At 67.3% G+C, this 97,857-nt stretch carries 75 protein-coding genes and 2 riboswitches (1 of these 77 cut by a window edge); of the genes, 27 read left to right on the top strand and 48 right to left on the bottom strand.

Annotated elements, in window-relative coordinates; genetic code table 11:
• Positions 1-159: 159 nt before the first annotated feature.
• Both guaA and guaB read right to left on the bottom strand, forming a co-directional pair.
• Positions 160-1,770 carry a glutamine-hydrolyzing GMP synthase gene (gene guaA, locus AC3A6M_RS05585; RefSeq protein WP_487851729.1) on the bottom strand — a complete coding sequence of 537 codons (1,611 nt, stop codon included), beginning with the start codon at positions 1,768-1,770 and terminating at the stop codon, positions 160-162.
• 57 nt (positions 1,771-1,827) lie between these two features.
• Positions 1,828-3,288: an IMP dehydrogenase gene (gene guaB / locus AC3A6M_RS05580; protein WP_487851728.1), complete on the bottom strand. Its 1,461-nt coding sequence runs from the start codon at positions 3,286-3,288 to the stop codon at positions 1,828-1,830.
• 182 nt (positions 3,289-3,470) lie between these two features.
• Here guaB and AC3A6M_RS05575 point away from each other — a divergent pair, with 182 nt between their 5' ends.
• Positions 3,471-3,968 carry a DUF4124 domain-containing protein gene (locus tag AC3A6M_RS05575; RefSeq protein WP_487851727.1) on the top strand — a complete coding sequence of 166 codons (498 nt, stop codon included), beginning with the start codon at positions 3,471-3,473 and terminating at the stop codon, positions 3,966-3,968.
• 54 nt (positions 3,969-4,022) lie between these two features.
• On the opposite strand, the gene AC3A6M_RS05570 is transcribed toward AC3A6M_RS05575, so the two are convergent.
• The gene (locus tag AC3A6M_RS05570; RefSeq protein WP_487851726.1) at positions 4,023-4,325 is read right to left on the bottom strand and encodes an RnfH family protein; all 303 of its coding nucleotides are present in this window, start codon (positions 4,323-4,325) and stop codon (positions 4,023-4,025) included.
• Positions 4,315-4,749 (bottom strand): type II toxin-antitoxin system RatA family toxin, encoded by a 435-nt coding sequence (locus AC3A6M_RS05565; RefSeq protein ID WP_487851725.1) that lies wholly within the window; start codon positions 4,747-4,749, stop codon positions 4,315-4,317. Before AC3A6M_RS05565 ends, AC3A6M_RS05570 begins: the two co-directional genes overlap by 11 nt.
• A gap of 83 nt (positions 4,750-4,832) precedes the next feature.
• Between AC3A6M_RS05565 and smpB the strand changes: the two genes are divergently transcribed.
• A complete protein-coding gene (smpB, locus tag AC3A6M_RS05560; protein WP_487851724.1) occupies positions 4,833-5,282 on the top strand; it encodes an SsrA-binding protein SmpB in 450 nt (149 codons plus the stop codon).
• Positions 5,283-5,426: 144 nt separating this feature from the next.
• Positions 5,427-9,566: a CheR family methyltransferase gene (locus tag AC3A6M_RS05555; RefSeq protein ID WP_487851723.1), complete on the top strand. Its 4,140-nt coding sequence runs from the start codon at positions 5,427-5,429 to the stop codon at positions 9,564-9,566.
• Here the strand turns inward: AC3A6M_RS05555 and AC3A6M_RS05550 are convergent, their stop codons facing one another.
• The 5 genes from AC3A6M_RS05550 to AC3A6M_RS05530 all read right to left on the bottom strand — a co-directional run bounded on the left by AC3A6M_RS05550 (position 9,567) and on the right by AC3A6M_RS05530 (position 14,029).
• Entirely contained in the window at positions 9,567-10,559 is a 993-nt protein-coding gene (locus AC3A6M_RS05550; RefSeq protein WP_487851722.1) for an amidohydrolase family protein, read from the bottom strand.
• Between the two features lie 92 nt (positions 10,560-10,651).
• Positions 10,652-11,848 (bottom strand): multidrug effflux MFS transporter, encoded by a 1,197-nt coding sequence (locus tag AC3A6M_RS05545; protein ID WP_487851721.1) that lies wholly within the window; start codon positions 11,846-11,848, stop codon positions 10,652-10,654.
• Positions 11,849-11,892: 44 nt separating this feature from the next.
• Positions 11,893-12,564, bottom strand: coding sequence for a signal peptidase I (gene lepB, locus AC3A6M_RS05540; protein ID WP_487851720.1), 672 nt, complete (start codon positions 12,562-12,564; stop codon positions 11,893-11,895).
• Positions 12,565-12,680: 116 nt separating this feature from the next.
• Positions 12,681-12,860 (bottom strand): hypothetical protein, encoded by a 180-nt coding sequence (locus AC3A6M_RS05535; RefSeq protein WP_487851719.1) that lies wholly within the window; start codon positions 12,858-12,860, stop codon positions 12,681-12,683.
• On the bottom strand, positions 12,857-14,029 hold the full coding sequence (locus AC3A6M_RS05530) for a PepSY-associated TM helix domain-containing protein (protein WP_487851718.1): 1,173 nt from the start codon (positions 14,027-14,029) through the stop codon (positions 12,857-12,859). The genes AC3A6M_RS05535 and AC3A6M_RS05530 overlap by 4 nt, the downstream gene beginning before the upstream one ends.
• A gap of 84 nt (positions 14,030-14,113) precedes the next feature.
• Here AC3A6M_RS05530 and AC3A6M_RS05525 point away from each other — a divergent pair, with 84 nt between their 5' ends.
• Entirely contained in the window at positions 14,114-16,288 is a 2,175-nt protein-coding gene (locus tag AC3A6M_RS05525; protein WP_487851717.1) for a TonB-dependent receptor, read from the top strand.
• Between the two features lie 36 nt (positions 16,289-16,324).
• Here AC3A6M_RS05525 and AC3A6M_RS05520 read toward each other — a convergent pair whose 3' ends face one another.
• Positions 16,325-17,245, bottom strand: coding sequence for an SPFH domain-containing protein (locus tag AC3A6M_RS05520; protein WP_487851716.1), 921 nt, complete (start codon positions 17,243-17,245; stop codon positions 16,325-16,327).
• A 55-nt stretch (positions 17,246-17,300) separates the two neighbouring features.
• Positions 17,301-17,723, bottom strand: coding sequence for an NfeD family protein (locus AC3A6M_RS05515; protein ID WP_487851715.1), 423 nt, complete (start codon positions 17,721-17,723; stop codon positions 17,301-17,303).
• 293 nt (positions 17,724-18,016) lie between these two features.
• Between AC3A6M_RS05515 and AC3A6M_RS05510 the strand changes: the two genes are divergently transcribed.
• Positions 18,017-19,189, top strand: a complete 1,173-nt coding sequence (locus AC3A6M_RS05510) for a GGDEF domain-containing protein (protein WP_487851714.1) — start codon at positions 18,017-18,019, stop codon at positions 19,187-19,189.
• Between the two features lie 157 nt (positions 19,190-19,346).
• Here AC3A6M_RS05510 and ppsA read toward each other — a convergent pair whose 3' ends face one another.
• Positions 19,347-21,713, bottom strand: a complete 2,367-nt coding sequence (gene ppsA / locus AC3A6M_RS05505; RefSeq protein WP_487851741.1) for a phosphoenolpyruvate synthase — start codon at positions 21,711-21,713, stop codon at positions 19,347-19,349.
• A gap of 274 nt (positions 21,714-21,987) precedes the next feature.
• On the opposite strand from ppsA, the gene ppsR reads away from it, so the two are divergent.
• Entirely contained in the window at positions 21,988-22,836 is an 849-nt protein-coding gene (gene ppsR, locus AC3A6M_RS05500; protein WP_487851713.1) for a posphoenolpyruvate synthetase regulatory kinase/phosphorylase PpsR, read from the top strand.
• 213 nt (positions 22,837-23,049) lie between these two features.
• On the opposite strand, the gene AC3A6M_RS05495 is transcribed toward ppsR, so the two are convergent.
• From AC3A6M_RS05495 to rpsB, 17 genes are all read right to left on the bottom strand, one after another.
• The gene (locus tag AC3A6M_RS05495; RefSeq protein ID WP_487851712.1) at positions 23,050-24,261 is read right to left on the bottom strand and encodes an EAL domain-containing response regulator; all 1,212 of its coding nucleotides are present in this window, start codon (positions 24,259-24,261) and stop codon (positions 23,050-23,052) included.
• A 49-nt stretch (positions 24,262-24,310) separates the two neighbouring features.
• Positions 24,311-25,114 (bottom strand): TrmH family RNA methyltransferase, encoded by an 804-nt coding sequence (locus AC3A6M_RS05490; RefSeq protein WP_487851711.1) that lies wholly within the window; start codon positions 25,112-25,114, stop codon positions 24,311-24,313.
• A complete protein-coding gene (rnhB, locus tag AC3A6M_RS05485; RefSeq protein ID WP_487851710.1) occupies positions 25,111-25,764 on the bottom strand; it encodes a ribonuclease HII in 654 nt (217 codons plus the stop codon). The genes AC3A6M_RS05490 and rnhB overlap by 4 nt, the downstream gene beginning before the upstream one ends.
• Positions 25,761-26,945, bottom strand: coding sequence for a lipid-A-disaccharide synthase (gene lpxB, locus AC3A6M_RS05480; protein ID WP_487851709.1), 1,185 nt, complete (start codon positions 26,943-26,945; stop codon positions 25,761-25,763). The genes rnhB and lpxB overlap by 4 nt, the downstream gene beginning before the upstream one ends.
• The gene (gene lpxA / locus AC3A6M_RS05475) at positions 26,929-27,717 is read right to left on the bottom strand and encodes an acyl-ACP--UDP-N-acetylglucosamine O-acyltransferase (protein ID WP_487851708.1); all 789 of its coding nucleotides are present in this window, start codon (positions 27,715-27,717) and stop codon (positions 26,929-26,931) included. The genes lpxB and lpxA overlap by 17 nt, the downstream gene beginning before the upstream one ends.
• Positions 27,717-28,199 (bottom strand): 3-hydroxyacyl-ACP dehydratase FabZ, encoded by a 483-nt coding sequence (gene fabZ, locus AC3A6M_RS05470; protein WP_487851707.1) that lies wholly within the window; start codon positions 28,197-28,199, stop codon positions 27,717-27,719. Before fabZ ends, lpxA begins: the two co-directional genes overlap by 1 nt.
• Positions 28,196-29,254 (bottom strand): UDP-3-O-(3-hydroxymyristoyl)glucosamine N-acyltransferase, encoded by a 1,059-nt coding sequence (gene lpxD / locus AC3A6M_RS05465; RefSeq protein WP_487851706.1) that lies wholly within the window; start codon positions 29,252-29,254, stop codon positions 28,196-28,198. Before lpxD ends, fabZ begins: the two co-directional genes overlap by 4 nt.
• An 86-nt stretch (positions 29,255-29,340) precedes the next feature.
• Positions 29,341-29,874, bottom strand: coding sequence for an OmpH/Skp family outer membrane protein (locus AC3A6M_RS05460; RefSeq protein WP_487851705.1), 534 nt, complete (start codon positions 29,872-29,874; stop codon positions 29,341-29,343).
• An 18-nt stretch (positions 29,875-29,892) separates the two neighbouring features.
• On the bottom strand, positions 29,893-32,253 hold the full coding sequence (bamA, locus tag AC3A6M_RS05455; protein WP_487851704.1) for an outer membrane protein assembly factor BamA: 2,361 nt from the start codon (positions 32,251-32,253) through the stop codon (positions 29,893-29,895).
• A gap of 53 nt (positions 32,254-32,306) precedes the next feature.
• A complete protein-coding gene (rseP, locus tag AC3A6M_RS05450) occupies positions 32,307-33,653 on the bottom strand; it encodes an RIP metalloprotease RseP (protein WP_487851703.1) in 1,347 nt (448 codons plus the stop codon).
• 4 nt (positions 33,654-33,657) lie between these two features.
• On the bottom strand, positions 33,658-34,836 hold the full coding sequence (gene ispC, locus AC3A6M_RS05445) for a 1-deoxy-D-xylulose-5-phosphate reductoisomerase (RefSeq protein WP_487851702.1): 1,179 nt from the start codon (positions 34,834-34,836) through the stop codon (positions 33,658-33,660).
• Positions 34,837-34,857: 21 nt separating this feature from the next.
• Entirely contained in the window at positions 34,858-35,685 is an 828-nt protein-coding gene (locus AC3A6M_RS05440) for a phosphatidate cytidylyltransferase (RefSeq protein ID WP_487851701.1), read from the bottom strand.
• Positions 35,685-36,443 (bottom strand): polyprenyl diphosphate synthase, encoded by a 759-nt coding sequence (uppS, locus tag AC3A6M_RS05435; protein WP_487851700.1) that lies wholly within the window; start codon positions 36,441-36,443, stop codon positions 35,685-35,687. The genes AC3A6M_RS05440 and uppS overlap by 1 nt, the downstream gene beginning before the upstream one ends.
• A 104-nt stretch (positions 36,444-36,547) precedes the next feature.
• Positions 36,548-37,108 carry a ribosome recycling factor gene (frr, locus tag AC3A6M_RS05430; protein ID WP_487851699.1) on the bottom strand — a complete coding sequence of 187 codons (561 nt, stop codon included), beginning with the start codon at positions 37,106-37,108 and terminating at the stop codon, positions 36,548-36,550.
• Between the two features lie 33 nt (positions 37,109-37,141).
• A complete protein-coding gene (gene pyrH / locus AC3A6M_RS05425; RefSeq protein ID WP_487851698.1) occupies positions 37,142-37,858 on the bottom strand; it encodes a UMP kinase in 717 nt (238 codons plus the stop codon).
• Positions 37,859-37,942: 84 nt separating this feature from the next.
• Positions 37,943-38,851, bottom strand: a complete 909-nt coding sequence (gene tsf, locus AC3A6M_RS05420) for a translation elongation factor Ts (RefSeq protein ID WP_487851697.1) — start codon at positions 38,849-38,851, stop codon at positions 37,943-37,945.
• A 112-nt stretch (positions 38,852-38,963) separates the two neighbouring features.
• Positions 38,964-39,710: a 30S ribosomal protein S2 gene (gene rpsB / locus AC3A6M_RS05415; protein WP_487851696.1), complete on the bottom strand. Its 747-nt coding sequence runs from the start codon at positions 39,708-39,710 to the stop codon at positions 38,964-38,966.
• Between the two features lie 224 nt (positions 39,711-39,934).
• On the opposite strand from rpsB, the gene map reads away from it, so the two are divergent.
• From map to AC3A6M_RS05400, 3 genes are all read left to right on the top strand, one after another.
• Complete coding sequence (map, locus tag AC3A6M_RS05410) at positions 39,935-40,759, top strand: type I methionyl aminopeptidase (protein ID WP_487851695.1); 825 nt, start codon at positions 39,935-39,937, stop codon at positions 40,757-40,759.
• A 13-nt stretch (positions 40,760-40,772) separates the two neighbouring features.
• Positions 40,773-43,376 (top strand): [protein-PII] uridylyltransferase, encoded by a 2,604-nt coding sequence (locus AC3A6M_RS05405; protein WP_487851694.1) that lies wholly within the window; start codon positions 40,773-40,775, stop codon positions 43,374-43,376.
• Between the two features lie 112 nt (positions 43,377-43,488).
• Positions 43,489-44,235, top strand: a complete 747-nt coding sequence (locus tag AC3A6M_RS05400) for a pseudouridine synthase (RefSeq protein WP_487851693.1) — start codon at positions 43,489-43,491, stop codon at positions 44,233-44,235.
• Here AC3A6M_RS05400 and AC3A6M_RS05395 read toward each other — a convergent pair.
• The 3 genes from AC3A6M_RS05395 to AC3A6M_RS05385 all read right to left on the bottom strand — a co-directional run bounded on the left by AC3A6M_RS05395 (position 44,208) and on the right by AC3A6M_RS05385 (position 50,460).
• The gene (locus AC3A6M_RS05395; RefSeq protein WP_487851692.1) at positions 44,208-44,561 is read right to left on the bottom strand and encodes a hypothetical protein; all 354 of its coding nucleotides are present in this window, start codon (positions 44,559-44,561) and stop codon (positions 44,208-44,210) included. The two genes, AC3A6M_RS05400 and AC3A6M_RS05395, sit on opposite strands and share 28 nt — an antisense overlap.
• A gap of 141 nt (positions 44,562-44,702) precedes the next feature.
• Complete coding sequence (locus AC3A6M_RS05390) at positions 44,703-48,011, bottom strand: PAS domain S-box protein (protein WP_487851691.1); 3,309 nt, start codon at positions 48,009-48,011, stop codon at positions 44,703-44,705.
• Positions 48,012-48,285: 274 nt separating this feature from the next.
• Positions 48,286-50,460: a hybrid sensor histidine kinase/response regulator gene (locus AC3A6M_RS05385; RefSeq protein WP_487851690.1), complete on the bottom strand. Its 2,175-nt coding sequence runs from the start codon at positions 50,458-50,460 to the stop codon at positions 48,286-48,288.
• 220 nt (positions 50,461-50,680) lie between these two features.
• Here AC3A6M_RS05385 and AC3A6M_RS05380 point away from each other — a divergent pair, with 220 nt between their 5' ends.
• From AC3A6M_RS05380 to AC3A6M_RS05365, 4 genes are all read left to right on the top strand, one after another.
• Positions 50,681-52,186 carry a peptide MFS transporter gene (locus tag AC3A6M_RS05380; protein ID WP_487851689.1) on the top strand — a complete coding sequence of 502 codons (1,506 nt, stop codon included), beginning with the start codon at positions 50,681-50,683 and terminating at the stop codon, positions 52,184-52,186.
• A 377-nt stretch (positions 52,187-52,563) separates the two neighbouring features.
• Positions 52,564-53,406 (top strand): phosphate/phosphite/phosphonate ABC transporter substrate-binding protein, encoded by an 843-nt coding sequence (locus AC3A6M_RS05375; protein ID WP_487851688.1) that lies wholly within the window; start codon positions 52,564-52,566, stop codon positions 53,404-53,406.
• A 17-nt stretch (positions 53,407-53,423) separates the two neighbouring features.
• Positions 53,424-56,285, top strand: coding sequence for a putative bifunctional diguanylate cyclase/phosphodiesterase (locus tag AC3A6M_RS05370; protein ID WP_487851687.1), 2,862 nt, complete (start codon positions 53,424-53,426; stop codon positions 56,283-56,285).
• Positions 56,286-56,299: 14 nt separating this feature from the next.
• Positions 56,300-57,505 (top strand): pyridoxal phosphate-dependent aminotransferase, encoded by a 1,206-nt coding sequence (locus AC3A6M_RS05365; RefSeq protein WP_487851686.1) that lies wholly within the window; start codon positions 56,300-56,302, stop codon positions 57,503-57,505.
• Between the two features lie 6 nt (positions 57,506-57,511).
• Here the strand turns inward: AC3A6M_RS05365 and AC3A6M_RS05360 are convergent, their stop codons facing one another.
• The 3 genes from AC3A6M_RS05360 to AC3A6M_RS05350 are packed head-to-tail and all read right to left on the bottom strand — an operon-like array spanning position 57,512 to position 60,802.
• Positions 57,512-58,894 (bottom strand): hybrid sensor histidine kinase/response regulator, encoded by a 1,383-nt coding sequence (locus tag AC3A6M_RS05360; RefSeq protein ID WP_487851685.1) that lies wholly within the window; start codon positions 58,892-58,894, stop codon positions 57,512-57,514.
• A gap of 27 nt (positions 58,895-58,921) precedes the next feature.
• Positions 58,922-60,382, bottom strand: a complete 1,461-nt coding sequence (locus AC3A6M_RS05355; RefSeq protein WP_487851684.1) for an ATPase domain-containing protein — start codon at positions 60,380-60,382, stop codon at positions 58,922-58,924.
• Positions 60,383-60,802, bottom strand: coding sequence for a hypothetical protein (locus AC3A6M_RS05350; RefSeq protein ID WP_487851683.1), 420 nt, complete (start codon positions 60,800-60,802; stop codon positions 60,383-60,385).
• Positions 60,803-60,975: 173 nt separating this feature from the next.
• On the opposite strand from AC3A6M_RS05350, the gene AC3A6M_RS05345 reads away from it, so the two are divergent.
• Both AC3A6M_RS05345 and AC3A6M_RS05340 read left to right on the top strand, forming a co-directional pair.
• Complete coding sequence (locus AC3A6M_RS05345; protein WP_487851682.1) at positions 60,976-62,643, top strand: M28 family peptidase; 1,668 nt, start codon at positions 60,976-60,978, stop codon at positions 62,641-62,643.
• Between the two features lie 22 nt (positions 62,644-62,665).
• Positions 62,666-64,435 carry a DUF885 domain-containing protein gene (locus AC3A6M_RS05340; protein ID WP_487851681.1) on the top strand — a complete coding sequence of 590 codons (1,770 nt, stop codon included), beginning with the start codon at positions 62,666-62,668 and terminating at the stop codon, positions 64,433-64,435.
• A 29-nt stretch (positions 64,436-64,464) separates the two neighbouring features.
• On the opposite strand, the gene AC3A6M_RS05335 is transcribed toward AC3A6M_RS05340, so the two are convergent.
• The 8 genes from AC3A6M_RS05335 to AC3A6M_RS05300 form a co-directional block, all read right to left on the bottom strand.
• Entirely contained in the window at positions 64,465-64,917 is a 453-nt protein-coding gene (locus AC3A6M_RS05335; RefSeq protein ID WP_487851740.1) for a hypothetical protein, read from the bottom strand.
• 32 nt (positions 64,918-64,949) lie between these two features.
• Positions 64,950-65,486, bottom strand: a complete 537-nt coding sequence (gene def / locus AC3A6M_RS05330; protein ID WP_487851680.1) for a peptide deformylase — start codon at positions 65,484-65,486, stop codon at positions 64,950-64,952.
• Complete coding sequence (gene galU / locus AC3A6M_RS05325; RefSeq protein WP_487851679.1) at positions 65,483-66,379, bottom strand: UTP--glucose-1-phosphate uridylyltransferase GalU; 897 nt, start codon at positions 66,377-66,379, stop codon at positions 65,483-65,485. Before galU ends, def begins: the two co-directional genes overlap by 4 nt.
• Positions 66,380-66,397: 18 nt before the next feature.
• On the bottom strand, positions 66,398-68,749 hold the full coding sequence (gene ligA / locus AC3A6M_RS05320; protein WP_487851678.1) for an NAD-dependent DNA ligase LigA: 2,352 nt from the start codon (positions 68,747-68,749) through the stop codon (positions 66,398-66,400).
• A 9-nt stretch (positions 68,750-68,758) separates the two neighbouring features.
• On the bottom strand, positions 68,759-69,988 hold the full coding sequence (locus tag AC3A6M_RS05315; RefSeq protein WP_487851677.1) for a cell division protein ZipA C-terminal FtsZ-binding domain-containing protein: 1,230 nt from the start codon (positions 69,986-69,988) through the stop codon (positions 68,759-68,761).
• On the bottom strand, positions 69,985-73,509 hold the full coding sequence (gene smc, locus AC3A6M_RS05310) for a chromosome segregation protein SMC (RefSeq protein WP_487851676.1): 3,525 nt from the start codon (positions 73,507-73,509) through the stop codon (positions 69,985-69,987). Before smc ends, AC3A6M_RS05315 begins: the two co-directional genes overlap by 4 nt.
• Positions 73,510-73,679: 170 nt before the next feature.
• Positions 73,680-74,408, bottom strand: coding sequence for a phosphatase PAP2 family protein (locus AC3A6M_RS05305; RefSeq protein WP_487851675.1), 729 nt, complete (start codon positions 74,406-74,408; stop codon positions 73,680-73,682).
• Positions 74,409-74,477: 69 nt separating this feature from the next.
• On the bottom strand, positions 74,478-76,874 hold the full coding sequence (locus tag AC3A6M_RS05300; RefSeq protein ID WP_487851674.1) for a DUF1631 family protein: 2,397 nt from the start codon (positions 76,872-76,874) through the stop codon (positions 74,478-74,480).
• A 386-nt stretch (positions 76,875-77,260) separates the two neighbouring features.
• On the opposite strand from AC3A6M_RS05300, the gene AC3A6M_RS05295 reads away from it, so the two are divergent.
• The gene (locus AC3A6M_RS05295; RefSeq protein ID WP_487851673.1) at positions 77,261-77,524 is read left to right on the top strand and encodes a hypothetical protein; all 264 of its coding nucleotides are present in this window, start codon (positions 77,261-77,263) and stop codon (positions 77,522-77,524) included.
• A gap of 171 nt (positions 77,525-77,695) precedes the next feature.
• On the opposite strand, the gene AC3A6M_RS05290 is transcribed toward AC3A6M_RS05295, so the two are convergent.
• Entirely contained in the window at positions 77,696-78,256 is a 561-nt protein-coding gene (locus AC3A6M_RS05290; RefSeq protein ID WP_487851672.1) for an ATP-dependent Clp protease proteolytic subunit, read from the bottom strand.
• A gap of 132 nt (positions 78,257-78,388) precedes the next feature.
• Positions 78,389-78,474: riboswitch (glycine riboswitch) on the top strand.
• Between the two features lie 20 nt (positions 78,475-78,494).
• Positions 78,495-78,589, top strand: a riboswitch (glycine riboswitch).
• 73 nt (positions 78,590-78,662) lie between these two features.
• On the opposite strand from AC3A6M_RS05290, the gene gcvT reads away from it, so the two are divergent.
• The 3 genes from gcvT to gcvP all read left to right on the top strand — a co-directional run bounded on the left by gcvT (position 78,663) and on the right by gcvP (position 83,260).
• Positions 78,663-79,787, top strand: coding sequence for a glycine cleavage system aminomethyltransferase GcvT (gene gcvT, locus AC3A6M_RS05285; RefSeq protein WP_487851671.1), 1,125 nt, complete (start codon positions 78,663-78,665; stop codon positions 79,785-79,787).
• Positions 79,788-79,849: 62 nt separating this feature from the next.
• Positions 79,850-80,230 carry a glycine cleavage system protein GcvH gene (gene gcvH, locus AC3A6M_RS05280; protein WP_487851670.1) on the top strand — a complete coding sequence of 127 codons (381 nt, stop codon included), beginning with the start codon at positions 79,850-79,852 and terminating at the stop codon, positions 80,228-80,230.
• A gap of 135 nt (positions 80,231-80,365) precedes the next feature.
• Positions 80,366-83,260, top strand: a complete 2,895-nt coding sequence (gene gcvP, locus AC3A6M_RS05275) for an aminomethyl-transferring glycine dehydrogenase (protein ID WP_487851669.1) — start codon at positions 80,366-80,368, stop codon at positions 83,258-83,260.
• Positions 83,261-83,389: 129 nt separating this feature from the next.
• Here the strand turns inward: gcvP and AC3A6M_RS05270 are convergent, their stop codons facing one another.
• Positions 83,390-85,072, bottom strand: coding sequence for a methyl-accepting chemotaxis protein (locus AC3A6M_RS05270; RefSeq protein ID WP_487851668.1), 1,683 nt, complete (start codon positions 85,070-85,072; stop codon positions 83,390-83,392).
• A 153-nt stretch (positions 85,073-85,225) separates the two neighbouring features.
• On the opposite strand from AC3A6M_RS05270, the gene AC3A6M_RS05265 reads away from it, so the two are divergent.
• Positions 85,226-85,555, top strand: coding sequence for a hypothetical protein (locus AC3A6M_RS05265; protein WP_487851667.1), 330 nt, complete (start codon positions 85,226-85,228; stop codon positions 85,553-85,555).
• A gap of 81 nt (positions 85,556-85,636) precedes the next feature.
• Here AC3A6M_RS05265 and AC3A6M_RS05260 read toward each other — a convergent pair whose 3' ends face one another.
• Positions 85,637-87,319 carry a peptide chain release factor 3 gene (locus AC3A6M_RS05260; RefSeq protein WP_487851666.1) on the bottom strand — a complete coding sequence of 561 codons (1,683 nt, stop codon included), beginning with the start codon at positions 87,317-87,319 and terminating at the stop codon, positions 85,637-85,639.
• 194 nt (positions 87,320-87,513) lie between these two features.
• On the opposite strand from AC3A6M_RS05260, the gene AC3A6M_RS05255 reads away from it, so the two are divergent.
• From AC3A6M_RS05255 to AC3A6M_RS05225, 7 genes are all read left to right on the top strand, one after another.
• Complete coding sequence (locus AC3A6M_RS05255) at positions 87,514-87,921, top strand: type IV pilin protein (protein ID WP_487851665.1); 408 nt, start codon at positions 87,514-87,516, stop codon at positions 87,919-87,921.
• Positions 87,915-88,385 carry a GspH/FimT family pseudopilin gene (locus tag AC3A6M_RS05250; RefSeq protein WP_487851664.1) on the top strand — a complete coding sequence of 157 codons (471 nt, stop codon included), beginning with the start codon at positions 87,915-87,917 and terminating at the stop codon, positions 88,383-88,385. Before AC3A6M_RS05255 ends, AC3A6M_RS05250 begins: the two co-directional genes overlap by 7 nt.
• Positions 88,382-88,960 carry a type IV pilus modification protein PilV gene (gene pilV / locus AC3A6M_RS05245; RefSeq protein WP_487851663.1) on the top strand — a complete coding sequence of 193 codons (579 nt, stop codon included), beginning with the start codon at positions 88,382-88,384 and terminating at the stop codon, positions 88,958-88,960. Before AC3A6M_RS05250 ends, pilV begins: the two co-directional genes overlap by 4 nt.
• An 8-nt stretch (positions 88,961-88,968) precedes the next feature.
• Positions 88,969-89,964, top strand: a complete 996-nt coding sequence (locus AC3A6M_RS05240) for a PilW family protein (protein ID WP_487851662.1) — start codon at positions 88,969-88,971, stop codon at positions 89,962-89,964.
• Complete coding sequence (locus AC3A6M_RS05235) at positions 89,961-90,542, top strand: hypothetical protein (RefSeq protein WP_487851661.1); 582 nt, start codon at positions 89,961-89,963, stop codon at positions 90,540-90,542. The genes AC3A6M_RS05240 and AC3A6M_RS05235 overlap by 4 nt, the downstream gene beginning before the upstream one ends.
• Positions 90,539-94,582, top strand: a complete 4,044-nt coding sequence (locus tag AC3A6M_RS05230) for a pilus assembly protein (RefSeq protein WP_487851660.1) — start codon at positions 90,539-90,541, stop codon at positions 94,580-94,582. The genes AC3A6M_RS05235 and AC3A6M_RS05230 overlap by 4 nt, the downstream gene beginning before the upstream one ends.
• A 468-nt stretch (positions 94,583-95,050) precedes the next feature.
• The gene (locus tag AC3A6M_RS05225) at positions 95,051-95,863 is read left to right on the top strand and encodes a Crp/Fnr family transcriptional regulator (protein WP_487851659.1); all 813 of its coding nucleotides are present in this window, start codon (positions 95,051-95,053) and stop codon (positions 95,861-95,863) included.
• Positions 95,864-95,909: 46 nt separating this feature from the next.
• Here the strand turns inward: AC3A6M_RS05225 and AC3A6M_RS05220 are convergent, their stop codons facing one another.
• Together AC3A6M_RS05220 and AC3A6M_RS05215 are read right to left on the bottom strand one after the other, a co-directional pair.
• On the bottom strand, positions 95,910-97,376 hold the full coding sequence (locus AC3A6M_RS05220; RefSeq protein ID WP_487851658.1) for a CHASE3 domain-containing protein: 1,467 nt from the start codon (positions 97,374-97,376) through the stop codon (positions 95,910-95,912).
• A 144-nt stretch (positions 97,377-97,520) separates the two neighbouring features.
• Positions 97,521-97,857 carry the 3' portion of a response regulator gene (locus AC3A6M_RS05215; protein ID WP_141837548.1) on the bottom strand. Its footprint extends 296 nt past the window's final position, so only the last 337 of its 633 coding nucleotides appear in the window; its start codon lies off the right edge, out of view — the gene reads right to left on this strand; it ends in the stop codon at positions 97,521-97,523.

Below are 97,857 nucleotides of genomic sequence, written 5' to 3'. Positions count from 1 at the left end.
AAGCCAGCGTGTAGTCACGCTGGGTTCGTTTTTCCCTGGTATCCATTGAACACTCCTCAGAAGTGTCAACTTATTCCGGGACGGGTCAGCTGCATAAAAAAAGCTCGCCGAAGCGAGCCTTTTCAAACTACGAGAGAAAGAGCTTCTCTCCAGAAAACTTCATTCCCACTCGATGGTCGCCGGCGGCTTCCCCGAAATATCATAAACAACGCGGTTGATCCCGCGCACTTCATTGATGATCCGGTTCGACACACGCCCCAGCAGGTCGTGCGGCAGGTGCGCCCACTGCGCCGTCATGAAGTCCAGGGTCTGCACCGCGCGCAGCGCCACCACGTACTCGTAGGTGCGGCCGTCGCCCATCACGCCCACCGACTTCACCGGCAGGAACACGGCGAATGCCTGCGACGTCGCCTCGTACCAGTTCACCGGCGCCTTGCCGGCATCGATGCCCGGCACCATCGGGGCCACGAACGGCGTCTTGCGCAGCTCTTCGATGAAGATCGCGTCCGCCTCGCGCAGCAGGTCGGCGAACTCGCGCTTCACTTCGCCGAGGATGCGCACGCCCAGGCCCGGGCCCGGGAACGGGTGGCGGTAGACCATGTCGTGCGGCAGGCCCAGGGCCACGCCGAGCTTCCGCACCTCATCCTTGAACAGCTCACGGAGCGGTTCCAGCAAACGAAGGTTGAGCGTCTCCGGCAGGCCGCCCACGTTGTGGTGGCTCTTGATGGTCTGGCCCTTCTTGCCCTTGCCGGCCGATTCGATCACGTCCGGGTAGATCGTGCCCTGCGCCAGCCAGCGCGCGCTGGTCAGCTGTTTGGCCTGTTCCTGGAACACTTCGACGAATTCGCGGCCGATGATCTTGCGCTTCTGCTCCGGGTCGTTCACGCCGGCCAGGTGGCCCATGAACTGGTCGGAGGCGTCGATGCGCAGCACCTTCACGCCGAGGTTTTTGGCGAACATGTCCATCACCATCTTGCCCTCGTCCTTGCGCAGCAGGCCGTGGTCGACGAACACGCAGGTCAGCTGGTCGCCGATGGCGCGGTGGATCAGGGCCGCGGCCACGCTCGAGTCGACACCGCCGGACAGGCCGAGGATGACCTCGTCGGTGCCGACCTGGGCGCGGATCTTCTCGACCGCCTCGCCGATATAGTCCGGCATGTTCCAGTCGCTCTTGCAGCCGCAGATCTCGTGCACGAAACGGCCGATGATGGCTTCGCCCTGGGTGGTGTGGGTGACTTCGGGGTGGAACTGCAGCGCGTAGAAGCGGCGCTCCTCGTCGGCCATCGCGGCGATCGGGCAGCTGTCCGTCGAGCCCATCAGCTTGAAGCCTTCCGGCATGTCCAGGACCTTGTCGCCGTGGCTCATCCAGACCTTCAGCATGCCGTGGCCTTCGTCGGTGACGAAGTCGTTGATGCCGTTCAGGAGCCTGGTATGGCCGCGGGCGCGCACCTCGGCGTAGCCGAATTCGCGGACCTTGCCGTTTTCGACCTTGCCGCCCAGCTGGGCCGCCATGGTCTGCATGCCGTAGCAGATGCCGAGCACCGGCACGCCGAGTTCGAACACGGCCTGCGGCGCGCGCGGCGAGTCGCCTTCCAGGGTCGAGTTGTGGCTGCCGGACAGGATCACGCCGGACGCGCCGTAGTTGCGGACGAATTCGTCGCCGATGTCGTAAGGGTAGACTTCGGAGAACACGCCGGCATCGCGCACGCGGCGGGCGATCAGCTGGGTAACCTGGGAACCGAAGTCGAGGATGAGGATTTTGGAATGCATAGGGTCTTCTAATGGCGAATACAAGAACGCGGCCGTCGGGCCGCGTCTGGGGGTTCTTTATTCGGTGCGGTAGTTCGGCGCTTCTTTCGTGATCTGCACGTCGTGCACGTGCGATTCGCGCATGCCGGCCGAGGTGATCTCGACGAATTCGGCTTTCGAGCGCAGTTCCTCGATGGTCGCGCAGCCGCAGTAGCCCATCGACTGGCGCACGCCGCCGACCAGCTGGTAGATGATGGCCAGCACGCTGCCCTTGTAGGCGACGCGGCCTTCGATGCCTTCCGGGACGAACTTCTCGGCCTTGCTCGAGGCTTCCTGGAAGTAGCGGTCGGCCGAGCCTTCGGCCATCGCGCCCAGCGAACCCATGCCGCGGTAGCCCTTGTAGCTGCGGCCCTGGTACAGGATCACTTCGCCCGGCGCTTCTTCGGTACCGGCGAACATCGAGCCCATCATGACGGTGTGGGCGCCGGCGGCCAGCGCCTTCGAGATGTCGCCCGAGTAGCGGATGCCGCCATCGGCGATGCAGGGAACGCCCGTGCCTTCCAGCGCTTCCGAGACGTTCGAGATCGCGGTAATCTGCGGCACGCCGACGCCGGCGACGATACGGGTGGTGCAGATCGAGCCCGGGCCGATGCCGACTTTCACGGCATCCGCGCCGGCTTCGACCAGCGCACGCGCGGCGGCCGCCGTCGCGATGTTGCCGCCGATGACGTCGACGTGCGGATAGGTGTCCTTGATCCACTTCACGCGGTCGAGGATGCCCTGCGAATGGCCGTGGGCGGTGTCGACCACCAGCACGTCCACGCCGGCCTTCACCAGCAGTTCCACGCGTTCCTTGTCCTTGTCGCCCACGCCCACTGCCGCGCCCACCAGCAGCTTGCCCTGCGCATCCTTCGATGCGTTCGGGTGCTCGTGCGACTTCAGGATGTCCTTCACGGTAATGAGGCCGCGCAGTTCGAAATCGTCGTTGACGACCAGCACGCGCTCCAGGCGGTGCTTGTTCATCAGGCGCTTCGCTTCCTCGGTGCCTGCGTCTTCCTTCACATAGACGAGCTTTTCGCGCGGGGTCATCTTGCTGCGCACTTCCGCTTCCAGGTCTTCCTCGAAGCGCAGGTCGCGGTTGGTGATGATGCCGACCACCTGCTTGCCTTCCACCACCGGGAAGCCGCTGAAGCCATGCTGGTGCTGCAGGGCGATCACGTCGCGGATCTTCATCGTCGGCGGGACCGTGATCGGGTCGCGCAGCACGCCGGCCTCGAAGCGCTTGACGCGCGCCACTTCGCGAGCCTGGTCGGCGGGACGCAGGTTCTTGTGGATGATGCCGATACCGCCTTCCTGCGCCATCGCGATCGCGAGGCGGGCTTCGGTCACGGTGTCCATCGCGGCCGACAGCAGCGGAATGTTCAGCGAGATATTCCGGGTCAGTTTGGTACGCAGGGACGTGTTGGCCGGGAGGATGTTGGAGTAGGCCGGGACGAGCAGCACATCATCGAACGTGAGTGCTTTCTGAAGAAGACGCATAGTTTTATTTCCTATAGGCGCAAAAGCGAATTATACAGAAACTCCCGTAAAACTTCTTCAGGTGGCCAAAAAAAGGCCGAAATGGCCTCGAAACCCATCCGTTCGGAGAAAAACGACGGCGATTGACAGCGCCGCGGAATCATGGCGAAATCCCTCAGGTGATAACGCAAGGAAACTTTCAGATGACGACCCCGATCCGACGATGGCTGCGCCCGCTGTGCGCCTGCGCCCTGGCCCTGACCTCCCTGCTGGCGCACGCCCAGTACAGCTGGATCGACGATCATGGCGTGCGGGTCTTTTCCGACCGCCCGCCTCCGCCGGGCACGCCGCCGGGCCGGATCCTGAAGACGCCGCGTGGACTGGCGCCTGCGGCGGAACCGGCAAGCGCCGCCGCACCCGCCGCGTCGGCCACGCCTGCGCCGGCGCCGGACTGGAAAGTGCGCGAAGCCGAGTTCCGCGAGCGCAGCGCCAGGCGCGACAAGGAAGAGCGCGAGCTGGAGGCGCAGCGCAGGAAGGACCGCGATGCCGAATGCAGCTGGGCGCGCGGCGCGCAGAGGGAATTGACGATTGCGCGCCGGCTCGAGTGGAAGAACAGCAAGGGCGAGCCGGAGCTGATGTCGGATGCGGACCGGGCGCGCGAGCTGGAAAAGGTGCAGCGGATTTTGCCGGGTTGCAGCTGACGTCCGGCGTGGGCACGTGGTGCCCACCCTACCTTCAGGCGCCGCAACCGGTGCTCATTGTGCCGATTGCTTCCTGGCCGCGCGCTTGCGCCGCGAATCCTTCGGATCGGCCACCAGCGGTCGGTAGAGTTCGATACGGTCGCGCTCGCGCAGCACCGTGTCCAGCGTCTTCTTCTTGCCGTAGATGCCCACCGGCTGGGTCACCAGGTTGATCTCCGGGAAGCGCGCCAGCACGCCGCTGCCTTCGATCGCCTGGCCGATGGTGGTGCCCGGCGCGACGCGCATCGGATGGATGAATTCATCCTTCGGCGTGGCGTACACCACGTAGACCTGCAGCGCTTCAGCCTCAGACGCCATACACCTGCTCGGCACGTTTGCAGAAGGAATCCACCATGGTGTTGGCGATCATGCCGAACACCGGCCCGACGATCTGCTCCAGGATCACGCTGGAGAACTCGTACTGCATGTCGAAGTCGATCTTGCAGGCGTCGGCACGCAGCGACTTGAACGACCAGGTGGCTTCCAGCATCTTGAAGGGGCCGTCGACCAGGTGCATCTTCATCTGGGTCGGGCGCTGGTTGTGGTTGGCGGTGGTAAAGCTCTGCTTCACGCCATGGAAATTAATCTGCAGCGAGGCGGTCAGATTGTCATCCGTCCGCTCGAGCACCTTGACCCCACTGCACCAGGGGAGGAATTTTGGATAATCTTCGACTTTCGCCACCAGGTCGAACATTTGCTCAGAGCTATAGCCCAAGAAAACTGATTTGTGCACTACTGCCATTTGTCAGCCGTTTGTTATGATGTTGGTCTTGTGTCACTTTGCGACAACCGTAGTTTAACCGACGCGCGCATTTTAGCTATTTCATGAGTATTATTGATAATAAGAAAGCCTTTTTCGATTACTTCATCGAGGACCGCTACGAGGCCGGCCTGGTACTGCAAGGCTGGGAGATCAAGGCGATCCGCGAGGGCCGCGTCCAGATCAAGGAAGCCTACGTTGTCGTGCGCAATGGCGAACTGTTCCTGTTCGGCGCCCATATCAGCGCCCTGACCGCCACTTCGGCCTGGAGCCACCCCGAAGCCCTGCGCACCCGCAAGCTGCTGCTGCACAAGGCTGAGATCGACAAGCTGATCGGCAAGGTCGAGCGTTCCGGCTACACGCTGGTGCCGCTCAACCTTCACTTCAAGGGCGGCCGCGTGAAATGCGAAGTCGGCCTGGCGAAGGGCAAGAAGCAGCACGACAAGCGCGACACCGAGAAAGACCGCGACGCCAAGCGCGAGGTCGACAAGGCGATGAAGCAGCACCGCCGCTGAGTCCGCTCCCTCGTTTCCATCCACGACGCCTGCCCCTGCCAGGGGCCAGGCGGCGAACGCGGCCGTGCCAAGGTTCCAACTTTTTGTAGCCATGGGCCGCGTGAATACACTACACTGACCATTCACCGTTCGACGCCGCCGCGCATGCAAGACTCCGCCAACGCCCCCAGCACGCCTCCCACCGAACCCGGCATCGTGCCGAGCACGATCCTGTTCCCGGTAGTCGGGATCGGCGCGTCAGCCGGAGGATTGCCGGCCCTGCTGCGGTTTTTCGAGAACATGCCGCGGCACACCGGCATGGCCTTCGTGGTCATCCTGCACCTGTCGCCCAAGCACAAGAGCTCGGCGGACCACGTCCTGCAGCGCGCCACGCGCATGCCCGTGATCCAGGTCGTCGAACCGGTCGAGATCCGTCCCGACCACGTGTACGTGATCCCGCCCAACCGCCACCTGACGATGGCCGACAGCGTTCTCGGCCTGACCGAACTGGAACGTCCGCGCGGCAGGCACGTCGCGATCGACATCTTCTTCCGCACCCTGGCCGAGGTCCACCGCGAGCGCGCGGTGGCGGTCGTAATGTCGGGCACCGGCGCCGATGGCGCGGTCGGCGTCACGCGGATCAAGGAACAGGGCGGCGTCACCCTGGTGCAGTCGCCGGCCGACGCCGAGCACGAGGGCATGCCGGAGGCGGCCATCCGCACCGGCGCCGTCGACTTCGTGCTGCCCGTGGTCGACATGCCGCAGAAGCTGATCGAACTGTGGGAGAACGCCCGCACGATCGAGATGCCGGCGGTCGGCGATGGCGAGGACCAGATCGCACATACGGTGCGCGCGGAAGCGGCGGAACAGGCCGAGGAAGCGCTGCAGCGCGTGATCTCGCTGCTGTTCAACCGCACCGGCCACGACTTCAAGCAGTACAAGCGCGCCACCGTGCTGCGCCGCATCGAGCGGCGCATGCAGGTGCGCAGCGTGCACACGCTGCCCGAATACCGCGCCCTGCTCGAGGGCGACGCGCGCGAGTGCAATGCGCTGCTGGACGACATGCTGATCGGCGTCACCAACTTCTTCCGCGACCGCGAAGCCTTCGAAGCCCTCGAGCGCGATATCGTTCCCGAGCTGTTCAGGGACAAGGGACCGGGCGACGAGGTGCGGGTCTGGGTCGCCGCCTGCTCCACCGGCGAGGAAGCGTACTCGCTGGCGATCCTGCTGGCCGACCACGCCGCCGACATGGCCCAGCCGCCGCCGTTCCAGGTGTTCGCCTCCGACATCGACAACGGCGCCATCGCGCAGGCCAGGGCCGGCAACTACCCGGCCTCGATCATCACCGACGTCGCCCCGGTGCGCCTGCGCCGCCACTTCACCAAGGACGACGACCGCTACCACATCCGCAAGGGCATCCGCGACCGCATCCTGTTCGCCGCCCACAACGTGCTGCGCGACCCGCCGTTCTCGCGGCTCGACCTGGTGTCCTGCCGCAACCTGCTGATCTACCTGAACCGCGAGGTCCAGGCCCGCGTGCTCGAGATGTTCCACTTCGCGCTCAAGCCGGGCGGCTTCCTGTTCCTGGGCAGCTCCGAATCGGCCGAGTCGGTGGCGGATTACTTCATCCCGGTCGACAAGAAGAACCGCATCTACCGCGCGCGCCAGACCTCGCGCTCCGCCAGCTCCAGCGCCCAGCTGCAGGGCCACGTCAGCCGGATCCCGGAATCGATCCAGCGTCCGCCGGCGCGGCGCCAGTTCTCGTACGCCGAGGTGCACCAGCGCGCGCTGGCGCAGCTGGCGCCGCCCTCGCTGGTGCTGGACCGCGATGCCAACATCGTCCACATGTCGCAGCAGGCCGGGCAGTTCCTGCGGATGGGCGGCGGCGAGCCTTCGCGCAACGTGCTGGCGCTGGTGCTGCCGGAACTGCGCCTGGAGCTGCGCAGCGCCCTGTACCAGGTCCAGCATGGCCACCCCGGCGTCGAATGCCGCCATATCCCGGTGCAGCTGCACGAGCGCGCCACGATGATCGGCATGAAGGTGGGCGCTTTCCACGACGACGACAGTGCCGAAGACTTCGTCCTGGTGGTGTTCGACGAAGTGCCGCCCCACGTCGAGCCGGCGCCGCTGGGCGCGGCGCGCGACGACATGGTGCTGAACCAGCTCGAGGCCGAGCTGCAGCGCACCAAGGAGCAGCTGCAGGAGACCATCGAGCATTCCGAAATCTCGACCGAAGAGCTGCGCGCCTCGAACGAGGAGCTGCAGGCGATCAACGAAGAGCTGCGCTCGGCCACCGAGGAGCTCGAGACCAGCAAGGAAGAGCTGCAGTCGGTGAACGAGGAACTCATCACCGTCAACTACGAGCTCAAGGTGAAGGTCGAGGAGACCGGCAAGGCCAACGACGACCTGAACAACCTGATCGCCTCGACCGACATCGCCACGATCTTCGTCGACAGCATGCTGCGCATCAAGCGCTTCACGCCGCGCGCGACCGACATCTTCAGCATCATCGCGTCCGACCTCGGGCGTTCGCTGCTGGACCTGACCCACCGCCTCGACTACGACGAGCTGGCCGACGACGTCAACTCCACCTTCGACACCCTGCGTCCGGTCGAGCGCGAAGTGCGCAGCGACGACGGCCGCTGGTACATCGTGCGCCTGCTCCCCTACCGCACCACCCAGGACCGGATCGAGGGCGCGGTGATGACCTTCTTCGACATCACGGAACGGCGCCAGGCCGAGGAGCTGGCGAGCGCCAGCGAAGCGCGCATGCGGATGGTGGCGGAAAGCGCCAACGACTACGCCATCATCACCATGGACGCCGAGGGCCGCGCCACCAGCTGGAACAAGGGCGCCGAGCAGATGTTCGGCTATGCCGAGAGCGAGATGCTGGGCCGCACGCTGGAACGCCTGTTTACGCTGGAGGACCTGGACGCCGGTGCGCCCGAGCAGGAGATGCGCCGCGCGCGCGAGGACGGCCGTTCCGAGGACGAGCGCTGGCACCTGCGCAAGGACGGCAGCCGGTTCTACGCCAGCGGCGTCACCAGCCCGCTGGGCCCGCAGGCGGAATACGGCTACGCCAAGATCGCGCGCGACGAGACCGAACGCATGCGCCAGGCCACCGAACGCGACGAAGCCTTCAACATCGAGCACCAGGAACGCGCCGGCGCCGAACATGCCGCCGCGATGAAGGACCAGTTCCTGGCCATCATGTCGCACGAGCTGCGCCAGCCGCTCAACATGATCAGCATTAACGCCGAGCTGCTGTCGCACATGGGCGAGGTGCGCGGCTCCTCGACCGCGCTGCGCTGCACGGAAGCGATCCGCACCTCGGTGCTCAGCCAGGCCAAGATCATCGAAGACCTGCTCGACATGTCGCGCGTGCGCACCGGGAAGCTGGCGCTGTCGGTGGCGCCGCTCGACGCCGGCAAGCTGGTCGGCGCGATCGTCGACGTCGCCCGCGCCGACCCGTCCGCGCGCGGGCTCGAGATCACGGCCAGCGGCCTCGATGCCGGCCTGGCGGTGATGGCGGACGCGGTGCGCTTCGAGCAGATCGTCATGAACCTGCTCAGCAACGCGGTCAAGTTCACGCCCGAGGGCGGCCGCATCGACGTCAGGCTCGGCGCCGAACATGGCGCCATGCGGCTCGACGTGCTGGACACCGGCCAGGGCATCGCGCAAGCCAGCCTGTCGAAGGTGTTCGAGATGTTCGGCCAGCCGAATTCCGTCACCACCCGCGCCAAGGGCGGCCTCGGCATCGGCCTGGCGCTGGTGCGCGAACTGGTGCACCTGCACGGCGGCCGTATCGAGGTGCGCTCGGACGGCATCGGCAAGGGCGCCTGCTTCTCGGTCTGGCTGCCGCTGCTGGAACGGGAGCGCGGCGAAGCCGGCGGCGTGCCGGGCGACGTTCGGCGCGACATCGGCGGCCTGCGCATCCTGCTGGTCGACGACGTCGAGGACGCGGTGCTGGTCATGAAATCGCTGCTCGACATGCACGGCGCGCGGGTACTGGTCGCGACCGGCGCCCGGCAGGCGCTGGAGATCCTGGCCCGCGAAGAAGTCGACCTGCTGGTGTCGGACATCTCGATGCCCGAGATGGACGGCTATGCGCTGCTGCGCGAAGTGCGCCGCCTGCCGCGCCACGCCGACCTGCCGGCGGTGGCCGTCACCGGATTGGCGCGCGAGCAGGACATCGCGATGGCGCGCGAGGCCGGGTTCGCGGCCCACCTCGGCAAGCCGCTGTCGGTCGACCGGCTGCTGGCCATCATTCCCGGCCTGCTGCGCCGGCGCCAGGCGGCCGGGTAGTCAGGGACGCGCCGGGGCGCGCAGTTCCTCGGCATACGGCGGCACGTTGCCGGCGATCCGCGCGAACTCCTCGTCGCTCAGCGGCAGCTTGCGGAACGCTTCCCAGGACGCGCGCGGGCGCAGGTTGCCGCCCTGGGCCGAGTCGGTCCCGTACAGCACCCTGTCTACCCCGACCTGGCGGATGGTGTCCGCCACCAGCTTCGCCAGCTCCGGCCTGATGTCGCGGTCGACGATCGATGCGACGTCGAACCAGAGTTGACGGGTACGCGGATCGCGCCGCGCCACGCTGCGCGCCAGCTCGGCCATCGCCTCGCGCGCCGGCGGATCTTCGTAGCCCGGACCGGTGCCGGCGAAGTGCGCCACCTGCACCGTCACGTCGGGCGCGGCCGGCAATACCTGTTCCACGAAGATCCTGGCCTGGCGCGCGCCGTACGGCCGGCCCTTGCTGATGCTGGCGCGCATGTGCACGACGATCGCCATCTTCGCCGCGTTGGCAGCGGCGAACACCTCGCGCAGGCGCGCCACGTGGGCAGGATCGTCGAGCTGCACGTCCGAATTCCCGAAATGGAGCTTGATCCCGCGTGCCATGCCCGGTTTTGCGGCGCAGCGCGCGAGCTCCTCGAGCGCGTAATCCTTCAGCGGATTGAAGCTGCAGAAGGCCACCAGCCGGTCCGGGTAGCGCGCGGCCTGGGCCGCGGTCCAGTCGTTCTCGGCGCGCACCTTGCCGGGTTCGTCCTCGATGTGGCGCCCCGGCTTCCCATACATATACGCGAGCGACAGCAGGGTCGCCTTGCGGATGCCGGCGGCGTCGAGCAGCGCGATCACGTCTTTCGCGTCGAGCGGCTGCAGGCCGGACTGCGGGCCGGCGAGCGCGATGTCCTGGGCGCTGAACACGTGCTGGTGCCAGTCGCCGATGGGCGCCGGCACCTCGGCCCGGACAGCGCCAGCCAGCATGAAGGCGGTGAGGACGAGGCTGCGGGCAAGCGTGCGCATGGCGGTCTCCGGGAAGAAAATCCCAGTCTACCGGCAGCGCCGGCGCCCGCAAACCATTTTTGGATATGCATGCGGCCGCGCGCCGCGGTGGATCAGGCGGCCGCCGCCCTGCCCCGCGCCGCCACGCCCGCCAGGCGCACCGCCGCATAGCTGCCGGCCAGGCCGACCGTGACGCCGCAGGCCAGCTTGAAGGCACTGCCGAACAGCAGCGGTGCTGCCAGGCCCGAGACCAGGGCGAAGGCCATCATCTGGATGAAGGCCAGCATCGAGGACGCCAGCCCGCGGTTGTCGGGGAACAGGCCGAGGGCGCCGACCTGGATCGCCGGCATCGCCACCGCCAGGCCGAAGGTGTAGACCATCAGCGGCAGCACGGCCCAGGGCACGGCGACGGCATCCCCGGCCCAGGCGGTGTAGCCGACGTTCAGCACGCAGGCCAGCAGCATCAGGCCGAAGCCGATCGCGCGCATCGTGGGAGGCAGCAGGCTGCCGGCGCGCTTGCCGCCCCAGGCCGAGCCGATCACCATGCCGCTGATCAGCGGGATGAACATCCAAGCGAAGGCGGTCTCCGGCAGGTGCAGGATCTCCATCACGAAATTGGCCGCCGAACCGATGTACAGCGACAGCCCGCCGAAGGCCAGGCCGACCGACAGCGACAGCAGCAGGAACTGGGGATGGCCCAGCACCTTCAGGTAGTTGCGCGCGATGGCGACACCGTGGAAGGCGTGGCGCTTCCCGGGCGGCAGGCTCTCCGGCAGCAGGCGCCAGCACAGCAGCAGCATCAGCGCGCCGAACAGGGCCAGGAACACGAAGGTGGCGCGCCAGCCGAAGGTCACGTGCAGCCAGCCTCCCAGCACGGGCGCGATGGCCGGGGCCAGGCCGAACACCATCATGATATGGGACATCATCTTCTGCGCCTGCGCACCGCTGAAGCGGTCCTGCACGATGGCCTGGCCGATCACGGAGCCGGCGCCGGCCGACAGGCCCTGCATCGCGCGGAAGGCCAGCAGCCAGCCGAAGCTGGGCGCGAGCGCGGCGCCGATCGAGCCAAGGGTGTAGAGGACCAGCGCCACCATGATCACCGGCCGGCGGCCGAAGGAATCCGACAGGGTCCCGTAGAACAGCATCATGAAGGCGAACGTGAACAGGAACACGCTCAGGGTCTGCTGCACCGCGACCGGGCCGACCTCGAAGGCGCGGCCGATCGCGGGAATGGAGGGAAGATAGGTATCGATCGCCAGCGCGCCCACCATACCCAGGCAAGCCAGGATCACCGTCAACATTCTTTGCATCTGCATCGCCTTCCGTGAATCGAAAGGCGAGATTGTACGGCCTTTCAGTTCGGCCTATACAGGGACATCCCGAAACGCTCGGTGCGCGGCATCCAGTTGCCCTGGTAGTCGGCCGACACCAGCACCCGTTCGGCGCGGCCGATCAGGAGCTTGCGCGGCACCAGGCCGATCATGCGCGAGTCGGCGCTGTTGTCGCGGTTATCGCCCAGCATCAGGTATTCGCCCTGCGGGATCCGCAGCGGACCGAAGGTGCGCGGCGCGGCCACGTCCGGCAGCACCTGGATGTGGCGGCGCCCGCCCTTGCCGCCTTCGATCGATTCGGACAGCTGCAGCGCGCGCAGGGTCGCGCCCTGGATCGAGTCCAGCGATTCCGCCACCATGTCGTAGTCCGCGCCCTTGCCGTTGATGTAGAGGCGCTCGTTGCGCATCTCGACGGTGTCGCCGGGCAGCGCCACCAGGCGCTTGATGAGCAGCGTGCCGTCCTTCGGCGAGCGGAAGGTGACGATGTCGCCGCGCGCCGGCTCGCCCATGCGCGCCAGCACCACGTCGGTGAGCGGCACCTTCAGGTCGAAGGCCATGCGGTTGACCAGCACCACGTCGCCTTCCAGCAGGTTCGGGTGCATCGAGGCCGACGGGATCGGGTTCCAGTCCGCCACCGCCGTGCGGAACACGCCGAACAGGAGCAGGAAGGCCAGGAAGCCTTTGTTGTTGCGCATGAAGTTCTTCACGGGGGACTCCTCGGGTTGTCGTCACCCTGAGTTATACGTCGTATTGCTGGGTGAATGCTTAATAGAAAATTAAAGCGGGTGTATGTATGCGACGATGCCCGCGTTTAGCGTCGGCGAGCCGCCGGCTTGAACATGTGCCAGAGCCCGACCGCGACCGGAATCCCCAGCCCGGCCACCGCCACCGCGTCCCACCAGCCGTCGCCCAGCAGCCCGGCCACCAGGCCGGCCGCGGTCAGCACGCCGAGCAGGACCGGCATGCCCCACAGGCTGCGGAAGGCGCTCAACGCGCCTCCCCTTCCCCTGCCAGCGCCGGCTGCGCTTTCGCCGTCGCGGCCGGCGCGCCAGCCCTGGCCCCGGCGGCGCGACCGCGCTTCAGCCACAGATACAGGCCGCTGCCCAGCACCACGATGGTCGCCAGGTCGAGCAGCGCCCACAGGAACTGCATGCCGGCCCCGCCGTAGTCGCCGAAATGCAGGGGCTGCGACAACAGCAGGGTCGTCAGGTACCAGGGCAGCGTGCGCTGGTCGGTCACCTGCCCGGTAGACGCGTCGACCAACACGGGCTTGTACAGGCGCGCGGTCAGCGCCTGGTCGCCGCGCATGTAGACGCCGTAATGGTGCGGGCTCGCGAACGGCGTGCCCGGGAAGGCGATGAAAGCGACCTGCATGCCCGGCTGCAGCGCCTGCGCGCGCGCCACCGACTGCGCCATCGACGCCAGCGTGCGTGGCGGCGGCTGGCCCGCGTAGGGCCTGACCATGGCCGCGATCTCGGTCGCCTGCCAGTACTGCAGCAGCACGTCGGCCAGTGTGTTGACGACCCCGGTCGCGCCCACCACCAGCGCCCAGACCAGGGTGACGATGCCGAGCAGGTTGTGCAGGTCCAGCCATTTCAGGCGCGCCGTGCGGCCATGGCGGACGGCGCCGAATTCGAGCTTGCGCATGAACGGCGCGTACAGCACCACGCCGGAGACGAGCGCCACCAGCAGCAGCAGGCCCATGCAGCCGAGGAAGAGCTTGCCCGCCACGCCGGCAAACAGGTCGACGTGCAGGTGGAACAGGAAGGCCATCACGGCGCCGCCCTCGATCGGCGGCTCGGCGACGTAGCGCGCGGTGCGCGCATCGACCGCGATCGAGACGAACTTCGGGTCGTTCGGATGCGCCCCCATGGTCAGGAACCACAACGCCGGCTCGTCCGCCTCCTGCGACATGTACATCATCACCTTGTCCGGATAGCGCGCCTTGCCGGCGGCGATGACGCTGTCCAGGTCGGCGCGCAGCGGCGCCGATCCGGCCGGCATGGCCGGCGCTTCCACTTCGTTGCCCAGCAGCTGGCCGATCTCATGGTGGTAAATCAGCGGCAGGCCGGTCAGGCACAGCAGGAGCATGAAGACGGTGCAGACCAGGCTGCTCCATTTGTGGATCCAGGACCAGCGGCGAAGAGAAACGGGAGACATGGGCCAGATAGTAATAGTTCTCATTTACGAACGCAAGCACGCTGGGTATAATGAGAATTATTCTCATCAATAAGAACACGCACCATGATCATGCAATTGACTCCGCTCGCCGCCGGCGCCCTGCTGTTGGCCGCTTCCTGCGCACAGGCGCAAACCAGCACCGACAGCCAGCCCGGCATCGCCACCGTCGTCGTGAGCGCCTCGGCCGACGCCTCGGCCCAGGGCCTGCCCGCCGCCTACGCCGGCGGCCAGGTCGCGCGCGGCGGCCGCCTCGGCCTGCTGGGCAATGTCGACATCATGGACACCCCGTTCAACGCCACCAACTATACCCAGGCCCTGATCCAGGACCAGCAGGCGCGCAGCGTGGGCGACGTGGTGCAGAACGACCCGTCGGTGCGGGTGGCGCGCGGCTTCGGCAACTTCCAGGAGCTGTACGTGATCCGCGGCTTCGCCGTGAATTCCGACGACATGGCGTACAACGGCCTGTACGGCCTGCTGCCGCGCCAGTTCGTGGCTTCCGAACTGCTCGAGCGCGTGGAGATCTTCCGCGGCGCGAACAGCTTCATCAACGGCGCGGCGCCGGGCGGCGGCGGGATCGGCGGCTCGGTCAACCTGGTGCCCAAGCGCGCCCCGAATCGTCCGCTGAACCAGGTCACGCTGGGCGTCGAATCGGGCGGCCAGGCCTACGGCGCCTTCGACGTCGCGCGCCGCTTCGGCGAGGGCGACCGCGCCGGCATCCGCGTGAATGCCGTGCGCCGCGATGGCGACACCGCCGTCGACCGCGAATCGCGCGAGCTGAACGTGCTGTCGATCGGCATGGACTACCGCGGCAAGGGCTATCGCCTGTCGGCCGACGTCGGCTTCCAGGAGCACGAGCTGGACGATGCCCGGCCCAGCGTGACGGTCGGCGCCGGCCTGGCCGTGCCCCGTGCGCCGGATGCGCGCCACAACTTCGCCCAGCCCTGGACCCATTCGCTCGAGCGCGACACCTTCGGCACCCTGCGCGGCGAAGTCGACCTGGCGCCGAACGTGGTCGCGTGGGCCGCCTTCGGTGCCCGCAACGGCAGCGAATTCAACGCGCTGACCACGACCACCACCACCGACAACGCCGGTGGCCTGAACATGGGCCGCTTCGACAACCAGCGCAACGACCGCACCCGCACCGGCGAAATCGGCGTGCGCGGCGAGCTGGCCACGGGCCCGGTCCGGCATACCCTCAGCGCCAGCGCCTCGGCCTTCGGGATGAAGTCCTTCAATGCCTACGGCCTGAGCGACTTCGCCGGCTGGTCCACCAACCTGTACCGCCCGGTCGACGTGGCCGCGCCCTCGCCCACTTTCTTCACCGGCGGCTCGATGGCGCACCCGCTGCTGACCCACAAGGCGATCCTCGGCAGCTACGCCATCGCCGACACGATGGCGCTGCTGGACGACGCCCTGCGCGTGACGGTCGGCGTGCGTCGCCAGCGCATCAAGGACACCAGCTACGACTACAACAGCGGTGCGCAGAACGCCGGTTACGACGAGAGCGCGAACACCCCGGTGGCCGGCGTCGTCTACAAGCCGATGAAGAACCTGTCGCTGTATGCGAACTATGCGGAAGCCCTGCAGCAGGGGCCGACCGCTTCCGGCTTCCCCGTGGTCCCGCTCAACCAGGGACAGGTGTTCGCGCCCTTCACCTCGCGCCAGAAGGAAGTCGGCGTCAAGTACGACAGCGGCCGGCTGGGCATGAGCGCCGCGCTGTTCACGACCTCGCAGCCGCTGGCCGGCATCGAGAACCAGGTGTTCGGCATCTTCGGCGAACAGCGCAATCGCGGCCTCGAGCTGTCGGTGTTCGGCATGCCGATGCATGGCCTGCGCGTGCTGGGCGGCCTGACCCTGCTGGACGCCGAGCAGCGCCGCACGGCCGGCGGCGTCAACCAGGGCAAGGATGCGATCGGGGTGCCGCGCACCCAGCTGAACCTGGGCACGGAGTGGGATGTTCCCGGGGTGCCGGGCCTGTCGCTGAACGCGCGCGCCCTGACCACCTCGAAGCAGTACGCGGACGGCGCCAACACCCAGCGCCTGCCGTCCTGGACCCGCCTCGACCTGGGCGCGAACTACCTGGCCCGCATCATGGACCGCGACGTCACCTTCCGCGCCCGCGTCGACAACGCCTTCGACCGCAACTACTGGGCCTCGGCCGGCGGCTACCCGGGCGCCGGCTACCTGGTGCTGGGCGCGCCGCGCACGCTGACGGTGTCGGCGAGCGTCGACTTCTGATGCCGTCCGGGCCGCCGCTGACGGCGGCGGCGCGCATCACTTCTGGGTCTTGACGATCTGCAGGGCGCTGGCGATCAGGCCGCTCATCTCGCCCAGGTTGGCCGGCACGATGATCGAGTTGTTGGTCTTGGCCAGGTTGCCGAAGGCGTGGACATATTCTTCGGCCACGCGCAGGTTGACGGCGTCGATGCCGCCCGGGCTGCGGATCGCGTCGCCGACCTGGCGCAGCGCGGTCGCGCTGGCGTCGGCCAGGGCCACGATGGCGGTCGCCTCGCCCTGGGCGCGGTTGATCGCGGCCTGCTTTTCGCCTTCCGAGCGGGCGATGTTCGCTTCGCGTTCGCCGCTGGCGATGTTGATCGCTTCCTGGCGCCGGCCCTCGGAGGCGGCGATCAGTGCGCGCTTCTCGCGTTCGGCGGTGATCTGGCGCTGCATGGAGTGCAGGATCTCGGCCGGCGGGGTCAGGTCCTTGATCTCGTAGCGCAGCACCTTCACGCCCCAGTTGGCGGCCGATTCGTCGATCGCGTTCACCACCGTGGTGTTGATGTGGTCGCGCTCCTCGAAGGTCTTATCCAGCTCCATCCGGCCGATCACGGAACGCAGCGTGGTCTGGGCCAGCTGGGTGATCGCCTGGATGTAGTTGGACGCGCCGTAGGAAGCGCGCATCGCGTCGGTCACCTGGAAGTACAGGATGCCGTCCACCTGCAGCTGGGTGTTGTCCTTGGTGATGCAGACCTGGGGCGGCACGTCGAGCGGGATCTCCTTCAGGCTGTGCTTGTAGGCGACGCGGTCGATGAAGGGCACGACGATGTTCAGGCCCGGCGCCAGGGTCGCATGGTACTTGCCGAGGCGCTCGACCACCCAGGCGTGCTGCTGGGGCACCACGTTGATGGTCTTGAACACGAACACCAGCGCGATGATGAAGATGACCAGCGCCACGGTACCGAAAGAAAATTCCATGAGCATCCCTTATAGATGAGTTGTTATTTACGGCAAATCTTATGAATGCCGCCAATCATGAGTTCGACACCACCAGCCGGCTGCCCTGCACCTCGACGATGCGGAAGTCTCCGGCCTGCGGCGTGGCGCCCTGGCCCAGCTCGACGTCCCACAGCGCGCCGCGGTACATCACCCGTGCGCGGCCGTTGTCCCAGCCGGGCACGGTGACGCGCTGGCCGATGTCGAGGTTGACGTTGCGGTCGCGCGCCGGATCGTGGCGGGCCGGGCGGCCGAAGCGCGAACGGTGCAGCAGCGCGGTCGCCAGCACGCCCACCGCGGCCGCCGCGATGGTCTGCACGGGTCCGGCGGCGCCAAGCAGGGCCATGCCGCCGCCGACCGCCAGTCCGATGGCGATCATCAGCAAATAGAACGTCCCGGTGAACAGCTCCAGGATCACGAGCACGCCGGCCGCTACGAGCCAGCCCATCCATTCAGCCATGGCTTCCTCCCCCTCTCTCCACGTTTGCCCCGAAAAAAGTCAAAAGCCCCCGTCTCCCGGCATGGGAACGAGGGCCCGCATTGTCTTTGGTCGCTTGTTTTGATGATGACTTGCATAGACATTTCGTTACTCCTAGTCTACCGCGTCTGCAGGGGGAGTCAACGAAGGAGTTGCGGTTTTGGCATTCCTTGGCGCAATATTATTGCTTACTGGCCCAGCCGGACCAGATAGGGTTCACGGTATTCTTTGATACCATACGGAAATTCACCTCTCCCGTTTCCCGGTTCCGCCCCATGTTGATCATCGTAAGCCTGCTGCTGGTGACGATGGCCCTGTCCGCCGTCATGCTGCTCGTGCTGTCCTCGCTGCGCCATAGCGGCGCCCAGGGCATCCGCGAGTGGTTCGCGGCGAACGCCATGGCGGTCGTGTCGCTGCCGCTGTTCGCGGCGCGCGGGGCGGTGCCGGACATCCTGTCGGTCGAGTTCGCGAACACCCTGCTGCTCGGCACCACGGTCACGATGCTGGCCGGCTTCCGGCGCCAGCTCCTGCTGCCCGTGCCCTGGCGCCGCCTGGGCGCCTGCGTCGCGCTCGGCCTGCTCGCGATCGTCGTACTGCACCATGGCGTCGACTCGGTGGGCGGGCGCATCGTCGCGATGTCGGTCCTGCACGCCGCCCTGTGCTTGGAGATGGGCTGGCTGCTGTCGTCGCACCTTCGGCGCGCCAGGCGCCGCTACCCGGTCCTGTTCACCGTCTGCGCGGCCTACGCCAACGCCGCCGTGCAGCTGGTGCGCGCGCTGGTGTACGGCGCCCGGCTGGGCGGCGCTTCGATGCCCTGGGACGACGCGGCCCTCAGCATGGTCTTCTTTTCGGCCGGCGCGCTGGCGCTGCCGGCCCTGACCCTGGGCGCGGTGATGATGGCGAACGCGGACCTCGTCGACCGCGCCCGCCATGCGGCCGACCACGACCACCTGACCGGGGCACGCTCGCGCCGCGCCTTCTTCGACCTGGCCGCGCGCGAACAGGCGCGCACGCAGCGCCGGGGCAGCCCGCTGTCGCTGCTGCTGTTCGACGTCGACCACTTCAAGCGCATCAACGATACCTGGGGCCACGCCACCGGCGACCGGGTCCTGGTCGACATCGTCCAGCGCACAGGCGCGGTGGTGCGCAGCATCGACACCGTGGCCCGCCTGGGCGGCGAAGAATTCGCGGTGCTGTTGCCGGACACCGGTCCCGACACCGCGCTGCTGGTGGCCGAGCGCCTGCGCGGCGCGCTGGCGCGGACGCCGGAAGCCGCCGCCGGCCGCATCGAGGCCGGCTACACGGTCAGCATCGGCGTCGCCACGCTGGACGCGGGCGAGAGCATCGAGGCCCTGCTGTCGCGCGCCGATGCCGCCCTGTACGCGGCCAAGGCCGGCGGGCGCAATATGGTGGCCGATGCGCGGGTGCTGCCCGCCAAATCGGCATAGATCGTCTTCCCGGAAAGGACAGCATGCACACGCTCGCCAGGTACGTTCTTCTGTTCGCGCTCACTGCGCTGGCCGGGATCGTCGGCTGTTAGAGTGAAAAGAAAAACCCCCGCGGGCTTGGCGGCCGGCGGGGGTTCGATCGCGGCAGCGCGACGGCTTACATCGCCGCCAGCTTCTGCCAGGTATCGATGACCGAGTCAGGATTCAGCGACATCGACTCGATGCCCTGCTCCACCAGCCACTGCGCGAAGTCCGGGTTGTCCGAAGGACCCTGGCCGCAGATGCCGATGTACTTGCCCTGCGCGCGGCAGGCCTTGATCGCCAGCGAGAGCATGGCTTTCACGGCCGGGTCGCGCTCGTCGAAGTCCTTGGCCAGCAGCTCCATGCCGGAGTCGCGGTCCAGGCCCAGGGTCAGCTGGGTCAGGTCGTTCGAACCGATCGAGAAGCCGTCGAAGTACTGCAGGAACTGCTCGGCCAGGATCGCGTTCGACGGCACTTCGCACATCATGATGACGCGCAGGCCGCCTTCGCCTCCACCTTCGCCGCGTTTCAGTCCGTACTTCGCCAGCAAAGCGATGACCTTCTCGGCCTGGCCCAGGGTGCGCACGAACGGGATCATGATCTCGACGTTGGTCAGGCCCATCTCTTCGCGCACGCGCTTCATGGCCATGCATTCCATCTCGAAGGATTCGGCAAAGTCCTCGGCCAGGTAGCGCGCGGCGCCGCGGAAGCCCAGCATCGGGTTTTCCTCGTCCGGCTCGTAGCGCGAACCGCCGATCAGCTTCTTGTACTCGTTCGACTTGAAGTCGGACAGGCGCACGATCACCGGCTTCGGCCAGAACGCGGCGGCGATGGTCGCCACGCCTTCGGCCAGCTTGTCGACGTAGAAGGCGCGCGGGGAGGCGTGGCCGCGGGCGACCGACTCCACCGCCTTCTTCAGGTCGTTGTCGATGTTCGGGTACTCGAGGATGGCCTTCGGGTGCACGCCGATGTTGTTGTTGATGATGAACTCGAGACGCGCCAGGCCGACGCCGCCGTTCGGCACCGACTGGAAGTCGAAGGCCAGCTGCGGGTTGCCGACGTTGAGCATGATCTTGGTCTTCAGCGGCGGCAGTTCGCCGCGCGATTCTTCCGACACCTCGGTTTCCAGCAGGCCGTCGTAGATCCTGCCCTCGTCGCCTTCGGCGCAGGACACGGTGACGAAGGTGCCATCTTTCAGCACGTCGGTGGCGTCGCCGCAGCCGACCACCGCCGGCACGCCCAGCTCACGGGCGATGATCGCCGCATGGCAGGTACGGCCGCCGCGGTTGGTGACGATCGCCGAAGCGCGTTTCATGACCGGCTCCCAGTTCGGGTCGGTCATGTCGGCCACCAGCACGTCGCCCGGCTGCACGCGTTCCATCTCGGACGGGTCGGTGATGACGCGCACCGGGCCGGCGCCGATCTTCTGGCCGATCGCGCGGCCGCTGGTGAGCACCGTGCCGGTGCCCTTCAGCTTGAAGCGCTGCTGGGCGTCGCCGGCCTTCTGCTGCGACTTCACGGTTTCAGGACGCGCCTGCAGGATGTACAGCTTGCCGTCGCGGCCGTCCTTGCCCCACTCGATGTCCATCGGGCGGCCGTAGTGCTTCTCGATGATCACGGCGTACTTGGCCAGTTCGACCACTTCCTCGTCGTTCAGCGAGTAGCGGTTGCGCAGCTCGACCGGCACGTCGACGGTCTGCACCGAGCGCCCGGCCTTGGCTTCCTTCGTGAATTCCATCTTGATCAGCTTGGAGCCGATGTTGCGGCGGATGACAGGCTTCTTGCCCAGCTCCAGCATCGGCTTGTGCACGTAGAACTCGTCCGGATTCACGGCGCCCTGCACCACGGTCTCGCCCAGGCCATAGCTGGAGGTGATGAAGACCACGTCCTTGAAGCCCGATTCGGTGTCGATGGTGAACATCACGCCGGCCGCGCCGGTGTCCGAACGCACCATGCGCTGCACGCCGGCCGACAGCGCCACCTCGGCGTGCGTGAAGCCCTTGTGCACGCGGTACGAGATCGCGCGGTCGTTGTACAGCGATGCGAAGACGTGCTTCATGGCTTCCAGCACGTTGTCGATGCCGACCACGTTCAGGAAGGTCTCCTGCTGGCCGGCGAAGGAAGCGTCCGGCAGGTCTTCGGCGGTGGCCGAGGAGCGCACGGCGAACGACATCTCGCTCTCCGAATCGGCCACCAGGCGCTCGTAGTAGGCGCGGATTTCCTGCTCCAGGCGCGGCTGGAACGGGGTCTCGACGATCCATTGGCGGATTTCGGCGCCGGCGGCGGCGAGCGCGCGGGTGTCGTCGATGTTCAGGTTCTCCAGGCGCAGGGCGATGCGGTCGCCCAGCGAAGGGCCGCCGTCGGCGCTGTGGCGCAGGAAGTCGCGGAAGGCATCGGCCGTGGTGGCGAAGCCGCCCGGCACGCGCACGCCGGCTTCCGCCAGCTGGCTGATCATCTCGCCGAGCGAGGCGTTCTTGCCGCCGACCGACTCGACGTCGGTCATGCGCAGTTGCTCGAACGGCGCGACGTAGACGGTATCGCCGGCCGCCGCGGGATCGGGCACCTTCAATGCTGCAGTAGACAGGTTAGTCATGATGAAACACCTTTTTTGATGATAGGGAACCTTTCGCGGATCGGGCGGGATAGCCGTGTTTTCTTGTTATTCTTCGGGCCGTGCAGCACAATCCTTACAACCGTTGCCGAGCATTTTAACCCGCGTTTGTGCGATGCACCGTGCGTCGGCTGCAACTTTGTCATTATCTTAGCAAAAAGGCACCATGACTTCCCCGGACTCCCCTGTCAATCCGAATGCCGCGCGCACCGTCTTCTTCGTTTCCGACGGCACCGGCATCACCGCCGAAACCTTCGGCCATGCGGTGCTGAGCCAGTTCGAAATGCGCTTCCGGCAGATCCGCCTGCCCTTCATCGATACCATCGAGAAAGCCTACGATGCGGCGCGCCGCATCAACGACGTCGCGCTGTCCGACAACCAGCGTCCGATCGTGTTCTCGACCCTGGTCAAGCACGACCTGTCGGCCGTGATCCGCGCCGCCCAGGGCATGCACATGGACCTGTTCCAGACCTTCGTCGCCCCGCTCGAGCAGGAACTGGGGGTCAAGTCGACGCACACCATCGGCCGCATCCACAACGTGGTCGACAGCGAGGAATACAAGAACCGCATCGAGGCGATCAACTTCTCGCTGGCCCACGACGACGGCCAGTCGCACAAGAACCTGGCCGAGGCGGACGTGATCCTGGTGGGCGTCTCGCGTTCCGGCAAGACCCCGACCAGCCTGTATCTTGCAATGCAGTACGGGATCAAGGCCGCCAACTATCCGCTGATCCCGGACGACTTCGAACGCGGCCGCCTGCCCTCGGCCCTGCCGCCGTTCAAGCACAAGCTGTTCGGATTGACGATCACGCCCGAACGCCTGGCCGAGATCCGCAACGAGCGGCGCGCGGGCAGCAAGTATGCGTCGCTGGAGAATTGCCGCTATGAGGTGAACGAGGCCGAGACGCTGATGCGGCGGGAGGGGATCCGGTGGCTGTCGTCGACGACCAAGTCGATCGAGGAGATTTCGACGACCATTCTCCAGGAGATCAAGCCGGATCGCAGGGAGTATTAAGTTTTCCCGTCGTCCCCGCGCAGGCGGGGACCCAAGTTTAGCCGGCTTAATAAGGGAGGGGTCAGAGTCCGGTGTTGGTTTTCAAGGGACTCTGACCCCGGTGGTCAGTGTCGGCCTGCTTTCGACACGCAACCGCCGCGGACTACCGGGGTCAGAGTCCCAACTGAAAAACCGGACTCTGACCCCTGGCGCACTGACCCCTAGGAGCCGCCGCTAGAAGAAATGCCGCCAATCCTCGAGCCACCCCGGGAAAGCCCCTGCCTCCATCGGATTGGCGATATGGTAGCCCTGCGCATAGGTACAGCCCAGCCCCTGCAGGAAATCCCAGTCCTGGCGCGTCTCCACCCCCACCGCCACCGACATGCGGTCCAGGCTGTGCGCCAGGCCGAGGCATGACTTCAGCACCGTGCCGAGCGGGCGCTTCTTCGAGGCGCCGTCGACGAAGGAGCGGTCGATCTTCAGTTCCGAGAAGGGAATCCGCGCCAGCAGCTGGAGGTTGGAGCGCCCGGTGCCGTAATCGTCGATCGCCAGGCCGAACCCCAGCATGCGCAGGCGCACCAGGCGTTCGATGAAGTCGACGTCGAAGTCCAGCATCGACGACTCGGTCATCTCGAAGGTCAGGTAGTCAGGCAGCACGCCGTGGCGCTTCATGCAGGACGACACCTGGCGGATGAAGTTCGGATTCCCCAGCGTCTCGGGCGCCAGATTCAGCGAGATCGAGATCGGGATGCCCTGGTCGTGGTACTGGCGGCAGCGCTCGACCGACAGCTCGAGCATGGTCCAGTCGAGGAAGTCGACCCGGTTGTTCTGCACCAGCGCGTCGATGAAGGCGCCCGGCCCCAGCACGCCGTGCTCGGGATGGCGCCAGCGCGCGAAGGTCTCCAGGCCCTTGACCTGGCCGGTGGCCAGTTCGATCTTGGGCTGGAAGAAGGGTTCGAACTGGCGCTGCTGCAGGCCGACGCCGACTTCGGCGAAGCTGAAGCTCGGCGATGCCGTCACCGGGCGCGGACGCGCCGGCGGCTGGAAGTTGTCCAGCACCGTCCTCAGCTTGGCGCTGGTGACGGGCTTGGCGACGGTGCCCAGCAGGTCGACGCCGTAGGCCTGGGCCAGGGTCTCGACCGAGAACAGCACGCTGGCCGGCTGGGCGCCGATCACGATCAGGCGCACGGCCGACTTGAGCGCGGCGATCGCGCGCAGCAGTTCGAGGCCGTCCATGCCGCCCAGGGCCAGGTCGATGATGGCGACGTCGACTTTCGGCGTGAAGCCGGCCTGCAGGGTGCGCAGCGCGGTCGGGCCGTCGGGCACGTCGGTGACGCGGCTCGCGCCGAGCTGGCCGAGGGCCTCAATCAGCGCGCGGCGCTGCACCGGCTCGGCTTCCGCCACCAGAAAATGTAGGTTCTGCAATTGCAACTGCATCGTGTCCATCGTGACTCCCTTGCCCAAACGCAAGAGTAACCTGAGCGGGCGCCGCCGTCTATGCCTGGCGCTGGCGCTGTTGCCTGGATTGTCGTAATTGCTCGAAAAAGCACACCGCGGCGCAGGCGGCCACGTTCAGCGATTCGACCTGCCCCGCATGCGGCACGGCGACGCGGCGGCTGGCGAGGTTCAGCAGGGTGTCCGAGACGCCCTGCCCTTCGTGGCCCAGCACCCAGGCCACCGGGCCGGACAGCTCGACGTCGTACAGGCATTCGGCCGCGTAGCCGCTGGTCGCCAGCACCGGGACCCTGGCCTCGCGCACCAGTGCGGCCAGGTCGGCGTTCTCGTGGATCTCCAGCACGAAGTGGGCGCCCATTGCGGCGCGCAGCACCTTGGGCGACCAGCAGAAGGCGGTGCCGGAACTGCACCAGACCTGTTTGATGCCGGCCGCGCCGGCGCTGCGCAGGATCGAGCCGACGTTGCCCGGGTCCTGGACGCCGTCCAGCAGCACCGCCGATTCCGTCAACACGGCCGGCGCCTGCGGCATCGGCGTGTCGATCACGAACACGATGTTGACGCCATGCTCGACCTGGCTGATGGCGCCGAACAGCGCTTCCGGCAGCGCCGTCACCAGGCCGCGGCCCGCTTCGACGCGATCGACGATGCCCGCCACTTCCGGATTCGACAAGGCCTCTTCCGACACCACGCAGTGCGCCGGCAAGCCTTTCAGGTCGAGCCAGGACTGGCACAGGTGGACGCCGTCCAGCAGCGAGCGCCCGGCCTTGCGGCGCGCCTGCGAGCTGGTGGCGAGCTGTTTCAGGTCCTTGTAGAACGCGTTATCGCGCGAGCTGACGGTCTTCATGCAAAGTCCAGCAAGTCAGCCTGCAGCAGCGCCCGCACCGGCGCGAACGAACGGCGGTGCACCGGGCACGGGCCGTGCAGGCGCAGGCGCTCCAGGTGCAGCGCCGTCGAGTAGCCCTTGTGCTGGTCGAAGGCGTACTGCGGATAGGCTTCGTGCAGGGCCACCAGGGCGGCGTCGCGCGCGGTCTTGGCCAGGATCGAGGCGGCCGAGATGGCGTGCACCTTGTCGTCGCCTTCGACCACGGCATGGGCGCGGATCGCCTCGGGCAGCTGCGGGCAGCGGTTGCCGTCGATCAGGGCGATGGTCGGCATGGTGGCCAGCTGCTCGACCGCGCGGCGCATCGCCAGCATGGTCGCCTGCAGGATGTTCAGGGTGTCGATTTCCATGTGCGAGCACTCGGCCACGGCCCAGGCCAGGGCCTGCTCCTTGATGATCGGCGCCAGCTCGTCGCGCCGCGCTTCGGTCAGCTTCTTGGAGTCGCGCAGGCCTTCGATCGGGCGCTTCGGATCGAGGATCACGGCGGCGGCATACACCGGCCCGGCCAGCGGACCGCGCCCGGCCTCGTCCACGCCGCAGACGACGTCGGCGAGCGTGAACGGACGGTTGCGCGTGGGCAGACCGGGATAAAAATCGAACTTCTTCTTGCTCATCTCTTCAACCCAATGACATCGAGGACCGCCTGGCTGCTGATCTCGGCGCTGTTGCGCAGCAGGCTGTGGTGCATGTCCAGGAAGCGCTGCTGCAGCCTGGACCGGTTCGCCTCGTCGGTCAGCTGGAACCAGACCGCGTCCGCCAGCGCCTCCGGCGTGGCCGCGTGCTGCAGGAATTCCGGCACCACGAACTCGCGCGCCAGGATGTTCGGCAGCCCGATCCACGGCAGGTAGCCCATGTGGCGCATGAGTTCCCACGACGCCCGCATGACCTTGTAGGCAATCACCATCGGCTTCTTGAACAGCGCCACTTCCAGGGTCGCCGTGCCGGACGCCGCCAGCACCGCGTCCGCCGCCGCGATGGCCGCGTGCGACTGGCCGTCGACCAGCTGCAGCACGCCATCGCCAACGAGCCCGGACAATCCGGCCTTCGCCATCAGGTCCATAAAATACGCCTTCTGGCGCTCGCCCGCCATCGGCGCGATGAATCGCACCGACGGATCCCGTTTGGCCAGCAGCTTCACCGCGCCGGCGAAGGGCTGGGCGAGGTACTTGATCTCGGCCATGCGGCTGCCGGGCATGACGGTCACGACCTTCGCGTCCTGGGGAATGCCGAGCTGGCGGCGCGCGCCCGCCACGTCCGGCTGCAGGGGGATCTGCTCGGCCAGCGGATGGCCGATGTAGGTCGCCGGCACGCCGGCCTTGCGATAGATTTCTTCTTCGAACGGGAAGATCAGCAGCATGTGCGAGACCGCACGCTGGATCTTCCTGATGCGCCCGCCGCGCCAGGCCCAGATCTGCGGGCCGACGAAATGCAGGGTCGGGATGCCGGCCGCTTTCAGCTGCTCTTCCAGGCCCAGGTTGAAGCCGGGATAGTCGGCGCCGATGAAGGCCGCGGGCCGCTCTTCAATCAAGCGATCCCGCAGGCGGTTCTGGATGCCCTTCAGTTCGCGGTAGCGCGGGATGACTTCGAACAGGCCGCGCACGGTGAGCGTGTCCATCGGGACGTCGGACACCAGGCCCTGCTCGAGCATGCGCGGGCCGCCGATGCCGGAGAAGCGGACACCGGGCAGGTGCGGCTTCAGGCCGGCCATCAGCCGGGCCGCCAGCATGTCGCCGGAGACTTCACCCGCCACCAGCGCCAGGTGCACGCCGGAAGCGAGATCAGCGGACGATGCCACGGGTCGTGGTGCCGAGGAAGTCGAGCATGGCCTGGACCTGCGCGGCGCCTTCGCCGCCCTCGGCCGCCTCTTCCGTCATCTGCGCCTTGGCCTCTTCCAGCGTCTTGCCGGAGCGGTAGATGGTCTTGTAGGCGGAACGGATCGCGTTGATCTGCTCGCGCGTGAAACCGCGGCGCTTCAGGCCTTCGATGTTCACGCCGTGCGCCTCGGCCGGATTGCCGGACACCAGCACGAACGGCGGCACGTCCTGCGTCAGGCTGGTGTACATGCCGATGAAGGCATGCGCGCCGATCTTGCAGAACTGGTGCACGCCGCAGTAGCCGGACAGGATCGCCCAGTCGCCCACGTGGACGTGGCCGGCCAGCTGCGCGTTGTTCGAGAAGATCGTGTTGCTGCCGACCTGGCAGTCGTGCGCCAGGTGGACGTAGGCCGAGATCCAGTTGTCGTCGCCCAGGCGGGTCACGCCGGCGTCCTGGGCGGTGCCCAGGTTGAAGGTGACGAACTCGCGGATCGTGTTGCGGTCGCCGACTTCGAGGCGGGTCGGCTCGCCGGCCCACTTCTTGTCCTGCGGCGCCGCGCCGAGCGACGCGAACTGGAAGATTTTGTTGTCCTTGCCGATCGTGGTGTGGCCTTCGATGACCACGTGCGGGCCGACCACCGTGCCGGCGCCGATCCGCACGTGCGGACCGATGATCGAGTACGGGCCGACCTCGACCGAGCTGTCCAGCTCGGCCCGCGGATCGACGATCGCGGTCGGGTGAATCCTGCTCATCACTGCCCCGCGGTCTCGTTGGCGCGGATGGTGCACATCAGTTCCGCTTCCACCGCCACCTTGCCGTCGACGCTGGCGGTGGCCTTGTACTTCCAGATGCCGCGCGAGGTGCGCAGGATCTCGACGTCCATCTTCAGCTGGTCGCCGGGGCCGACCGGGCGCTTGAAGCGCGCGTTGTCGATGCCGACGAAGTACACCACCGAGTTCTCGTCCGGCTTGACGTTCATGGTCATGAAGGACAGGATCGCGGCGGTCTGGGCCAGCGCTTCGATCATCAGCACGCCCGGCATCACCGGCTGGTGCGGGAAGTGGCCGTTGAAGAATTCCTCGTTCACCGTGACGTTCTTGATCGCGGTGATGGTCTTGCCCAGTTCATAGTCGACCACGCGGTCGACCAGCAGCAACGGATAGCGGTGCGGCAGGTATTCCTTGATCTGGGTGATGTTGAGGGTCTTGGCGCCGTTGTTCTGTTCAGTCGTCATTTTTCTTCTGCTTTATCGGTCAAAGTTTTGATTTGCTTTTCCAGCGTGCGGATCTTTTCGCGCATCGAGGACAAGTTACGCACGATGGCGGCACTGCGCTCCCATTCCGAATTCTTGGCCAGCGGGTAGAAGCCGGTGTACTGGCCCGGTTCGAGCACCGAGCGCGAGACCATGCTGCCCGAGGAGATATGGACATTGTCCACGATTTCCAGGTGGCCGAGCACCATGGCTGCGCCGCCGAAGGTGCAATTCTTGCCGATCTTCGCGCTGCCCGCCACCCCCACGCAGCCGGCCATCGCCGTGTTGGCGCCGATATGGCAGTTGTGGCCGATCTGGATCTGGTTGTCGAGCTTGACCCCGTCCTCGATGATGGTGTCGGCCAGCGCGCCGCGGTCGATCGTGGTGTTGGCGCCGACGTCGACGTCGTCGCCCAGGATCACGCGGCCGGTCTGCGGAATCTTGATGTACACGCCGTTTTCGCGCGCGAAGCCGAAACCGTCTGTGCCGATCACGGCGCCCGAATGCAGGATGCCGCGCTTGCCGATGCTGCAGCGCGCATGGAAAGTCACGTTGGCAAACAGGTGCGTGCCTTCGCCGATCTCGGCGTCGCGGCCGACGAAGCAGCCGGCGTCGATCACGGCGTCCGCGCCGATCGTGGCGCCCGCCTCCACCGTCACATGCGGCCCGATGTGGGCGCTGGGATCGATGCGCGCGCTCTCGTGCACGCTCGCGGTCGGGTGCACGCCGGCTTCCTTCGGCGTCTCTTCGAGCGCGGCGAAGTACTGCGCGGCGCGGGCGAAGTAGGCGTAGGGATTGGTGGTGACGATGCGCGCGCCTTCGTAGGTGGCGGCGACGGTGGCGTCGTCCAGCGGCGCCACGATCAGCGCCGCGGCCCGGCTTTGCGCCGCCAGTGCGCGCAGTTTGCTATTGCTGAGAAAGCTGATGTGCGAAGCGTCGGCGCTGTCGAGCGGTGCGATGCCCTGAACCTCGAGGTTCGGGTCCCCCACCAGCTGTCCGCCGAAGCGTTCGACCAATTCACCCAGTCGAGTGCCCATCTGGTCGTTCCGTGAAAAAGGTAAAAATAGAATGATACGCCGGCCGGGCGCATCCGTCCGGCCGGCGTTCGTTTCGTTCCTGCAGCTTATTTGTCGAGGAGCTTGAGGATCTTGTCCGTGATGTCGATGCGCGGGCTTGCCCAGATGGCTTCCTGCAGCACGACGTCGAGGTGTTCCTGCTCGGCCACCTGCTCGATCAGCTTGAAGGCGCGCTGGGCGATCGCGGCGCGCTCCTCGTTCTTCCGCTGCAGCAGGTCCTCGTTGAACTCGCGCTGCATGCGCTGCACGTCCTTCTCCATGTCGAGCAGCTCGCGCGTGCGGCGGGTACGGTCGATGTCGTTGAGCTTCGGTGCGTCGTCGTCGAACTTCTCGCGCGCGGTCTTGAAGCGCTTGACCATGTCGTCGACCTGCTTCTGGCGCTTCGAGAACTCGGCCTGGATCTTTTCGTCCGCGGTGCGCGCCAGCTTCGATTCCGTCATCAGCCTTTCGGTGTAGATGAAGCCGATCCGGCCAGTCGGCGCCTGCGCCTGGGCCTGGGCACTCGCATGCAGCAGCGCGCCCGCGCACACGGCGGCCAGCGCCAGGGTCCTGGGCAACGAGGCTATCGATTTATTCAACATGATTCTCCGCATTCCTTGTCAGAAGCCGGTACCCATCTGGAACTGGAAGCGTTCCAGGCGGTCGCCCGGCTTGGCGTTCAAGGGCTTAGCATAACTCAACTTGAGCGGACCCACCGGGGAAATCCAGGACAGGCCGATACCCGCCGAGTAGCGCAGCTGGTCGAGACGGATGCGCTGGCCTTCCTGGTAGACCTGGCCGCCGTCGGCGAAGGTGAACCAGCGCAGCGAACGGTCGGTGCCGCTGCCCGGGAACGGGAACTGCAGTTCGGCGTTGCCGATCACGCGGCGCGCGCCGCCCAGGGCGTCCAGGGTGTACGGGTCGACCAGGCCCAGCGACGAGCTTTCGTAGCCGCGCACCGAACCGATGCCGCCGCCGTAGAAGTTCTTGAAGACCGGGTAGGCGTGTCCGCTCAGGCCGCCGCCGACATCCAGCTCGCCCTTCAGCGCCAGGGTCATCCAGCGCGTGAGCGGACGATACCACTGGTGTTCGTAGATCGCGCGGTAGTACTTGGCGTCGCCCATCAGGTCGATTTCCAGGTTGGCGCGCTGGTAGCGGCCGCGGGTCGGCGTGACCGCGCTGTCGCGCGAGTCGCGGCCCCAGGCCACGGTCAGCGGAATCGCGTTCGTGGTCGCGCTGCCGACGCCGGAGATCTTGGTCGCCTTGTCTTTCGAGTTCTGCTTGACGAATTCCTTGTACAGCGTCGGCGAGCTGTCGTCGGTTTCCAGCTTGGTGCGTTCCAGGCCGGCGCCGAAGTAGACGGTGTCGGTCTCGGAGAACGGCACGCCGAAGGTCAGGTTGCCGCCCATCTGGCGCACGGTGTACGAACCGATGTTCAGCGCCGGCGGACGGGAGGTGCGCAGGTAGAGCTGGAAGGCGCGCGACACGCCTTCGTCGGTGAAGTACGGGTTGGTCTGGGCGAACGAGATCGTGCGGTTGTACTTGCTGGTATTCAGCTCGACGCCGACCGTGTTGCCGCTGCCGGCGAAGTTGGCCTGGGTGACCGAGGCCGTGAAGGTGAACTTCTCGGCCTGCGAGAACGCGCCGCCGATCATGAAGTTACCGGTCGGCTTTTCGGTGACCGCGATGTTGACGTCGACCTGGTCGGTGGTGCCCTGGGACTCCGGGGTCTCCACGGTCACGTCCTTGAAGTAGCCGAGGCGGTCGACGCGGTCGCGCGACATCTTCACGCGGTTCGGGTCGTACCACGAGCTTTCGAACTGGCGGAATTCGCGGCGGATCACTTCGTCGCGGGTGATCGTGTTGCCCGAGATCGTCATGTGGCGCACGTAGGCGCGCTTGCCCGGGTCGACCAGGAAGGTGAACTTCACTTCGTGCCTGGCCTGGTCGATTTCCGGATTGGCGTTGACGTTGGCGAAGGCATAGCCGAAGCTCGCCAGGCGGTCGGAGATGCGCTTGTTCGAGGCTTCCAGCAGCTCGCCCGAATAGGTCTGGCCCGGACGCAGCAGGATCAGCCGCTGCAGTTCCTCGGTGCGGCCGAAGGTCTCGCCTTCCACCTTGATGCCGGTGACGGTGTACTTCTCGCCCTCGTGGATGTTGATGGTGAGGTAGATGTCCTTCTTGTCCGGCGTGATCGCGACCTGGGTCGATTCGACCGTCGCTTCGAGGTAGCCGTGGTTGGCGTACCAGGACTTGATGGCTTCCAGGTCGCCGGTCAGCTTCTGCTTGGAGTACTGGTCGGCCTTCGAGTACCAGGTGAACCAGCCCGAGGTGTTCAGCTGCAGCAGTTCGCGCAGCTGCTTGTCGGAGAAGGCCTTGTTGCCGACGATGTTGATGCCCTTGATCTTGGCGGCGTCGCCTTCGTCGACGTTGAACATGATCGTCACGCGGTTACGCTCGATCGGGGTCACGGTGGTGGTGATCTTCACGCCGTACAGGCCGTGCGACAGGTACTGGCGCTTGAGCTCCTGCTCGGCGCGGTCGACCGATGCCTTGTCGAAGATCTTGGTTTCGCCGACGCCGATTTCCTTCAGCGCCTTGACCAGCATGTCCTTTTCGAATTCCTTGGTGCCGGTGAAGTCGACGCTCGAAATGGCAGGACGCTCCTCGACCAGCACGACCAGCACGCCGTTCTCTTCTTCCAGGCGCACGTCCTTAAAGAACCCGGTCGCATACAGCGCCTTGATCGCGGCGGTGCCCTTGTCGTCGTCGAAGGTCTCGCCGACGCGTACCGGCAGGTAGCTGAACACCGTGCCTGCCTCGGTCCGCTGGATGCCTTCGACCCGGATGTCCTTCACGACGAAGGGCGCGACGGCGGAAGCGTGGCCGGCGCACAGGGCCAGCACGGCGGCGCCGATCAGACTGCGACGGGAGGGCATGGCGAAGCGGGGCAAGGCAGAACGATCAGAGTGTAATTTCATTGGTTAGATCAATGGGTCAGTCATTGGACGAACTACGTATTCTGCGCCGGGTATCAGAACAGCCGCACCAGGTCGTTGAAGACGGCGAGCGCCATCAGCATGAGCATCAGGCCGAACCCTGCGATCTGCGCGATCTCTCCTACTCGCGCGGACAGGGGGCGCCCGGTCAAAACTTCCAGCGAATAATACAGCAATTGGCCGCCATCCAGAACGGGAATTGGTAACAGATTCATTACACCCAGGCTCAGGCTGATGAAGGCGAGCATCTCGATATAGGTCGCAAAGCCCGCATCGGCGGCCTGTCCGGCGGCGCCGGCGATGGTGATCGGGCCCGACACATTCTTCAGCGAGACTTCGCCGGTCAGCATCTTGCCGATCATCTTCAGGGTGGTGACGCTGCCGTCCCAGGCGCGCTGCGCGCCTTTCGCGACGGCGTCGAGCGGGCCGGCCTTCACCGTCACCATCTCGGGCACCTGGGCCACCTTCAGCTTGACGATGCCGGCGCCGGTCGCGGGGTCGCGCTCGGGCGTGACAGGCAGGCGCAGCGGCTGGCCGCCGCGCAGCACGTCCAGCAGCAGGGTGCGGCCGGCGGCGCCGCGCACGGCTTCGATGAAGTCGACGGCGTCCGCGACCGGCTTGCCGTCGATCGCCACCGCCAGGTCGCCCTTCTGCAGTCCCGCGCGCGCCGCGGCGCCGCCGGGGATCACCTCGTCGACCGTCGGCCGCGGGCGCCACATCTGCATGCCCAGCTGCTTCATCACGTCGACGTCGCCTTCCGGATTCAGGCGCGCCATGGTGGCGGCCGGGATCACGGCGCGGTAGCTGCCGCCGCCCGCGCCCTTCAGGGTCAGTTCGGCGTCGTGCTTGTCGAGGACGGCGCGCACCACTTCCCAGCGCAGGTCGCCCCAGGCCGCCACCGGCTGGCCGTTGACGGCGGTGACGACATCGCCGCCGCGCACGCCGGCCACGTAGACCGGGGTGCCGGGCTGCATGGCGCGCAGGCGCGTGCCCGGCTCCTCCTTGCCGACCATGAACAGGCCGGCCATCAGCACGATCGCGACGATGAAATTCACCGCCGGGCCGGCGGCGATGATGGCGATGCGCTTCCAGACGTTCTGGCGCGTGAACTCGCGCGCTTCCTCCCCCGCATCGACCGGCGCCGTGCTCGGGTCGCGGCTGTCGACCAGCTTGACGTAGCCGCCCAGCGGCAGCATCGACACCGCCCACTCGGTCTGGTCGGGGCCGATCCGGCGCGACCACACCACCCGGCCCATGCCGATCGAGAAGCGGCGCACCTTCACGCCGCACAGGCGCGCGACCCAGTAGTGCCCCAGTTCGTGGAGGATGATCAGCGGCCCGAGCCCCAGCAGGAAGCCGAACAGGATGTACTTCAGCGTCATGGCGTCAGGTCCGCGCGAGGCTGTCGACGATGCGGCCGGCGGCCTGGCGCGCGTGCGCGTCCTGGGCCAGCACCGCCTCGATGCTGGAGGCCGCGCCATGCGCCTCTTCATCCATCACGCGGCGCACCACGCGGTCGATGTCGCGGAAGCCGATGCGGCTGTCGAGGAAGGCCTGCACCGCCACCTCGTTGGCGGCGTTCAGCAGGGCCGGCGCGGTGCCGCCGGCGCGCAGGGCGTCGAAGGCCAAGGCCAGGCAGGGGAAGCGGCGGAAATCGGGGGCGTGGAATTCCAGCGCCGCCATGGCGGTCAGGTCGAGCTGGGCCACGCCGGAAGCGATCCGTTCCGGGAAGGCCAGCGCGTGCGCGATCGGGGTGCGCATGTCGGGGTTGCCGAGCTGGGCCAGCACCGAGCCGTCCACGTACGACACCATCGAGTGGATCACGCTCTGCGGATGGATCACGACCTCGATCAGGTCGGCCGGCGCGCCGAACAGCCAGTGGGCCTCGATCACTTCCAGGCCCTTGTTCATCATGGTGGCGGAGTCGACCGAGATCTTGCGCCCCATCGACCAGTTCGGGTGCTTGCAGGCTTCTTCGGGCGTCACCTGCTCCAGCGTGTCGACGTCGCGCTTCAGGAACGGGCCGCCGGATGCGGTCAGCAGGATCTTCGCCACGCCGGCCGCCTCGGGCTGGCGCGCATAATGGGCTGGCAACGACTGGAAGATCGCATTGTGCTCGCTGTCGATCGGCAGCAGGGTCGCCCTGTGCTCGCGCACGGCGTCCATGAACAGCTGGCCGGACATCACCAGCGCTTCCTTGTTGGCCAGCAGGACCTTCTTGCCGGCGCGCGCGGCGGCAAGGGTCGGCGCCAGACCGGCGGCGCCGACGATGGCGGCCATCACGGTGTCGGTGGCGCTGCTCGAGGAAATCTCGCACAGGGCCTGCTCGCCGTACGAGACGTCGGTCGGCAGGTCGGCGATCAGCTGGCCCAGGCGGGCTGCGGCCTCGGGCGAGCCGACCACGGCGCGGACCGGGCGGAAGCGGCGGCACTGGGCCGCCAGCTCGTCGACGCGGCCGTGGGCGCTCAGCGCGTAGACTTCATACTGTTCGGGATGACGCGCGAGCACGTCGAGGGTCGAGACGCCGATCGAGCCGGTGGCGCCCAGGATGGTAACGCGTTGCATTGATTGCTCCTTCAGGGCCGCTTACAGACGCGAGCCGATGAGGGCTGCGAGCGGCAGGACCGGGATCAGGGCATCGATCCGGTCCAGGACGCCGCCGTGGCCGGGCAGCAGGCTGCTGCTGTCCTTCATGCCGGCGCGGCGCTTGAGCTGGGATTCGAACAGGTCGCCGACGATGCTGGCGGCGACCATCAGGACCAGGATGGCCAGCAGGGCCGGCCAGCCGAAGCTGCCGGCGACGCGCGCGGCGAAGGTGTCGGCGAAGGCGGCGCCGCCATAGGCCACCGACAGCGAGGCCAGCACCAGCACGGCGATGCCGCCGCCGATCGCGCCTTCCCAGGATTTGCCCGGCGAGATCGAGGGCGCCAGCTTGCGCCTGCCGAAGGCCTTGCCGGAGAAGTAGGCGCCGATGTCGGCCACCCAGACGATCGCCATCACCGACAGCAGGAACAGCGGCGAGTGCGAGAACAGCACCACGATGGCGACGAAGCAGCCGAAGATCGCGAAGCCGTACACCAGGCTCAGCAGCGTATTCGAGGGACTGCCCAGCGGCGGCAGGCCGAATTTCAGCGAGGGCGCGAAACGGGCGATCCACAGCGCCAGGCTGAGCGCGGCCCAGAAGGCGGCATTCAGGTGGCCGCTCAGGACCGAGACGGCAAACACCGCGGTCCAGACCAGGGCGATGATGTGGGCGCTGCCGGTGCCGGGATTGAACAGCCGGACGCACTCCCAGACCGCGGCGCCGAAAAACACCGTGGCCACCACCGCGAACGCCGTGAAGTTGTTGAAATACAGGACCGGCAGCAGGACTGCCAGCAGGACGATTGCGGTGATGACGCGGGTTTTCAGCATCAGCTTGTCTTTGCCTTGTTGGCGACCTGCTCGCCGGTGCGGCCGAAGCGGCGCTCCCGGTTCTGGTAGGAAGCGATCGCGGTGTCGAGGGACTCGGGCGAGAAATCGGGCCAGAAGGCGTCGGTGAAATACAGCTCCGAATAGGCCAGTTGCCACAGCAGGAAGTTCGAAATGCGCTCTTCGCCGCCGGTGCGGATGAACAGGTCCGGTTCCGGGGCATAGGCCATCGCCAGGTGCGGGGCCAGCATCTCTTCCGTGAATTCGGTCACGCCCGGATTCGCCGCCACCATCTTGCCGGTGGCCTGCATGATGTCCCAACGTCCGCCATAGTTGGCGCACACGGTCACGGTCAGGCGGGTATTGTTGGCGGTCTTGCGCTGGGCGGCGGCGATCATGTCCTGCAGCTTCGGGTCGAAGCGCGACAGGTCGCCCACCACCTTCAGGCGGATGTTATTCGCGTGCATCTTCGACACTTCGCGTTCGAGCGCGGTGACGAACAGGCCCATCAGGTAGGACACCTCTTCGGCCGGACGGCGCCAGTTTTCCGAGGAAAAGGCGAACAGGGTCAGGTACTCGACGCCACGCTCCACGCAGGCCTCGACGATCTTGCGCACGGCGTCCACGCCCTTGACGTGGCCGGCCACGCGCGGCAGCAGACGCTTGGTGGCCCAGCGGCCATTGCCGTCCATGATGATCGCGATATGGCGCGGTACTGCCGGCGCTTCGGGAACTGCGGTGGTCGAACTTTTGAAAATCATAAATCAGGCCGGAATCGGCGGTAAAAACGAGGCGCCGGCGCGGGAGATCCCGGCCGGCGTACACGGTAGCAAAGGCGGGCGCAGCGGCGCCCTGCCCCCGCAGCTTACACCGTCATGATTTCCTTTTCTTTTTCGGCAACGAGTTTGTCGATGTCGACGACGGATTTGTCGGTCAGTTTCTGGATCTCGTCCTGGGCGCGGCGCTCGTCGTCTTCCGAGATGGCCTTGTCCTTGATCAGCTTCTTCAGCTGCTCGTTGGCATCGCGGCGGACGTTACGCACGGCGATCTTCGCATCTTCGGCCTCGGACTTGGCCAGCTTGACCATCTCCTTGCGGCGCTCTTCGGTCAGGGCCGGGGTCGGCACGCGGACCATTTCGCCGAAAGTCGACGGATTCAGGCCGAGGTCGGAATCGCGGATCGCCTTTTCGATCGTGCTCAGCATCTTCTTTTCGTAGGGCTGGACACCGATGGTGCGGGCGTCGATCAGCGTCAGGTTGGCAACCATCGGCAGCGCGGTGGGGGAACCATAATAGTCCACCATCACGTGGTCGAGGATACCGGTGTGGGCGCGGCCGGTGCGGACCTTGGCCAGGTCAGCCTTCAGGGTCTCGATGGACTTTGCCATCTTGTCCTGGGCATTTTTTTTCACGTCAGCGACGGACATGCTGCTCTCCTGTGTTTTGCTAAATAACGAATTTTAAACGTGTACCAGTGTACCCTCGTCTTCGCCCATGATCACGCGCTTGAGCGCGCCCGGCTTGACGATCGAGAACACCTTGATCGGCAGCTTCTGGTCGCGGCACAGGGCGAACGCGGTGGCGTCCATCACCTGCAGGTGGCGGGCGATCGCCTCGTCGAAGGTGATCGACTCGTAACGGGTAGCATGCGGATCCTTCTTCGGATCGGCAGTATATACGCCATCGACCTTGGTTGCCTTCAAAACAATCTCGGCCGAGATCTCGGAGCCGCGCAGCGCAGCCGCGGTATCGGTGGTGAAGAAGGGATTGCCGGTGCCGGCGGCGAACACGACCACCTTGCCTTCCTCGAGGTATTGCAGGGCCTTCGGACGCACGTAAGGCTCGACCACCTGCTCGATGCCGATCGCCGACATCACGCGCGCGGTGATGCCCTGCTGGCGCATGGCGTCGGCCAGGGCCAGCGCATTCATGACGGTGGCCAGCATGCCCATGTAGTCGGCGGTCGCGCGGTCCATGCCCTGCGCGCCCGGCGCCACGCCGCGGAAGATGTTGCCGCCGCCAATCACGACCGCGAGTTCCACGCCCAGCTTCGACACCTCCGCCACGTCGGCAACCATGCGCTCGATGGTGGCGCGGTTGATGCCGAACGGATCGTCGCCCATCAGCGCTTCGCCAGACAGTTTGAGGAGGACTCGTTGGTAGGCTGGTTTGGTCATGAATGGGGCTCCTGGATGTTAGATGATTCGAATTCGGGTACTGCTGTAAAAACGGGCCTTTCGGCCCGTCTTCTTTACTGCTGATTACTGCTTGGCTGCTGCCATCTGGGCAGCGACTTCTGCTGCGAAGTCGTCGACTTTCTTCTCGATGCCCTCGCCCACCACGTACATGGTGAATGCCTTCACGGAGGCGTTGTTCGCCTTCAGCATCTGCTCGATGCTCTGCTTGTCGTTCTTCACGAAAGCCTGGTTGAACAGCGACACTTCCTTCAGGTACTTCTGCACCGAACCGTCGATACGCTTGGCGACGATTTCTTCCGATTGCGGCTGCTTGCCTTCGGCGACGGCCTTGTCGGCGTCTTCCTTGGCTTTCAGCTGGGCAACCGAACGCTCTTTCTCGATCAGCTCGGCCGGCACTTGCTCTGCCGACAGGGCGACCGGCTTCATCGCGGCGATGTGCATGGCGACATCCTTGCCCACCTGCTCGTCGGCGCCGTCGTAGTCGACGATCACGCCGATGCGCGAACCGTGCAGGTACGAAGCCAGCTTGCCGGTGGTTTCGAAGCGCTGGAAGCGGCGAACGGTCATATTCTCGCCGATTTTACCGATCAGTGCCGTACGCACGTCATCGAAGGTCTTGCCGTCGACCGGCAGGGCGGCCAGGGCGGCGACGTCGGCCGGGTTGTTCTCGGCGACCAGCTTGGCAGCCAGGTTGGCCATGGCCATGAATTCGTCGTTCTTGGCGACGAAGTCGGTTTCGCTGTTGATTTCGACCAGCGCGCCGATGTTGTCGGCGACGTAAGCCGTCACCACGCCTTCGGCGGTGATGCGCGACGCTGCCTTCGAAGCCTTGCCACCCAGCTTGACGCGCAGGATCTCTTCGGCACGGGCCATATCGCCTTCGGCTTCGTTCAGGGCTTTCTTGCACTCCATCATCGGGGCATCGGTCTTGGCGCGCAGTTCGCCGACCATCGCTGCAGTAATCGCTGCCATGTTATTTCTCCTAGTAAGATTGTTCTTGCTGAATTAGCTTGCAAAAAAGGGCGCTCGATACAGGCTCGGCGCCCCTTTTGATGCTGCGGCGGGCCGGAACGCCCGCCTTCACTTATGCTTGCTCGGAAACTTCGACGAAGTCGTCGCCAGCCTTGGCCGCCTCAACGACTTCGTTGGTGGCGTTGGCACGGCCTTCCAGGATCGCATCGGCGACGCCGCGTGCGTACAGGGTGATGGCCTTCGAGGAGTCGTCGTTACCCGGGATCACGTGGGTAACGCCTTCCGGCGAGTGGTTGGTGTCGACCACGCCGATGACCGGGATGCCCAGCTTGCCGGCTTCGGTGATGGCGCCCTTGTGGTAGCCGACGTCGACCACGAAGATCGCGTCCGGCACGCCCTGCAGGTCCTTGATGCCGCCGATCGACTTCTGCAGCTTCTCCAGCTCGCGCGAGAACATCAGGGCTTCTTTCTTCGACATCTTCTCGACTTCGCCCGACTCGATGGCGGCTTCCATGTCCTTCAGGCGCTTGATCGAGGTCTTGATGGTCTTGAAGTTGGTCAGCATGCCGCCCAGCCAGCGCTGGTCGACGTACGGCACACCGGCGCGCTGGGCTTCAGCGGCGATGATGTCGCGGGCCTGGCGCTTGGTGCCGACCAGCAGGATGGTGCCGCGGTTGGCAGCGATCTGCTTGATGGTTTTCATCGCATCCTGGTACATCGCCATGGTCTTTTCCAGGTTGATGATGTGGATCTTGTTGCGATGACCGAAGATGAACGGTGCCATTTTCGGGTTCCAGAAACGGGTCTGGTGGCCGAAGTGAACACCGGCTTCCAGCATTTCGCGCATAGTAACGGACATTTGATTCTCCAGGGTTGGGTCTTGAATAACGGCCGGTACACCTGTGACAGGCACCCTTGTCGGCCGCATTCGCGATTCAATAAAAAAGACGTTTTTTACAACGTTGCTCGATACGAACACGAGCAACCCGAGATTCTAGCGGGATTTGCCCATGATTTCAAGTTCATACGTGCGGCGCGATCACATATAATGGACGGATATCCCCATCGCAGAACAGAAACATTATGTCTATCTCCATCAAGACCCCGGAAGAGATCGAAGGCATGCGCATCGCCGGCCGCCTCGGCGCCGAGGTGCTCGACTACATCACCCCCTTCGTCAAGCCGGGCGTCACCACCGGCGAACTGGACCGCCTGTGCCACGAATTCATGGTCAAGGTGCAGGGCACCGTGCCGGCCCCGCTGAACTACGCGCCGCCGGGCTACCCGCCGTTCCCGAAGGCGGTCTGCACCTCGGTCAACGACGTGATCTGCCACGGCATCCCCGGCGACAAGGTACTGAAAGCCGGCGACTCCGTGAACATCGACGTCACCGTCATCACCAAGGACGGCTTCCACGGCGATAACAGCCGCATGTTCCTGCTCGGCGAGCCGTCGATCCAGGCGCGCCGCCTGGCCGAAGTGACCTATGAATGCATGTGGCTGGGCATCAGCAAGGTCAAGCCCGGCGCCCACCTGGGCGACATCGGCCACGTGATCCAGCAGCATGCCGAGAAGAACGGCTACAGCGTGGTGCGCGAATTCTGCGGCCACGGCATCGGCAAGGTGTTCCACGAAGAGCCGCAGGTGCTGCACTACGGCCGTCCGGGCACCGGCGAGGAGCTCAAGGCCGGCATGATCTTCACGATCGAGCCGATGATCAACGCCGGCCGCCGCGAGATCCGCGAGATGCCGGACGGCTGGACCATCAAGACCAAGGACCGCAGCCTGTCGGCCCAGTGGGAGCACATGATCCTCGTTACCGAGACCGGCTACGAAGTCCTGACTACCTCGGCCGGCACCCCGCCGCCGCCGGCGATCGTGCTGAACAAGGACGCCGTCCCGGCCTGATCATCCCTGCCCCATGTCCAGCACTGCCGCCGACCAGACGCACACCCCGGCGCCCGTCCAGCTCCAGGCCCGGCTGCGCCAGCGCCTGAAGGACGAGCGCCAGCACATCATTGCCGAGTTCCAGGAGAACGGCAAACCCGAGAAGCTGCTGCGCGGCCTGCGCCACAGCGTCGACGGCGTGCTGTCCGACGCCTGGAAGGCCGCCGCCCTGCCGCCCGCCACGGCGCTGGTCGGGGTCGGCGGCTACGGCCGCGGCGAACTGTTTCCCTACTCCGACGTCGACCTGCTGATCCTGCTGGGCGACCCGCCGGATGCGCTGACCCAGGCCAGGCTGGAGCAGTTCGTCCAGCTGCTGTGGGACCTCGGCCTGGAAATCGGCCACAGCATCCGCACCGTCGACGAATGCATGAGCGAATCGGCGGCCGACATCACGGTGCAGACCAGCCTTCTGGAAGCGCGCCTGGTGGCCGGCAGCGCGCCCCTGTTCGAACAGCTGCAGCGGCGCTACGCCGATGCGATGGACGCCCAGGCCTTCTTCCACGCCAAGACCGCCGAGATGCGGCTGCGCCACGCCAAGTACGAGTTCACGCCGTACAGCCTGGAGCCGAACGTCAAGGAAAGCCCGGGCGCGCTGCGCGACCTGCAGGTGATCCTGTGGGTGGCCAAGGCCGCGGGACTCGGCAATTCCTGGACCCAGCTGGCGATCCGCGGCCTGATCACGCGCGCCGAAGCGCGCCAGCTGATGGAGAAGGAATACGCGTTCAAGGACATCCGCATCCGCCTGCACCTGCAGACCCGGCGCCGCGAAGACCGCCTGGTGTTCGACGTCCAGACCGCGATCGCCGAGACCTTCGGCCTGACCTCGACCGGCCATGGGCTGGAAGCCAGGCGCGCCAGCGAATACCTGATGCAGCGCTACTACTGGGCGGCGAAGGTCGTGACCCAGATGAACACCATCCTGCTGCAGAACATCGAAGCCCAGCTGTTCCCGCAGGATTCCCGGCCGATGCCGATCAACCCGCGCTTCAACGAAGTGGGCGGCTTCATCGACATCGCGGCCGACGACACTTTCGAAGCCGAGCCGTCGACGGTGCTGGAAATCTTCGTGGTGATGACCGAGCGGCCCGACCTCAAGGGCATGACGGCGCGCACCATCCGCGCGCTGTGGCATGCGCGTACCTTGATCGACGAATCCTTCCGCGCCAACCCGGTGCACCGCGCGCTGTTCCTGCGCATCCTGCAGGCCCCGGTCGGGCTGGTGCATGCGCTGCGCCGCATGAACGACATGGGCATCCTCGGCCGCTACCTGCCGAACTTCCGCCGCATCATCGGCCAGATGCAGCACGACCTGTTCCACGTCTACACCGTCGACCAGCACATCATGATGGTGGTGCGGAACATGCGCCGCTTCACGATGACGGAGCACGCCCACGAATACCCGTTCTGCAGCCAGCTGATCGCGAACTTCCGCGACCGCTGGCTGCTGTACGTCGCCGCGCTGTTCCACGACATCGCCAAGGGCCGCGGCGGCGACCATTCCGAGCTCGGCAAGCAGGACGTGCTGGAATTCTGCCGCGACCATGCCATCTCGCCTGAAGACACGGAGCTGGTGGTGTTCCTGGTCGAGCAGCACCTGACCATGTCGCAGGTGGCGCAGAAGCAGGACCTGTCGGACCCTGAGGTGGTCAAGGCCTTCGCCGACCTGGTGCGCGACGAGCGCCACCTGACCGCGCTGTACCTGCTGACGGTGGCCGACATCCGCGGCACCAGCCCGAAGGTATGGAACGCCTGGAAGGCCAAGCTGCTGGAAGACCTGTACAAGAAGACCCTGCGGGTGCTGGGCGGCGAGCCGCCCTCGGCCGACCGCGAACTGCGCGCGCGCCAGCAGGAAGCGCTGGCCACGCTGCGCCTGTTCGGCCTCGGCCCGCAAGCCCACGAAGCGCTGTGGAAGCAGCTCGACATGGCCTACTTCCTGCGCCACGACGCCTCCGACATCGCCTGGCAGACGCGCAGCCTGCACGACAAGCTCGGGCGCGACAAGCCGGTCGTGAAATCGCGCCTGGCGCCGATCGGCGAAGGCCTGCAGGTGACGGTGTACGTGAAGGACCAGCCGGACCTGTTCGCGCGCATCTGCAGCTATTTCGACCGCAAGAACTTCTCGATCCTCGACGCCAAGATCCACACGACCGGGGACGGCTACGCGCTCGACACCTTCCTGATCACGGACGAGCACTTCGCCAACAATTACCGCGACATCATCAGCCTGATCGAGCACGAGCTGTGCGAGGCGCTGACCCGCCAGGAGCCGCTCAGCCCGCCCCTGCGCGCGCGCCTGTCGCGCATGTCGCGCAGCTTCCCGATCACTCCGTCCGTCGAGCTGCGCCCTGACGAACGCGGCCAGTTCTGGCTGCTGTCGATCGCCGCCAACGACCGCAACGGCCTGCTGTACGCGATCGCCAGCGTGCTGGCGCGCTACCGCATCAACCTGCACACCGCCAAGATCATGACCCTGGGCGAGCGGGTCGAGGACGTGTTCCTGATCGATGGCGCGGCCTTGAATAACCAGCGGGTGCAGGTGCAGCTCGAGACTGAATTGCTGGACGCCCTGAAAATCTAGCCGTCGCCCTCGCGAAGGCGGGGGCCCAAGTTTGCCGGCGCTATCGAAACGCACCGAACTTGGGTTCCCGCCTGCGCGGGAACGACGGCTCAACTTTGCTTTTTACCGAACCATGACCGAACCCGTACGCCTCTCCAAACGCATGTCCGAACTGGGCCTGTGCTCCCGCCGCGAAGCCGATGACTGGATTGCTAAAGGCTGGGTCCGGGTGGACGGCAAGGTCGTCGACGAACTGGGCAGCAAGGTGCTGCCGCACCAGAAGATCAGCGTCGAGCGCCAGGCCGCGGCCGAGCAGAGCAAGCGCGTGACGGTCCTGATCAACAAGCCGGTCGGCTACGTCAGCGGCCAGGCCGAGGATGGCTACAAGCCGGCCGTGGTGCTGGTCAAGCCGGAAAACCGCTGGAAGGACGACCCCTCGCCCGAGCAGTTCCATCCGACCCAGCTGCGCTCGCTGGTGCCGGCCGGCCGCCTGGACATCGATTCGGTCGGCCTGCTGGTGCTGACCCAGGATGGGCGCATCGCGCGCCAGCTGATCGGCGAGGACACGGCAATCGAGAAGGAATACCTGGTGCGCGTGCAGTACACGAAGCCGGGCAAGCTGCCGGACGCCGACCTGAAGAAGCTCAACCACGGCCTGTGGATGGACGGCAAGCCGCTGCTGCCCGCCAAGGTGCGCTGGCAGAACGAGGACCAGCTGAGCTTCACGCTGAAGGAAGGCCGCAAGCGGCAGATCCGCCGCATGTGCGACATGGTGGGACTGAAGGTGATCGGCCTGAAACGGGTGCGGATCGGCCGCGTCAAGCTGGGCGACCTGCCGCCGGGACAGTGGCGCTACCTGGGCACGGACGAGCGGTTCTGAAGATCGAAGCAGCGCGGCTGCAGGCAGGTCCAGGGATCGAGCACCCGCAAGGCGGCGAGCACGACGCGCGGCCCCGCGATGCTGCCGCCGTTTTCCTGGTCCCATTCGAGCCGCAGCTTGGAGCGGCCCTTGCGCAGGTCGACGCGGGCATAATCGACCCAGACATCCTCGCCGCCATATTCGTAGGTCGTGATCCAGCCCTTGCCGCGCAGGGCCTCGACCGTCTCGCGCAATGCGAACGGGGGCAGGCCTTCGATCGACCCCGGCTCCAGCCGGGGTTCGCCCAGCACCGACAAATACCTGACCAATTTCAGAAACCACGTCATTGCAGCCTCCCAGTGTGCGTTTGACGTGATTTCAGTCTAGCAGTGCCCCCCGCGCTTTGATGTTAGCCAACGCACGGTGCATAAAATATCTGCCGTGCGTGAAAACGCACGGAAATTCTTTCAATATATCCCTATTTTGCTTTAAATCAGTATTCCGTGCAGCTCCTCCAGGCTCACCGGTTTGGTCAAATGGTGCGTAAAACCGCGGTTGCGGGTCTGGCGCCGGTCCGAATCCTGGCCCCAGCCGGTCAGCGCGATGATGCGCATGCTCGCGAAGCGCTCGTCCTGGCGCAGGCGGCGCGCGACCTCGTAGCCGTCCATGCCGGGCATGCCGATGTCGAGCAGGACGCTGGACGGCAGGAAGGATTCGGCCATCGCCAGTGCGGCGCGGCCGTCGTAGACCACGCGCACCTCGGCGCCGTCGGCTTCCAGCAGCAGGCCGAGGGTGTCGGCGGCATCGCGGTTGTCGTCCACCACCAGCACGCGCTGCCCGGCGAACGGCGCGTCCGGCCGCGCCTGGGCCATGCCGGCGCGTTCCGGCCGCGCCTCTTCCTGCGGCGCCAGCGGCAGCAGCACCAGGAATTCGCTACCCTGCCCGCTGCCGGCGCTGTGCGCCTCGACCGTGCCGTGGTGCATCTCGACCAGGCTGCGCACCATCGTCAGGCCGATCCCCAGCCCACCCTGGCCGCGCCCGACCGAGCGGTGGGCCTGGGCGAACATGTCGAACACCCGCCCCAGCGCTTCCTCCGGGATGCCGATCCCGGTGTCGCGCACCGAGGCCGCCACCAGGCCTTCCTCGCGCCAGACCTCGACCCAGATGCGGCCGCCCGCATCGGTGTACTTGGCGGCGTTGTTCAGCAGGTTGGCGAACACCTGGGTCAGGCGCACGCGGTCGGCCAGCAGCACCAGCGGCTCCTCGGGCAGCGACACCGCCAGCTGGTGCCCGGCGCGCTCGATCGCCAGCTGGCTGGTCTCGACCGCGCCGTGGATGATCTCGGCGATCGGCACCCGCTCCAGCCGCAGGTCGATCTTGCCGCGCGTGATGCGCGAGACTTCCATCAGGTCGTCGACCAGGGTGACGATCTGGCGCACCTGGCGCCCGACCATCTCGACCACGCGGTCGGACTGGCGGCGCCCGTCCGGCCGGCGCATCAGCTGGACCGCGTTGCTGATCGGCGCCAGCGGATTGCGCAGCTCGTGCGCCAGGGTCGCCAGGAATTCGTCCTTGCGGCGGTCGGCCTCGCGCAGCGCCTCCTCGGCCTGCACGGCGCCGGTGATGTCGAGCGAGATGCCGACATAGCCGCGGTGCAGGCCGTCGCCCGAATACCAGGGCGCGGCGTGCGATTCGAACCAGCGCCAGCTGCCGTCGCGCGCCGGCACCCGGATCCGCTGGTTGAAGGCGCCGCGCTCGCGGATGCCGTCGGAGACTTCCCGCAGGTAAGCGTGCATGTCGTCGGGCTGGACGATGGCGCGCCAGCCGCCGGCCTCGCCCGCCGGGCCCTCGTCGCCGGGGCCGCGCTGGTTCAGGTACATCAGCTCGCCAAGCGGATCGAACTGGTAGATCAGGGCTGGCGAGGCGTCGGCCAGCGCGCGGAACCGCGCCTCGCTTTCGCGCAGCGCATCCTCGGCGCGCTTGCGCACGGTGATGTCGTGGAACAGGATCGCGACCCGCGGCGAGCCGGTATCGCCCACCGGATAGACGAAGAATTCGAACCAGCTGTTGAGCGGACCGGCGAAGCACTGCGAGCGGGTGCTGGCGCCGGTGCGCGAGACCTGGGCGCAGGCTTCCAGCCAGCACGGCTCGTGCTCGGGACGGACCTTCAGCTGGCCCGGTCCGACGTAATGGATGCTGGTCATGCGCACCGCCGCCGGATTCGCTTCCGAATACGCCAGCCCGACCGCGTGCCCGTTCTCGTCGAACTGCACGGTGGCCATCAGGAAGCCCTCGTCCATCGCCTCGAACAGCATGCGGTAGCGGCGCTCGCTTTCGGCCAGCGCGGCCTGGGTGCGGCGCCGCTCGTCGATGTCGATGTTCATGCCGAACCACTTGCGCAGGCTGCCGTCCGGATTGAACAGCGGCGCGGCGCGCGCATTGGTCCAGCGCCAGCCGCCCATCGCCACGTGCACGCGGCATTCCACGTTGACCCCGCGCCGCATCGCCGTCGCGGTGCGCCACTCGCGCTGCACGTAGTCGCGGTCGTCCGGATGCACGGCCTCCATCCAGCCCTTGCCCAGCGAGGCGGCCTCGCGCTGCCCGGTGTAGGCGCACCAGCTGGACGACGGCTCCACCAGGTCGCCGTCCGGGTCGGTCTCCCAGACCGCCTGGCCGAAGCCCTCGACCAGGGCGCGGAAGCGCTCCTCGCTCTCGGCCAGCCGGCCTTCCGTTTCCTTCAGCCCGGTGACGTCGAGGATGAAGCAGACGCAGCGCGCATGCGCGCCCTCGCCCGAGATGCGCGCCGGCGCGTACAGCCCCCACCACAGGCTGCCGTCCTTGCGCACCATCCGCTTGGTATAGGGCTGCGTGACGCCGGCGTCCCTCAGCTCCTGGCCCGAACGCACCGTCAGGTCCCAGAATTCGGGCGCGGTGATGGTCTTCCAGTTATCGGGAACGCGCAGCTCCGCCTCGGTGTAGCCGGTCATGCGCTGGTAGGCTTCATTGACCTCGCGGATGGTGCCGTCGAGGTCGAAATAGACCACGCCGACCGTGCTGATGCTGAGGGTGGCGTCGATCAGGGCCTTGTGCTCGCGCAGCGCGCGCTCGGCCGCGCGGCTTTCCTCGACCTCGCGCTCCAGCGATTCCTTGCTTTCCAGCACTGGCCGCAGGCGCTGTTCCAGCTCGCGTTCGAGCCGTTCCGGGTCCGGGTTGCCGTGCAGCGCGCCGCGGGTCTGGTGCGCAGCGGCGGCAAAACCCGCCAGCTCGCGCAGCAGTTCCAGGTCATGGGCGTCGAAGTTCCCGCCGTCGCCGTCGAGCATGGCCACCAGCGAACCGGCCGGGTGGCCACGGACCCGCCACGGCACGCCCAGCGCTTCGCCCACACAGGCGCCGGACGCGCGGAGCGACTCGAATTCCATGCCCGGGCGCATAAACAGCACCGCGGAGTTGCCGAGTACGCTGACGCCGCAGGGGCAGGCCTCCAGCGGAAAACGCCTGCCCGCCTGGCCGGCCATCTTCCCCGCCACCGCGCCCCAGCAGATCTCGTCTCCGTCCGGGCCCGGCTCACGGACCCCGACCACCACCGAGCTCGCGCCGCACAGCTCGCGCACCGCCTCGGCCACCCGCTGCATCAGCAGCTCCGGATCGTCGGCCAGGTGCTGGGCCAGCCCGGCCAGCAACGCGCGCTCGGCGGCCGGATCGCGCCCCGGCAGGTGCGCCCTGCGTCCATGCAGCAGCCCGTCAATGACGGCATCGTCACGGTATCCAACTGCGGTATCTGCGCTCGAATCGGCCATTCACCACCCTTGTGGAATTCTTTCTGTGAGAATTGGTAGTCCACGTGCGATACCCAAGACTACTTTACATCTCGATAATTTCCAAAGGATTTCAATCGTGCCGGAGCCCGCTTCAGTCAAGGTGAATAAGGAGCGCCGAGGTGGTGGCGAACGTCCTGACGCCGCCCTCGAGAACCGGCCTCGCCCGTATTAATTGGGATCGATTTCAAAGAGAATGAAATGGCGCGGATTCCCCGCGCCGCAGGCTGTGCATTCTTCCGTTGCGAAAAAGCACTTAACGCACGAGGTCCAATTCGCCGATTGCGCGTTCAATATCTTCCAGGCACACCGGCTTCTTCAGGTGGCGGTCGAAACCGGCCGCCAGCGCGCGCCGCACGTCATCGGGCTGGCCGTAGCCGGTCACCGCGACCAGCCGGATCCCGCCCTGCGCGGCCAGCGCGCGCGCCACCTCGTGGCCCGAGATGTCGGGCAGGTCGATGTCGACGAAAGCCACCTGCGGCAAGGCATTGCGGGCCAGCGCGATCGCGGCCTGGCCGTCGGCCGCGCTGCTCACCTCGCAGCCGCGCGAGGCCAGCAGCGTGCACATCATCTCGCGCAGGTCCTCGTTGTCCTCCACCACCAGTACCCGCAAGCCGTCCAGCGGCGCGGCCACCATCGGCGCGGCTTCGGTGGCAGGCGGCGCCGCGGCTGCCAGCGGCAGGCGGATCGTGAAGGTGCTGCCGCGCTGCGGACCCTCGCTGTGCACGGCCACCGTGCCATGCTGCTGCTCGACCAGCGACTTGACCACCGCCAGCCCGATCCCGAGCCCGCCCTTGGACCGGTTCGTCACCTTGCCCTGCACGAACACGTCCCACACGCGCGGCAACAGGGCGGCGTCGATGCCCTTGCCGTCGTCGGCCACGACCAGCTCCGCCATCTCACCGCAGCGGCGCGTGCCGACGCGGATCCGGCCGCCGGCCTGGGTGTACTTGGCGGCGTTCTCGACCAGGTTGCCGATCACCTGCTGCAGCCGGGTCGGATCGCTGTCGACCCACACCGGCTCCAGGTCGAGCTCGACGTGGTGTTCGCCGGTCGTGCCCTGGGTCTGCAGGGTCAGCGCGGCCTCGCGCACGGCCGTGGCCAGGTCGAGCGGCGCCAGCGCCAGCACCACCTTGCCGCTCAACACCCGGTTGGCGTCCAGCAGTTCGTCCACCAGGTGGGCCAGGTGGCGGCTCTGGCGCCCGATGATCTGGTGGGCGCGCTCGGCCGCCGGGCCGTCCGCCTTCATCTGGATCAGGGCGATGGCCGAGGTGATGGCGCCCAGCGGATTGCGCAGCTCGTGGCCGAGCATGGCCAGGAATTCGTCCTTGGCACGGTTCTGGGCTTCAGCCACGCTGTGCGCCGCCTGGACTTCGGCCAGGTGCTTGCGGCGCCCGGCCTCGGCCTTCTGCAGGCGGCGCGAGACCGCCTGCAGCACCTGCTGCAGGCTGTTGAGTTCGGTGATCCGCAGGTCGGCCGGCGGCGGCATCCAGCCCTCGGCGATGCCTTCGGTGGCGGCGCCCAGGTATTCGGTGGCGGCCAGCAGGCGCCGCGCGAACAGGATCGCGCCGGCCAGCGCCAGCACCACCGCGCACAGCAGGGTCGCCGCGGTGAGCGAGACCGCGCGCGCGGCCGTGGTTTCCAGATCGCTGACCGGCACGCCGATCACGGCGGTCCAGCCGGACAGCGCGGAACTGGCCAGCGCCGCCGCCATCGGCACGCCATCCCGTGCGCTCAGCGCGAGCCGGGCCGCGCCGGCGCGCGCCGCGCGCAGCAGTTCCGGCCGGGCGCGCAGGCCGACCTGGCCTTCCCAGGCCGGGTTGCGGGCCAGGATCGCGCCCTCGCGGTCGAACACCGCCAGCTGCCAGCCGGGCGCCACGTCGCGCGGCAGCAGGCTGTTCAGGTGGCGCACGTCGAACCATTGGTCGAGCAGAACCCGGCGGCCGTCGTCGAGGGTCAGCGGGAGCTCGACCGAGATCAGGTATTTCCGGGTGGTGCTGCCGACGATCAGGTTCGACACGGTCGGGCGTTGCCGCTCGAACACGGCTTGCACCCGCGGCCGGGTGCCGGGCAAAGGCGGCGCCAGCGCCTGGCCGAAGGGCAGCGCGGTATTGAACAGCTGCTGGCCATCCTCGCGCAGCACCGCGGTCTCGCGGTGGGTGCCGGCGTTGGCGGCGCGCGCCTGGCCGTAGAAGCCTTCGAAATTCCCCTGCTTCAGGCGCGCCGAGGTCGACAGCGCCTGGCCGGCCGCCATCGCGGCCGTCAACTCCTGGTCCATCGCCAGCACCGAGGCGCGCGCCAGTTCCTGCATGCCGCTCAGCACGGCGTGACGTTCGGCGTCGAGCAGCAGCTTGATGGCGACGCCCGCGCCCACGATCATCGGCAGGAAAACCGCCACGGCCAGCAAGCTCAGATGGGTGCGCACTCTCATGGTGTCGATAGGGTCGTCGGTTGGTAGGAAGGTCTTCCAGGCAACGTTCCATTTTATATTCAGCAAGTTTTTTCGTGCCGCACGACAGGACGAAACGGAGGGAAGCCTGTCATGACAGCCTTCCCGGCCTGCTTTTCCAGATTGCGCGAAGGGCCGGGCTCGCGTAGCATCCGGGAATTGCTGTGCCCACAAGGCAAGCATCCGAGAATCCGGGAGACCCATGAAAACCGAAACCCTACCCCTACCCTACACACAAACCCGTTCCTTCCTCACCGTCGCTCTGATCGAGCTGTGGGAGCGCTTCGGCTACTACGGCATGCAGGCGCTGATCGTCTATTACATGGTCGAGCGCCTCGGCTTCGAGGACAGCCGCGCCAACCTGGTCTGGAGCGCGGCCGCGGCCCTGATCTACGTGGCCCCGGCGATCGGCGGCTGGATCGGCGACAAGGTGCTGGGCACCAAGCGCTCGATGTACCTCGGCGCCATGGTCCTGACCGTCGGCTATGCCCTGATGGCGGTGCCGACCGAGAGCACCCGCTTCCTGTTCTGCGCCCTCGGCGTGGTGGTGGTCGGCAACGGCCTGTTCAAGCCCAACACCGCCAACCTGGTGCGCAAGATCTATGAAGGCGACGATTCCAAGATCGACAGCGCCTTCACCCTGTACTACATGGCGGTGAACGTCGGTTCGACCGTCTCGATGCTGGCCACGCCCTGGATCAAGGATGTCGTGAACGCCAACTACGGCAACAACTTCGGCTGGCACGCCGCGTTCGCCGTCTGCAGCGTCGGCCTGGTGGTCGGCCTGCTGAACGTGGCCCTGATGCGCGCCACCATCGCCCACGTCGGCAGCCTGCCCGACGAGCGTCCGCTCGCCGTCGGCAAGCTGCTGGCCGTGCTGGGCGGCGCCGTGATCGTCGTGTTCGGCTCGGCCGAGATCCTGGAAAACCAGGCCCTGGCGCGGGCCTTCGTCTACCTGGCCGGCCTGGTGGTGCTGGGCATCTTCGTGCACCTGATCCGCAAGAGCGAGCCGAGCGAGCGCGCCGGCCTGATCGCGGCCCTGGTGCTGACCCTGCAGACCGTGTTCTTCTTCATCTTCTACCAGCAGATGTCGACCTCGCTGTCGCTGTTCGCCCTGCGCAACGTCGACCTCGACTTCAGCGTGTTCGGCGTCCACCTGTGGACCTGGTCCCCGGCCCAGTTCCAAGCCCTGAACGCGATCTGGATCATGGTGCTGAGCCCGGTGCTGGCCTGGGCCTATTCCTTCGCCGGCCGTACCGGCAAGGACCTGTCGATCGCCGGCAAGTTTGCGCTCGGCTTCGCCGCGGTCGCCGCCGGCTTCTTCGCCTACGGCGTGGCCGGCGTGTTCGCGGTGAACGGCATGACCTCGTCCTGGGTCATGATCGCCGGCTACGGCCTGTATTCGCTGGGCGAACTGCTGGTCTCGGGCCTCGGCCTGGCGATGGTGGCGCGCTACGTGCCGGCCCGCATGAGCGGCTTCATGATGGGCGCCTACTTCGTCGCCACCGGCATCTCGCAATACCTGGGCGGCGTGGTCGCCAACCTGGCCAGCGTGCCGAAGGACCTGACCGACCCGGTCCAGACCCTGCCGATCTATACCAGCCTGTTCAACAAGCTGGGCATGGGCGCGATCGCCTGCACCGTGATCGCGCTGCTGGCGTTGCCGCTGATGCGCAAGCTGACGGCCAGCCACCAGTCGCACCAGTAAAAGCATCGCCGGCCGAGCGCTTTTTTGGCTCGGCCCCGCGCTTTTGCCGCTTCGGCCGCACGCTTTTGCCGCGTCGTCCCCGCGCAGGCGGGGATCCAAGTTCTGCATGAGATAACGAAACGCTGGCAAACTTGGGTCCCCGCCTTCGCGGGGACGACGTATTTTGGACGCGGGGACGACGTATTTTGGACGCGGGGACGACGTATTTTGGACGCGGGGACGACGTATTTGGGCGCGAGGACGTTGCACACACGAAACAAATCGTGTTCAGAATTTCTGTTGCGCACAGGAAAATGATATAGTTTAAAGCACAACGGGCCCCGCACCCGCCCGGCTTCAACCACCGACCCCTGTCCCCGGCCGTTACCGTCCCGACCATGCCATCCTTCGCCCGACACGGTTTCGTTCTGCTTGCGTGCGCGCTCGCCTTCCAGGCCCGCGCCGAAACGCACAGCTATGACTTCTCGCCCGTCAACCAGTACAACCTGCAAGTCTCGGCCAGGTTCTGGAATCCGATCATCCGCTATGTCTCGGCCAGGAGCGGGGTACGCCTGAACCTCAGGCTGGGCCGCACCTCGGCCGACACCACCAGCTACGTGCTGGCGCGTGAAGTCGATTTTGCCTTCACCAACCACCTGTTCAGCCCCGAACGCGAAAAGATGGGCTGGACCGTGTTCGGGCGCCGCGACGCGCCGCCGGTGCGGTCGCAGATCGTGGTGCCCGCCGACTCGCCCGTGAAGGAGCTGCAGGACCTGGCCGGCGCCACCGTGGTATTCCCCGGCCCGGAAGCCCTGGTCGCCTACAAGGCCAGCTACGCCGAGCTGCTGCGCCGGAATATCCCCGTCAATGTCGTGTTTGCCGGCAATATGGACGCCGCCTTCACCCAGCTGTTCGCCGGCAAGGCCAGGGCGAGCGGCGCGAATTCCCAGCTGGTGCAGAACTACAGCGGGCGCGAGGGCAAGTCCTTCCGCGTGCTGTGGAGTTCCGCGCCCTTCAACGACCTGGCGCTGATGGCCTCGCCGCGCGTGCCGGCCGCCGACTTGCGCGCCGTCGCCCAGGCCTTCCTCGGCATGCGCCAGGATCCGGAAGGCCGCCGCATCCTCGACGCCGCCGGAGAACTGGTGCGCGCGCCGCAGCCGGTCGGTTTCGTGCCGGCCAGCGACGCCGACTACGCCAGCTACCGCGCGTTCTACGCCGGCGCGCCGGTCAGCCTGCGCTGACCGGCCGGGACCGCCCCATGCCCTTGCGCCTGTCTTTCCTGCCGCGTTCCCTGGTCGGGCGCGTGTTCGCCGTGTTCAGCCTCAGCATGCTGCTCTTCCTCGGCATCGGCATGGGCCTGTTCTACCGCTACCAGTTCCTGTCGCACATCGACGAAACCCAGGACGCCGCCCTCACCCTGATCGAAGTGGCGGCCCAGAACATCGAGGACAGCGTGGTGATCGGCGATTACGACACGGTCCAGCGCACCCTCGGCAAGATGCTGTTCCAGTCGCCGTTCAGGAGCGCCGCCTTCATCGACGTCGCCGGCGGCACCCTGCGCGTCACGGCGCCGAAAGCCGGGCGGGCGCCGGCGCCGCGCTGGCTGAGCGAACTGATCGCATCGAAGATGCTCGAAGTGAACCGGGTCGCCAGTGTCGGCGGCCGCGACTACGGCGTGATCCGGCTCGAATTCGATGCCGACAAGATCGCCGCCCAGCTCTGGGCCCTGGTGATCGAGACCGCGACCTTCGCCCTCGCCGCGTTCGCATTCGGCCTGGCCCTGATGCGCACCCTGCTGAAGCGCTGGCTGGCCAACCTCGGCGGCCTGCGCTCCTTCGAGAACGATGTCGCCGCCGGCCGCGTCACCGCCGAAGCCGACCTGCACGCCGACGCCCCGACCGAGATCCAGGAAGCGATCCGCGCCGTCAACCGCAGCGCGGCCAGCCTGCGCGTGCAGTTCGGCCAGCGCATCGATTCGCTGACGAACTCCCTCATGCAGCACAAGAACGCGGTCGACCAGGCCGCCATCGTGAGCGAAGTCGATACGCTGGGACGCATCATCGGCGTCAACGAGCTGTTCGAGCGCAGCTGCGGCTACACGCGCGCGCAGGCGCTGGGCCGGGAGCTGGCCGAGTTCGGGCGCCCGGCCGGTAACGCCGCGCCGTGGAGCCCGTCGCCGGAGGTCTGGAACGGCGAGGTCGTGGTGGCCGGACATGCCGGCCGCCTGCAGTGGTACCGGACCATCGTCCCGATCTTCGACGCCGACGGCAGCATCGAGCGCTACCTGTGCATCGACATCGACATCACCGAGCGCAAGGAATTCGAGCGTGCGATCGTCAAGAACGCCAGGCGCCAGACCCTGATCGCGGAACTGGGCCGCAAGGCCCTGGCCGCCAACGGCCTCGACGGGCTGTTCGACGACGCCGTGCAGGCCGCCGCGCAAGGCCTCGACGCGCCCTGCGCCGCGCTGTTCGAAGCCGTGCAGGTCAAGCCCGGCCATGGCCGCCAGCTGATCGTGCGCGCCGGCGCCGGCAGGCTGGCCCAGGCCGCCGGCCTGCAGCTCGGCTGCGCCGGCGATCCGCTGGCGGGCGAGCCGCCCGCCGGCCTGCGGCCCTGGTTCGCGCCGGTGGCGGCCATGCACGGGCTGCGCAGCGGCCTGGACGCGGGCGTGGGCCGGTTCGGCGTGCTGGGCGTGTACGCCGACGGCGCGCGCGGGTTCGAGGACGACGACGCCGTGTTCGTGCGCGGCATCGCGAATATCCTGGCCACCGCGGTCGAGCGCCAGGAAGCCAGGAACCGCCTGACCTGGCTGGCCCAGAACGACTCGCTGACCAATCTGCCGAACCGGCGCCAGCTCGGCGCCTGCCTGGAAGACGCGATTGCCCAGGCCGCCCGCCACGGACACCGCGCGGCCGTGATGTTCATCGACCTGGACCGCTTCAAGAACGTCAACGACATGCTTGGCCACGGCGTCGGCGACCAGTTGCTGGTGCAGGCCGCCGCGCGCCTGGAATCCTGCGCCCGCAACGACAACGTGGTGGCGCGCCTGGGCGGCGACGAATTCGCGGTGGTGCTGCCCTATGTCGGCGGGAAGGAAGGCCATGCGGCCGACGCCGCGCTGATCGCGGCCCGCATCGTCGAGGCGCTGGCCCAGCCCTTCCACCTGCAGGGCCAGCAGCTGTTCGTCTCGGCCAGCATCGGCATCGCCTGCTATCCGCAGGACGGCGCCGACGCCGAGCAGCTGCTGAAGAGCGCCGACACCGCCATGTACGACGCCAAGAACAACGGCCGCAATACCTACCAGTTCTATTCCGCGGCGCTACACGAGAACGCGGCCCGGCGCCTGCAGCTCGAATCCCAGCTGCGCCAGGCGCTCGAGCGCGGCGAATTCCTGCTGCACTACCAGCCCAAGCTGGACCTGGCGGGCGGCGGCATCAGCGGCTTCGAAGCGCTGCTGCGCTGGAACCACCCGCAGCGCGGCCTGGTGCCGCCGCTCGAATTCATCGCCATCCTCGAGGAAACGGGGCTGATCCTGGCGGTCGGCGAATGGGTCATCGCCGAGGTCTGCCGCCAGCTGCGCGGCTGGGAAGCGGCCGGCCTGCCGGCGCCGCCGGTGGCGATCAACCTGTCGGCGCGCCAGCTCCAGCATGCCGACCTGGCCAGCGCCGTCGAGCGCATCGTGCGCGAGGCCGGGGTCGATCCGGCCCTGCTCGAATTCGAGCTGACCGAGTCGATGCTGATGGTCGATCCGGAAGCCGCGGTGGCGATCCTTTCCCGCATCAAGGCGCTCGGCATGCGCCTGTCGGTGGACGACTTCGGCACCGGCTATTCGAGCCTGGCCTACCTGAAGCGCTTCCCGCTGGACGCCCTCAAGATCGACCGCACCTTCGTGCGCGACCTGCCCGACGACCCCGACGACGCCGCCATCACCAAGGCCGTGATCCGGCTGGCGCACAGCCTGAACCTGAAAGTGGTGGCCGAGGGCGTCGAGACGATCGAACAGCTGCGCGAGCTGGAACAATACGGCTGCGACGAAATCCAGGGCTATTACGTGAGCCGGCCGCGGCCCGCCGCCGACTGCGCCGCCCTGCTGCGCGCCGGGCAGCCTGCCCCCGCTTGAGTTAAGATAACGGGATGCCAGATACCCAGAACCCATCACTTTCCCGCGCCTTCCAGGTCGCCTCCCGCGTCGACGCCATCGAACCGTTCCGCGTCATGGAAATGGTCAAGCAGGCCGCCGCCATGAGCCGCGCCGGCATCGACGTGATCAGCATGAGCGTCGGCGAGCCCGACTTCACCGCACCGGACATGGTGGCGCACGCCGCCATGGAAGCGATCCGCGGCGGCGCCACCCAGTACACCGAATCGCTCGGCCTGCCGGCCCTGCGCGAGGCGATCGCCGGCCATTACGCCCGCGCCTACGGCCTGGACGTCGATCCGCGCCGCATCGTCGTCACCGCCGGCGCCTCGGCCGGCCTGCTGCTGGCCTGCGCGGCCCTGGTGGCCGAGGGCGACGAAGTGCTGATGCCCGACCCCTGCTACCCCTGCAACCGCCACTTCGTGAGCGCCTTCGGCGGCAAGCCGGTCCTGCTTTATTCGAGCGCGGCGGAACGCTACCAGCTCACGGCCGCCCACGTGGCCGAGCACTGGAGCGACAGGACCCGCGGCGTGCTGGTGGCCTCGCCCTCGAACCCGACCGGCACCTCGATGACGGTGCCGCAGGCGCGCGAGCTGCTCGCCGCCGTGCGCGCGCGCGGCGGCTTCGCCATCGTCGACGAGATCTACCAGGGCCTGTCCTACGGCGACAAGCCGGTCAGCGCGCTGGCGCTGGACGACGGCGTGATCACCGTGAACAGCTTCTCGAAGTACTTCAGCATGACCGGCTGGCGCCTGGGCTGGCTGGTGGTGCCGGAGACGCTGGTGCCGGTGTTCGAGAAGCTGGCCCAGAACCTGTTCATCTGCGCGCCCACGATCGCCCAGCATGCGGCCCTGGCCTGCTTCCGCGACGACGCGCTGGAGATCTTCGAAGCGCGCCGCCTGGAATTCCAGCGCCGCCGCGACTTCCTGGTGCCGGCCCTGCGCGAACTGGGCTTTGCCGTGCCGGTGATGCCGGACGGCGCCTTCTATGTGTACGCCGACATCGCCGGCCTGGCGCACCGCCATGCGGGCGACAGCACGGCCTTCGGCAAGGCGGTGCTGGAAGAAGCGCATGTGGCGATCGTGCCGGGCGACGACTTCGGCTTCGCGGCGCCCGCGCGCCACGTGCGCTTCTCCTACGCCACCAGGTACGAACGCATCGAAGAAGCGGTGCAGCGCCTGGCGCGGCTGCTGCCGCGCTGAGCCGGCTCAGGGCCGTCCGGCGGCGCCCACGCGTGTGCCGGTGCCGATCAAGGGCAGCAGCGCATCCAGCCCGACCGGCTTGACCAGGTAGTGGTCGAAGCCGGCTTCCAGGCCGCGCGCCTGGTCTTCCGGCTGGCCGTAGCCGGTCATGGCGATCGCCAGCGGCTGCCGGCCTCCGGTCCCGTTGCCCATCGCCGCGCGCACGGTGCGGATCAGGCCCAGGCCATCCAGCCCCGGCAGGCCGATGTCGCACACGATCACGTCGAAAGGCCGCTCCAGCGCGGCCGCCAGGCCGCTGCGGCCGTCCAGCGCGGTGGCCACCTCATGCCCTTCCTCGCGCAGGCAGGCCGCCAGCGTGGCGCAGGTGTCGGGATTGTCCTCCACCACCAGCACCCGCTTGCGCCCGCCGGTGCTGGCCACCCTGGCCGGTCCGCGTTGGCCGACTCCCTGGGCCGATAAAGGCAGGCGCACCGTGAAGCGGCTGCCCTGCCCGGCGCCCGCGCTCTCGGCCGTCACCGTGCCGGCATGCATGCCGACCAGGTTGCGCACCACGTTCAGGCCCACCCCCAGTCCGCCCTCGGAACGCGCCAGCGAACGCGGCCCCTGGGTGAACAGGTCGAAGATGAAAGGGATGATCTCCGGGGCGATGCCGGCGCCGTTGTCCTCGACCGACACCGACACGTGGCCGGCCTCGGCATGCGCGGACAGGCGCAGCATGCCGCCGTCGCGGGTGTACTTGGACGCATTCGCCAGCAGGTTGGTGAACACCTGGGTCAGGCGCACCTGGTCGCCCTCGACCACCACCGACTCGGACGGCAGCTCCGTTCGCAGGGTCTGGCGGCGCTCCTGGATACAGGGCTGCATGGTCTCGACCGCCTGCTGCAGCACCTCGGCCAGCACCAGCGGCTCGGTCTTCAGGGTGATCTTGCCGCTGCTGATGCGGGCGGCGTCGAGCAGGTCGTCGAGCAGCTTGGCCATGTGCTCGACCTGGCGCCTGATCACGCGCGACAGCTTGTGCAGCTGGGGCGTGGCGTCCGGGGTACGCTCGAGCAGCGAGGCCGCCATGCCGATCGGCGAGAGCGGGTTGCGCAGCTCGTGCGCCAGCATCGCCAGGAACTCGTTCTGGCGCCGGTTGGCCGCTTCGGCGTCTTCCTGCAGGTGCTGGGCCTGGACCGCCGCCACCACCAGGTGCTCGTTTGCTTCGCGCAACTGGGCGACGGTGTCGGCCAGGCTGCGCCGTTCCTCCGCCGCCGCGCGCAAGGCCTCGACTTCCTCTTCGAGACTGTGGATGCGGCGCAGCAGGAACTCTTCCGGCAGCGCCGGGCGCGGCAGCTCAGGGCTGCTGGCGCGCTGTTGCGAGGCTGCGATGTCGTCGTCGTGCTTTCCCATTGCGTCCTCGTCCAGGTCCATGCCGCCTCAGCGCTTCTGCGTCGGCCGGCCGACCATCACGCCGTTCAGGAAAGGCGACTTGCCGTCGACCTCCAGCCCCTGTTCGGTGATCGTGTATTCGCGCACGTCGTTGCTGTGGCCGGAGCCGCGCACCTTCACGACCGTCATGAACTTGCGCAGGACGCCATCGAATTCGACGAAACGCAGGGACAGCACGGCATCGGTCAGGAAGCACAGCTCGTCCGGGCTGAAGCTCAGGCGGGTGTAGTCGTCTTCCATGCCCACCGTCACCACGGCGCTCACGCCGCGCTGGCTGAGGGCCGCCAGGGTGCGGAACACGGCGGTGCGCAGGTCGGCGCGCACCTCGGGAGCGAGGTAGAGTCCGATCTCGGACAGCGAGTCGATCACCACCCGGCGGGCCCCGGTCCTCTCGATCGCGGTGCACATCTCGTCCATCAGCTCCTCGACGCTGAGCGAGAGCGAGCGGCTCTCGACCACCGTCACCTGGCCGGCCGCCACCATCTGCGCCAGTTCGGCGTTGCGCAGCCGCGAAACGCCCTTCTCGAAGAACACCGCCACGCCTTTCTCGCCGTTGGCCGCGCCGGCCTGCAGGAACCGGGTGCCGAGGATGGTCTTGCCGGCCCCGGTCGGGCCGGACACCAGCATCGAATGCCCCTGCGGCAGGCCGCCGTGCATCAACTCGTCCAGGCCGGGCACCCCGGTCGGGATCCGGCAAGGATTGCGGTCCACCGGCGCACCGACGGTCAGGTCGGGCGGCAGCGGCGGCAACAGGCGCGGGTAGACGCGGATCCCATCGTCGCCGATGCGCATCGTGTGCGCGCCCGTCAGGTGGCCCTGGCCGCGCATCTTGTTCACGCGCAGCTTGCGCAGTGCCGAGTTGTCGTCGTTGGCCTGGTACAGGGTCATCATGCCGTCGGCCACCGTGATGATCGGATTGGCCTCGACGTCGGCCTGCGAATATTCGCCGATCAGGAAGGTGGTCGCCTGCCAGGTCGCCATCCGCGAACCCAGTTCCTGGATGAAGGCCTGCAGGTCGGACAGGCCCTCGTTGCCGCTGCGCGCCGCCTGCATGACCGAGCGGAAGGAGTCGACGAACACCAGCCCCGGCCCGAAATCCTCGACCTCGCGCATGATGCGCTCGAGCACGCCGTGGAAGTGGCCTGCGCGCAAGTCGTCGGCCAGGTTCACGTAGCGGATGCAGGGGCCGACCAGCGCCATGTCGAAGAAGGAAAACTGCTGCTGGTAGCGCAGCATCTTCAGCGGCGGCTCGCCGAGCACGGTGAAGAACAGCGCGCGCCGTTCCGGCCCGGCCAGCGCGAACATGATCTGGTGCGCCAGCGTGGTCTTGCCGCTGCCGGGCGCGCCCGCGATCAGGGTGAAGGAATATTCGGTCAGGCCGCCGCCGAGGAGGACATCGAGGCCCGGAACTCCGGTGGCCAGCAATCCCAGGCGTACTTTGTCGGTCATTTACTTGTGCTCCTGTACATCTTCCGGTCCGTCCTGCTCCGAGGCCGTGGCGTGGGCGAGGAGCCGGGCCGTGAGCGCCTCGCCGATCAGCGACGACAGCTGTTTCGTGAATGTAGTCAGCAATTCCGTGTTCGCGATGGCGGCCACGGCGGGATCGATGCCCGCCAGGTCGCGCTCCAGCGCACCCAGCAGCCCGTCGATCGACTTGCGCGTGGGATCCACGCTCAGCCATTCGTAACGGACCGCCATCGTGCGCAATGCGCGCCCGAACAGCGCGCAAAATCCGCTCTCGCCGATCAGCGTCACCAATTGTCCGCTGATGCGGCGCCACGGATGCAGCCGGCGCGCGGAGGCGTCCGCCCGCGGCGGCGCCGAGCCGTCATCGCTCTGTTGTTGCCGCTCTTTGTCGTCTCTTTCCATGCAGGTCAGCTTGATTTATCTTGGTGCGGCACCGCCGAGGCGGCCAAGGCATGTGGGGCACATTATAGCGGGATTGTCACGTGCGGCTCCGTAATGTCGTGACAATATTTTCCTGTGCCACACGGCACCGCGGCCTGCTACCATCGACACTTTCCACCACGACCAACGTATCCATGCCAGACCGCCGAACCCACGCCGCCGCCCTGCTGGCTGCGCCCCTCCTCGCCGCACTGCTCGCCGCCCCGTCCGCCGTCTTCGGCGCGACGGCAGCCTCGGCCGCTCCCGCTGCCGCGCCCGCGGTGCTGGAAGCGCCGCTGCGCGCCCACCTGTCCTTCCTCGCCGACGACCTGCTCGAAGGCCGCGGCACCGGCCAGCGCGGCGGCGAACTCACCGTGCGCTACCTGGAAACCCAGGCTGCCGCCATCGGCCTCAAGCCGGCGGCCGGCAAGGGCTACCGGCAAAAGGTCGAGCTGGTCGGGCAGAAGACCCAGCCCGGCAGCCTGCTGCGCTTCGATGCCGGCGGCAAGGTCATCGAGACGGCGTTCGGCAACGACGTGGTGTACGCCAATGCCAACGGCCAGCTTGACACCCGGCTCGACGCGCCGGTCCTGTTCGTCGGCTACGGCATCGACGCCCCGGAGGAACACTGGAACGACTTCCAGGGCGTGGATGTGAAAGGCAAGCTGCTGGTGGCGATGGTGAACGACCCGCAGCCCACCGCCGCCGAGCCGGACCGCTTCGGCGGCAGGTCGCTGACCTGGTACGGCCGCTGGACCTACAAGTTCGAGGAAGCGGTGCGCCAGGGCGCGGCCGGCATCCTGCTGATCCACACGACGCCGTCCGCGTCCTATCCGTGGAGCGTGCCGGTGAACAGCTTCTCGCACGAGCAGTTCCACCTGGCCGGCCCGGGCAACGCGCTGCAGGGCTGGATCAGCGAAGACATGGCGCGCACCCTGTTCCAGGCCGCCGGCCAGGACCTCGACGCCCTGCGCGCCCGCGCCGAGGCCAGGGGCTTCCGCCCGGTGCTGCTGCCGGCCAGCGTCCATGCCGAGGTGAAGAGCGCAGTGCGCCAGGTGGCCGAATACAACGTGGCCGGCATCGTCCCCGGCACCGATCCGAAGCTGCGCGACGAAACGGTGATCTACTCGGCGCACTGGGACCACCTCGGCATCGACACCCAGAACGGCAAGGCCGACCACATCTGGAACGGCGCCATCGACAACGGTTCCGGCACCGCCGCCCTGCTGGCGATGGCCCAGGCCGCGGTGGCGCATCCGGCGCGCCGCACCCAGATCTTCCTGTGGCCCTGCGCCGAGGAACAGGGCCTGCTGGGCAGCCTGGCCTACACCCGCGCACCAATGTGGCCGCTGGCAAAGACGGCCGCCGACCTCAACCTCGACAGCATGAACTTCGTCGGCCCCACCCGCGACATCGGCGTGCCCGGCGCCGAACGCAGCTCGCTGGCCGAGACATCGCGCCAGGTGGCGCAGGCGATGGGCTTGACGCTGGCGCCCGCCGTGCCGGACCTGGGCGGCGCCTACTTCCGCGCCGACCACTTCAGCTTCGCCAAGGCCGGGGTGCCGGCCTTCAACGTCGGCTCGGCCGTGTTCTCGGGCGACGGCAGCTTCGCCTTCGCCCACGACCCGGCGGCGTCCAGCGGACGCATGCGCGCCTTCACCAGGGATTACCACCAGGTCAGCGACCAGTACGACCCCGCCTGGGACCTGTCCGGCATGGTACAGCAGGCCCAGTTCACGCTGAACCTGGGCTATGCGGTGGCGAATGCGCCCGCGATGCCGTCGTGGCGCGCGGGCGAGGCCTGGGGCAAAGTGAAACGCTGAACTGGACGCCGAGGAAACCACCATGACCCATCGCTACCCGGGCGCCGCACTGGCGCTCCTTCTCTCCCTGTCGGCGCTGGCGCCGGCCGCCTCCTGGGCAGCCGCCCCGGACAGCAGCGCCGACGCCCGCTTCCAGGCCATCTACCAGCAGGAATGGAAATGGCGCATCGCCCAGCGCCTGGCCGACGACGACGACCTGCCGAAAGGCGTGCGTCCGGAACTGCCGCACGTCGACGCCGCCACCCAGGAAGTCCGGCGGCGTTACTGGGAAAACGTGCTGACACGCCTCGACGCCATCGATCCGGCTTCGCTGTCGCAGGCCGAGCAGATCAACTATGCCGTCTACCGCCCCCAGATCAAGGCCCTGGCCGAAGCCCAGCGCTTCCACGAATACGAGCAGCCGGTCAACGCCGACAGCGCCTTCTGGACCGACATCACCTACGCCGCGCGGCGCCAGTTCAAGTCGGCGCAGGAGTACCGCGACTACATCGCCGAACTGCGCGACATGCCGCGCTATTTCCGCGAACAGCTGGCGAACATGCGCGCCGGCCTGGCGCGCGGCTTCACGCCGCCGCGCGTGACGCTGGCCGGGCGCGACGCGCCGCTGGTCTCGGTGGCGCAAGCGAAGTCGCCGCAGGACACCATCTTCTACGCGCCCTTCCGCAACATGCCGGCGAACATCCCGGCCGCCGAGCAGGCCCGCCTGCGCGAGGAAGGCGCGGCCGCGATCCGCGACAGCGTGCAGCCGGCCCACGCCGAAGTGCTGGCGTATGTGCGCAGCGAGTACTTCCCGAAGGCGCGCACGCTTCTTGCGGCCGAGAGCCTCCCGGACGGCAAGGCGTATTACCAGTCGAAGATCGTCGAATACACCACCACCTCGCTGAGCGCCGACCAGATCCACGCCATCGGCCTGTCCGAGATGGCGAAGATCCGCGCCGAGATGCAGCAGGCCATGCGCCAGGCCGGCTTCGATGGCGAACTGCCGGCCTTCCTGGCGTTCCTGCGCAGCGATCCGCAGTTCTACGCCAAGACCCCGGAAGAACTGCTGATGCGCGCCGCCTGGATCGCCAAGAAGTTCGACGCCAAGGCCGGGCAGTACTTCGGCTACCTGCCGCGGCGCCGCTTCGCCATCATCCCGGTGCCGGCCGACCAGGCGCCCTACTACACCTCGGCGCGCGGCGGCCCCGGGGTCTACCTGGTGAATACCTACAACCTGCCGGCGCGCGCCCTCTACAGCCTGCCGGCGCTGACCCTGCACGAATCGGCGCCGGGCCACGCCTTCCAGGTGCCGGTGGCGCAGGAACAGACCGGCGTGCCGCCGTTCCGCCGGGCCTACATCTCGGCCTATGGAGAGGGCTGGGCCCTGTATTCGGAGCGCCTGGGCACCGAGTTGGGCATCTACGAGACGCCCTACGAAATGTTCGGCATGCTGAGCTACCAGGCCTGGCGCGCGGCGCGCCTGGTGGTCGACACCGGCATCCACGCCAAGGGCTGGACCCGCGAGCAGGCGCAGGCCTACATGCACGACAACACGGCCCTGTCCGACCACGAGATCGAGACCGAGGTCGACCGCTACATCTCGTGGCCGGGCCAGGCCCTCTCGTATTACCTGGGCCAGATGGCGATCATGCATGCGCGCCGGAAGGCGGAGGCGGCGCTGGGGCCGAAGTTCGACATCCGCGCCTTCCACGACACCGTGCTGCAGCTCGGCTCGGTGCCGCTGCCGGTGCTGGAGGCGCGCATCGACGCCTTCATTGCCGAGGGCGGGAAGAGTCCCTACCCGGCCCGCTAGGGGTCAGCGCCCGGTTTTCGGACGCGGGCTCAAAACAGCCTGAGCTTCAACTGCACCGAAATGCCGCCGTACAGCCGGTCCTTGTAGGTCGGGATGATGCCGACGTTGACGCCCACGCGCTGGTATTCGTAGGTCACGGTCGGAATCACGGCCGGGAACCAGCCGCCGTCGCGCATGTGCGGATAGCCGTCGAAGGCGGCGATCGCCGCGCCCAGGCGCACCGGTCCCAGCGCGTACGGCTGCCAGATCACGCCGGCGTAGTTCGAGTATGCGCGGTCGCTGTTATAGAAGCGGCCCGCGGCGGCCGACATGGTGCCCGAGAAGCGGTACTCCGCCGCCAGGCCGCGGTTGCCGCCGTTGAGGTCCTTGTCGCGGTCGAAGTGCCAGGTGGCGAAGCCGCTGTCGATCCAGAATTCGCTTTTTGGCGCGGCGTCGATTTTCGTGAACAGCTCGTCGGCGCCGGCCAGGGGTGCGAGCGCCATGCAGGCGGCCAGCACGATCAGGTATTGCTTGTTCAATCGTCTGCTTTCGGATCGAGATGGGGGAACATGACTTCGGTAAAGCCAAAGCGGGAAAAGTCCTTGATGCGCATCGGGTAGAGGATGCCCAGCAGGTGGTCGACCTCGTGCTGCACCACGCGCGCATGGAAACCGTCGACGTCGCGACTGATAGGATTTCCATATTGATCGACGCCTTCATAGTGCAAACGCATATGACGGGGCACGCTGCCGCGCAGGCCCGGCACCGACAGGCAGCCTTCGAAGCCCTCTTCCATCTCGTCGGACAGCGGTTTCAGGACCGGGTTGATCAGCACCGTTTCCGGCACCGCCGGCGCGTCCGGATAACGCTGGTTGCTGCCGAAGCCGAAGATCACCAGCTGCAGGTTGACGCCGATCTGCGGCGCGGCCAGGCCGGCGCCGTTCACCGCGTGCATGGTCTCGAACATGTCCCTGACCAGCGCGTGCAGTTCCGGGGTGTCGAGTTCCTTCACCGGCTCGGCGACGCGCAGCAGGCGCGGATCGCCCATCTTCAGGATGTCGCGGATCGTCATGTTCCCTCCCCTGTCTCGGCCCGCAATTCTGCCAGGAACCCGGCGAAGCCGGCGGCGGTTTCCGGATGCTTCAGGCCCATCGCCGTGGTCGCCTTCAGGTAACCGAGCTTGGAACCGCAATCATAGCGCTGGCCGGCGTAGCGGTAGGCCAGCACGCGCTCCTCGTTCATCAGCGCGGCGATCCCGTCGGTGAGCTGGATCTCGCCGCCGGCGCCCGCGCCGATGGTGGCCAGGTGATCGAAGATCGCGCCGGACAGCACGTAGCGGCCGACCACGGCCAGGGTCGATGGCGCCTCGTCGGGCTGCGGCTTCTCGACGATGCCCGAGACCAGTTCGAGGTCGGGCCGGTAGGCGCTGGCGCTGACGATGCCGTACTGGCGGGTGTTCGCGCGCGGCACCTCCTGCACCGCCAGCACGCTGCACTTCTCGTAGGCGTACAGGTCGGTCATCTGGGCCAGCACCGGCTTGTGGCCGGGCGCGCTGTCCATGAAGTCGTCGGCCAGCAGCACCGCGAACGGCTCGTTGCCGACCACCGGGCGCGCGCACAGCACGGCGTGGCCCAGGCCCAGCGGCTCGGACTGGCGGATGTAGATGCAATTGACGCTCTTCGGGATCACGCCGCGCACCAGCTTCAGGAGTTCTTCCTTGCCGTGCGCCTCCAGCTCGGCCTCGAGTTCGTAGGCCTTGTCGAAATGGTCTTCGATCGCGCGCTTGTTGCGGCCGGTGATGAAGATCATCTCGGTCACGCCGGCGGCCACCGCCTCCTCGACCGCGTACTGGATCAGCGGCTTGTCGACGATCGGCAGCATCTCCTTCGGCTGGGCCTTGGTGGCCGGCAGGAAGCGGCTGCCCAGGCCGGCGACCGGGAAGACGGCCTTCTTGATTGCACTCATCGTGTTACTCCAATCTTCTTATTTGGGGAGCAGCGCCAGCAGGCCGGCTTCGTCGAGCACGGTCACGCCCAGGCTTTCGGCCTTCTCCAGCTTGCTGCCCGCCTCGGCGCCGGCCACCACGTAGGAGGTCTTCTTCGACACCGAGCCCGAGACCTTGCCGCCGGCCGCCTCGATCAGGGCGCCGGCCTGGTCGCGCGACATGGTGGGCAGGGTCCCGGTCAGCACGAAGGTCTTGCCGGCCAGCGGGCCTTCGTCGCCGGCCGGGGCTTCTTCCGGCAGCAGCGCCAGCAACTCGCGGCGCAAGTCGGCGAGCTGCTGCACCGTCTCGCGCCTGCCCGGCGCCGCCATCCATTCCTCCAGCGCGGCGACGATGCTGTCCGGCAGGCCGAACACGCTGAAGATCTTCAGGTGGCCCAGCTCGTCCAGCGTGCGGCCGTCCGCCAGCAGCTGGCGCGCGCGCGGCTCGGTCAGTTTCGGGATGTCGAGCGCGGCCAGCAGCTTGACCTCGTCGAGGCGCTCGCGCAGCTGGGCCCGGGGCGCATGCTCGCCCTGCGGTGCGACGCCGGCGGCCAGCAGCGCATCGAGCGCCTGCTGGTTCTTCGGCTCGGCAAAGAATTCGGCGATCGCCTCGGCCACGGTGCCGCCGATATCCGGCAATACGCGCAGCAGCGCGGCCGGCGCACGGCGCACCAGCGCCAGGCTGCCCAGCCAGTCGGCCAGGGTCTTGGCGGTCGATTCGCCCACGTGGCGGATGCCGAGCGCGAACAGCAGGCGTTCGAGCGGCGGACGCTTGCTGGCGGCGATCGCGGCCAGCAGGTTGTCGGCCCACTTGGTCGCGACCTTGCCCTGCTTGACTGTCTCGGGCGTGGTGCCGTCGCGCTCGTCGGCCAGGCGCTTCATCTTCAGCAAGTCGTCGAGCGTCAGGCGGTACAGGTCGGCCACGCCGTGGATCAGGTCGCACTCGACGAGGCTGTCGATGTAGCGGTCGCCCAGGCCTTCGATGTCCATCATGCGGCGGCCGGCGAAGTGGCGGATCGCTTCCTTGCGCTGGGCCGCGCAGGTCAGGCCGCCGGAGCAGCGCGCCACCGCCTCGCCCTCTTCGCGCACCACGTGCGAACCGCACACCGGGCAGGTCTGCGGCAGGGTGTAGACCATCGGTTCCGGCTGCGGACGGCGCTCCAGCACCACCGCCAGCACTTCCGGGATCACGTCGCCGGCGCGCCGCACGATCACGGTATCGCCCACGCGCACGTCCTTGCGGCGCACTTCGTCTTCGTTGTGCAGGGTGGCGTTGGTGACCGTCACGCCGCCGACCGATACCGGCGTCAGGCGCGCCACCGGCGTGATCGCGCCGGTACGGCCGACCTGCACGTCGATCGCCTGCACCGTCGTCAGCGCTTCCTCGGCCGGGAACTTGTGCGCCAGCGCGAAACGCGGCGCGCGCGAGACGAAGCCGAGCCTGGCCTGGTCGGCGATGCGGTCGACCTTGTAGACCACGCCGTCGATTTCGTAGGGCAGCGACTTGCGCTTCTCGCCGATCGAACGGAAGTAAGCGAGGATGCCTTCGCAGCCGCGGACCACGGCGCGTTCCTTCGATACCGGCAGGCCGAGGCGCTCGAACCAGTCCAGCACCTTCGAGTGCGAATCGGGCATCTCCGCGCCTTCCAGCACGCCGATGCCGTAGGCGAAGAAGCGCAGCTTGCGCTGGGCGGTGATGCGGGCGTCGAGCTGGCGCAGGCTGCCGGCGGCGGCGTTGCGCGGGTTCGCGAATTCCTTCTGGCCGGCGTCGCGCTGGCGCTGGTTCAGGCGCTCGAAGTCCTGCTTGAACATCAGGACCTCGCCGCGCACTTCGAGCACGTCCGGAATGTCGTTGCCCTGCAGGCGCAGCGGGATCACCTTGATGGTGCGGATGTTCGCCGAGACGTCTTCGCCGGTGTAGCCGTCGCCGCGGGTGGCGGCCTGCACGAACACGCCGTTCTCGTAGCGCAGGCTGATCGCCAGGCCGTCGAACTTCAGCTCGGCCGCATACTCGACCTGGGTACCCCGGCCGACATCGAGGCCGTCGCGCACGCGGCGGTCGAAGTTGTCGATGTCCTCGTCGCTGAAGCCGTTGTTCAGCGACAGCATCGGCATCGCATGCGTCACCTGCTTGAACTCGGGGATCGGCGCGCCACCCACGCGCGAGGTCGGCGTGTCGTTGGATACCGCTTCCGGATGCGCCGCCTCGAGCTCCTGCAGCTCGCGGAACAGTTTGTCGTACTCGGCGTCCGGAATGGTCGGCGCGTCGAGTACGTGGTAGTTATAGATGTGGTGGTTCAGCTCCTTGACCAGCCATGCCATGCGCTCGAGGTAGTCGTGCTGTTCAGCCATGGACGCCTCTTAGCTGAACAGGCGCAGCGCGCGGGTCGAACCGGCCGGGATGTCGGCCGCTTCCATCTCCTGGTAGAACTCGCGCACCTGGCCGGCGATCTCGTCCAGCGCCTGGTCCGACAGCGGCTGGTCGAAGTCGTCGACGATGGCGGCGTCCAGGCGCTGTTCCAGCGACTTGGCGCAGGCGACCATCTTGCCGAAGCCGTCATGCGCAGGAGCGACGCAGGGCACGTCGAGCAGCAGGGTCAGGCGCGAGGTGGTGTCGGCGCCCAGGTTGACGTTGGTCGACAGCGTGAACAGGACCGCGCCTGCATTGCCTTCCTTGTCCGGCATCGCGAAACGGCCGTCCGGGCGCACGTCGAAGCCCTGGTTTTCGAGCGCGCCGATCAGGGTCGACATCGCCCACGGCGCGCCTTTCGAGGCCAGGTTCACGCCCAGCTGGGCGTCGTGGCCGGCGACGAAGCGGTGCAGGTTCTTCGCCTCGCTCATCACCTCGATCATGTCCGGCACTTCCGGCTCGGCGCCGATCTCGTCGGCCACCGCGCGCAGGCGCGTGACCATCTCCGAGTATTCGAGTTCGTTCAGGGCCGTGGTGCGGGTGGCCAGCTGCACGCCGGCCTGCAGCTTGGTGTAGACGCCGCCGTGCACGATCGGCTCCCAGTCGCCGTTCACGGCCAGGCCGACGAAATGCACCGGCTTGTTGCCGACCCGGCGCAGCTTCAGCAGCGCAGGCAGGATCTTGTCGCCGCGCAGGGCGCCTTCGATGTTCAGCGGGATCAGGCAATCGATCAGCGGATCGACCAGGTTCTCGGCCAGCTGGGCCGGCGAGGTGTCCGGCCTGGCGCCCGGCAGGCCGGCCAGCGGGTCGAGGGCCGCCATCGCGGCCCCGGATGCGGCGCCGGCCGACGGCACGCCGGGCGCACCGCCGCCGACGGCCACGCCGCTCGGCTCCGGCGGCGGCGCATGCACGACCGGCTCGGCCAGCGCGTCGGCGCCGGACAGTTCGGCGAACGGCGCGTCGGCGTTGGCGTCCAGCACCGGTTCCTGGCGGTCGGCCGCGGCGGCTTCGACAGGCGCAGCGGGCGCGGCCCCGCTCTTCATCAGCACGTCGTCATGGCTCGACGCGAAAGCGCGCTCGACGCTCTTGCGGGCCTTGTACTCCTGCCACTTGTTGTAACTAATGACGCCAACGACGAAGACGCCGCCGGCCGCGATCAGGCTCATTTGGAAATCAGTCATGCTGCTTGTGCCTCAGTAGCGAAATTCGCGGCGGACTCCATGTCCACCGCCACGATGCGCGATACGCCCTGCTCCTGCATCGTCACACCGATCAGTTGGTTGGCCATCTCCATCGCGATCTTGTTGTGCGAGATGAAGAGGAATTGGGTATGGTCGGACATGCGCTTCACCATGCGGCAGAAGCGCTCGGTATTGGCGTCGTCCAGGGGCGCGTCCACCTCGTCGAGCAGGCAGAACGGCGCGGGATTCAAACGGAACATCGAGAACACCAGCGCGGTCGCGGTCAGCGCCTTTTCCCCGCCGGACAGCAGGTGGATCGTGGCGTTCTTCTTGCCCGGCGGCTGGGCCATCACCTGCACGCCGGCGTCGAGGATCTCTTCGCCGGTCATCACCAGCTTGGCCGTGCCGCCGCCGAACAGGATCGGGAACAGTTCCGAGAAATTCTCGTTGACGCGGTCGAAGGTGTCCTGCAGCAGGTCGCGCGATTCGCGGTCGATGCGCGCGATCGCCCCCTCCAGCGTGGCGATCGCTTCCTGCAGGTCGGCGTACTGCGAGTCGAGGAAGCGCTTGCGCTCCGTGGCCTGGGCCAGTTCCTCGACCGCCGCCAGGTTCACCGCGCCGAGCGCGGAAATCGCATTCGCCAGGCGCGTCACCTCGCCCTGCAGGTATTGCGGCTTCATCTCCGGGTTCAGCTTCTGCGACAGCTCGGCTTCGTCGGCGCCGGTGGCGTTCAGGGCTTCGGCAAACTGTTCCTGGTTCAGGCGCGCGGCCTGCTCCTTCAGCTGCATCTCGGTGATGCGCTCGCGCTGCGGCTGCAGGCTGCGTTCGGCCGCCATGCGCGCTTCCTCGGCGCTGCGCAGCTGCTGGGTCAACTGGTCCAGTTCGTGCCGCGCGTCGGACAGCGCCTGTTCCTGGGCGGTGCGGCGCGCCAGCAGTTCCTGCAGGCCTTCGGCGGCGGTGCCCGATTCCAGCGCCTCGAGTTCCATTTTCCCGGCGCCGATGCTTTCCAGGACCTGGGCCGCCTGCTGGTTGGCGGTGGCGATGGTGCGCCGCAGTTCCTCGATACGGGTGCGCTGGGTCTTCTCGGCGAACACCGCTTCCTGGGCCGCGCGTTCCAGCTCGCGCAGTTTTTCGCGCGCCTCGTTCAGGGCGCGCTCCTTTTCCTGGAACGCGACCTGGCCATCCTCGTGCGATCCCTGCAGCTCGGCCAGTTCCATGTCCAGCTCTTCGAACTGCGCCTCGGCTTCCATCTTGGCCTGCCGCTGCTCGGATTCCTGGGCCGCGATTTCGTCGAGGTCGGCGGAGATCTGGCCGCTGCGCTGGTTGAAGCGGGCCTCGACCTCGGCCTGCTTGACCACCTCGATCTGCAGGGCGTGGGTTTCGCGCTGCAGGGTGGCGACTTTCTGGCGGCCTTCCTGCAGGCGGCGCTGCAAGTCGGACACGGCTGCGTCGGCGCGGGTCGCGCGGGTGCGCGCCTCGTCCAGGAGCAGGGCCTGGGCGCGCAGCTGCTTGGCCGTATTGTCGATTTCATGCTGGCGCGCCAGCACCCCGTCCTGCTCGGCGTCGGCGGCATAGAAGCGCACGCTGGAGCGGCTGACGATGTGGCCATGCGGCGTGACGAAACAGCCGCCGGACGGAAGGCGCTCGCGCTGGGCCAGGGCAGTGCCCGGGTCGTCCGCCACGTAGACTTCGTGCAGCCAGTCGTCGAGCAGGCCGCGCAGGCCCGGGTCGTTCAGCTTGAGCAGGCTGGCGAAGGGTTTCAGGCCGTGGTGTTCGATAGGAGCGCCGGCCCCGCTCGACGGCGTGTACAGCGCCATGCGGGCCGGCGGCGCATCGCCGAAGAACCCGCGCGCCCAGTCCAGGTTCGAGATTTCGAGGGCGCCGGTACGCTCGCGCAGGACCGATTCCAGCGCGGTCTCCCAGCCGGCCTCGATGTCGAGCTTCTGCCACAGGCGCGGCAGCCTGTCGAGTTCGTGCTTCTGCAGCCAGGGCTGGACCTTGCCCTGGGTCTGGACCCGGTCCTGCAGCTGGCGCAGCGCCGACAGGCGCGCCTCCAGCTTGGCATTCGCGGCGCTCTCCTGCGCGACCAAGGCATGCGCCTCGCGCCGTTCCTGCTCGCTGGACTCCTGGCGGCTGGCGGCTTCTTCCAGCAGCAGCGTGTACTCTTCAAGCGCCACCTGTTTTTCCTCCAGTTGCATACGGAGGTTGTCGAGGTGGCCGGCGTCCGGCAGGTTCAGGTTGCCGCGCTCCTGCTGCAGGCGCTCGCGGCGCGTCGCCAGCGTGGCAAGAATGTTGGAGGCATTGCGCTGGTGCGCCGACGACAGCTCGATGCGCTGCTGGACCTGCATGATGCGGGCGCGCGACTCCGTCGCCCGTTCCTGGGCGGCGCGCCAGGCGGCGTCCAGCTCCGGCAGGCGCTCGTTCTGCGCTTCCACCGCGATCTGCGCGCCCTCGACGCGGGCCGCCAGTTCTTCGAGCCGGAATTCCGCTTCCTCGATCTGTTCCTGGGTCTCGCTGGCCTGGTTCAGCCACTGTTCGCGCTGGGCGGTGAGCGTGCCGATCTGGTTCTGCAGCCGGGTGCGCGACTCGACCACGAACTTGATCTGCGCCTCCAGGCTGCCGATCTCGGAATTGGTCTGGTACAGCTCACCCTGGGCGGCGTGCAGGCGGTCCCCTAGGGCGTAGTGCGCCTGGCGCATCCGCTCCAGTTCCAGCTCCAGGTGGCGCATCTTCGCGTTCTGTTCTTCGAGGCCGGTCTGGGCCTGTTCCATCTCGAGGAACCAGCGCGCCTGCTCGGCCTTGGCCTCGTTCTTGCGCAGCAGCCAGAGCAGCTTCTGCTTTTCTTCCTGGTCGGCCTGTAGCTGGTGGAAGCGGTTGGCGACGGCCGCCTGGGCTTCCAGCTTTTCGAGGTTGGCGTTCAGCTCGCGCAGGATGTCCTCCACCCGCACCAGGTTCTCGCGCGTGTCGGACAGCCGGTTCTCGGTCTCGCGGCGCCGCTCCTTGTACTTGGAGACGCCGGCCGCCTCTTCCAGGAACACGCGCAGTTCCTCGGGGCGCGATTCGATGATCCGCGAGATCATGCCCTGGCCGATGATGGCGTAGGCGCGCGGGCCCAGGCCGGTGCCGAGGAAGATGTCCTGGATGTCGCGCCGGCGCACCGGCTGGCCGTTGATGTAGTACGTCGAGGTGCCGTCGCGCGTGAGGGTGCGCTTGACGGCGATCTCGCCGTACTGGCCCCACTGCCCGGCCGCCTTGCCGGCGCTGTTGTCGAACACCAGCTCGACCGAGGCGCGCCCGGCCGGCTTGCGGTAAGTCGAGCCGTTGAAGATCACGTCCTGCATCGACTCGCCGCGCAGTTCCGAGGCCTTCGATTCGCCCAGCACCCAGCGTACGGCATCGATGATGTTCGACTTGCCGCATCCGTTCGGGCCGACCACGCCAACCAGTTGCCCCGGCACCTGGAAATTGGTGGGATCGACGAAAGACTTAAATCCCGACAATTTGATGGAGGATAGACGCACGTTTGCTCAGGGTGGAGGGGTATCTGTCAAAAGCTGCATCATACCACCTGTTCCTTGCTTTACGGCCAAGATTTGGCCCGCTTTGCGCGCCAAAGTGGTCGGTCAACGGACCGGGGAGGCGCCTGTCCGACGACCCGCTGGCGCCTTGGCGACCAATGCCTGCGGGTCAATCAGGTGCAGAGCACCCCGAAACGGCGCTTCGCCGGAGCGCACGGCGGCACGTAGGGCGCCCGGGCCGGCTGCCAGCCGTTGCGCAGCCAGACCCGGTCATTGCCGGACAGCTTGAGGGCCGCCACCGTCAGCCATTGGTGGGAATTCGCCGGATCGGCGCGCGGCAGCAGGATGGTCGCCGCCAGCAGCCCGAGCAGCAATGGCTGGGGCGTGCGGTCGCGCGCGGCGCGGGAGCGCGCGACGAACAGGGCGGCCGCGGCCAGGCCCAGCAGGCAGCCCGCCGCGGCTTCGCTGGCCGAGTGGGCGTGGACCTTGACGCGCGCGACAGCCACCGCCGCGGCCAGCAGCGCCCCGAGCAGCACGGCGCCGTGCAGCCAGCCTTCGCGGCGCCGGTCCGGCTGGCCGTCCGGCCGGCTGGCGCTGCGCCGTTCCGCGCGGCGCCGTCCCCGCCTTTCGGCCAGCAGGAACAGCGCCACCGGGAACACGGCCGCGGCGCGCGTGGCGTGGCCGGAAAAGCCGGTGAAGTCCAGCGCCCGCACGCCAAGGCCCCAGCCGAGGAAGGCGACCTGGCTGGCCGCCGCCACCGCCAGCGCCCCGCCGAACAGCAGGCACCACGCCAGCGCCAGGCGCCAGCAGTGCGCGCCGACCAGCCAGGCGGCGATGGCCAGTGCGAGGAGCGCGGTGACGTTCAGGCCGCCCAGGGCCGAGAGGTGGGACCACCAGATCATGTCGGTATTGTCGGGGTTGCTGGCGGCTCGACTATACCGCAGGAATCGCGCTCACCCTCGCACCGTCGCTCAGGCGGCAGCGGCCTTCGGCGCCGCATCGTTGACCGCCCCCTGCCCCATCGCCTCCGACAGCACCTGTCCCACCACGCCATCGATGGCCAGCACGCGCGCGGTGCCGGCGTGCAGCAGTTCGGCGAATTTTTCGGCCGACAGCGAGAAGGCTTCGCGCCGTCCGGCGCCGGAAAAGATGAACAGGGTGCGCAGCGGGCTGACCCAGGCCAGCTTGACCTTGCGCGCGCCGTCCTGCATGCGGAATTCGAACCACATCCCGCGCTCCAGGCCATCCACCGGCGAGATCGCCTGCCGGCGCGCGGCCTCCTGCTCGGAAGCCAGCTGCTCCAGCTCGACCCGGCGCAGTGCGTCCTGCTGGGCCGCCTCGACCGCCAGTTCAAGCTGGCGCTCGGACGACAGTTCGATCGGCGCGCGCACGATCGAGGCATGGCATTCGGCCAGGCGGGCAAAGAATTGCAGGCGCTCGGCGTCCTGCCACTTGATCGCGTCGAGCCACTTGTTCAGCGTGGTCAGCAGGCGCGGCAGCTTGCCGATCAGGGCCTTGCGCTGCTCCTGGGTCGGCTTCGGCCTGACGCTCCAGATCAGGTCGTCCATCGCGCGGGTGGCGTTGCCGACCGCGCCCGGCTTGTCCTCTTCGATGCTGTAGGCGAAGGTCATGACCGTGGTCCAGCGCTGCTCGAGGAAGCCGCCGACCACCTGGCCGACGTCGCCGGCCTGCACGCGCAGCAGCACGGCATCGCGCGCGGCGCGGGCAGCGACCTGCATCTTTTCCTGCTTCAGGGCGCTGGCCACCGGACCGGCCAGGGCCTGGTCCTGGGCGCTTTCCTCGGCCGCGATGCCGGCTTCGAGCTCGGCCACCGCCTCGGCGAAGGCCTCGGGCCGGGCCTGGCCGGCACGCTCGACGCTGCGCTGCATCGCCTGGAACAGCGGATCGTCCGCGTCCTTGCGCTGCTCCCAGCCCATGCGCGACATCAGGTCGACCAGGCGCCGCGCCGGGTGCGCTTCCTCGAAGAAGAAGTTCTTGTCGAGCAGGGCCGCCTTCAGCACCGGCATCTGCAGCACGCGCAGCAGCTCGCGCGTCTGCGGCGGAATGCTGTGGTCCAGCAGCACGGTCTCGAACACCCGCGACAGCAGGCCCAGCGTGCTTTCGTCGCCGCGCGACAGGCTGCCCTTGGGCAGGCTCCGGGCAAAGCGCGGCAGGTAGAACACCTCCTGCGACGGCGCGCCGGTTGCCGCGGGACCTGCCTGGACAGGCTCCCGGGCATGCAGGGACGGTTCGATGCGGGCCAGCAGCTCCAGCAGCGGCGCGGCCTGGCCGGGAACCAGCAAGTCAGCGTGTTGCGCCGGACCCGGCGCAGAGATGGGCGTGGCGTCGGCAATCCCGGCGACAGGCGCGGCGGTACTGCCGTCGGCGGGCGCGGCGGCGGTGCTACCGGCCGGCGCGGCGCCAATGCCACCCGCTGGCGCGAACCCGGCCGCCACCCGGACTCCGGGCGCGACCGCCCCGGCGGCGCCCGCCTGCGGCGCCGATGCAAACCCGGCCGCCGCGCTGGGCCGCCAGCCGCCCGCCCCTTGCGGCATCTCGGGCAGTTCGGGAATCAGCGGCACATCGACCGGGGCTTCGCCGTCCCCGAACAGCTTGCGCAGCTGCTCGGCCAGCGCGGCCTTGCCGCTGGCGCGCGCCGCCCGCGCCGCCGCCGCGTCGTCGGTCTTCTGGATGCGCAGCGCCTCGACCGAGCCGGGCTGGCCGTCCTTGCGGGCCAGCGCCTCGACCAGGGCGTCGTACAGCGGCGCGAAATCGCACACCAGTCCGGGCCGCAGCAGTCCCAGCACCAGGTCGTGCGACTCTTCTTCCGGCTCGAATTCGCGCCAGCCGTCGTCGAGGGTTTTCAGGAAGACTTCGGGACGGAAGGGATTGGCGTCGGCGCGCAGCACGCCCTTGCCCAGCAACAGGCCGAGACGGACCGACAGGGTCGCCAGCTGTTCCGAATGCTGGATGTCGAAGGGCCGGGTGATGGCGCCGAAAGCGACCTTGCTGTCCATGACTTCGAGCGGCACCAGGCTGAGCGCCGCCGGCGCGGCCTGGCCCGTGGCGCCCTGCGGCTGCAGGCGTTCGAGCTCCCGGCGCAGCGCCGCTTCGATGCCGGTGCCGGCCAGGTGCACGTAGGCGTAGCTGTTTTCCTTGAGCAGCCTGGCCGAGCGCATGCGCCGGTAGACCTCGCGTGCGTCGATGCCCGGCTGGCCGACGTCCGCCAGGGCGGCGCCGAAGCGGTCGATCATCGGCGCCAGCTGCTCCTTGAACCGCTCTGCCGCGATACCGGCGAGCGAATCCAGCGTCGCCTGCTGCGAGGCGGCCTGGCGCGCTGCCGGGCTCCGGGTTCGGCTCGATGACATGATGGGCTGTGATTGATGGGTGCTTGGGCTAGCCAGATGCTATTGTGGCACACAATTGCCTCGTAGCAACCGCATTCTGAAGACCGACCCGGAAATGACGATAACAAAAAGAACATACATTTCGCCCCGGATCCAGCTCAACAATAATAACAATCGCTTAGGCAATATTTGTAAGATAGAAATAGAACGGATGTCGCGCCGCAGCATGGAAATTAGGAGGATTATTTTTTATCGGTAGGTGTATCTCCTACAAAAGCACACGCAGTGATCCGATACCAGATCAATTGCCGGGCTCGCATTATTGCAATACCGGAAACGCTACTGATTTCCAATGTTTCAGGACGCTACGGTAAGCAGGACATTTCCAATATATGAAAGGAATGATCATGGCTAACAACAGCAAATCGGGCAACCAGGGTGGTTCCCACGAGCAGCACGTGAAGGCTGGCCAGCAGAGCCACAAGAACGACGGCAACAAGCAGTCGGGTTCGGGTTCGGGCTCCCGTTCGGGCGGTTCGGGCGGCACCCGTGGCGGCACCCCGGAGCAGCATGCCGAAGCCGGCCGCCAGAGCCACAAGAATGACGGCAACAAGCAATCGGCTTCGGGCTCGGGTTCGCGCTCGGGCAGCAGCCGCGGCGGCAACCGCTAAATCCGCCTGAGGCCGAAGGCGACGCCGCAGTACCAGCCGCGGCGCCACCTTCGGCCTTCAAGGACGGCGACAGGGCCTGCAACGGGAAACCGCTGCAGGCCCTGTCTTTTTGTGCTGGAGCGGCGCCACGGACGCCCCGGAATGGGCAGGACCGGGCGGCCGCGGCCGGGATCAGATATTGCGCAGGCGGGCGCCCTTGGGCGGCGCGAAGTCGACGACGTCGTTGACCAGGCCGGCGGTCTTGGCGTCGCGCGCGTTCAGGTGCAGGTCGCCGTACTGGTGGATGCCCCATTGCTCCGGCGTGAGCTCGATGTGCTTGCGCAGGATGGCCTCGGTGCGGGCGTCGTCCGCGCGCAGGCCTTCGACGATGATGTTGAGGGCGTCCGGACGCGAGCCCGGCGAGGCCGTCGCATGCGACTTGTGGATCATGAAGCGGGCCGTCTCGCTGGCGTAGCGCCGGGTCCCGGACAGGAACAGGATCACGGCGATCGAAGCCACCGCGCCGCCGTTGTACATCACGAACTCGACCGGGGAATTGGCCAGGAAGTTGTACAGGCACAGACCGTCGCTGACATAGCCGCCGTTCGACTGCACCAGCACGTGGGCGGTCTCGAGGCCGTCCTCGGCCATCTCGGCGACGGCTTCGAACACACGATGCACCATATCGCTGTTGACGTCACCGGAGAGGGTGAACCAGGCCTCCTTTTGCTGTTTTGCTTGATCTTCGCTCATAGTCGCTCTCTTCTTTCGGAAGGGGTCATGGGGCAAGTGTAACAAAACACGGGTTTCCGCCCTTGTGGACGCACTGCAATAGTGCGCGGCCTCCCTCTGATTGACTTCCCGTCACGCCTCGCATATCCTTCGCAGTCTTGACCGGGAGAGCGCAGAACAAGCTGCCGCCGAAGGGGCATCACCCGAAAACTCTCAGGCAACCGGACCGGTCGGGGGACGCAGCGCTACGCAAGCGCGGCGGACCAACTCTGGAGAGCGGCCCCAGGCGGGCCCACCGAAGGGGCAGGCGGCATCAGCCGCTATCTCTCAGGTATCGAGGACAGAGGGGTGCGAACTGCATGCGGAATCGATCCGCGTGCAGTCATTGGATGCACGCCCCTATTCAACTGCCCGAGGATCTCACGTCATGACGCTCAAAGCGACCCCGCTCAATTCCGCACACCGCTCCCTTGGGGCCAAGATGGTCGACTTTGGCGGCTGGGACATGCCCGTCAACTACGGTTCGCAGATCGAGGAACACCACGCGGTCCGCACCGACGCCGGCATGTTCGACGTCTCCCACATGTGCGTGGTCGACCTGCACGGCGCCAACGCGCGTCCTTTCCTGCGCGGCCTGCTGGCGAATAACGTCGACAAGCTGCAGGTGGCGGGCAAGGCCCTCTACTCCTGCATGCTGAATCCGGAAGGCGGCGTGATCGACGACCTGATCGTCTACTTCTTCCGCGAAGACTGGTTCCGCCTGGTCGTCAACGCCGGCACCGCCGAGAAGGACATCGCCTGGATCCGCCAGCAGAACGCCGCCACCAATAGCGGCCTGGCCATCACCCCGCGCCGCGCCGACCTGAGCGACGACGGCATCGCCCTGATCGCCGTGCAGGGCCCGAACGCCCGCGCCAAGGTCTGGCAGGTGCTCCCAGGCACCCAGGCCGCGTCGGAAGCCATGAAGCCTTTCAACGTCACGATCGTGAACGACACCCCGTTCGGCGAAATCATGGTGGCGCGCACCGGCTACACCGGCGAAGACGGCTTCGAAGTCGGCGTGGCGGCAAGCCAGGCCGAAGCGCTGTGGAACGCCCTGGTCGCCGCCGGCGTGAAGCCGGCCGGCCTCGGCGCGCGCGACACCCTGCGCCTGGAAGCCGGCATGAACCTGTACGGCCAGGACATGGACGATACCGTCTCCCCGCTGGACGCCGGCCTGGCCTGGACCGTCGACCTGGCCGCCGAGCGCGACTTCATCGGCAAGGCCGCCCTGCAGCAAAAAGGCCAGCAGCAGAACTTCGTCGGCCTGATCCTGCGCGAAAAAGGCGGCATCCTGCGCGCCCACCAGAAAGTGGTGGCGGCCTCCGGCAATGCGGGCGAGATCACCAGCGGCACCTTCAGCCCGAGCATGCAGCAGGCGATCGCCCTGGCCCGCGTGCCGGCCGAGGTGCAGGTGGGCGACACCGTGCACGTCGAGATCCGCGACAAGAAACTGGCCGCATCTGTGGTCAAGCTGCCGTTCGTGCGCAACGGCAAAGTGCTGGCATCCTGATCGCCGGCCACGACAAGAACAACCCCTATACTTACCGCCTCACCTCTCATTAGGAGCTACGCATGAACATCCCAGCCGACCTGAAATACACCGAGTCCCACGAGTGGGTCCGCAAGGAGGCCGACGGCACCCTGACCGTGGGCATCACCGAATACGCGCAGGACGCGCTGGGCGACATCGTGTTCGTCGAACTGCCGCAGGTCGGCAAGACCTTCACCGCCGGCGATGACGCCGCCGTGGTCGAGTCGGTCAAGGCCGCCAGCGACATCTACGCCCCGGTCTCGGGCACCGTCACCGCCGTCAACCAGGCAACCGCCGACGCGCCGGACTCGATCAACGCCGACGCCTACGGCGCCTGGCTGTTCAAGCTGCAGCCGGCCGATCCGGCCGCCTTCGACGGCCTGCTGGATGCTGCGGCCTACGGCAAGACCACTGAAGGTTAATGCCCCCTCGTCGTCCCCGCGCAGGCGGGGACCCAAGTTTTGCATGCGCCGCGTTAGCCTCAACCAAACTTGGGTTCCCGCCTTCGCGGGAACGACGGTAGTCGCCCGATTCCCCTCCTTTTTCTGCCCTCTATCATGACCCGCACCAGCCTGACCCAACTCGAAGCACGCGATGGCTTCATCCCGCGCCACATCGGTCCGTCCGACGCCGAACAGGCAGCCATGCTGTCCGTCCTCGGCTACCAGAGCCGCGCCGCCCTGATCGATGCCGTCGTTCCCGCCAACATCCGCCGCAAGGACAAGCTGGACCTGGGCCAGTTCTTCGATCCGCTGCCCGAGCAGGCCGCGCTGGCCAAGCTGAAGGGCATCGCCTCGCAGAACAAGGTCATGAAGTCGATGATCGGCCAGGGCTACTACGGCACCTTCACCCCGCCCGTCATCCTGCGCAACATCTTCGAAAACCCGGCCTGGTACACCGCCTACACCCCGTACCAGCCCGAGATCTCGCAGGGCCGCCTGGAAGCGATCCTGAACTTCCAGCAGGTGATCACCGACCTGACCGGCATGGGCATCGCGAACGCCTCGATGCTGGACGAAGGCACCGCCGCCGCCGAAGCGATGACGCTGATCCAGCGCGTCGGCAAGTCGGCCTCGAAAGTCTTCTACGTCGCCGACGACGTGCTGCCGCAGACCCTCGAAGTGGTGCGCACCCGCGCCACCCCGATCGGCGTCGAAGTGCGCACCATCGCCGCCGCCGAGATCGAGAACCTGACCGAGTCGTGCTTCGGCGTGCTGCTGCAGTACCCGGGCGTGAACGGCGACGTGCGCGACTACCGCAACGCCTGCGAGAAGCTGCATGCGGCAGGCAGCATGGTCGTGGTCGCGGCCGACCTGCTGGCCCTGACCGTGCTGACCCCGCCGGGCGAATGGGGCGCCGACGTCGTGGTCGGCAACAGCCAGCGCTTTGGCGTGCCGCTCGGTTTCGGCGGCCCGCACGCCGGCTACCTGGCCACCCGCGACGACTACAAGCGCAGCATGGCCGGCCGCCTGGCGGGCGTCACCGTCGACGCCCAGGGCAACAAGGCGTTCCGCCTGGCGCTGCAGACCCGCGAACAGCACATCCGCCGCGAAAAGGCGACTTCGAACATCTGCACCGCCCAGGTGCTGCTGGCCGTGATGGCCTCGATGTACGCGATCTACCACGGCCCGAAGGGTCTCGAGCAGATCGCCCGCCGCGTGCACCGCTACACCGGCATCCTGGCCGCCTCGCTCAAGCAGCTCGGCTTCGAGCTGGCCAACGAAACCTTCTTCGACACCCTGACCGTCGTCACTGACAACGCCGACGAGATCCACCGCATCGCGGTCGAAAACGGCGTCAACCTGCGCCGCATCGACGCCCGCCACGTCGGCCTGTCGCTGGACGAGACCACCGGCCGCGACGAGATCGCGCTGCTGGCGAAGATCTTCGGCGAAGCCGCCGGCAAGCCGGCGAACGTCGACTTCGACAGCCTGGACAGCGATGCCCAGGACGGTTTCCCGGCGCTTCTTTCGCGCACCAGCGCCTACCTGACCCACCCGACATTCCACCGCTACCACGCCGAGCACGAGATGCTGCGCTACCTGCGCGCGCTGGCGGACAAGGACCTGGCGCTGGACCGCACCATGATCCCGCTGGGTTCGTGCACGATGAAGCTGAACGCGACCTCGGAAATGATCCCGGTCACCTGGCCCGAGTTCTCGAACATCCACCCGTTCGCCCCGGACGACCAGACCGTCGGCTACCGCGAGATGATCGCCCAGCTCGAGCAGATGCTGTGCGCCGTGACCGGCTACGCCGGCGTGTCGCTGCAGCCGAACGCCGGTTCGCAGGGCGAGTACGCTGGCCTCCTGATCATCAAGAAGTACCATGAGTCGCGCGGCGAAGGCCACCGCAACATCTGCCTGATCCCGTCCTCGGCGCACGGCACCAACCCGGCATCGGCCAGCATGGTCGGGATGCAGGTGGTCGTCACCGCCTGCGACGAAAACGGCAACGTCGACCTCGACGACCTGAAGAAGAAGGCCGAGCAGCACAGCGCCAACCTGGCCTGCGTGATGGTCACCTACCCGTCGACCCACGGCGTGTTCGAGGAAGGCATCAAGGAACTGTGCGAGATCGTGCACGCGCACGGCGGCCAGGTCTACGTGGACGGCGCCAACATGAACGCGCTGGTCGGCGTGGCGGGCCCCGGCATCTTCGGCGGCGACGTCAGCCACCTGAACCTGCACAAGACCTTCTGCATCCCGCACGGCGGCGGCGGCCCGGGCGTCGGTCCGGTGGCGGTGGGCGCGCACCTGGTGCCCTTCCTGCCGAACCAGGCCTCGACCGGCTACCTGCGGGACGAAGCCGGCATCGGCGCGGTCAGCGCCGCGCCGTATGGCTCGGCCTCGATCCTGCCGATCTCGTGGATGTACATCGCGATGATGGGCGCGGAAGGCCTGCTAGCTGCGACCGAGACGGCGATCCTGAACGCCAACTACATCGCGCGCCGCCTGGCGCCGCATTATCCGGTGCTGTACACCGGCCACGACGGCCTGGTCGCCCACGAGTGCATCATCGACCTGCGCCCGCTGCAGGACAAGACCGGCATCAGCAACGAAGACGTGGCCAAGCGCCTGATGGACTTCGGCTTCCACGCCCCGACCATGAGCTTCCCGGTGCCGGGCACGCTGATGATCGAGCCGACCGAGTCGGAGTCGAAGGCCGAGCTTGACCGCTTCATCGAGGCGATGATCACCATCCACGCCGAGATCGTGAAGGTCGAGCGCGGCGAGTACGACCGCATGGACAACCCGCTGAAGGGCGCGCCGCACACCGCGGAAGTCGTCACCGCCGACGACTGGAAGCACGGCTACTCGCGCGAAGTGGCCGCCTTCCCGGTGCCGTCGCTGCGCAAGCGCAAGTACTGGCCGCCGGTCGGCCGTGCCGATAACGTGTACGGCGACCGCAACCTGTTCTGCGGTTGCGCACCGATCGAGGACTACGAGTGAAGGAACCTCGATAAACCTACTGCGCGGGCACATTTCGGGTCTGCGATGCTCGCCGTACCGTAAGTACGGCTGCGCTTCTCGACCCAAACTGAGCCCTGCTCGCTACGGTTTCTCGAGGTTCCGAAACTTTCAGTCCTTCCCCCTACGACTACTTGCTAGGCGTAGGTAAGGATGCCCGGGGTTGCCGGGGCGCTTATTCGGCGTCCCGGCAACCCCGTCTTCATATTCGGCTTCCGTTGCCTGCACGGCTTCATCGAGCCGGAACGCCGCCACCGCCTGCGACAGGCTGAGCGCCTGCTGCTGCAGGGAGCGCGCGGCCATGGCCGCTTCCTCGACCATCCGCGTGCCCTGCTGGGTCAGCTCGTCCATGCGCACGATGGCCTGGTTCACGCCCGCCAGGTTCTCGGCGCGCGCCGCGCTGGCGCTGCCGATGCGGTTGACGATGTCGCCGACTTCCTGCACCGAGCTGGTGAGCATGGCGATGCTGGAGCCGGCATCCAGCGCGATGCCGGTGCCGCCCTCGATCGCCGCCATGGCCTCGCGCGCCAGCTCGCGCGCTTCGCGGGCGCCCGCCACCGCGCGTCCGGCCAGCGCCCGCACCTCGCAGGCGGCCTGGGCGAAAGTCCAGGCCTGGGGGCCGCCCTGCGCCGCTTCGACCGCCGCGTCGAGGGCCAGGCTGCCCGCGCGGCTGCAGGCGGTCTCGATCGATTCCGCCAGTTCGTCCAGGCGCGCGGCGGAACGGCGCATCGATTCGAGCGTCGCCACCAGGCGGTGCACCACATCGCCGCCCTGCAGGGCCGCGACCGTGGCCGATTCCGCCAGCCGGTTCGCCTGGCGCGCCGAATCGGCGGTCTCCATCATCGCCGCCGCCAGGCCCTGCATCGAGGTCGCGGTCTGCTCCATCGAGGCGCGCACGCCGGCGCGCGCCGGCAATCCGGCCCGGCCGAGGGCGATCTCGCGCGAGGCCGAACCGATCGAGCGCGCCGACTCCAGGATGGTCCGCAGCGACAGGTTCAGGTGACGGATGCTGGCATCCAGCGCACGCGAGGTCGCGGCGATCTCGTCGTCGCCGTCGACCCGCGCGCGCACCGTCAGGTCGCCGCTGGCCAGGCTGCTGGCGGCCGCTTCGATGGCGCCGATCTCGGCCAGCAGCGAACGCCGCACCGCCATCGTGATCACCAGCGAGGCCGCGATCGACAGCATGATCACGACCGGCATCAGGGTCGCGACCGTCTTGAATTCCTCTTCGGCCTCGCCCGATGCCTGTTCCGACAACTCCTGCTCGCGGCGCGCCAGCTCGTTCAGGCGCTCGGCCACGACGCCGAAGGCGCGCTCCGCCCTGGCCATCGCGCTGGCGCTGACCGACTGGTCTCCCTGGGCCAGCTCGATCACGTCGCGCACCGCCGCGACGTACAGCTTCCAGGCCGAGGCCGCCTGCTCGACGTAGCGCAGCTCGGCTTCGCGGTGCCGGGCCGGGGCTCCCCGCGCCAGCCGCGCCAGGCTGGCGAAGCCGCGATCGATCGCGGCCTGCTGCTGCTGGACGTCGCGCACCAGCGGGTCCACACGCGACACCGGGAAGCTGCCGCTGATCCAGGTGAGGATCTGGTAGGCTTGGGCATGGGCGCGCTGCGCGGACGCCACCAAGTCGGAGGCTGCGCGCATGTGGGTGGCGCGCTGCTCGACGATGGTGTCGAGCGAGTCGTTCTGGCGCATCATCGCGAGGTAGGCGCCGCAGGACAGGAGTACCAGCAGCACCAGCACGACGCCGGGCGCCAGCAGCAGCTTGGGGCCGATCCGCAGTCGGGACAGCATCTCAGCGCGCCCCTGGATGAAAGGTGTCAAGCGTCATGGTCTTCTCCCTGTCAACGATGTCGCTCAGCATTTCTGGCAAGCACGAAACAGAGAGGCAATCTACGCTGTCCGGCACAATGGTTTTTGTGCTCGCTCAAATCGGAAAGGAAGCGCATGAAGCGATCGAATGGGGCCGCGGCCCTGCTGTCGGCCCTGGTTTTCCCCGGCATCGGCCAGTGGTTCCTGGGCCGGCGCCGCCTGGCCCTTCTGTTCGCGCTGCCGGCGCTGGTGGCCGGTTACGTCTATCTGAACTACGCGCTGGAAGAGGCGAACGCCGTCGCCGGCCAGCTGCTGTCGGGCGCGGTGCCGCTCGATCCGGCGGCGATCGCGGCGCGGGTCGAGGCGCAGCCGACCTCGTGGATCGTCACGCTGAGCGGCTGGGTGTTCGTGGTGTGCTGGGTAGGCAGCGTCGTGGAGACGCTGGTGAAGAGATCGGGGCGGTAAACAACTCCGCGTGGGCACGGTGTGCCCACCCTGCAGTCGTCGCAGGGTGGGCATCACATGCCCACCACCACGCGTCTGCGATCAATCCAATTTGGCCGCGTGCTCGCGCGTCGCGTGGAACTGCAGCTTGGGCCAGCGCTCCTGCGTCAGGCGCAGGTTGACGCCGGAGGTGGCGAGGAAGGCCAGGTTGCCGGCGGCGTCGATGGCCACCTGGGGCGCCAGCGCCACTTCGAAGTCGGACAGCGCCTTCTTGTCGTCGCTCGACACCCAGCGTGCGCTGCTGATGCTGGAGCCTTCGAACACGGCGTCGACGCCATACTCGTTCAGCAGGCGGCTGGCGACCACCTCGAACTGCAGCACGCCGACCGCGCCGAGGATCAGGTCGCTGCCGATGACCGGCTTGAACACCTGCACGGCGCCCTCTTCGCCCAGCTGCTGCAGGCCCTTGTGGAGCTGCTTCATCTTCAGCGGGTTGCGGATCCGCACGGTGCGGAACAGCTCCGGCGCGAAGTACGGGATGCCGGTGAAGGTCAGCAGCTCGCCTTCCGAGAAGCTGTCGCCGATCTGCATATTGCCGTGGTTCGGCAGGCCGATGATGTCGCCGGCGTAGGCTTCCTCGACCTGCTCGCGGCTCGAGGCCATGAAGGTCACCACCGACGACAGCTTCACTTCGCGGCCGAGGCGCAGGTGCCTGACCTTCATGCCTTTGTCAAAGCGCCCGGAGCACACGCGCAGGAAGGCGATGCGGTCGCGGTGGGCCGGGTCCATGTTGGCCTGGATCTTGAAGACGAAGCCGGAGAACGCCTGCTCGTCGGGCTTCACGGCGCGCACGGTGGCGTCGCGCTCGCGCGGGGCCGGAGCCCAGTCGACCAGGGCCGACAGGATCTCGCGCACACCGAAGTTGTTGATCGCGGAGCCGAAGAACACCGGGGTCTGCACGCCCGACAGGAAGCGCTCCAGGTCGAACACGTGCGAAGCGCCGTGCACCAGTTCCACTTCCATCTTGAGCTGTTCGATCTCCATCGGGAACATCTCGGCCAGGCGCGGGTTGTCGATGCCCTTGATGATCTCGTAGTCGCCGTCGGCCTTTTCCTCGCCGGCCTTGAACAGCATGATCTCGTCCTTGATCAGGTGGTACACGCCGCGGAAGTTCTTGCCCATGCCGATCGGCCAGGTCACCGGGGCGCACTCGATCTTCAGCACCGATTCCACTTCATCGAGCAGTTCGAGCGGATCGCGGGTTTCGCGGTCCATCTTGTTCATGAAGGTGACGATCGGGGTCGCGCGCATGCGGCAAACGTCCAATAACTTGATCGTCTGCTCTTCCACGCCCTTGGCGGCGTCGATCACCATCAGGGCCGAGTCGACCGCGGTCAGCACGCGGTAGGTGTCTTCCGAGAAGTCCTGGTGGCCGGGGGTGTCGAGCAGGTTGATCACGTGGTCGCGGAACTCGAACTGCATCACCGAGGACGCGACCGAGATGCCGCGCTGCTTCTCGATGTCCATCCAGTCGGAGGTGGCGTGGCGCCCGCTCTTGCGGCCCTTGACGGTGCCGGCCAGCTGGATCGCGCCCGAGAACAGCAGCAGCTTTTCGGTGAGCGTGGTCTTGCCGGCGTCGGGGTGGGAAATGATGCCGAAGGTGCGGCGGCGCTGGACCTCGCGCGCGATCTGCGCGGCGGATTTTGCCGCTGGAGCGACGAGAACGTCGGCGCCGGATTCTTCGGTGTTCACTGCGGGAGTGCTTGCTGCGGTTTCGTTGGACATGGTCTCGCCTTCGCGGCGCTTTGCATAAACCCTCGATTTTACCGAGTCTTGCCCGCCTTGTGTAAAAGCTTCGCGCGGCCCATCGCGGGAAATCTGTTGCGCAACAGCATTATATCCACCTCGAATCGTAAAAAACCCGGACAAATAGTTTATACTGGGCAATATTTTCCCCTTTTGGACAATCGAGGTCAGGCATGCGCATCCCCTTTCCAGCCTCATCGCGTACCCGCGGGTTTACCCTGATCGAATTGCTGGCCGTGCTGGCCATCATCGGCATCCTGTTCGCCATCGCCATTCCGGGCTACGGCAAATACGTGGTCAAGGGCAACCGCGGCGCCGCCCAGGCCTACATGATGGACCTGGCCCATGCCGAAGCCCAGTATTTCGCCGACAGCCGCAGCTACACCGACACGATCGCCACCCTGAACGTGCCGGCGCCGTCGGCCGTGGCCGGCAAGTACACTTTCGAGATCGAGGTCTCGGAAACCCTGCCGCCGGGCTTCACGATCACCGCCACGCCGGTGCCGGGCAGCAGCCAGGCCGGCGAAGATATCCTGACCCTGGATAACAGCGGCGCCCGCACGCCGGCCGGCAAATGGTAAAACCGCGCGCCGCCGGCTTCACCCTGATCGAATTGCTGGTGGTCGTGGCGATCATGGGCGTGCTCGCCTCGGTCGCCGCGCCCTCTTTCAGCAGCCTGGTCGCCAACCAGCGCGCACGCGCCGCCAGCACCGAACTGTACGCAGCCATCAGCCTGGCGCGCAGCGAAGCCATCAAGCGCAATCTCCCGGTCAGCCTGGTGCCGGTGTCGAGCGACAACTGGGCGGCCGGCTGGCGCATCCCGAACCCGACCGACAGCGGCCACCCGATCCTCGTCCACGAAGCCCTGTCCAACGGCACCATCACCGGTCCGTCGTCCGTGGTCTACCTTGCCAGCGGCCGGGTCAGGGCCGACGAGCGCCCTTCCTTCGACGTCTCCTTCCCCCAGGCTTCGACGCCGCGCTGCGTGCAGGTCGACCTGAGCGGGCGCGTGATGACGAAGGCCGCCAGGTGCCCGGCATCATGAGGATCGCACGCGAACGCGGGCTGACGCTCATCGAGGTGCTGGTCACCCTGGTGATCCTGGTGTTCGGCCTGCTCGGCATCGCCGCCTTCCAGGCCAAGACCCAGGTCGGCTCGATCGAGGCGTACCAGCGCGCCCAGGCGGTCGTGCTGCTGCAGGACATGCGCGCCCGGCTGGCCAGCAATCCGCAGCATGCCGCGGACTACGTGACCACCACGCCGCTCGGCACCAACGACGCCCAGCCCGACGATTGCGGCACTGCGGCCAGCACCAGCGCCAACGACCTGTGCGAGTGGAGCCGGGCCCTGAAGGGCGCCGCGCTGGCCGCCGACACCAGCGCCGGCAGCGCCTCCAGCGCCGTGATCGGCGCGCGCGGCTGCATCGAGCAATTGCAGGCCGCCGACGAGACCTCCGGGATCTGCAGGCCCGGCATCTACCGCGTCACCGTCGCCTGGCAGGGCCTGCACCCGACCAAGGCGCCGTCGCTGGCCTGCGGCAAGGACCAGTACGGCGCCGACGACACCAACCGCCGCGCGATCTCGGTCAGGGTCGCGATCGGCGTCCCGCGCTGCGGCTAGGAGCAGACATGACACCGCATTCGCTTTCGCGCCGCCCCGCCGGGCAAGGCTTCTCGATCCCGGAACTGCTGGTGGCGGTCGCGATCGGCATGCTGATCCTGGCCGGGATGGTCACCCTGTTCGTGCGCAACAGCCGCACCCAGAACGAGGTCGAACGCGCCAACCGCCAGATCGAGAACGGCCGCTATGCGATCGCCCTCCTCTCCACGGACCTGCGCAACGCCGGCTTCTACGGCGAATTCGATCCGACCCCGCTGGCCAACCCGCCCGGCGTGCCCGACCCGTGCTCGCCGACGCTGCCGGCCCTGCGCGCCGCCCTGCCGCTGCACATCCAGGGCTATGCCGCCGGCGACACGCTGCCGTCCTGCATCAGCGACGTCAAGCCGGGCACCGCCGTGCTGGTGGTGCGCCACACGCGCAGCTGCATCAGCGGCAACCCGGACTGCGACGCCGACGGCATCGACGGTCCGCTGTTCCAGGCTTCGCTGTGCGACAACCTGAGCGAACTGGGCTCGGGCGACCCGGCCAACCACTATGCGCTCGACACCGTCGCCACGGGGCTGACCCGGCACCAGCGCGACTGCACGCCGGCGGCCGGCACCGGCACCCTGGCCGTCAGCAGGCGCTTCATGACGCATATCTATTTCGTGGCCAACAACGACCAGGACGGGGACGGCATCGCCACGCTCAAGCGCGCCGAACTGCGGCTGACCGACGGCCGGCTCGGCTTCGTCACCGTGCCGCTGGTCGAAGGGATCGACGACATGCAGTTCGACTACGGCATCGACACCAGCGGCGACGGCGTGCCGGACCTGTACACGGGCGCCCCCGGCGCCGCCGCCGGTTGCGCGCAAGCCGATTGCGCGGCGCGCAACTGGCGCAATGCCCTGACGGTCCGCGTCTCGGTCCTGGCGCGCAATCTCGACAATGGCGGCAGCAACAAGCGCCACGCCTTCCAGTCGACGGTACTGATGCCCAACCCCGCAGGAAGGAAGCAACCATGAAGCCGGTGCGCCGCGAACAGGGCGTGACGCTGGTCACGGCCCTGATCATGCTGGTCCTGCTGACCCTGCTGGCGCTGACCAGCTTCAACCTGGGGAACTCGACCCTGCAGATCGTCAGCAACATGCAGCAGCGTGAACAGACCGTCGCCGCCGCCAACCAGGCGATCGAGGAGACGATCAGCTCCACCAACTTCTTCAACACGCCGGCCGCCGCCCTGCCGAATCCGGACGGCGCGCCCAACCAGCGCCTGGTCGATACCGACGGCGACGGCAAGGCCGACGTCAAAGTGACGATCAGCCCGCCGCCGTCCTGCGTCAAGGCCCAGGTCATCAAGAATTCCGATCTCAGGCTGGAAGATGCGGAAGATGCCGGCTGTTCGGTCGGTGCGGGCCAGAATTTCGGCGTCGCCGGCGCCAACGACGGCAACTCGGACTGCGCCAACAGCGTCTGGGACGTGAACGCCGTCGCCACCGACATGGCCACCAGCGCCACCGTCACGGTCACCCAGGGCGTGTCGGTGCGCGTTGCCAAGGACGACATCGCCACGAACTGCCCCAAACCCGGAGCCAGCCCATGAAGCATCCCCTTCTCCGCAGACTTGCCGGCGTCCTGTGCATCCAGCTGGCCGGCACCCCGGTCATCGCGGCCGCGGACGACATCGACATCTTCACCGGCGCCTCCGCCGGCACGGCCATCAATCCGCGCATCCTGATCGTGCTGGACAATACTTCGAACTGGGCCCGCCAGAGCCAGCAATGGCCGGGCGGCCTGCAGCAGGGCCAGTCCGAAGCGCGCGCCATCAGCAACTTCCTCAAGGTGCCCGGCATCGACAGCTCGGTCAGCCTGGGCCTGATGGAATACGCGACCGTCGGCAGCGCGGGCGAGAACGGCGGCTTCATCCGTTCGGCGATCCGGCCCCTGGATGACAGCGCCAAGAACAGCTTCACCGCCAAGCTCACCACGATCTTCAACGGGGTCAACTCGCCGGACGAAAAGCGCAATTCGAATACGCCGTACGGCAACCTGATGTACGACGTGTACAACTACTTCGCCGGCGCCAACAGTTATTCGCCGGGCGGCGTGCTTGCCAGCATCGCCGACAGCGAGGGCTACACCAGCCTGTACACCAAGTTCCGCTCGCCGCTCACCGCGGACAACACCTGCGGCAAGAGCTTCGTGATCTTCATCGGCAATCCGAACGCCAGCGGCCCGGCCAGCGACAGCCCCGAGAACACGGCCGCGCTGAACCGCCTGAACGGCAACCTCGACGCGAACGGCAACCCGATTCCCGTGAAGCAGCTCGGCCTGCCGAACTTCACGACCCAGAACGTCACCAATACCACCAACGTCGGCGTGACCTCGGCCTGTTATCCGGACGCCACCGCGGCCCAGGCCGGCCTGGGCCAGTTCGCCCAGCAATGCTCGGCCTTCACGGAAGGCTGCGCGATCGGCGCCCAGACCGCCAACGTCGCGCCGATCGCCTGCCCGGCCGGCAGCCAGGCCTATACCGTGACGCAGTCGGTCTACCACCCGGCCACGACCACCCCGGGCCAGCCGGTCCAGGGCACCATCACCAGCTCGACCGGCACCACCACCGGCTATTATGCGTCGGCGGACCAGGTGCCGGCCAGCGACCACGGCAACCTGGCGTGCCCGGCCAGCACCACGACGACCAGCGGCGGCACCACCACGACCACGACCTACAGCTGCACCTACACGGTCGGCGCGCCGGTCGGCTCGGCCACCCCGGTGACGTCGCAGGCGACCGCCAACCAGAACCCGTACGGCAGCGGCGCGGGCTGCTACCAGGGCGTCGGCACCGGCACCAACTACTGGAATCCGGGCTCCACCACCGATCACGGCGGCCTGAGCTGCCCGGCCAACAGCAGCTGCACCTATTCGGGCGAGCTAGCCAGCAACAGCAGCAACTGTACCGGCAAGGGCTACCGCCAGGTCATCGTGACCCAGAGCGCAGTCCCGGGCCGCCAGTACACCCTGACCCAGACCGTCACCCCGGTCTCGGTCAGCAACAACACGACCCCGGCCTACACCACCACCACGGTGCTGGGCAAGACCGCGCAGTGCTACGCCAGCCAGCCGACCACCCCCACGGGCGACTACGGCGCCTCCTGCACCGGGCCGAACGTCAGCTGCACCTACGGCGCGCCGACCAGCGCCACCCTGCCCTCGTGCCCGCCGGGCACCAGCGCCTACAAGGTGGACGGCACCAATATCGAGCTGACCGACGTCGCCACCGGCACCACGACCGTCGACAGCGGACCGCGCAACGCCGACGAATGGGCGCGCCTGCTGCACGACCGCGGCGTGCCGGTCGCCGGCTCCAGCGTGCGCCCGTCGGTGACCACCTATACCATCGACGTCTACAACAAGCAGCCGAACGCCACCCAGACTGCGCTCCTGATGAGCATGGCCAAGGCCGGCGGCGGCAAGTATTTCGCGGCCAAGAACGAGCAGGCGATCCTGGACGCGCTCAAGCAGATCATCATCGAGATCCAGGCCGTCAACACGACCTTCGCCTCGACCAGCCTTCCGGTGAACGCGACCAACCGCTCGCAGAACGAGAACCAGGTCTTCATCGGCATGTTCCGCCCGGACCCGGATGCGCGCCCGCGCTGGTTCGGCAACCTCAAGCGCTACCAGCTGATCTCCTCCGGCGCCAACATCGAGCTGGGCGACGTCAACGGCAAGGTCGCGGTGAATACCCTGACCGGCTTCGTGACCCCGTGCGCGACCAGTTACTGGACCACCGATTCGGGCGAATACTGGAGCGGGCTGGGCATCAATCCCGACCCGGCCGGCGGCTGCCCCGGGCCCAACCAGAGCAAATATTCGGACGCGCCGGACGGCCCGCAGGTCGAGAAAGGCGGCGCCGCGCAAGTGCTGCGCCAGGGGAATACCGGCAGCGCATCCGGCGGCGCCGTGCTGAGCCGGACCATGCTGACCCAGTCCGGCACCTCGCTGGTCGATTTCAGCACCGCGAGCAGCGGCCTGGACGACGCCCTGGTGCGCTTCATCCGCGGCGAGGACGTCAACAACGAAAAGAACAACAAGGACACCCTCGGCACGACCCGGCCGTCGATCCACGGCGACGTGATCCACTCGCGGCCGCTGCCGGTGAACTACGGCGGCACCACCGGCGTGCGCGTGTTCTACGGCGCCAACGACGGCGCGCTGCATGCCATCGACGCCAGCAACGGCGTCGAGCGCTGGTCCTTCGTGGCGCCCGAGTTCTTCGGCCGCCTCGGCCGCCTGAAGGGCAACAGCCCGCTGGTCAGCTACCCGAACATGCCGGACGGGGTCTCGCCGACCCCGACGCCGAAGGACTACTATTTCGACGGCTCGATCGGCCTGTTCCAGAACGCGGACAATTCGAAGGTCTGGATCTTCCCGACCATGCGGCGCGGCGGACGCATGCTGTACGCCTTCGACGTCAGCAAGCCCGCCCACCTGGACACCCCGGCGCTCAAGTGGAAGGCCGGCTGCCCCAACCTCGGCGACGACACCGGCTGCACGGCCGGCATGTCCGGCATCGGCCAGACCTGGTCGACCCCGAACGTGGCCATCATCAAGGGCTACTCCACGACCACGCCGGTGCTGGTGGTCGGCGGCGGCTACGACAGCTGCGAAGACGCCAACACGGCCTCGCCCGCGTGCAGCGGACGCAAGGGCGGCTTCGTGTACGTCCTCGACGCCGACACCGGCGCGCTGCTGCGTTCCTTCGCCACCGAGCGCGCCGTGGCGGCCGACGTGGCGATGGTCGACAGCGACAACGACGGCTCCCCGGACTACGCCTATGCGGTCGATACCGGCGGCAACATCTACCGCATCGATTTCGTCGGCGTTTCCAGCCTCCGCCTGGCGCTCGAGCCTGCCGCCTGGACCATGCGCAAGGTGGCCTATACCGCCGGCGCCGGCCGCAAGTTCCTGTTCGCGCCGGCCCTGCTGTCGGCGCCGGGCAAGGTCTACGTGGCCGTGGGCAGCGGCGACCGCGAGCATCCGCTGGAATCGCAATACCCCTACGACAACGTCATGAACCGCTTCTACGTCTACCTGGACGACCTGGCGGCGCCGGCCGCGACCCCGGCCGTGAACCTCGATGCCCTGCTCGACTATTCCAGCGACACCAACTGCACCACCACCCAGGTGTTGCCGAACTCGACGCTCAAGGGCTGGTACATGAACCTCAACCGCTACGGCAAGGGCGAACAGGTAGTGACCTCGGCGCTGATCGCGAGCGGCATGGCGACCTTCAGCACGAACCGCCCGATCGCGGCCGATGCCGCTTCCTGCTCGACCTCGCTGGGCGAAGCGCGCGGCTACTGGGTCAACCTGTTCAATGCGTCCGGCGGCATCAACGTCGCCGGCGTCTGCGGCGGCAGCCGCTCGTCCACCTTCGTGGGCGGCGGACTGCCGCCGTCGCCGGTGAAGGCCAGCAGCGTGCCGATCGACGGCAAGCTGGTCTCGGTGGTCATCGGCGCGGTCCAGAAAGGCAGCAACCAGGCCGCCGGCGCCAGCGTCTCGATCGCCCCGCAGCGCGTGCGCCCGGCCATCACCTCGAAGCGCAAGCGCGTCTACAGCTACACCTCGGGCGACTGATTCCAGCCGCCTTCCACGGGGCCCTGCGGAGTCCCGCCAAGCCTCCGATCCGGAGCCGGACCGGGCCCCGCTTCTCCTGCACGCGCTGTAGGACCAGTCGGGCCTGCCTGGCGTCCGGTGCTGTGCCGGGCGCTTACATCGGGCAAGACCTCGAACGCTTGCTATGTTCCTCACGAACCTAAGCCAACAGCAATTGTTGCTAAAGCGGCATATAAGGCTGAGCGCGAAAACGTTTTAATGCCCCCCGGTCCATTTATATTTGACTAAAACTGGCCTCGTTTGAATGTTTCTCTCTAGTAGGACTGCACTGACAAAACATCATGCATAGAACCTACAGGGGGGCGACGACTAGTCTTATGTTCGGCAAGAGACTATGGCAATAAAGTACACACATCGCGATGAGGAAACCCATCCAAGCAATCGCCCCCCATGAAGTACGTGATGTAAGTCAGAGATAACGAGGACAATATGAATAACGCTCAACTTGGTGTTGCCGCTCAGAAGGCCCAGTCGGTCAACCAGATTCCCGCTTCGGCCGAGGAATTCAAAGTGGCGTCCCGTCCGGTCGTCAGCTACAGCGGAACCCAACAAAATGAGTTGCTCGCGGCCCTGCCGCGCCAAGACCTGGAAACCCTGTTTGAGCACCTGGAGCTGGTTCCGCTGCCCTTCGGCAAGGAACTGTTCGAATACGGCAGCAAACTCGAATACGTCTACTTCCCCACCACCGCCATCGTCTCCCTGCTGTACGTGATGGAAGACGGCGCCACCACCGAGATCGCCGTGGTCGGCCATGAAGGTGCGGTCGGCGTGTCGCTGTTCATGGGCGAGCGCGCCACCTGCAGCGCCGTGGTCCAGAGCGCCGGCTATGGCTACCGCCTCAAGACCCAGTTCCTGCGCGACGCCTTCAACAAGGGCGGCGCCCTGCCCCAGCTGCTGATGCGCTACACCAATGCCCTGTTCGCCCAGATGGCCCAGAACGCCGTCGGCGGCCGCCACAGCTCGATCGAGCAGAAGCTGTGCCGCTGGCTGCTGGACCGCCTGGACCGCTCGGCCAGCAACGAGCTGAAAGTGACCCAGGAACTGATCTCGATCATGCTGGGCGTGCGCCGCGAAAGCATCACCGCCGCCGCCGGCAAGCTGCAGGACGAAGGCCTGATCCAGTACCGCCGCGGCAATATCACGGTGCTGAACCGCCAGGGCCTGGAAGACTACGCGGGCGAATGCTACAAGGTCGCCAAGAGCGAGTACGACCGCCTGCTGCTGGACGTTGCACGCGCATGACCGTCACACTGCCACCGCGGGGCGCCAAGGGCGTCCCGGCGGCCGGCTAATCCGCTGCCTGACCGGTATGCATCGCCAGCGCCGGCATCGCCAGCGCACCGCCTGAGGCGGAACCACCCGGTCCGGCGCCCGGCGACGCCAGCGGCACCCAGGCCTGCACGCAGGTCCCCACCCCGTTCACCCCACGTTCCACCTTCAGCTTCCCGCCCAGCAGCGCGGCCCGTTCGCGCATGCCCAGCAGGCCGTGCGACCTCGGACGGCGCATGGCGTCGGGCGGAATGCCGATCCCGTCGTCGCTGACTTCCAGCGCCAGTCCCTCGCCCTCGCGCGCCAGGTGCACGATCACGTGGCGCGCCTGCGCGTACTTGGCGACGTTGTTGAGCGCCTCCTGGGCGATACGGAACAACGCGATCGCCTGCATCGGGCCGGCGCTGTCGGCATCGACGTCGACCAGCGCTTCGCAATCGAGGCGGGTGGCGCGCCCGAACTCCTCGCAATAGCTTTGCAGGGCCGCCGCCAGGCCGAGGTTGTCCAGCAGGCTGGGCCGCAGATCCTCGACGATGCGCCGCTTCAGCTGCACCGTCTCGAGCAGGGTCGCGCGGGCACGGCCGAGGTCGGCGGCCTGTTCGGGATGCGCATCCCGGAGCTGTTCGCCGACGGTCGACAATACCATGCCGATCGCCGTCAGGTTGGCGCCCATCTCGTCGTGCAGCTCGCGCGCCAGGCGCGCCTTCTCCTCTTCCGACACGCTGATCAGGTGGCGCGACAGCACCGACAGCTGCTCGGTACGGTCGGCGACCAGGGTTTCGAGGTGGTCATTGCTATGCTGCAGGGCGCGCTCGGCGGCGAGGCGCAGGCGGAAGGCGCGGCGGATCAGGTTATAGAACAGCACCAGCACCATGATCGCGGCGGCGTTGATGCCCACGCCCAGCAGCGCGGCGCGGCGGTACTGGTCGTAGAAGGCGGCGCCGCCCGCGGCCAGCGTGTCGTTCTGCTCGCCCGTCATCACCACGACCTGCAGGCGGATTTCGTCCATGCGGACCTGGTCTTCCTGGGTCCGCGCGATCGCCACGATGTCATCCAGGCCGCCGTGGCGGTAGACTTCGAGCGCCTCGTTCATCAGGCCCATCCGGCGGCGCACCAGGGTCTGCAGCTGGGCCAGGTTCTTCAGTTGGGAGGGGTTATCCGCAAGCAGCCCGGTGAGGATGGCGAACTGCCCGTCCAGCTCGCGCCGGGCGGTGCGCAGGGGACCGAGATAGGTGTCCGAGCCGGACAGGAAATAGCCGCGCAGTCCGCTGTCGGCATCGGTCACGAGCAGGTTCACGTACTGCAGCCGGCTGGCCACGCGATCGGCCCGGGCCTGCCGTGCGTTGGCCGCCTTCAGGGCATCGAGGTTGCGGACCAGGCTGACGCCGTTCAGCACCAGGATGAACACGCATACCGCACACAGCAGCGTTTGGTACAGCGGAAGGCTGCGGCCCTGCCTGGACGCGGGGTCGGTGGTGAAATACATCCTGGAACGTTCCTCTCACGCGGCGGATTATGTGCGCGATTATAGACTGAGAGAAATTGTAGTGCAGACGCAGCCAGGCTGGCGTGCGGGGGGAGGTGGTGGCCGGACGACGCGGAGGACGCGTCGTCCGGCCTGCCCGACAGCTTAGTCGAGCAGGTTGTTTTTCATGGCGTAGTAGGTCAGGTCGCTGTTCGACTGCAGGCCCATCTTTTCCATGATACGGGTGCGATAGGTCGACACCGTCTTGATCGACAGCGACAGCGCGTTGCCGATGTCCGACACGGTCGCGCCCTTGGCCAGCCGCAGGAAGACCTGGAACTCGCGGTCCGACAGCTCCGTATGCAGGGCCGTGTTGGGGTCGCGGTCGAAGCTCTGGGCCAGCAGTTCGCCGACCTGGGAGCTGACGTAGCGGCGGCCCTGGTAGACGGTACGCACGGCGGTCTTGAGCTCGTCGGCGTCGCATTCCTTGTTCAGGTAGCCG

The organism is Telluria sp. Soil_C_11 (genome assembly GCF_057657395.1).
This window is presented reverse-complemented; position numbering and strand designations above follow the sequence as displayed.

Excerpts from the sequence above, each read along its gene's own strand:
- AC3A6M_RS05530 (WP_487851718.1), bottom strand. The coding sequence starts at position 14,029 with ATGTCTCCCGTTTCTCTTCGCCGCTGGTCCTGGATCCACAAATGGAGC.
- tsf (WP_487851697.1), bottom strand. The coding sequence starts at position 38,851 with ATGGCAGCGATTACTGCAGCGATGGTCGGCGAACTGCGCGCCAAGACC.
- AC3A6M_RS05270 (WP_487851668.1), bottom strand. The coding sequence starts at position 85,072 with ATGCTGTCCCGACTGCGGATCGGCCCCAAGCTGCTGCTGGCGCCCGGC.
- AC3A6M_RS05350 (WP_487851683.1), bottom strand. The coding sequence starts at position 60,802 with ATGGAAAGAGACGACAAAGAGCGGCAACAACAGAGCGATGACGGCTCG.
- ispC (WP_487851702.1), bottom strand. The coding sequence starts at position 34,836 with ATGCAACGCGTTACCATCCTGGGCGCCACCGGCTCGATCGGCGTCTCG.
- AC3A6M_RS05370 (WP_487851687.1), top strand. The coding sequence starts at position 53,424 with ATGCCCTTGCGCCTGTCTTTCCTGCCGCGTTCCCTGGTCGGGCGCGTG.
- lpxA (WP_487851708.1), bottom strand. The coding sequence starts at position 27,717 with ATGAGCAGGATTCACCCGACCGCGATCGTCGATCCGCGGGCCGAGCTG.
- AC3A6M_RS05515 (WP_487851715.1), bottom strand. The coding sequence starts at position 17,723 with ATGGCTGAATGGATGGGCTGGCTCGTAGCGGCCGGCGTGCTCGTGATC.
- ppsA (WP_487851741.1), bottom strand. The coding sequence starts at position 21,713 with ATGACCGACGTCGAGTCGGTCGGCGGCAAGAACGCCTCGCTCGGCGAG.
- AC3A6M_RS05225 (WP_487851659.1), top strand. The coding sequence starts at position 95,051 with ATGAATAACGCTCAACTTGGTGTTGCCGCTCAGAAGGCCCAGTCGGTC.
- AC3A6M_RS05545 (WP_487851721.1), bottom strand. The coding sequence starts at position 11,848 with ATGCAAAGAATGTTGACGGTGATCCTGGCTTGCCTGGGTATGGTGGGC.
- AC3A6M_RS05405 (WP_487851694.1), top strand. The coding sequence starts at position 40,773 with ATGTCCAGCACTGCCGCCGACCAGACGCACACCCCGGCGCCCGTCCAG.
- AC3A6M_RS05255 (WP_487851665.1), top strand. The coding sequence starts at position 87,514 with ATGCGCATCCCCTTTCCAGCCTCATCGCGTACCCGCGGGTTTACCCTG.
- AC3A6M_RS05260 (WP_487851666.1), bottom strand. The coding sequence starts at position 87,319 with ATGTCCAACGAAACCGCAGCAAGCACTCCCGCAGTGAACACCGAAGAA.
- AC3A6M_RS05315 (WP_487851677.1), bottom strand. The coding sequence starts at position 69,988 with ATGACTGATTTCCAAATGAGCCTGATCGCGGCCGGCGGCGTCTTCGTC.
- AC3A6M_RS05400 (WP_487851693.1), top strand. The coding sequence starts at position 43,489 with ATGACCGAACCCGTACGCCTCTCCAAACGCATGTCCGAACTGGGCCTG.
- AC3A6M_RS05550 (WP_487851722.1), bottom strand. The coding sequence starts at position 10,559 with ATGCGCACGCTTGCCCGCAGCCTCGTCCTCACCGCCTTCATGCTGGCT.
- AC3A6M_RS05340 (WP_487851681.1), top strand. The coding sequence starts at position 62,666 with ATGACCCATCGCTACCCGGGCGCCGCACTGGCGCTCCTTCTCTCCCTG.
- AC3A6M_RS05290 (WP_487851672.1), bottom strand. The coding sequence starts at position 78,256 with ATGAGCGAAGATCAAGCAAAACAGCAAAAGGAGGCCTGGTTCACCCTC.
- AC3A6M_RS05380 (WP_487851689.1), top strand. The coding sequence starts at position 50,681 with ATGAAAACCGAAACCCTACCCCTACCCTACACACAAACCCGTTCCTTC.
- smpB (WP_487851724.1), top strand. The coding sequence starts at position 4,833 with ATGAGTATTATTGATAATAAGAAAGCCTTTTTCGATTACTTCATCGAG.
- AC3A6M_RS05575 (WP_487851727.1), top strand. The coding sequence starts at position 3,471 with ATGACGACCCCGATCCGACGATGGCTGCGCCCGCTGTGCGCCTGCGCC.
- lpxD (WP_487851706.1), bottom strand. The coding sequence starts at position 29,254 with ATGGGCACTCGACTGGGTGAATTGGTCGAACGCTTCGGCGGACAGCTG.
- AC3A6M_RS05360 (WP_487851685.1), bottom strand. The coding sequence starts at position 58,894 with ATGGGAAAGCACGACGACGACATCGCAGCCTCGCAACAGCGCGCCAGC.
- AC3A6M_RS05495 (WP_487851712.1), bottom strand. The coding sequence starts at position 24,261 with ATGGACACGATGCAGTTGCAATTGCAGAACCTACATTTTCTGGTGGCG.
- AC3A6M_RS05555 (WP_487851723.1), top strand. The coding sequence starts at position 5,427 with ATGCAAGACTCCGCCAACGCCCCCAGCACGCCTCCCACCGAACCCGGC.
- bamA (WP_487851704.1), bottom strand. The coding sequence starts at position 32,253 with ATGAAATTACACTCTGATCGTTCTGCCTTGCCCCGCTTCGCCATGCCC.
- AC3A6M_RS05375 (WP_487851688.1), top strand. The coding sequence starts at position 52,564 with ATGCCATCCTTCGCCCGACACGGTTTCGTTCTGCTTGCGTGCGCGCTC.
- AC3A6M_RS05230 (WP_487851660.1), top strand. The coding sequence starts at position 90,539 with ATGAAGCATCCCCTTCTCCGCAGACTTGCCGGCGTCCTGTGCATCCAG.
- AC3A6M_RS05235 (WP_487851661.1), top strand. The coding sequence starts at position 89,961 with ATGAAGCCGGTGCGCCGCGAACAGGGCGTGACGCTGGTCACGGCCCTG.
- map (WP_487851695.1), top strand. The coding sequence starts at position 39,935 with ATGTCTATCTCCATCAAGACCCCGGAAGAGATCGAAGGCATGCGCATC.
- AC3A6M_RS05490 (WP_487851711.1), bottom strand. The coding sequence starts at position 25,114 with ATGAAGACCGTCAGCTCGCGCGATAACGCGTTCTACAAGGACCTGAAA.
- guaB (WP_487851728.1), bottom strand. The coding sequence starts at position 3,288 with ATGCGTCTTCTTCAGAAAGCACTCACGTTCGATGATGTGCTGCTCGTC.
- gcvP (WP_487851669.1), top strand. The coding sequence starts at position 80,366 with ATGACCCGCACCAGCCTGACCCAACTCGAAGCACGCGATGGCTTCATC.
- lepB (WP_487851720.1), bottom strand. The coding sequence starts at position 12,564 with ATGCGCAACAACAAAGGCTTCCTGGCCTTCCTGCTCCTGTTCGGCGTG.
- gcvT (WP_487851671.1), top strand. The coding sequence starts at position 78,663 with ATGACGCTCAAAGCGACCCCGCTCAATTCCGCACACCGCTCCCTTGGG.
- AC3A6M_RS05345 (WP_487851682.1), top strand. The coding sequence starts at position 60,976 with ATGCCAGACCGCCGAACCCACGCCGCCGCCCTGCTGGCTGCGCCCCTC.
- AC3A6M_RS05355 (WP_487851684.1), bottom strand. The coding sequence starts at position 60,382 with ATGACCGACAAAGTACGCCTGGGATTGCTGGCCACCGGAGTTCCGGGC.
- AC3A6M_RS05265 (WP_487851667.1), top strand. The coding sequence starts at position 85,226 with ATGAAGCGATCGAATGGGGCCGCGGCCCTGCTGTCGGCCCTGGTTTTC.
- AC3A6M_RS05460 (WP_487851705.1), bottom strand. The coding sequence starts at position 29,874 with ATGTTGAATAAATCGATAGCCTCGTTGCCCAGGACCCTGGCGCTGGCC.
- AC3A6M_RS05395 (WP_487851692.1), bottom strand. The coding sequence starts at position 44,561 with ATGACGTGGTTTCTGAAATTGGTCAGGTATTTGTCGGTGCTGGGCGAA.
- AC3A6M_RS05525 (WP_487851717.1), top strand. The coding sequence starts at position 14,114 with ATGATCATGCAATTGACTCCGCTCGCCGCCGGCGCCCTGCTGTTGGCC.
- AC3A6M_RS05335 (WP_487851740.1), bottom strand. The coding sequence starts at position 64,917 with ATGGCGCTCGCACCCCTGGCCGGCGCCGACGAGCTGTTCACGAAAATC.
- galU (WP_487851679.1), bottom strand. The coding sequence starts at position 66,379 with ATGAGTGCAATCAAGAAGGCCGTCTTCCCGGTCGCCGGCCTGGGCAGC.
- pyrH (WP_487851698.1), bottom strand. The coding sequence starts at position 37,858 with ATGACCAAACCAGCCTACCAACGAGTCCTCCTCAAACTGTCTGGCGAA.
- AC3A6M_RS05565 (WP_487851725.1), bottom strand. The coding sequence starts at position 4,749 with ATGGCAGTAGTGCACAAATCAGTTTTCTTGGGCTATAGCTCTGAGCAA.
- gcvH (WP_487851670.1), top strand. The coding sequence starts at position 79,850 with ATGAACATCCCAGCCGACCTGAAATACACCGAGTCCCACGAGTGGGTC.
- fabZ (WP_487851707.1), bottom strand. The coding sequence starts at position 28,199 with ATGACGACTGAACAGAACAACGGCGCCAAGACCCTCAACATCACCCAG.
- AC3A6M_RS05250 (WP_487851664.1), top strand. The coding sequence starts at position 87,915 with ATGGTAAAACCGCGCGCCGCCGGCTTCACCCTGATCGAATTGCTGGTG.
- AC3A6M_RS05220 (WP_487851658.1), bottom strand. The coding sequence starts at position 97,376 with ATGTATTTCACCACCGACCCCGCGTCCAGGCAGGGCCGCAGCCTTCCG.
- AC3A6M_RS05305 (WP_487851675.1), bottom strand. The coding sequence starts at position 74,408 with ATGATCTGGTGGTCCCACCTCTCGGCCCTGGGCGGCCTGAACGTCACC.
- rpsB (WP_487851696.1), bottom strand. The coding sequence starts at position 39,710 with ATGTCCGTTACTATGCGCGAAATGCTGGAAGCCGGTGTTCACTTCGGC.
- AC3A6M_RS05240 (WP_487851662.1), top strand. The coding sequence starts at position 88,969 with ATGACACCGCATTCGCTTTCGCGCCGCCCCGCCGGGCAAGGCTTCTCG.
- rseP (WP_487851703.1), bottom strand. The coding sequence starts at position 33,653 with ATGACGCTGAAGTACATCCTGTTCGGCTTCCTGCTGGGGCTCGGGCCG.
- AC3A6M_RS05440 (WP_487851701.1), bottom strand. The coding sequence starts at position 35,685 with ATGCTGAAAACCCGCGTCATCACCGCAATCGTCCTGCTGGCAGTCCTG.
- ppsR (WP_487851713.1), top strand. The coding sequence starts at position 21,988 with ATGACTTCCCCGGACTCCCCTGTCAATCCGAATGCCGCGCGCACCGTC.
- guaA (WP_487851729.1), bottom strand. The coding sequence starts at position 1,770 with ATGCATTCCAAAATCCTCATCCTCGACTTCGGTTCCCAGGTTACCCAG.
- AC3A6M_RS05295 (WP_487851673.1), top strand. The coding sequence starts at position 77,261 with ATGGCTAACAACAGCAAATCGGGCAACCAGGGTGGTTCCCACGAGCAG.
- def (WP_487851680.1), bottom strand. The coding sequence starts at position 65,486 with ATGACGATCCGCGACATCCTGAAGATGGGCGATCCGCGCCTGCTGCGC.
- pilV (WP_487851663.1), top strand. The coding sequence starts at position 88,382 with ATGAGGATCGCACGCGAACGCGGGCTGACGCTCATCGAGGTGCTGGTC.
- AC3A6M_RS05520 (WP_487851716.1), bottom strand. The coding sequence starts at position 17,245 with ATGGAATTTTCTTTCGGTACCGTGGCGCTGGTCATCTTCATCATCGCG.
- AC3A6M_RS05570 (WP_487851726.1), bottom strand. The coding sequence starts at position 4,325 with ATGGCGTCTGAGGCTGAAGCGCTGCAGGTCTACGTGGTGTACGCCACG.
- frr (WP_487851699.1), bottom strand. The coding sequence starts at position 37,108 with ATGTCCGTCGCTGACGTGAAAAAAAATGCCCAGGACAAGATGGCAAAG.
- rnhB (WP_487851710.1), bottom strand. The coding sequence starts at position 25,764 with ATGAGCAAGAAGAAGTTCGATTTTTATCCCGGTCTGCCCACGCGCAAC.
- AC3A6M_RS05385 (WP_487851690.1), bottom strand. The coding sequence starts at position 50,460 with ATGAGAGTGCGCACCCATCTGAGCTTGCTGGCCGTGGCGGTTTTCCTG.
- AC3A6M_RS05390 (WP_487851691.1), bottom strand. The coding sequence starts at position 48,011 with ATGGCCGATTCGAGCGCAGATACCGCAGTTGGATACCGTGACGATGCC.
- uppS (WP_487851700.1), bottom strand. The coding sequence starts at position 36,443 with ATGATTTTCAAAAGTTCGACCACCGCAGTTCCCGAAGCGCCGGCAGTA.
- AC3A6M_RS05300 (WP_487851674.1), bottom strand. The coding sequence starts at position 76,874 with ATGTCATCGAGCCGAACCCGGAGCCCGGCAGCGCGCCAGGCCGCCTCG.
- ligA (WP_487851678.1), bottom strand. The coding sequence starts at position 68,749 with ATGGCTGAACAGCACGACTACCTCGAGCGCATGGCATGGCTGGTCAAG.
- AC3A6M_RS05365 (WP_487851686.1), top strand. The coding sequence starts at position 56,300 with ATGCCAGATACCCAGAACCCATCACTTTCCCGCGCCTTCCAGGTCGCC.
- AC3A6M_RS05510 (WP_487851714.1), top strand. The coding sequence starts at position 18,017 with ATGTTGATCATCGTAAGCCTGCTGCTGGTGACGATGGCCCTGTCCGCC.